This is a genomic window from Flagellimonas beolgyonensis, assembly GCF_003992615.1.
In the GTDB taxonomy this organism is placed as follows: Bacteria; Bacteroidota; Bacteroidia; order Flavobacteriales; family Flavobacteriaceae; genus Flagellimonas; species Flagellimonas beolgyonensis.
The window spans coordinates 275251-390593 of sequence record NZ_RZMY01000013.1; the positions used below are offsets into that span (position 1 = coordinate 275251).

Below are 115343 nucleotides of genomic sequence, written 5' to 3' on the forward strand. Positions count from 1 at the left end.
GCCCCAGTTTGGATTGACAAAAGCCTATTACCAACCAATAAAATTGGTTAACGCTTTGTAAACGTCAGCACAGATTCGGCAGTTTCTTGGATCTCTGCTTTGTTCATCATCATTTTCCGAAACTGACCATTAACATACATCTCGGCTTGATCCTTGTAGTGTTTACTGAAAGGGTTGCCGGATTGCCCTGTAGGCAAAATACTGATACTGTTTTCGATATCTGAAAAATCGATGATACGCCGCGTGGACGGTCCTGAACTTACTTTGTAAAAACCGGTTCCGTCATACGGAAAAGAAAGATTGTTGATTACTTCACGTGTGCCTTCCACTGGAAAAGGACCAACATTGAAATACGACCGCAATGATGCTACTTTCCCAAACGGGTGTTGGTGTTCCAAGGTATGTACTTTGTCCCATGTCCATTGGCTCGGATCGGGTCCAAGGTCGTTCTCGAGCGAGGCCCATGCTTCCGCAAAGGATTTCATGATCATATCCTTTCTGGTTTCCACCACATCCGGGGTATTGATATTGTCCCACCATTTGCCATTTTCCATTTTTGCTCCCCAAGCAATTTGTCGTTTAAACAGGTGTGTGCCCAAAAACTGTTGGAACATTTCAGGCCCCAATTCATCTTCCATGGTGTTCTTGACCATGAAATATTCACTGCGATGAAACAACGTAGGGCTGGTGCTGGAAAGTGTATATCTTCCATCCCAGTTCTTCAACGAATCCACCAACACCAATTGTTCCTTGGTCAAATGGGAAACATCGAACCATTTGATGAGTTCGGTGATCAATTCAGTATTTACGGGAGAAGTCACATCCAAAATCATGTCGGAAATGGACTCCTTATCCCAGTCATTTTTGGCATCGAGCAACTGCACAATACGTTTGGCCCTGTTCTCTGGCAAATAATAGCCAGGGTACAGCATGCCAGCTATGGAATCGGGTTGGTTATTGGCCGAATATACATAGTTCCATGGTGGATTTATGGCACTTGGGTTTTCTGAAAAATCCAAAAAGCGTAAGGGTTCTTCCGTTCCCGACGCCCCGTTTAAGATAAATTTGGTGGATAGGCTATCGGGCATTTGATAAAGTTTTGCCGTGGCCCACCAAGCCACATTGCCTTCGGCATCACCATACATTACATTTAATCCCGGTGCATGGATTTTTGGCAAAGCACTTTTGAATTCACCCAGATTGGTTGCGTGGCTCAATCCATGCAAAGCGTGCAATACCTCATTTTTTTGTTGGGTATAGATCCATGACATGGCCACAGGTGATTCTCCAGTAACGAAATCAACAACTTGATTCATAACAGGACCATGCTGTGTTTTCTTGTAAGTGAAAGAAACGTCGTCACCATCCTTAACTTTGATGGTCTTGGTCACATATTCAAAATTCTTCCAACCTTCAACGGTTTTGTATTGGGTACTATCAGAAGGATTGACTTCCTCATAATAGAAATCGATATCATCATTTTCGAACATGGTAAGTCCATAGGCCAAGTTCCTGTCGTGACCCAAAAGCGGAAAGGGCACGCCGGCCAAATGATATCCATATTTTTCATACGTTGGGGTGTTCACATGGGCTTCGTACCAAACCGATGGCTGTGCAAACCCAATGTGCGGGTCGTTGGCCAAAATAACTTTACCACTTTTTGTTTTGGCCGGTGCCACTACCCAACTGTTGCTGCCTTCAAATAGTGGGACGGGCAAATTTTCCAGTGCAGCATAAACGCTTGCCGTAATATCCGTTCCCAAAGTATCGGCTGGGGTCCCTTTATAATTTTTGATCCAAACGGTTGTTGTATCCGAATCAATGGCCAAATCCTTCATGTACTCATCCCCCAACTTTTCTCGCATAGCGGACAACAAAGGATCGGTCTTTTGTGCTTGTGCAAAACTGAAGGCCATATACCCCACGGCATTGTACACATCTTCCAAAGTGAACGGTTCCTTGTCAATTCCTGTCAGGTAAAACTCAATGGGTGTCGGTCCCTGTGCTATAAACTCGTTAATGCCATCCAAATAGGCCTGGGCCCTTTCCACCATGGGATCGTTCTGTCTTAAATTGGAAACCGTGGCAACAGATTGGTCTGCTATGCCCAAGGAAAGAAAGAACTTGTCCGTTTTCACAAAATCGGCTCCGAACACCTCGGCAATTCTTCCTTTTGCCACCCTACGCAATAGCTCCATTTGCCACAAACGGTCTTGGGCATGAACATAGCCCAATGCCCTCAGTGCGTCGGATTCATCATCCGCATAAATATGCGGAATTCCATAATTATCATAGTAAACCTTTACTTCATTTTGAAGATTGGCCAAGGATTTAGTTCCCTTATAATCAGGTTTTAACGTGTTGAAAAAGATGAAGATGCCAACAATAAGCAGTACAATGAGAACTGCAAGTGCAAGAAGTACTTTTTTAAGCGTTTTCACGAAAATTTGGTTAAGTCAATTAGTCAACCCTAAGGTATGATTAATTTCTTAGACCCCTATGAAATATTTGTTCGGGTTGGTATTATTTGTTCATCGACAACTGATACTTCTCCAACCCCGATTTTAACCATTCGCGATACGTTTCCACATCCACATATTGCACAGCCTCGTTCAATACTTCCAGATCTGATGAAAGCAACACATAATACGGCTGTGAGGCTGCATTGAAGTTAATGGTTTGGAAAGTGCCCCATTTTTGCCCTACGGTTTCAATGGCCTTTATGCGTCCTGAATCGAACTTAAAATCGAACTTTTCATCATCCGGCAGCTCCTTTCTATCATCCACATAAAGCGAAATCAGCACATACTCATTTTTCAAAATGGAATAAACGCTCGGGTCGCTCCAAACATTTTCTTCCATCTTTCGACAGTTCACACAGGCCCAACCGGTAAAATCGAGCAAAATGGGCTTGTTCTGCTCCTTGGCATGGGCCACGCCTTCTTCAAAATCCTTGTAGCAGTCCAACCCTAGCGGGCAATCACTTTCGGTTTCGACCACACTGTAAAAACTGGGTGGCGGGAAACCACTCAACAGTTTCAGGTCGGTCAGCTTGAACAGTCCCAAAATCAAATAGATAGAAAATACTGCGCTCAAAATACCTGTGAGCTTCCGTGCCGGCGAAAGATTTTTTCTTGGGCCATCGTGCGGAAATCGAAACACACCGAACAAATACAGGGTCATCAGTACAAAGAGCACCACCCAAATACCCACAAATATTTCACGCTTGAAAATGCCCCAGTTGCCCACCAAATCGGCATTGGAAAGGAACTTGAAGGCCAAGGCCAGCTCCAAAAAGCCCAATACCACTTTTACGGTGGTCATCCATCCGCCTGACTTTGGCAAAGAATTCAACCAAGCCGGGAACATGGCAAACAGAGCGAATGGCAACGCCAAGGCCAACCCAAACCCAACCATACCTGCTGTTAGATTGGTGGCCACATTTCCTTCGGCCAAGGTAGTGCTCCCCAATAATCCGCCCAAAATAGGGCCGGTACAGGAAAATGAAACAATGGCCAAGGTGAGTGCCATAAAGAAGATACCCAGTCCCCCTCCTACCTTGGAGGAAGCGGAATCCATTTTGTTGGCCCAAGAACTGGGCAATGTCAGTTCGTAATATCCAAAAAAGGAAAACGCGAAAAACACGAAAATGACAAAGAAGAACACATTGAGCCAAATGTTGGTGGCGATGGTGTTCAATATTTGTGAATCCACCGAATTGAACAAATGAAAGGGCAGACTCAATAGAAAATAGATCAAAACGATAAAGAATCCGTACAACAAGGCATTACCGATTCCTTTGGTTTTTTGTTGGGTCTGCTTGGTAAAAAACGAAACCGTCAACGGAATCATGGGAAATACACATGGGGTCAAAAGAGCGATCAAGCCGCCCAAAAAGCCCAAGCTAAAAATCATCCAGAGATTGGATTTGCCCTCGGAGTCCGTCATCCCGCCCTGGTTCAACAGGGTTTTGTTCTTCAAATCCAATTTTAGCGATTGTCCAAGGGCCACGCTCCTATCATCCACTGCCTTGGTATCCGTAACATAGGTCCCACCATCCAACGAAATTTCAAAAAGGTGGTCCATGGGAATGCACACCTCTTTACAAATCTGGTAGAAAAGGTTTACGGAAATCTGGCGCACATTGGGATCGAGTAATTTGATTTTTTGGGTAAATATGGCCTCTTCTTTAAAAAAGGTTTCCTCCACTTCAAAAATATCGCTGTATTCCTTTATTGTCTCACTCTCCTCTGTCATGCCGACCAATTCGTAATCCTCACCGGCTCTCTCATAGGTAAATTCGCTCGGCAGCGATCCTCCTTCATCGGTATATTGGGAATAGATGTGCCAGCCTTCCATGATCTTGCCTTTGAACACCAATTCGTATTCGGTGTCGGACAACTTATGTACTTCGTGGCTCCACAATGCGGGTTCTTTATCGGTTTGGCCAACCAATGAAAAGTTGGCAAAAAGCAATCCTAAAAGCAGTATAAAATATCTCATGCGATCCATGTAATCTTTACAATCTGTCGGGTTGATTCCTCAACCTTAAAACGTTCGTCGGCCCTGCGACCCAAAACCCAAACGATTTGTTCGTCCGAGCACAAAAGCCATTGGTTTTCCTTGGAAATCAAATCCATTTTTTCATCCTTGAAAAACTTGGACAATTTCTTTTTTCCTTTCATTCCAAAAGGATAAAAATAGTCGCCTTTTTCCCATTTTCTTAACACTAACGGGAAGTTTAACTTTTCCTTATCCAAATAAACGGTATTGTCATCGAATTTCTCCAATTCGCCTACAATTTCCAGTCGGAGGTTAATGGGCAAGTCATTTTTATCTCCCTGTTCAAAGACAAGGAATGTCTCCTCTACCCTATTTTTTATTTTGGAGAGCAACAAATATGCCCTGTCTTTCAACAAAGTATGTGTTTTGGAGACCACCTGTTTACCGCTGGATGCTTTCAACAATGCTTTTAAAGCATCAAAATCGGTAAAGCCATAGCACTCGAACAATCCATACAAATAGGCAGGCAAAGGGCTCAATTTCTCCAAATCCGAAATCTTGATCTGGGTTATGCCATCATCGGCTATATGCCAACCTTCCCTGATTTCATTCAGATGGTTTTGAATCAGGGCTTGGGATTGTTGCAGATACTCTTGGGTTTGCTTAAAATTCTGTAAAAAGGTAGGATGCAGTGCTTTTAAATGGGGAACAATTTGGTTGCGAATCCTGTTCCTAAGGTATTTGTTATCGGCATTGCTGCTATCCTCGCGCCACGAAATGCTTTGCTTTTCGGCATAGGTGGCAATCTGCTCTCGTGAAAACACCAACAACGGCCGCACCACCTCATTGTTCACTTCGGGAATACCGGTCAAGCCTTCCATACCGGTTCCGCGTGACAAATTGATCAAAAAGGTTTCCAAAGCATCATCGGCATGATGGGCCGTTAAGACAAAGTCAAATCCACTGTCTCTAATCAATTCCGAGAACCATTGGTACCGCAACTCCCTTGCAGCCATTTGTACAGAGCCTCGATGGGTACTCGCAAAAGCCTTGGTATCGAACCCTTTTTGAAGGACTTCCACTCCCAGCTGCGCTCCCAATTGCCCTACAAATTCGGCATCACCGTCACTTTCCGCCCCCCTCAACTTAAAATTGCAATGGGCCAGGGTCACCTCCAAATCGATTCGACTGCACAAATGGGCCAGCACTACGCTATCCAATCCGCCACTACAGGCCACCAGCAGTTTTCTTCCCGAAAGGAAAGGAAAATGGATGTCCACGTGCTTTTTAAATTCCGATAGCATGGCGCAAAATTACAAATAAACCTTAGCTCTTTTCCAATACACTGCGCATGGCCTTGGCCTTGAGCAGACATTCTTGGTATTCATTCTCGGGGATCGATCTTGATGTAATGGCGCTACCCACCGAATAGGAAATGTATTTTGTTTGGGCATTGTACAAAATACTTCGAATGACCACATTGAAATCAAAATCACCGTTGGGTCCGAAATAACCCACAGCGCCACTGTACAGACCCCGTTTGGTCTCTTCCAGTTCCTCAATGATTTTCATGGCAGATACCTTGGGTGCACCGGTCATGCTGCCCATAGGAAAGGTTTCCGCAATCAGATCCAATGGGGATTTGTCTTCGTCCACTTCTGAAACTATGGTTGAGATCATTTGATGTACCTGCTTGTACGTGTATACTTTACAAAGTTCCGCTACCGTTACAGAACCCTTTTTAGCGCTTTTGGAAAGATCGTTTCGGACCAAATCGGCAATCATGATGTTTTCGGCCCGTTCCTTCTCATCCTTGGCCAAGTTTTCGGCCAATTTTTCATCCTCCTGTGGAGTCTGACCCCTTTTCGCGGTACCCTTGATGGGTTGTGAAATAACCTTTGTACCCATTTTTTTGAGATAACGCTCTGGAGATGCACACATCAAATAGCGATCATCCAAACGCATGAACGCTGAAAAGGGCGGTTCGGAAATGGCATTTAATTTAGTGTGGGTGTCCCAAGGGTCAATGGATACTTCTTCGGCAAAAAATTCCTGACAAAAGTTGGCTTCGTAAATGTCCCCACGGTGAATATGCTCCAAAAATTTGTAGGCCTTTTCAAAATAAGCATCTTTATGGATGCGCATTTTTATTTTGATGGGTGTTTCAGCCATTGTTTCGAAACCAACCGCCAATTCATTCGAATACAATGTTTTAAAATCCAAATCGATTTCATGGGAGACCTCCTCCAAATACAAGAAGTGCAGATCATCCCCTTTTAGGAAAATTAACTTAAGGGGTTGATAAAAGTATAGGTTTGGAAATCCCAACTCATCGTGATTTTCGGAAACCAAATCTTCAAATTCGTTCTTAAGGTCATAGGAGAAATAGCCGAACAGCCAATCTGGTGAAATATCGGTGAATTTTTTCAATTCATCCAAACCCTGAAAGGTGTTGTGTTTACCGATTGCCAAACAGGCTTCAAAGGTCGAGTACGGATCCGTATGGTTATTGCTGTCCAACCAAACTACATGATCGAAAGACTTTGACCAGCCCAAAAGTGCTTGCTTGATTTTAACAGGGTCTTCGGCCCTAAATGTGCGATAGGTTCGCAAGTTTGATTAGTTTAGGGAATCCAAAAAAGTCTGAAGCGCTTTTTGGTGCTCCTCTTTCAACGCCTTGTCCAAGATTTCTTCATCGCTGAAATTATCATAAAAGGAAGGCAATGAAAAAGTAGCCACGATCTCTGCACCGAACCTTGGCAACATTTTTTCAACAACGCCCAAAGAGCCCATGGCACCACGTTTACCGCCCGAGGTGGACATCAACAAAACCTTTGTGCCCTCCAAAAATTTGATGTCGATTCGGGACAACCAATCCAGTACATTCTTAAAATAGGCCGATGGGTTTCCGTTATGCTCGTTCACCGATAAGATCAATCCATTCGATTTGGCTATTTCATCCTTTAGTTCCACCAACGAATTGGAATACCCTTTTTGTTTCTCATCGTCCTCACTGAACATGGGAAACGGGTAACCTGTCATGTTTAACACCTGAACGTCATGCCCTTGCACCATTGAAACCGTCAGTTTTACCAATCTAAAATTGATGGATGTTGAAGAATTGCTTCCAGCGAATGCCAAAATTGCAGCCATAGTTATGAATTGTTGATTGTTTCGCTAAAATACCCCAATTGCCACAGAGATGCGAGTATTTTGCATATTTTTGGCCCGAGAAGCATCCAAACCATCTCTAAAACAAGTATATAGAGTAATTAGATTTTAATGGATTCCAAAAGTAACCGGTTGTATTTTATTGATGCCATGCGTGCGTGGGCCATCTTGATGATGCTGCAAGGGCATTTTATCGATGGGCTGTTGGATCCTGTTTTCAGGGACCTAAGCAACCCAGTGTACAACATTTGGTTGTATTTCCGAGGAATCACCGCTCCTGTATTCTTTACGGTCTCCGGTTTTATTTTCACTTACCTTTTAATTCGAGGCACCCAAAAGGGATGGGATAATCCAAGGGTGGCAAAGGGCATACGAAGGGGACTTCAGTTATTGTTGATCGGCTATTTGCTGCGTTTGAACCTCTTTGGCCTTTTTAAAGGACAGCTATACCATGCTTTTTATTTGGTGGATGTGCTCCATTGTATCGGTTTATCCATCTTGGCCTTAATCGGCATCTACCTATTTAGTGTTTCGAAGAAAAGATATGTATTCCCTACCTTATTAATAGGTATCACATTACTCTTGTTCTTGTTTGAACCGCTCTACAAACAATGGTCTTTTAGCTTTTTGCCAGAATTTCTGGCCAACTATTTCACCAAGGCGAATGGTTCCGTGTTCACTATTATTCCCTGGTTGGGCTATACCACGTTAGGTGCTTTTATTTCGGTTTTGTTCACCAGGCACAAGGATTATAAGTATTTGTATCCTGCGGCCATATCCATTGCTTTGGCAGTAGGTTATCTGTTGATTTACCAATCATCCCGTTTTTTCGATTTCATGTACGGTTGGACCGATATTGAATTGTTCAAGCTGATTTTGTCCAACAATTACCTGTTCATCCGATTGGGTAATGTGTTCATGGTGTTTGTAGTCTTCATGGTGCTGCGCAGATTTATGACCAACAAAACGGTTTTGGCCATTGGCGCCAGTACGCTCTCCATCTATGTGATCCATTTCATCCTATTGTATGGAAGCTTTACCGGATTGGGTCTCCATCGTTTCTTTAACCGCTCTCTTGTTCCGAGCGTGGCCATTCCAGGTGCTATTCTGTTTATGGTTGCCTGTACTTTCTTGGCTTTACGCTACAACAAATACGAGACGCAAATCAAGGGCACTATTGCTTCGGCTATCAACATGGTCAAATTTCAATGGAACGATTTACGGGAAGCTTCCATTCCCGCTTTAAGGGAATTGATCATTCGGGCCAGATTGTTTTTAAGAAGGTTCTTGCGTACGGTTCGAGGCTAATTCCCAACAAAAAAAGCATCCAACTTGAGGTTGAATGCTTTTCCAATTTCATTTCATTTTATTACACGTGCAATGCCCTATCGGCTGTTGCGGCCAAGGCAGCTTCCTTAACAGCTTCGGCAAAGGTTGGGTGGGCATGGCTCATCCGTGAAATATCTTCGGCGGATGCCCTAAATTCCATGGCCGTAACGGCTTCCGCAATCAAATCGGCACAACGGGCTCCGATCATATGGACTCCCAGTACCTCATCCGTTTTTTTGTCGGCAAGAATTTTCACAAAGCCATCCAAGTCCATACTGGCACGTGAACGACCCAAGGCACGCATTGGAAACTGGCCGACTTTGTACTCGACTCCTTCTTCCTTCAATTGCTCTTCGGTTTTACCCACGGCGGCTACCTCTGGCCACGTGTACACAACACCTGGAATCAAATTGTAATCGATATGTGGTTTTTGACCGGCCAACAATTCGGCCACCAGTGTTCCTTCTTCTTCGGCCTTGTGTGCCAACATAGCTCCTTTTACCACATCGCCAATGGCGTAGATATGTGAAACGTTGGTCTGTAGATGACTGTTCACTTCTACCCTTCCACGATCATCCAACTTAATTCCAGCTGCCTCTAGGTTCAATCCATCGGTATAAGGTCTACGGCCAACGCTCACCAAACAATAATCCCCGGTCAAGGTTACTTCCTCTCCTTTTTTATCATCGGCCTTTACAATGACTTCATCCCCTTTACGCTCCACAGATTTTACTTTGTGAGACAGGTTGAATTTCACTTTTTGCTTTTTCATCACCTTGGTAAGCTCTTTGGAGAGCGCCCCATCCATTCCCGGAATAATGCGGTCCATATACTCCACCACGGTCACTTCGGAACCAAGACGTTTGTACACTTGGCCAAGCTCCAACCCGATAACCCCACCGCCGATTACAATCAGGTGCTTTGGAATTTCCTTCAGTTTTAAAACTTCTGTGGAAGTGATGATGCGTTCCTTGTCTATTTTGATGAAGGGCAAGGTGCTTGGTTTGGATCCCGTGGCAATTATGATGTTTTTGGCTCCAATGGATTCCTTCCCATCCTCTTTTTCTATACTGATGGTATTGGCATCGGCAAAACTACCAAAGCCGTGGTACACATCTATCTTGTTTTTATCCATCAGAAACTCAATACCCTTGGTGGTTTGGTCGACCACGCCTTGCTTGCGGGCAATCATTTGTTCCAGGTTCACTTTGATTTCACCTGGAATCTCGATACCGTGCTCCTCAAAATGCTTAACTGCATCCTCATAATGGTGGGAAGAGTCCAACAAGGCCTTGGATGGAATACACCCTACATTGAGACAGGTTCCCCCAAGGGTTGCATATTTTTCGATAAGGGCAGTTTTCATTCCCAATTGGGCACAACGAATGGCCGCTACATAGCCTCCAGGTCCAGAGCCAATGATAGCTACATCATATTGATTCATACTATGATTTTTGAAAGGATAATTTGTATAAATGCTTTTTCAAACAAAACGAGTGTAAAAATACGAATGTTTTTTGGGAAGCACCCCATGCAAAAGGATTGAAATTCCAACAAGACCAATGGTCTACGCCACATGCACTGTGGGACTGTTCTTCACCTCATTGATCACAAAAGAGCTTTGGGTATTGCCTATATTATTGATGGCCGTCAATTTTGTAATCATAAACTCCCGATAACTTTTCATATCCTCCACATTGATCTTTAAAATGTAATCGTAATCGCCACCAACGTGGAAACATTCGGACACTTCATCCAGCTTCAGGATTTCCCTCTCGAACTTCAAGACGTTGTCCTTGGTGTGCTGCACCAACCGAATATGACATAGGACGGTGAAGTTGCGGTTTACCTTCTCCTTGTTAACCAAGGCCACATATTGGGTCACAATGCCGTTCCGCTCCAAACGCCGGATGCGCTCATACACTGCGGTCTTGGATAAATTAAGTGCATCTGCATACTGTTTCGTGGTCTTCTTGCAATCCGATTGGAGCATTTTGACCAGCTCCAAATCTTTTTGATCCAATTCCATACCGACTATTTTTCTATAATTTCATCAAAAATAAATATTTAAAGAACAAAAATCCTATTTTATTATTTTAATAGAACCATATTCCTAAAATTGATATTTATATTGACTTTATATCACAAGTTGTTTAATTTTATCAAAAACTGTACATCATGGACTACAAAGCATCAGATCATATTCAGGACCTTCAATATTTTGGTGAATTCGGAGGCGTAAATCCCTCCATTTCAGATTCATCCACCTATACTTTCTTGTCTGCAAAGACGATGTTCGACACGTTTGAGGGCAACACAGAGGGTTGTTATCTTTATAGCCGACACTCCTCTCCTTCCAATTTATACCTGGGTGAGGCCATGGCACAATTGGAGGGCACCGAATCGGCCAACGTGTACGCCAGTGGTATGGGCGCAATCACCGCGGTCATTTTACAGCTTTGTGATTCCGGCGACCATATCGTGTGCAGCAGAACCATTTACGGTGGTACCTACGCCTTCCTGAAAAACTTCGTGAAAAAGTTCAATATAGAAGTGTCCTTTGTGGACATTACCAATTTGGATATTGTAAAGGATGCCATAACGCCCAAAACCAAAATGATTTATTGTGAAGCTGTGAGTAATCCGTTGTTAGAAATTGCCGATATCGCTTCGCTTGCCAAATTGGCAAAAAAACATGGTATGCCTTTGGTAGTTGACAATACTTTCTCTCCTTTGACCATCAGTGCTGCTCAATTAGGTGCGGATATCGTGGTGCACAGTTTGACCAAATTCATTAATGGCAGCAGTGATTGTGTAGCAGGTGCGGTTTGTGCTTCCTCTGAATTTTGCTTGAGTTTGAAAGATGTGAACAATGGTGCGGGAATGCTCTTGGGAAGCACTTTGGACAGTTTGCGGGCGGCTTCCATCCTTAAAAATATGCGAACGCTTCACATTCGAATGAAAAAACACAGTGAGAATGCCCATTTTCTTGCTGAAAAATTTGAAAATGATGGATTGAAGGTGGTCTATCCCGGGCTTGAAAGCCATCCAAGCCACGAATTGATGAAATCCCAAATGAACGCCGAATTCGGTTTCGGGGGCATGCTTACCCTCGATGTAGGCACGCTGGACAAGGCCAATGCCCTTATGGAACTGATGCAAGAGCGCAAATTGGGGTATCTGGCGGTGAGTCTCGGTTTCTACAAAACACTTTTCAGTGCTTCCGGCACCTCCACCTCTTCGGAAATACCTGAGGACGAACAAAAACAATTGGGTCTTACTGAGGGACTTATCCGATTTTCCATCGGATTGGACAATGACATCCATAAAACCTATAAAGCCATGAGGGGCTGCATGGTGGATTTGGGCATCTTGGAATCCAAGTCGGCATTGGTATAGGGCGTATACAATTACGGTTTGCAGAACAGGGTTCAAAATCGTAATATTACCGCTATACAAACCCAATCCAAATGTCAAACACCGAAGAAAAGTCAAAGTTCAGGGAAGACGAACACATAGTTGAGAACAAAAACCTATCGATTTGGGAAGCTCTAATTCCCGTTATTGCACTGGTGGGCATGTTGGCCTATAATGTATTTGTCTTTGGTGATGATGCCCTAAGCGGTTCCAACCAGTTTATTCTGCTTATGGGCGGTGCTGTGGCAGCCATCGTGGGCTTTTTCAAGAAGGTTTCCTATGAGCAGATGATTGCCGAAGTAGCCGAAAACGTGCGTTCCACCTCAGGCGCTTTGCTTATCCTTTTAATGGTCGGGGCACTATCAGGCACCTGGTTAATTAGTGGAATTATCCCCGCCATGATCTATTACGGACTACAAATATTGAACCCCACCATCTTTTTGGCCGCTTGTGTGGTTATTTGCGCCATTATTTCCATAGCTACGGGAAGTAGCTGGACAACGGCCGCTACCGTCGGTATCGCTTTGGTCGGTATTGGCAACGCATTGGACATATCCTTGGGCATGACGGCAGGTGCCGTACTTTCAGGAGCTTATTTTGGAGATAAAATGTCGCCCTTGAGCGATACCACCAATTTGGCACCCGCCATGGCAGGTGGAGATTTATTTTCACACATCCGGTATATGGCGTTGACCACCGTGCCGACCATAGTAGTTACGCTCATCGTGTTCATTGTTCTCGGTTTTACCATTGATACTTCCGGCGAAGCTGATACCAGTGCCATATTATCTAATATAAGTTCCGCTTTCAATATCAATGGCTGGTTGTTCTTGGTGCCTGTTGTCGTTATTTTTCTTATCGTTAAAAAGGCACCGCCCTTAATGGCGCTATTGATCGGAACCTTGTTGGGTGGAGTTTTCGCAATTTTATTTCAAAGCCAAATAATTTGGAGTACTGGTCTCAAGTACACAATAGATCAAATTCCTTCACACCTCAATGAGTATGTTGAGTGGGATGCTGGGGATAAAAACTTTTACTCCCCAGGCGTTTATTCACTGTTTTCAAAGCAAAACAACATTACATTTGATAATCCAATTAAGTTTGAACTACCGACTTCTTCTTCTAGGGTCAAAGAAACTTTTAGGGAAAGCACAAAAATTTATAAAGATGGAAAATTTATTGGGGAGTATGCAGCTATGGCTAAGCCAACATCTTTCCTGCAAAGTTCCTATTTTGCTGTAATAAATGCCATTACAGTAGATACCCAAATCGCAACCAGCGACCCTGCTTTGAACGATCTATTTTCATCGGGCGGTATGTCAAAAATGATGGGGACAATTTGGTTGATTCTTTCAGCTATGGTATTTGGTGGCATTATGGACGGTATCGGAGCCTTGGAACGCATTACGGAATCGTTGCTAAAAATGGCCAAGACCACTTTTGGGCTTTTTGCCAGCACAGTAGGTAGCTGTTTGGCGCTCAATGTAACTGCATCGGACCAATATTTGGCCATTGTGGTGCCGGGTAAAATGTTTTCCAAAGCCTACAAGGAACGTGGGCTGGCTCCAGAAAATCTAAGCCGTACCCTGGAAGATTCCGGAACCGTAACATCGGTATTGGTGCCCTGGAACACTTGTGGGGCCTACCACAGTGGGGTTTTAGGGGTTGGGGTGGCCGAATATGGCATCTATGCCATATTCAACTGGCTCAGTCCTATGATGACATTATTGTTCGCCGCTTTTTCCATCAAGATCAAACAATTGACCACAAGCACGGCCTCGTAACTAACTTGAAGCTTTAATTTTTATTAAAATCGTTGAAGGGACTATGTCTTCAGCATGAAACTTTTTACCTTCACGCCAAAAATCAAAGAACATTAATATGGCTTCAATCACATTTGGCGGAAACCCTGCCACAACCATTGGAGAACTTCCACAAGTAGGTGCCAAAACACCTGATTTTAAATTAACTAAGACCGATTTGACCGATGTAACCCTATCGGATTTTCTTGGCTCCAAATTGGTATTGAACATTTTTCCGAGTGTGGGAACTGGCGTTTGTGCCCAATCCGTTCGGCAATTCAATCAGGAAGTTGCAAATATGGACGGTGTGAAGGTGCTTTGTATTTCCAAGGACCTGCCCTTTGCCCAAAAAGAATTTTGTGGCGCGGAAGGCATCCACAACGTAGAAATGCTCTCCGATTACAAAGCGGGCAAGTTTGGTTCCGAGTATGGGGTCACCCTTTTGGACGGTCCTTTCGAGGGGTTGTTGTCCAGAAGTGTTGTGATCGTTGATGCAGATGGTACAGTGGTCTATACCGAACAAGTAGGTGAAATTGGAGAAGAACCTGATTATTCCAAAGCCCTGGAAGCTGTAAAGAATGCCTAAGGAATCGTTTTTCAAAAATAGGGTCCGAAGCATTGGATATGCCCTAAAGGGCATGTTCCTGTTGGTGTGGACAGAGGCCAGCATACAAATACAGTTTGTTATCGCGCTGGTGATGACCGCCGCCGGATTCTATTTTGAAATTTCCCCAACTGAGTGGATACTGCAACTTTTCGCCATTGGCTTGGTTATGGGCATTGAAAGTTTAAATACGGCCATTGAAAAAATATGTGACTATATCCAACCGGAACATGATCCCAAAATTGGCTTGATCAAAGACATATCGGCAGGTGCCGTTATGACCGTATCGATCATTGCCAGCATCATAGGCCTCATTATATATGTACCCAAACTGCTCTAGTGGCATCCAAGGCATACAATGGCATCGTAAATTTGTAACTTAGCCCCGCACTAAAAAGGATTGATGGCAAAAAAAAGGACTACATCAAAATCAAAACCTACAACTCCCAAAAAGAAGGTTTCGTTCAAGCTTTCCAAGCAGAACAAAATAATTTTTGGAAGTCTTTTGATCGTTCTAAGCATCGCGCTCTTCTTCTCGTTCATGTCGTTTTACTTTACATGGCAGGAAGACCAGAGCATGCTTTCCGAATTTGCAAACCGCAATGCACAGGCCAGTAATCTACTGAACAAATTTGGAGCCAGCGTCAGCCACTTTTTTATGTACCAAGGTTTCGGATTGGCCTCTTTTGCCTTCCCTTTTCTTTTGGCCATTACAGGACTCTATCTTTTCTTGGGTTTGGATTCCAAGGGATTGATCGGCAAGTGGATATGGGGACTCACCGGAATCATTTGGATATCGGTGGCCTTAGGCTTTTTTGCAGCGGATTTGCCGCTTCTAGGCGGACTCATCGGTTATGAAGTAAATGATTTTCTTCAGGACTATACAGGCAAAATAGGGGTGTTCCTTATTTTGATTTTTGTTTTGATGGTCATCTTGGTGCGCTTGTTCAATTTTACCCCCGAAGGTTTTGCCAACTTCTTCCGTTCCCAAAAACAAAAGATCAAATCGGACTTTAGGGATACAGACACCGCTGATACGAGCAATAACCCGGATGAAACGGAAGAAAGCAGCATCGAATTGAGCATGGATGATGCCGTTCCTGAAAAAATTGACACCTACACCCATAAAAAGGATATTCCGCCTCTACAAAATGAAGCCGGATTGGACGTGAACCTTCCCGAAGAGGAAGAAAGCGATATCGACCTTACTGTGGAAGAAACCAAGGAAGAAGAGGAGACCGATGTGAAAGCGGCCAAATTGGTTAAGGACTTTGGAGAGTTCGATCCCAAGTTGGAATTGGGCAACTATAAATTTCCACCTTTGGACCTATTGGATGCCCATGGTGCATCAGGTGGGATAACCATCAACCAGGAAGAACTGGAGGAAAACAAAAACCGGATCGTAAGCACCCTCAAAAATTATAAGATCGGTATTGCGCAGATTAAGGCAACCATCGGTCCAACAGTAACCCTATATGAAATTGTTCCGGATGCCGGGATCCGTATCTCCAAGATCAAAAACCTGGAGGATGACATTGCGCTATCCCTGGCCGCACTCGGCATTCGAATCATTGCCCCTATTCCCGGAAAAGGAACCGTGGGTATAGAAGTGCCCAATAAAAATGCCACCGTGGTCTCCATGCGATCGGTTATCGCTTCCAATAAGTTTCAAAAAGCGGAGATGGAATTGCCCATTGCGTTCGGAAAGACCATTAGCAACGAAACCTTCGTGGTGGATTTGGCCAAAATGCCCCATTTATTGATGGCTGGTGCTACGGGACAAGGAAAATCGGTAGGTTTGAATGCCGTGATCACTTCACTTCTTTACAAAAAGCACCCAGCGGAGGTCAAATTTATTTTTGTGGACCCGAAAAAGGTGGAACTTACGCTCTACAATAAAATTGAACGTCACTTTTTGGCAAAACTCCCCGATTCGGACGAAGCCATCATCACGGATACAACGAAAGTCATCAATACACTGAATTCCTTATGTATTGAGATGGATAATCGCTACGAACTGTTGAAATCGGCGATGGTGCGGAACATCAAGGAATATAATGTCAAGTTCAAAGCCAGAAAATTGAACCCTAACGATGGTCATAAGTTCCTACCTTACATTGTATTGGTGATCGACGAGTTTGCCGATCTGATCATGACCGCAGGCAAGGAAGTAGAGACGCCCATTGCACGTTTGGCCCAGTTGGCACGTGCCATCGGCATCCATTTGATCATTGCTACCCAACGACCTTCAGTAAATGTAATTACGGGTATTATCAAGGCCAACTTCCCGGCCAGGATTGCCTTTAGGGTGACCTCTAAAATTGATTCACGTACCATTTTGGATGCCCAAGGTGCCGACCAGTTGATCGGTCGGGGAGACATGCTGTACACCCAAGGTAACGACGTGACACGATTGCAGTGCGCTTTTGTTGACACCCCAGAAGTGGCTAAAATCACCGAATATATTGGCTCACAACGTGCGTATCCAGAAGCACATATGCTACCAGAATATGTTGGTGAGGATTCTGGCACAAGTATTGATTATGATATTTCGGATAGGGATGCCATGTTCCGTGAGGCTGCAGAGGTGATCGTGACGGCCCAACAAGGTTCCGCCTCCCTGATCCAGCGAAAATTGAAATTGGGCTATAACCGGGCCGGTAGAATCATCGATCAATTGGAAGCCGCCGGAATTGTAGGCCCTTTTGAAGGAAGCAAAGCACGACAAGTGCTCATTCCAGATATTTATTCTTTGGAACAACATTTAGAAAATGAATCAAAATAAGACCATGATCAAAAAATATTTCCTACTCTTCGCATGCTCCATGATCGGAGTTTTCTCATACGCGCAAGGCGCCGATAAAGCCAAAGCGCTTTTGGATGACGTGTACAATAAGGTGAAATCCTATGATAACATTTACATTGAATTCAAGTCGACCTTGGAAAACAAGGAAGCCAATGTAAATCAGGAAACCACAGGCAATGTGACCTTGAGCGACGAAAAATACTTCTTGAACTATTTAGGAGCGCAACAACTGTTCGATGGCAAGAAAGTATACACCATTGTGCCCGAAAATGAAGAAGTGACCATTGAGGATGTGAACGAGGATGAAGACAATGTAAGTCCATCCAAAATGTTGACTTTCTACAAAACAGGACACAACTACAAATGGGACATCCTTCAAAATGTGGGCGGTCGCCAAATCCAATATGTAAAATTGACCCCGATCGATTCCAATTCGGAAATCCAATCGGTTTTACTGGGTATCGATACCCAGACCAAACACATTTACAAATTGATCCAAACGGGCAAGAACGGCACTAAAACCACGCTGACCGTTAATTCTTTCAAAACCAATCAGCCCCTTTCGAGTACTCTTTTTACCTTTAACGAGAAAAAATACGAGGATAAAGGGTATTACATTACAAGAAACTAGGCGTTGAAAATACTAGACCAGTATATATTAAGGAGATTTCTCTATAATTTCTTTAGTTCCTTTTTCATTCTGATCGTCATATTCATTTTTCAGGGAATATGGCTGTTCATCGATGATTTGGCGGGAAAAGGTCTAGGTATTGTCATTATCGGTAAATTCATTTTCTACTTCATCCCCACCCTAATCGACAAGGTGTTGCCCTTAACGGTGTTGCTCTCTTCGATATTGACCTTTGGTACGTTTGCCGAAAACTACGAGTTTGCCGCCATGAAAGCCTCTGGAATTTCTTTACAACGGGGCATGCGAAGCCTTATCGTATTTGTCCTCTTTTTAGGAGTGGTCACCTTTTTCTTCGCGAACAATGTGATTCCGAAATCGGAACAGAAAATGTTCAACCTGCGTCGGAACATTGCCAAAGTAAAACCTGCCGCAGCCATAACCGAAGGGGTTTTCAGTGATTTTGAAGGCACCGGTGAGGGTATGAACATCAAGGTGGAAAAAAAATACGGGGAACAAGATCGCTTTTTGGACAATGTGATCATCCATAAAAAAACCAAGCAAAACTTAAACAACACGGTAATCAAAGCTAAAGGGGGCGAATTGATCAGTAGTGAGGAATCGGACATCATTCAATTGGTATTGAAAGATGGCAACTATTATGAAGAATTGATGCCCAAAGATGCCAAGGAGCGACGCAAGGAGCCGTTTGCCAAAGCGGATTTTGAAACCTATACCATCAATATCGATATTTCGGAGCTGAACAACCAAGATCTGGAAGAAGATCAGAACATCACCACCAACAAAATGAAAAATGTAAGTCGGTTGATCAAGGATATCGATTCGCTTCGTGACAATAACTTGGAAAAGGTGGAAGCCTTCTCAAAAAACGTGGTGACCCGAATGGGAGCCTTCCCTGTGAAGGTACCAATGGATTCCATCAAGCCAAAGAATGTAACGGAGCAAAGTTCATCTTTTAAAAGCAAACCTGTGGCCGAAAAACCTGAGATTAACACAATCGATGAACTGTTGGATAACCTACAGCAGTGGGAACAATTACAGGTGATGAAAAAAGCCGAAAGTGATGTTTCCAGTATTTTAAGCACGGTCATTGCCAAAAAAGACGAGTTGCAAAGCAGATACAAATTTTACAACAGCCACATTTTATCGCTACACCAAAAATATGCCTTGGCCCTTTCCTGTATCATCCTGTTTTTTGTTGGGGCGCCCTTGGGAGCCATCATCCGAAAAGGTGGATTGGGCCTGCCCATGGTCATTGCCATTATCTTATTTTTGACCTATTATTTTATTGGGGTATTTGCGGGAAACTATGCCAAGGAAGGCAATATTCACCCGGCCATTGGCGCCTGGTTGTCCACTTTGATCATGCTGCCCCTGGGCATTTCGTTGACCAAAAGGGCCACAGCTGATAAGGGATTGTTTGGATTTGGCCATATTATAGATGGAATTAAAGCACTGTTCAAAAGGAAAAAGGAAGCAACCGAATGATGACAGCAAAAGAAAATAAAATACAACTGAACGCCATTGAGGAAGCCATTGCGGATATCCGTCAGGGCAAGGTCATTATCGTAGTGGACGATGAAAACCGGGAAAACGAAGGGGACTTTGTGGCCGCGGCAGAACTCATCACCCCGGAAACAATCAACTTTATGGCCACACATGGCAAGGGGTTGATCTGTGCTCCACTTACTGAAGGCAAGTGCAAAGATTTGGGGCTCCACAAAATGGTAAGTCACAATACGGACCCATTGGAAACCGCCTTCACGGTCTCCGTGGATCTCAGGGGCAATGGTGTTACTACTGGTATTTCTGCTTCCGATCGCGCCAAAACGGTATTGGCGTTGACCGACCCGACCACCAAACCACACGATTTGGCACGTCCTGGCCACATTTTTCCTTTGATTGCCAAGGAAGGTGGGGTATTGCGCAGGACAGGACATACCGAAGCGGCCATCGATTTTGCACGTTTGGCTGGTTTGGAACCTGCTGGTGTGATCGTGGAAATCATGAACGAGGACGGTACCATGGCCCGACTACCCCATTTGATGGAAGTCGCCAAAAAATTCGACCTTAAGATTGTGTCCATCGAGGATTTGATTGCCTATCGCATGGAACACGATAGCTTGATAGAACTGAAGGAAGCCTTTACCATCCAGACGCGGTTTGGTGAATTTAGGCTACGCGCTTACCAACAGACCACCAACGATCAAGTACACATTGCACTTTTAAAGGGCAATTGGAAAACAGGGGAGCCCGTGTTGACCCGGATCAATTCCACGTTGGTGAACAACGATATTTTGGGTACCCTCACCAACAATCCGGATGAAGCCCTGCAACGCATGTTCAAGGTCTTGAACGCCGAAGACAAAAGTGCCATTATCTTTATTAACCAGGGCAACCAATCAATGAATTTGTTGGGTCGCCTGTCCGAATTCAAAAAATTACAGGCTCAGGGGATAACCAAAGCTCCCAAAATCGATATGGACAGTAAGGACTTTGGTATTGGGGCACAAATCCTTCACGACCTCAATATTTCAAAGATTCGCTTATTGAGCAACTCGGCACATACCCGTCGTGTGGGTATGGTGGGGTATGGATTGGAGATTGTGGAGTACGTGAACTACTAAACCACACTTTTAATGGCCTTAACCATCTTCTCGGCCCTTTCCCTGGTTTGTTGTTCTGTCCAGCCCAACTTGATCAAACAGGAATTGGTTCGGCCCATCCAATGGTCCGATGCAGAGAAATCGGCCTTGCTGTAATCGGGTAGTTGAGCTCTCACTTCTTGGGGAAGATTCCCTAAGGACTTCATCTGGGTTAGATGTTCCCATTTTTTGTAGTAGTGCCAATTGTTGTTGTACCAGTAAAAACAAGCATCCACACCATTTGCCGCCAAAGCTTTATGTGTCTTTTGGGCCAGTGCTTCTGTAGGCATGAAAAAATTAAGGAACGAATAGTTCTCTTCCCCACCCTCGGGCACTGAACGAAAAACAACTTCTGGAATTTGGGACAAGGCCTCTCGCAAAATCGTATAATTGGTTTTTTGGATAGCCAAGAATTCATCCAATCGAGCCAATTGGGCCACGCCCACAGCGGCATTCATTTCCGATATCCTGAAATTATAGCCCAAGAACGGATGGCTCTCCACTCCCCTATCATTACCAATGTGATCATGGCCATGATCGGCATATTTATGGGCATTTTCATAATAAGTTTCATTGTTGGTGATGACTGCCCCACCTTCCCCACAGGTAATGGTCTTTACATAATCGAATGAAAAGCAGCCCAAATTACCGATACTACCCAAGGGTTGGCCTTTGTAGGTACCGCCTATGGCCTGACAAGCATCCTCCAATAATAATAGATTGTGTTTGTTACAAATGTGTTGCAAGGCTTCCAAATTGGCCATGGAACCACACATATGCACGGGCATCACGACCTTGGTTTTTGGGGTAATGGCTTTTTCCACGGCATCCGGATTCAACGTCAAGGTATCATCGATATCGACCAAAATGGGCACGGCCCCCAAGGCCAAAATGGATTCAAAACTGGCCACAAACGTAAAGGTGGGCATAATGACTTCATCCCCTGCCCCTACTCCTGCACTGGCCAAAGCCACAGTAAGCGCCGCGGTACCACTGCTCACCAAATGGGCGTGGTTGGTTCCCATACGTTTTGCCAAGGCCAATTCCAGTTCCTTGGCCTTCCAATGTCCGTTACGCATACCATCAAACCCGTAGCGCATCAACACGCCGGAGTCCATGACATCCTGTACTTGTTTTCGTTCCTTATCACCAAATAGTTCAAATCCAGGCATATTTTGATAATCTTTATTCTTTAACTACAATACTTATTATTTAGAATATTGGTACACAACCAATCCATCAACTGGTCTCCAAACCAAAGTTTAATGGCCATTAAAATTACCACCACTACCAAAAAGGTCTTGATAAAGCCATCGCCTTTCTTGACCGAAAATCGACTGGCCACCCAAGCCCCAGAACCATTGCCAATGGCCAATATAAACCCAAGTTTCCAATTGACCTTATCGTAAAAAGCAAAAACTGCCAATGCTGAAAGCATGTATATAAAGACCACGGCTACCTTGGTGGCATTCACACGCACCAAGTTCATCCGATTGTAATAATGCATAAAAAACATCATCAAAAATCCAAGACCGGCGTTGATGAACCCACCATAGATCCCGAAAAGAAAAAAGACGATCAGGCTTACCCAAAGGTATTTGCCTGTCAATCGTTCCTGCATGTCCTCCAAGCGCATCTTGGGCTTAAAAATGATGATAAGTACAACCGCCAGCATCACAATGGCTAGAATTCGATTAAAGGTTTCTCCATCAATGTCTACCGCAATGGTAGCCCCTACAATGGATCCTAAAAATGCGGCTATGCCCAAACGCAGGTTAAATGGATAGGTGGACACGCCCTTACTTTTAAAACCAGCTGTTGCCAAGGCGGTTTGAATCACAATGGCCACACGATTGGTGCCATTGGCCACTGGGGCCGGTAACCCCAAAAATATAAGTGTTGGCAAAGAAAGTAAGGAACCCCCACCTGCAACGGTATTGATAAAACCCACGGCAAAACCAACGGTGATAAGCAACAAATAGTGGTACCATTCCAACATAAAAACAAAAATAAGACCATTGTTTTGAAGGGTCCCCATGAATGCCCATAAACTTTGTTTGAATCAAAATTTTGACGTATATCCATTTTAATTATATGTTAATTATTGTTTTATCATTTTATCTATGTCTAAAATATCATATTGACAATATTTTCTATTTTTGGAGTAATTCTAAAATCAATCTCATGAAAAAATTCACAGTCTTTACACTAGCCGTTTTCTTTGGACTTGCCACCATGCAGGCCCAAGGTGATTTTAAAGCAGGGATCCATGCCGGTTTGCCGGTTGGCGATGCCGGAGATTTTTCTTCTTTCGCCATTGCGGTGGAACTAGGTTATCTGTTTGATGTTTCCGATGACTTTCAAGCCGGACCATCCATTGGATTCTCCCAATCGTTTGGCAAAGATGTTGACACCGGTATTGGTACGATCAAAGTAGATGATGTCCAATTCCTGCCTATTGCAGCAGCAGGTCGATTCCATGCAACAGATCAGTTTTCACTTGGATTGGACTTGGGCTATGCCATTGGTATTAATGACGGCAACGACGGTGGCTTTTATTACGCCCCCAGAGCGGCCTATTCAATAAGCGAAACGTTGGATTTGGTCTTGGCCTATCGAGGTGTTTCACGCGATGGTGGCTCTTGGGACATTTTATCCCTAGGGTTGGAAATTGATTTGAACTAAGGCCATTTAAACATAGTATTTGAATCCGGTGTACTGGATCAGTACACCGGATTTTATTTTTGACAATAAAACAAAAAGCGCTTTCGGGATAACAAAAAGCTTTTTATATTTGCACCCGCTTAGGAGGAATGGCAGAGTGGTCGAATGCGGCAGTCTTGAAAACTGTTGAGGGTCACACCTCCGGGGGTTCGAATCCCTCTTCCTCCGCTTAATAACGTGAAAAGCCCCTTTAATAGGGGCTTTTGTTTTTTGGTTGACAATGTAGTTGATAAAACCTATGTATTTAATCCGTATTTAGTTGTATGTCTTGAGCTTGTTGTATCAAACTAATTACAGCATCCAAGTTGGTTCGACCGTCGACACCTATCTCAACATCCCCATTACCCCAACGCCCTAATCCAGACACATCTTTACATAAATTATTCGGATCCTTGATTTCGTCAAAATCCGCGTTAAGAGATAAGCGTAATCTTCTTTTTTGTGGAACTATATCAACAAAATTTGTCGATACCTTAAAAGCAATGTACTTTTTTTTTAAATTCAACCCTAACACTTGAATCCAAATTCAGAATCCGCTTTTCCAATACTTCACAAAGTTTAAATATATCTCCATTTAAATATTCATAATCCTCTATAGAATAAACACTTTCTCCATTTTATTTTTCCGGTTCGCGGTAGATATTGATTATTTCTTGTGATAGTTCTGGTTTTTTACAAACTAGTATTGCCCTTCCTGCTAAAATTTTGGCTCTGGCCTCAATGCTTGATTCATTCCAAACTGTTTTGTCCCTATGGGCTAAAACGAGTGCATTTGTGACAACTTTCTTGTTAGCCCTTTTTAGTAAGGCCAGATTATCAATTATTGCCGTTCCAACCCCCGTAATTGTTGTATTGTACAAACAGTACAAGAAATCCTGTGTCCCACTTTGTGCTAATGAATTAAAGACTGATTTTGCCTCGCCAGCAGGTTGGTCCTGTTAAGATTTGGGGCTTGCAGCACTTTACTTCGTTCCATTCGCTTCTATAATTATTTCAACTTCATGATATAGCGCTCATTAATATTCCTGTTTTATCCATAGGCAAAACCGTGCTCATTATTGTTCCAAATATTTAAGGAAAAACATTTCATCAACCAACTGATATTGAGTAACTTTAAAGTAACTCGATTTGAGATTTTGAAACAAAATCAAATGATTATGGACATAAAATTTAATTCGTTAATGATTTTAGTACTCACTTTATTTCTAGTGGGGTGCTCACAGGCACAAAAACAAAGTGCCGAGGAAGTTTTGAAGGATCCTGCTATGCAGGATGCCATTATGGAAAATATAAGCAGTGACCATCAAATGATGATGAACATGATGGGGCATATGATGGACAATGATCATGCCATGCAAATGATAATGGGAAATCAAGAAATGATGCACACAATGATGGGCAATAGGGAAGCCATGATGAACATGATGATGCAGGATAGTACCATTTCCAAGATGATGATGGGCAACATGCTCCAAATGATGGAGCAAGATTCCGCCTTCGGAAACAGGATGACCAACATGATGATGGGAAACCAACACATGATGGACATGATGCAACAAAAAAATGGGATGCATCGATAAGGTTATAGCACAGACAAATGTCAAAGCATGAAAAAAAGCGATAAAACAACAACATTATGCATGACTGGGACTGGCATAATATGGGCTCGACCATGATGTGGCTCATCTGGTTACCGATAGTAATCGTTGGTATCTGGCTTGTGATCAAGCTATTAAATACCAATGGATTTTCTAAAAACAACAAGGAATCACCAATGGAAATTTTAAAAAGAAGATATGCCAACGGAGAGATTTCTACGCAAGAATATGAACGACGGAAAAAGATAATCGAAGAGGAATAACTTTATTGATATATCCAAGAAACCTATGAGCTTTTTATTAATTTTCCGTAGTTCTTACGTTCTCCTCGGATTTAACGGCATTTATATGATTTAAATAAAGGGTTGAGTTTTCAACCCTTTATTTGTTAATCTGGAATATTGATTTATTAATTGCTATTCCATAATATTTTCACAATTAATTTTTTGCATCTACTTGCTTAATCAAATACCCAATATTGGAAAAATGTCCTGATAAAAGATAAAGGAGCATTACTGTTATTAATGCTCCAAGAAAAATTCCTTGGATATCAACCGAAATGTGAAAACCAAGTATTCCAAAAGCAATAGGAATCATGGCTAACAATGCAACGATAACCCATCTACCAACAACCAAGAGAATACCTGATAACAGTTCCACCACACCTACTGTTGGCATAATGAATTTATTGGCCAAAAGTCCATGATAAGCAGCAATAAATTCCTCTGTCATGACATGTTCGTGAGGTAGAAATTCAAAGAATTTATCCAATCCAAACAGAATCAATGCCAGTCCTAAAACAATTCGGATAATTTTGTTGATGTTCTTTCGCATACCCTCTTATATCTTGGTTAATAAATATCCCGCCGATTTAACAGCAGATGCGATTTCCTCTTCGGTAGCACCTGTAGTTTTCACCGTCAAAAACTTTTCGGTTGAGGCAAAATCAACAGACCAATCTGTCACGCCATCTATCTTATCCAAAAAAGGTTTTACCGTATTGGCACACCCACTACATTTAATATTTGATTTAAATTTTAAGGTACTCATGTTTATCTATTTTAAATTAAAAATTAAGCTAAGTCAATAGTTTTAAGTCTCAAACTGTTCAACACTACCGATACACTGCTAAAAGCCATAGCAGCACCTGCTATCATTGGATCCAACAAAAATCCATTGATTGGATACAGAAGCCCTGCAGCTATAGGAATTCCAATGATGTTGTATATAAAGGCCCAAAAAAGATTTTGTCTTATGCCCATTACAGTTTTTTGGGATAATTTCAAGGCTTTGGGAATAGCTTTTAAATCAGAAGTTATGAGCGTCATTTTTGCAACATCCATAGCAATGTCCGATCCTTTTCCCATGGCAATGCTCACATCTGCTTGTGCCAGGGCCTGCGAATCATTGATTCCATCTCCTACCATTGCGACCACTTTCCCCTTGCCTTGAAGCATTTTTACAAAATCTGCTTTATCCGAAGGAAGCACTTCCCCTTTGTAATTTGTGATACCCACTTGGTATGATACCGCTTCAGCTGTTTTTTTGTTGTCACCGGTAAGCATGTGCACCTCTATTCCCCTATCCAACATTTCTTTGATGGCTTCTTTTGAGGTTTCCTTTATTTTATCAGAAATGGCCATTATGCCCAATACTTTCCTTTCGTCTCCAAAGTATATGACCGTTTTAGCTTCCTCTTCCCATTCTTCGACCAAATGTTCCAAGTACGAGTCGATGGTAAGGCTGTTGTCGATCATTAATTTATGATTGCCCGCAAAGTATCCCGTACCATTCAACGTTTCTGCTCGAACCCCTTTTCCAGTAATGCTATTGAAGTTCGAAATTTCGATTGGATTAACTTTTCTGTGTTTTAAAAAGGAGACCACGGCTTCTGCCAAGGGGTGTTCAGACTGTGCTTCCATGGCAAATAAAATTTGTTCCAGGCCCGTGTAATCGGTTACATGGTCCGCAAAGACCATATTGGTCACCACTGGCTTACCTTCTGTTATTGTACCCGTTTTATCCAGGATAATGGCATTTACTTTGTAACCCAACTCCAGACTTTCTGCATCCTTAATAAGGATATTGTTTTCAGCACCTTTGCCAATACCGACCATTATAGCGGTAGGGGTTGCCAATCCCAGTGCACAGGGACAAGCTATCACCAATACGGCAACCGACGTCAAAAGTGCTTGGGTAAAAGCATTTTCTCCACCCAATAACATCCATGTTATAAATGTCACAAGCGAAATCGTCATCACCACGGGAACAAAAATACCGGCAATCCTGTCCACCAATTTTTGTACAGGTGCTTTGCTCCCCTGTGCTTCCTGCACCATTTTGATGATTTGGGACAAAAGGGTCTCACCTCCCACCTTTACTGCAATAAACTGAAAACTTCCTTTCTGGTTTATGGTTCCAGCAAATACTTTATCATTTTTTGTTTTTTCAACAGGAACAGGTTCGCCTGTGATCATGCTTTCATCAACATAGGAGCTCCCTTAGGACACTATTCCATCAACAGGTATTTTTTCCCCAGGCCTCACCAGTATCGTTTGGTCTGCCTTCACCGAAGAGATTGGAATTTCCCTTTCCTCCCCATTTTCCAACACCTTCAATGTATTTGGCTGTAACCCTATTAATTTTTTAATGGCCGAAGAAGTATTTGATTTAGCCTTTTCCTCCAATAATTTTCCCAAAGAAATAAAGGTGATGATTACCGTGGCCGCTTCATAGTAGACATGGGGCTCCATACCTTTGCTTAGCCAAAATTCAGGAAAAAAGGTGTTGAATACACTGAACAAGAAGGCAATGCTGGTGCTGAGCGCGACCAAGGTATCCATATTGGCTTTACCGAACTTGGCTTGCTTGAGGGCATTAACGAAAAAGCTTCGGCCAAACCAGAACAGGATGGGAACGGCAAGAACCAACGAAATCCACCTACCTGTGACCCAATCCATAAAGAACATCCCCAATACGAAAATGGGAAGTGTTAAAATAGCGGACCACATGGTTCGCTTTTTTATAGTCTCATAGTGTTTTTTTGAAAGTTCCTCCTGTACTTCGGTCCGATTCTCGGTGTCAACAACAATATCATATCCAATTTGACGCACCGCATTCTGAAGTTCTTCAGGGTTCAAAGTATCCTCATATTCCACCAGAACTGTACTGTTGGCGAAGTTGACATTGGCTCCATACACCCCTTCGGTATTTTGGAGCATAGATTCCACACTGGAAGCACATACGGCACATGTCATCCCTGTGACTGGAAATGATTTTTTTAGCGTCTTCTTATGTTCCTTCAATGTATTTTCTGCAATATTGATTGCTTCCATTTGCTACTCCGATTTTGTTTGCACGAATTTCAGAATAGGTATGGAATGAGCTATTACAATATTTACTGAAAGAATTGTAGAATTAACCTAAAATGGACTTCTAGATGTGGTCAAGTGATTTTCTGTTATGGGCGACACTGTTTTTAAAATGTGTCGGCGTCATGCCCATCACCTTCTTGAATTGATTGCTTAAGTAAGCAGTACTGCTATAGTCCAATTGAAATGCTATTTCTTTTAAGCTCAATTCATCATAAACAAGTAATTCCTTGACCTTTTCAATCTTTTGATTGATAATATATTGCTCCAAAGTGATGCTTTCCACGGAAGAGAAAAGTGAACTCAGATACTTGTAATCAAGATGTAATTGATCGGAGAGGTACTCCGGCCATTTGACCTTTTCCGCTGATTTGTTGTAATGAACGGCCTCAATGACAAGATTTTTAATTTGTTCTATAAGCTGTCCCTTGCGATCATTGATTATGGCGAACCCCAGTGCTTCCAGGTCATCCTTTAAAAGAGCTCTCTTCCCTTCATCCAGACCTTGGTCTATTTCAACCTCACCCAATTGAATGGATATTATTGGAATATCGTTTTTTTTGAAAATATCCTCTACCGCACGGATACACCGATTGCATACCATATTTTTCACGTAAACAGTGTTTTTCATTGTAATTGATTACATTTTAACTATTAATTGCTTAAAGGTCTCAATTTTCATCAATCTACAACAATATCCTTTTTTTTCTCCACTTCTTAAAGTTAGGCATCCCTATGAATTAAAGTTTAAGGACTTAAAGGCACTTTATAGTCCCTAACCTGATTTTCAATTGACTTTAATTTGCTTATGTAAAAATATTCACGCCTACCTATTTAAAGTTTCACAACGCACTGTTGTTCAGTACATAAAATTGCTTCAAAATGATTGATTTTGACCTACTATTGTTGAAGTTTAGGTAAACCAGAGACCCTTTCGGTGAATGCATGAAAATTGCCCCTTCCAAAGTCTTCAAAACATTATCAATGTGAGTATTGCAAAAGATCCCCTTCCTCCGCTAAGAGACTCCATCTCAAAACAAGAAACCCTGTAAATGAATTATTTACAGGGTTTCTATTTATTTTTTGATTTCAAATAATAGGATATATCAATTTTTCCAAAAAAACCTATTCCGTGATGTCAAAAAGGACCTTGCCCCAGCCTATACCAATCCGAGCCCTAAACAGGTAAAAAACCTACATAGGACCTTTTGAAAAGCTTCCCCGGCAAGGCTGGTCAATACTTCCCACTTACATGTTGTTTACCGGAACTTTCAAAGTTAACTTTGTACATGTTCAAGTCCTGCAATGGAATCTTACCATACAAGAAGCCCAAGTCAATCCAACACTTCTGAAAGGGATGTATCGATCAATCTAAAGCGTTAAAAATGCCAGGACAGACAAAAAAACCGAAATGAGAAAAGTGGTTGAATTGATAGTGCCATATAACAAATTATGAGCCAATTTCCCTATAAGTTTCATGGATGGATCATAATAGTTGTATTGATGTTTATCAATCATGAGGTATCTATAAAACCCTCTAAGGGATCCCACTATGAAGTGAATCAGAATGAACTTTGCAATCATGGTCTCCATGCTCAAACTCAATGATCATTTATCCGTTTTGATAACATCCCCTACGCCTATAAATGGAATGGCACCTGCACCCGTTACCTGGGGCAAGATCCCATTCCATTTTTCTATGGCCTTTAGGTTTGCCTCTATCTTCCTGAGTTCGATCAGGTCGGGTGAAATATTCATTTTTTGTAACCGTAATGCCTCTGCTTCTGCGGTTGCTGCAGCAATGGTCTGTTCGGCCTCGACCTTTATCCTGTCCAGGTCCCTTTTGGCTTTCAATGCATTTTGTTCAGCGGTTTGTTTTGCCTCTATGGCATCGGTAAAGGTCTGGGAAAAACTGAATGATATGATCGAAAAGGCATCAACCGATATATTCGATGCGAGCAATCTTGAAGTAAGGGCTTCTTGCATTTCCGAGCTTACCGCTGGCCTTTTGGTAATCAATTCTTCGGCGGTATACTTGGCCGACACCGCTTTCATGACCTCTTGAATGGCTGGGTCGATGATACGTTCCTTAAATTCCACACCGATGGTCTGATACACCAAATTGGCCTTGTCGGGTATGATATGATAGTTAAGTGCAACGGACAAATCCACATCCTGAAGGTCAGAGGATGAAGAAGCGGCATCGGTCATGATCTTTTGAATCTTTACATCCATGGGGATCACGGTCTGAACTATGGGTATTTTGAAGTGGATACCTTCATCCAATACCACGTCCTGTACCGCTCCAAAATTCTGGACAATACCTCTTTCTCCTGCACCGATCTGAACCCATGGTTTAAATGCAAAAAGGAATACTACCAATGCAACACTAATGATCAAACTTCTCCATTGTCTTTTTTTCAGTACGTTCTTTATGTCGTTTATTGGGTCATTATCCATAGTAGTTGTTTTTTATTGCAAAGATGGGATTTAGCCTCCCCAATATGTTATACCTGATCGGACAGGTCTTACATAAATCACACTTTGTCAAGCTTTGGCACATGGCCCTTTTCCATATTCTGGTAACCAAAAAATCCAGAGTTATGAAAGACAAGGTAAATCGGATAGAAAAGAGATTATGGGAATTTGGCCTTTGGCGAAAGATTATTCCTGGAACAAAAAGTGTTTTAAGCCCCTCCGAAGCGTTTAGAGAGTGTTTTATCATGAGCTGGCATTATGGACTTTACAGCACCTTGCCGGCAAGGGGGCAATTTCAAAATTTTAGGCCATTAAATGGCCCACATCGCCCATTTTATCTGTCTTAGCGCCATGTTAAACTTATCCCATTGATGTAATGCTTAGACTATCTTTACATGCTATATCCAAGTGTTTATAAGGGAGTGTTTTGCCCCCATCACAGGTAGTTAAATTGAGAAAGAGTTATGAAGCCGAAAAAGAAAGTGCCTCAGGACAACAATCCGAGCATCGACAGACCAATAAGTCGTCATGAGAGCTGGAAAAACCATCGAAGGCACACCGCACCTATGCTAATGCGTTTTTCTTAATATCATAAATAGTGAAGAGGGCTTTCGCCCTCTTTTTTGTGGAATGTATTCTTGTCCGGCATATCCATTTTCCCAGTGTATCTTGACCTATTTTAGGTTATGGCACCATACATGGCATATTCCTTTTCTTTTCCAATGGCCCACATAACATTGCCATAATCAAAATGCCAATATTCTTTCAAATCACACACAAAATCTTCATCTTCAAACAATCCGATCAACAGGGCCCTATTCTTCTTCGCTTCAGGACCCATGCTCGGGTGGTGGGGGTAACAATGCTTTGAGAGTTTTATTTCCAACCCATTATTGGTTCCAAAGTCCATGACTCTATCTTCAACGCCATCATAGATCAATGCATCTATTGCACCGCCTGTGGTATGCATTGACTTTTGGGGCGGAGCAATGAAATGACTGGCAATCTCTTCAATCTCTTCCAAAGACTTTTCAGGATGCATCCTATGCATCCTTTGAAAGGACATGAATTTGGTTTCCCAAAGTAGCTGTTGATGTTCAAAGGACCTCCATGCGGAACGAATGATCAAAATCTTGTTCTCTGCATTCAGCTTTCGGCTTATGCGGGCAATTTTTTCGATCATATCCTCCCGGACAAGATATTGATAATCATCCATGAGCGAGGGTTCAAAAATCAAATGAAGACCTACCTCTTTTAAACTTTTTAAGGCGGCGTGGTTTTCCCGGATCGGAATGGTCGGGACCAAGATCTTGTTTCGGGCATCTTTGGCTTCCACTGCTTCACAATACTTCTTGGCATTCTTGATAGTTGACATGTTTTTTTGTTATATGTGTGGAGTTCAGCCCTCTCAAGAGGGCATTGTAGTCAAGGTCGAATGTCACGGTATCCCCCACCTTTAAGTTTGCCTTATCGTTATCTACCACAATATGATCGCTACTTGCCCCTAAAATGGCCACATCTTGTTTTGGAACAATTCCGGAAACCAAAACATCCTGTTGGCCAATGCCTAAAATGGCCCTGGACATTAAGCCGAGGTCTTTGAAACGGGGGATTTCACCGTTCATGTTTTGATAGACTTTACCATAAGGTTTTGATGGTTTTTGCTTTACCTCTATAACCTCGGCCACAAGGGTAAATATATCGGTAAAAAGCCCTGGAATGGGTTCTCTGCAAAGTGCTTCCCTGCCAAGAAAAATAGACTCCCCCAAACGTAAGTTGTTTATCCTGCCCACATCTTTAGATGATTTGAACCAATGGTAGTTTGCAGAATTCCCCCCAGAAACAATGTCCAGGGAAATATTGAACTTGTTTTCTAAATGTACAGCCATGGAGGATAGCTCGGCCATATTATCATGGTCAGGTGCTATTCCACCGAAACAGGCAAGGTTTGTACCGATCCCGATCAAAACGATGCCTTTCAAGCCCATCACATTCCTTACCATATTCTCCATGTCCGAAGGCATGATCCCCTCACGCAGATCCCCAAGTTCCACCATTAGGATCACTTTATGGATGTTTTGATTTTTCAAGGCATGCTTTGAAAGTTCCCTGAGCACTATGAGTTCCGAATTCAGGCTGATATGTGCATGGGCGACCACTTTTTCCGCTTGGCTGAGTGCCGGTGATCTGAGCAACATGTACTGTGCCCTTATACCGGCCTTACGCATTCTTAATATATTTTCTATTCTTGAATCCGCAAGGATATTGATGCCGTTGTCCACCAAGATTCCCGCAATGGCCGGATCTCCGCCAATGACTTTGGTAACACCTATTATTTTGATGCCCTTGGAACCATATAGTGTTGTCAATTGTTGGACATTATCTGCAATTTTCGCAGAATCGATATCTATTCTCGGAAGGTTCAAACGGACACCGATTCCCTTGCAAGCTCTGGAAATGTCCTGAGCAATGCTTTTACCAATTTATCGCACCCATACATCAAAACATCCGTGACGGGTAGATTAAATTCGGATTCATATCGCTTAATGAATTGGCTTATTTCGGCATTGCCCATCTTTTCATGGTTGATGGTAATGGCCATAACCTTGGCCTTGGAGAACATCTCTATCATTTCGATCTCACCTACCAGCCCCAACATTGGAATTTTCGGATAATCACAATAGCTTTTTCGTTTGGGGGGGTGTTGTAAAATAATGGCATCGGGCATAGCACCGCGCAAGATGGCGCTTGAAGAGGTATATGCAGGATGGCTCAACGCTCCTTGACCTTCTACCACAATGATATCGGGTTCCTCTTTTTCACAGGCATTCAGAATGGAATTTTCAACTTCCCCTGTTGCAAACCCAGAGGTTAGAACGTCTATTGCCACTCCATATTCGGAACCTTGGAGGAGGCCCGTCTGACCGGTGGTGATGAAAACGGCGTTCAAGCCTTCATTCCGCAGTGCTTCCACTAAAAATAAGGCAGTGGTTCTTTTGCCGACCGCACAATCAGTTCCCATAACCGTTACGATTGGAACCTTTATGTATTGGATACGTCCTGTAAAATTGTGGAGGTTTTCACGTGCAGGCGGCTTTCGAACATCTTGGATGGTCACTCCGTATTCATGGGCCATCCGGGTAAATTGCGGGTCATCGTTTAAAAATTCGGGGAGACCATTAACGATGTTCATCCCATACTTCATAGCTGTAAAAATAACCTCTCTTTGTTCATTGCTCAAGAATGGGGTGAGTGGTGCAATACCGTAGATAAAATATTTTGGAATACTGCCCAATTCTTCTAGGGCGCTCCCAATGCTCTTAAAAATTGGAATTGCCCTTTTCACGCCATCAAGACACTCCCCTGCATCTTGGCCGGCTTTGGTACTGTCTATAACCCCAACAATGGCATACCTTTCCGATTGCCTAATGAGTCCATTGGACACTTTGCCGTCTATATTCCCAAATTCGTTTTCACAATAAACCAAGGCACTTTGTTTCATACTATGTGTTGTTGACGTTTAACGATCGACAGATTGCCTATATACGGTCTAAGCTCACTGTCGAAATAAACCAGTTCATTTGCGGTGGGGTCGTTGTGGATGGTACAGTAGTAGACCTTGCGGACATACAGTCGTACAACAAGCGTGACACAGGGCCTTACCTTGGCAAAAACGAGATCTCCTTTTTTGTATTTATTTTTCATGGTCTTCCTTCTTGGTTCCACTTGCTTTTAAATCTTTAAATTCAGTAAAGTGTTCATTCATTTTGGATCGTGGTACAGATCATTTTGAACTTATGGTTTGCTTCAATGGAACTGGAAGTGTATGCAGGGATAAGTATGGAATCCCCACGCTGCATAAAAGTGGAATTACCGTTTATGACCACCTCGACCTTCCCTTCGATGATATGGATGAATCGAACAAAAGGGGATTCATTGTGGGACAACACCTTGCCAAAATCAAATGCGAATGCCTGTATGATACAGCTGTTCTGGACACTTATGTTTTTTACCACAATGGCATTGGAATTGAACTCCAGTATATCCGCTAGGTTAAACGTCTTGGATTCTTCAAACTCACCCTTTTCCATAGTTAAATAATTTAAGATTGGACCCTTCCCACTATTCCGACCTATTTTTGGCATTCCGCTTGGCCTTTTTGGCCGCCTTTTTTTCTTTAGGGGTCTTTGAGGGCGGTGTTTTACCTGACTTTTTCTTTCCTTCTTTTTCTTTCGACATGGTTTATATTTTTAGTTGATATGGAATTCACTTTTTATTGTACGGCAACCAGAAAAAGCATTGCCAAGTAGACGATGAAAAGGATAAGGCATTTTCGCATCAGGGTATGGATTTACTTGTTGGGCTCCCTCGTGTTTGTGATTTCAAAAGCCTTAATTATAGAGACTATGGTTCTTTTTAAAGGTTGGCACTTTAGGTTTAAAAAGGGCAGTGTTTTTTAGTTCCTGCCCTTTTTTGAGCCTCTGAAAAAAATCAGAAGCATTTACTCACTTACTAAATCAGTAGAATTTTTGAAACAGAAGGCTGTACAAATTACATACGCCCCTTCAATCTTTACTGGTCTTAAATGAACCAATGTAAATTTTTGTCCATTTTTAATTCTTCAGTTATTCGGCCACTTCTTCCATTATAAAACATGGGTCTACAGAAACTCCTGAATTTATCAAAAACAAGGTGGATAAAGTTTTTTCTTTTCATAGTATTTCATATTAGCTGTCAGTTTTTTTGTTAAAACTGAACAACACAAAGATGGCACATAGAATTTGGGAGTCCGCAACATAAATCTTTATTAATCTTACACATATCATAGGTTTATGGCATATTGCTCATAAATTCTTCATCAAAATGACCGTAGCCCCCAATGAGGCCCTATATCATCTGATTTGTATTCCTTTCCGGTAATCTTTGCTTCTCAAAAACCCTGAGCTGTGTCTTGAGAAATTTATAATACCCCTCAAATTCATTTTCTGATATCCCTTTGTTTTCATAGTCCAAAAAAAGTGGTGTTTCCAATAAATTGTCGTATATTACAGGGTACTCCATTTGAAAGGAAAGGGTCAAATCAAAAATCTCTTGCATCAGTTGATTTCCTTTTATTTTATTTTGCATGACCTTACTTTTTTACATAGTAGTATAAGGTAAGTTTATTTTCACTCCTGTTATTTATACGATTTAAAGCAAAAGTTGTATAAATCACATATTGTTGACCTCAGCATTTCGTTTGCCCTAGAACAACCAATTCCAAAAACAATGTTCCTATATATAAAATACATGGTGAGTCTACGCTGTAAAATGGTGGTAAAGGAGGAGCTCAAAAAGCTTGGCCTCCACTATGTCAATGTGGATCTTGGAACCATAGAGATCTTGGAAGACATTACTGATTTTCAAAGAGACGCTTTACGTAAGAACCTAAAAAGATATGGTCTCGAACTGCTCGATGACAGGAAAAAGATCATCATTGAAAAAATCAAGTCGATAGTCATTGAGATGATCCATTACTCGGATGAGATGCCCAAAGTAAACTACTCTGACTACATCAGTGAAAAATTGGGGTATGACTATACCTATTTGGCAAATACCTTTTCAGAAGTAAAGGGGATTACCATTCAGCAATTTATAATCATCAACAAAATAGAAAGGATAAAGGAGCTTTTGCTCTATGATGAGTTGAACCTGACCGAAATATCCTATTTGCTGCATTACAGTAGTGTCTCACATTTATCGAACCAGTTTAAAAAAATCACGGGGCTAACCCCTTCCTATTATAAAAAGCTGAAAAAGAAACGCCTTAAAAATCTGGAGGACATTTGATTGTTTTGGGCAGATAAACATTATCCGGACAAATTCCGCAGTATACCCCTTAAAGTTATCTCGACCTCTATCAATCCCTTGATAAATGTGGGAAAACTGCAACTATTCCTCTTTCCCGTGTAATGCATTGTCCATAGAAATGACGCACCTTTATTCAGGTGGCAGGAAGGAAGAAAAACCCATTACCCTCCCCCCCATAAAACTTTAATTATGGAAAATATAGAGGTCGAAAAATCAAAAGTCTTTATCATTGTCGAGATTATAGAATACGTGCCCAATGCAGTGGTCATAAAGACGATCATAAAAAAAACCACTGGAAATGTTACCGCGGTCTCTTTTGATTCAGGTGAAATCCTAACGGAAAAAATATCGCCTTTCGATACGTTCATTCAGATCATAGAGGGCCGGGGCGAAATCTTGATCAAAGACCATTCGCAGACCTTGGAGACCGGACAGGCCATTATCATCCCCGCCCATTCCAAAAATGTCATAAAGGCCAACGAGCGGTTCAAAATGATCTCTACCATCATTAAAAGTGGTTATGAGTAGCACCGTCCTGAAAAAAGCCATCAATGAACAACATTAAAATAGTCTGACATGTATACGTATCCCATGATTATCCTTCCCGTATTGATCATCCTAATTATAGGGGTGAAAATCGTTCGCCCTACCCAAAGAGGCCTGATAGAAAGATTGGGGAAATACTCAGGTTTTGCCGGTCCCGGTTTCCATTGGATCATCCCGATCGTTGACCGCATGTTCATTGTCAACGTTACGGAGCAAATGGTGGATGCGGAGCCCCAAGAGATCATCACCAATGATAACCTTAATGCCAGCGTGGATGCGCAGGTATACTTTAGGGTCAAGGATAACGAAGAGAGTGTAAAGGGGTCCATTTACAATGTAAACGATTTTAAGTATCAAATTGTAAACCTTGCCCGTACAACGCTTAGGAACATCATTGGTACCTTGACCTTAAAATCGGCCAATAGCGAGCGGGGCAAAATCAACGCAGAGCTGTACAAAACCCTCCACACGGAAACCATGGGATGGGGCATTGAAATCGTAAGAACGGAATTAAAAGAAATTGATCCGCCCAAGGATGTGCAGGAAACCATGAACAAAGTGGTAAAGGCCGAAAACGAAAAAATTGCGGCCATAGATTCGGCCACGGCTGCGGAAACAGTTGCAGATGGAATAAAAAGGGCTAAAATAAAAGAAGCCGAAGGTTATAAACGGGCCAAGATACTACACGCCGAAGGCGAGGCCGAGGCGATAAAGCTCGTAAACGAGGCAGCTGATAAATTTTTTATAGGCAACGCACAGATCCTGAGAAAACTACAGGCTGTTGAAACATCCTTACAGACGAATGCCAAAATTGTGGTGCCCACAGGCAGTGAACTGGTAAACATTATCGGGGAAATGGCCGGCGCGGTACTTCCGATCACCAAAAAATCGAAAATGGAATAAAACCAATGGCTCAATGAAAACACTCAAAACCACGGAGAAAAAAAACATCTTGGTCATCGTTGCACATCCCGACGATGAAACCTTGTGGTGCGGTGGTACCCTACTGATGTATCCCGAGCATCATTGGTTCGTTGCCTGTCTATGCCGAAAAAATGACCGTGATCTCGGCCCAAAATTTAAAAAAGCCCTTGCCATTTATAAAGCTGAGGGCTGTATGGGCGGTCTGGACGATGGTGCAGAGCAACGGCCATTGAACAAAAATGTGGTAAAAAAGGCCATCTTGGACCTACTTCCCGAACGGAAATTTGATCTTGTCTTAACGCACAGCCCTACAGGTGAATATACACGGCATTTGCGCCATGAAGAAATAGGAAGGGCCGTAATCGAATTGTGGAATGAACAAAAAATTTCCACGGATGAACTGTGGACATTTGCTTTTGAGGATGGACACAAAAAATACTATCCCCAAGCGATTAGGGCTGCAAATATCCATCAAACGCTTCCTAAAACCATTTGGAAGGAAAAATACCGAATAATTACTGAAGTATACGGATTTGAGAAAACAGGGTTTGAAGCGAAAACAACACCCAAGGAAGAAGCTTTTTGGAAATTCGATGATCGAAGAGATGTCCAAAAATGGTTGGAACACGAGGGAATTCAACAGCAACCCACCTAAGATTTAATACATGAATATTCTGGTCCTTTACGGTTATCCCCACCTTCTCCCAGTGGTTTGGCAACCCAAGGAGACCTGCTATATCATGGACTCCTGGAACCGGGCGTTGATGCCCATGCGGTTCATTTTGAATCGGTCCAGGAAAAAGAATGGTATTACAGTTGGTTTGATCCCGGTGTGTGGCAGAAAAAAGGACGCCATTTTTTGACGTCCCCAGCTAATGGTCATAAAAAGAAGGTACTTTATAAATGGGGTCCAACCGCCATTAAGGACAATGCCGTACAATTATTGTTCCCTCGATAAATTATACATCTTATTTCCTTATACGGCCTTTATCACTTTTCAAATACCTCCCATATCATTTGATCGACCAAAGCATAATAGTAATTTTCTTCCAATTTGTTTTTATATCCCAAAGTTCAACCAGTTGCGTGCCAAATGAACTTGCACATCCATTTATGCAATGCCATTACATGATCATGGGATGATCTTAACATTATTGGTTATGCCCTTTACACCGGACAAAAAACGCACAGCGTTTTCTGCAGCCTCTTTTTGGTGATCCCAGGACAGCTCACCTCCCAATGTGACCCAACCATCCTCAACGTTTACGGTCAATCTATCATTGGGCACGCACGGATTGGACACCAATATTTTCAAGACTTTTCCGCCAATTTGCCCATTGGCGTTTTCAAAGGAATCCTTGAACATCACTTGGATGTTCTGTACCAAATCTTTGACACCAATAACTTTATTGGCTACATTTTCAGCCTCCAATTTTTTTGTGCAACTATCTACGGTGCCAAAAAGGGAAACAACACCATGGTCGGCCGTAACATCAACTTCAATGTCATTTTGAACATCTATCCGTAATGTTGGATTACTTTTCATGATCAACCGATTATTTCGTGTTGGAATCTGATAAAGGTCGAATATTGAATCGGTACAGCCATTACACACTTAAGGAAAGCAATTACAGAAATCACACATCGATTTTCTTATGGGACCCTATATTTTTTAAACACGGAACAAATCTGTGATTTATGCAACTCTACTCCTTTTTTATTCAATTTTTTCTCATTGATTTTCAATATCTTATGATTGTTTTCCAATATAGCTCCGGAAAGTCGAATCTCACTAAAACCAAAGAAAATGTCAAAAGGAAACAAGACCCCCGCTAAGTCCAATAAACCGAAACTCGTACTGAACTTAAAGAAAAAAAGCGCGCACAAGAATGCCATGAACAGCATCGAAAATAAAGACTATAAAGGGCGTGTCCTATAGAGGGATTCCCTCATTGTTTTAACATAATCCCATCCATGATGAAGCTAGCCTATATCGGTACCTATCCACCACGCGAATGTGGCATTGGTACATTTACCCAAAATCTGGCACATGCCATGTTGGAAAACGGCAAGGGGGTCAAAGAAATTATGGTTTTCGCCATGAACGACCATAACCAGAAATATTCCTACCCTTCCGAAGTAAAACTGAGCATCAACCAAGAACAACAAACCGATTATCTGGAAGCCGTCAACTACATTAATCTCAGTGGGGCAGATGCCTGTATACTTGAACATGAATTTGGTATATATGGTGGTCTGAGCGGTATTTATATACTGCCCCTCCTACACCGCCTGAACATTCCATTGATCACAACCTTACATACCATTCTGGAAACACCTTCCTACACTGAAAAGGCCATCTTAAAGGAAATTTGCAAAATGTCCGATAAAGTTGTGGTGATGAGCCATAAGGCCATTCAGTTTCTGATGGAGATATACGATGTGCCCAAAGAAAAAATTATACTTATAGAACATGGTGTCCCCGATATTCATTTTGATAAACAGGAGTCGAGGAAGGAATTTAAACTGAATGAAAAGAAATTGCTCCTGACCTTTGGCTTCATCGGTCGCAATAAGGGCATTGAAACTGTTATCAAGGCCTTGCCACAAATCATTGAAAAACACCCTGAGGTTTTGTACATCGTCTTGGGAAAAACGCATCCCAATGTGTTGCGGCATTCAGGAGAAGAATATCGGAATTATCTCCAGGTTCTGATAAAAACGCTAAAACTAAATGAGCATGTGTTACTGCTCAATGAATTTATAGACGAAAATGAGCTTTTTAAATACCTCTCTGCCTGCGACATTTACATTACCCCCTACCCCAATGAGGCGCAGATTACCAGTGGAACGCTTTCCTATGCCATGGGCGCAGGCTGTGCCGTAGTCTCCACCCCATATTGGCATGCCGCGGAATTGCTGGCTGAAAACAAAGGGCGTCTTTTTGATTTCAACGATTCTGTTGGCCTATCACAGGTTTTGAATGAACTGTTGGAGAATCCCAAAATCTTAAACAAAATTCAAGAGATGGCTGAGGAATACGGACAAAACATAATCTGGCCCAAAATTGGACAAAAATATGCGGAGCTTATAATACAGGTCCTATCGAAACCCAAGGAGCCCATGCCAAAGAAAGAAAACGCCATAGACCCTTTGTTGTTGCCTCCATTTTCCTTGGTGCATATCAAAAGATTGACCGATGACACCGGTATTATCCAACATGCAAAATTCGGGATTCCCAACTTAAAGGAAGGTTATTGTCTGGATGACAATGCCCGGGCGCTTTTAATGGTCTGTATGACCTATAAACAGAAAAAAGACCCGCTAGCCCTAGAATTCATGCCCGTATATTTGAGCTATATCCATTACATGCAAAACAAGGACGGTACTTTTCGGAATTTTCTGAGTTTCAACCGTAATTTTTTGGATGAAACTGGTTCTGAGGATTCCTTTGGCCGAACCATTTGGGCCCTGGGATATCTATTGGGAAATGCGCCCAACGATGCCTATTATCAAACGGGCAAATTGGTCTTTTTCGATGCCGTTCCCAATTTTGACAGCATCAAATCCATAAGGGGGATTGCCAATACCATGATCGGGATCAGCCATTATCTCAGGACAAATGCTTCCGATGATACTATGAAAGGGACCTTGCACAAGTTGGCCAATATATTGGTTTCCCATTATGATCAAAACCATACAGAAGATTGGAAGTGGTTTGAATCGCTTTTAGCGTATGATAATGGCATTTTACCCTTGGCACTCCTACATGCGGCGGAAGTTCTGGAGGACGGGGATATTTCCAAAGTTGCCTTTGACACCATGGATTTTCTTACCGAACATACGATGAAGGATGATTATTTGTCCATCATCGGAAACAAGGATTGGTATGTAAAGGACAAGGAGCGTTCCATGTTTGCACAACAGCCCATTGATGCCGAGGCCATGGTGCTGATGTACCATCAAGCTTATGTATTGACAGGTGACAGGGATTTTCTGAAAAAACTGTTCACCTCGTTCATGTGGTTTTTGGGTGAAAACGATATGCGTATGAGCCTGTATGATTTTGAGACCAAAGGGTGCTGTGATGGTTTTGAAAATTATGGTGTGAACCGAAATCAGGGGGCCGAAAGTTCGTTGGCCTATCTTATCTCACATTTAACCGTTCTGCAGGCCTATGAAGAGTCTTTTCAATTAGAGGAAATCAAGACCTCAAAAGGCACAAAATTGACTCTAAATGAATTGCAAGACTGAAGGGGACGGTGGAAAAATCACGTCGTTATTTTTTTAACGCTTCAAATAATGCAGCCATTTCCACTACGGCATAGGTAGCGGAATAATCCGATACGGCATAGGGCAGAATCAAACTGTCATTGTGGATGATTGACCCGCAGGAATAGACCACATTGGGCACATAGCCTTCCCGTTCTTCCTCCAAAGGCATCAACAAAGGTTCTTCCAAACGGCCAATTTCTTTTGACGGGTCCTCAAGATCAAACAAAGAAACGGAGATACAGTACCTTCTCATGGGGCCCACACCATGTGTGATCACCAACCATCCGTGTTCGGTCCATAGAGGGGACCCACAATTTCCTATTTGTGTGAATTCCCATGGGAACTTTGGTTTTTGGAGGAGGATGGGGTCGTTCCATAATGTGGCCCTTTCTGAATACATGAGATAGTTGTTCACACCATCGACCCGGGAAAGCATTGCATATTTCCCCTTAATTTTTTTGGGGAAAAGTGCCAGATTCTTGCCTACGGCACCATTTCCGTGCAAGGGCATGATCCGGAATGTATAGAAATCATCCGTAGAAAGAAGTTTTGGCAATATGGCATGGCCGTTGTAGGCGGTATAGGTGGCATACACCTTTGCGGTACCATCATTTTCAACAAAGCGGACAAAACGGGCATCTTCGATCCCCTTGCTCTCCGATTCCGAAATAGGAAATATAACACGTTCGCTCAAATCGGAATCATGCTCAAACGCGATATCGTAATAGGAATCCACCAGCCAGGTAATTTCTTCAAGTGCCAACCTTTTTTCAAGACTTATGGCCGCGTCGTCCATTACTTTCCTTACCGCGTTCTTTAGCACATAATACTCGAATTTATCCGGCAGGTCCTCCATGATACTTTTTGAATACTTAATGGGGATGCGCATCTCCCGCATCTTTTCTACAAATCGTCCTTTATCATAAAGTTTCTTATGGGAAATTTCCGCCATGTCAATCGAATTGCCGACGCCCATTAAATGCAAGTCGTTGTTTTTATCGATTATTCCCCTTCTGAAAACTATGGAAGAGATGTGCCCTTCCCCTGTTGCCCGAAACGAAAGGATCACGCGCATTTCACCCTCTTCCAAATAGGACTGGTCGAGATCTTGGATGATGGACGGATTAAAAATAGCCGCGGATTCTATGGAATACTCCATGGTAAGGTAAGAACCAATGAGCAATTTTCGCTCCATGGAAATGGCATCAAAATCCATGTTCATTTGCTCAATGATATTTTTGATGCCATCACAATGTTTATGGAAGAGCTTGGTAATGTTACGGTGCCTACTTGCAAATTCCCTTAGGGTCTGTTCCAAGGATTCCCTTACTTGACTTTCGTTCATCCCAAAAATCAGGGACAGCAAATCCTTGGTCCGTTGTTCCCCGTTCATAAATGAACGGGCCACCACCCTACTGGCATCTGGCAGAAATTTTACGTTCTTACGTGTTACGGAAACCCTCATATGTTTTGGGAAAAATAGTCGGTTAGACTATAGAAAAAGTAATTGGCCCATTTTAAAAACATCATGCAGCGTGTTTGTTCCAAGCTATATTTTCTCAAATACAAGCCTATAGTGATCCATTATGTCCTTTTCAAAGCATATTTTGTTCGGGCTGATCTTAAAGACGGCCACTTGATGTCTAAATTCTTTGTCCATTATGTATTTGGGAGCCAGAGATAGATAGAGCCAATATTTTCTTAGGTTGAACTTCCTGAACTTCTTTCGCCATTGGCTTATGGTCTCAATGTAGTCCAGTCTTCCACTACTTTTCGATATCAACTTAAAATCCGGTTCGGCATTCCGTATCACCATTTCTGGGCCATAGGGCAGCCATGAACCCGGAAACTCCTTGACCATCAGTGCCATGACATGGGCCGCGGAGCCTTTTTCGGCCCTGACATCCAGTTCTTCATAATCGATCATATTTTTACTGAACGTCATGGTCTGCATATAGAACCTGCCTCCCTTGGGCAACAAATCGGCCACGGTCTTAAAAAAGTCACTGTACACTTTTTCTTGTTTCCCTTCTTTCCACTCCTCAACGGAACAGAAATGTTCCAATCCCCCAATGCAGCTAATGGCATCAAACATTCCAAAATCTTCCGGTACGATGTAACGACAATCCTTCACAAGAACCTTCATTCCATTCTTCCGGCAGGATTCCGCCTGTCCCTTGGACAAGGTCAAGCCTGTGCAAATGGCTCCCCTATCTTGGGAAGCATATTTGATAAAGGGGCCCCAGCCGCAGGCCATATCCAAAACTTTGCTTCCGTATGTAACGTTTAGACTATCTGCTATAAACCGATGTTTTTCCTTTTGGGCCTCTTCCAAGGACATTGAAAAATCACCATCATACTTGGCGCCACTGTAATCGGCTGTTTCACCCATGCTTAAACGGAATATTTCGTCTATAGTGGTGTAGGTAAAATCCAAATCCTTTTTATCGGCCATTTCCTTGGTTTTAGGTTTAAGTGTTCAATTCTTTTGAAGGCATCCTTGAGGAGCCATTTCTTATAATTGCGGTTTTATTTCTTTTCCGCAAGTTGGTTTCAGTTAAAAACACTGAGGTTTAAAAAGGATGCGGTAGTTTCCCAATTGAATCGTGAAGTGTTCGTAAACAAGTACTGATCCCTTACCAGTTTTTGGACGTAAAGTACCTGTGTATGATTTTATGCATAATTTTCTAAAGGTAGTCATTAAACTGCTCCTATGGACAATGTACCTACTATTCTTTACAATGTGTAATTCATTTGTTTATAGCAATTTAACATACTTTTTACGTGCCAAGTTGTAATTAAGCCTACCTTTAACATTAGTTGGCCCGTGCAACGGGCAATCCATTACCGGATTTCATTTTGGTCATAGTTTGGTCTTGCCCCACGGAAAAGCAATGCAATAGTGCAATAAACGGTTTAAGCCAAGTTTTTAAGGAATAGCGGCCAGATTAGTTGAGGTCTTATCCTTAATGTAGGTATTCGTCTTCATTATAGATATCCCATTTAATTTCTTCACAGTTCCATGAGTTTCAAGCAACCACCTAACCTTTGGTTCGGCTATTGGGGCTTATTATAAAGTGCTTCCATTGCAATGGAAAATGGACAAATGCTTTAAAAAAAGTAGTAACAGTATCAAAAATCCAAAATTTGCGAAAAGAGGAGGATCCGACTTTTCAAAAGCATTAAAAATACGGGTCAACCAGTATTTTGATTCCAAGGGAATCAGTAAATACGCCAATACAAGCATGATTGCCAAATCAGTCTTAATGTTATCGCTGTTTGTGGTTCCCTTGCTGCTCATCAATTTGGGAATGGCCACAAGTCCCTGGCTTCTTTTTCTGCTCTATTTTATAGGGGGGCTTGGAATGGCCGGAATAGGCATGGGGATCATGCACGACGCCATCCATGGATCGTATTCACGGAACAAGACCCTTAACCGGTATATGGGTTACACCATGAACCTAGTGGGTGCCAGCTCGGCCGTATGGAGGATACAACACAATGTTTTGCACCACACCTATCCCAATATTACTGGATCGGACGATGATATCAATGCTCCATTTTTTTTGCGCTTTTCCCCAAATGCCAAGAGATATGCATTGCACAGGTTCCAATTTATATACGCATGGTTTTTTTATAGCATATCGACCATTTCCTGGGTCACCACCAAGGATTTTGTTCGCATGAACAGATACAGGAAAATGGGATTTTTGAACAAGCGGAATGAGTTCCAAAGGGAAATCTCCATACTTATTTTGTGGAAGCTTGTCTACTATACCTTTGCGCTCGTTCTACCATTGATCGTGGTCCCCCTAGCTCCCTGGATCATTATACTGGCTTTTATAAGTATGCACCTGGTGACTGGATTTTTGATCAGTACCATATTTCAGGTTGCGCACATCATGCCCAGTTTGGAGTTTCCCATGCCGGATGAAAATAATACGGTCGCAGGCGATTGGGCCATGCACCAAATGGCCACAACCACTAATTTTGCGCCAAGGGGCGCCCTCTTCTCATGGTTGATAGGAGGGTTGAACTACCAAGTGGAACACCATCTACTGCCCAACATCTGTCATGTACACTATAAAAGTCTATCCCGTATCGTGGCAGAGACCGCCAAAGAATTCGGCATGCCCTACCATTCACAAAAAACCTTTGGCAGTGCTATTTGGAACCATATCAAGATGTTGCGCTCATTGGGAAAAACTGTGCCCGTAAGCATATAACGGACACGTATCCCCTATTTTGGTGTACCCTGACAGCAATCGGGTTGTTATGAATTCCAGTGGATTTCAATTCCATTCTGAAATGCGCAAAAATGGTAAAAAACCCATCAATTTTCCTAGTTTCCAATCTTTTCCCCTTACAAGGCCATCTGGTATAAGTCCGGGTTGTATGGGTTTACTGATGGAATCGGATAGGTTTGGTCCAAGATTCCAACCCTTTTGTGGGAATTGACAGTAGGCCACATTTGTTGCATCTTCTTTTATGACCCGTTCCAACAAACCGGTCCTCAATGACCAAACGATTGGGAAGAATATGGGACCTGCAACTAGGGAAATGTGTGAATCATGCAACTAATACAGCTTACTACATAACGCCTATCCATGGTTATCGGGTCATCTTTGTCTTGTGAAATGTTTCACTTAAAAATTTAAATTATGAACTACAAAACAAAAAAAATATCAAACCTAATCTTTGGATTGGCTTCCGTTGCCATAGCTGTCATACTATTCAATGGCTGCAAACTGCCCGCCGAAGACAAGGAGACAACGAATACGGGTGAGGCCAAGGAAAATCTAGTTGAGGCAAAAGAAAGTCTTGATGAGGCGAAGAGAGAATATGCCCTTAGATACGAGGCATTCAAACTGGAATCGGACAACAGAATTGCAGAAAACGAAAAGGTCATTGCCGAATTAAAGGCAAAAGCCAAAATGGAAAGCAATGCTGCCAAACAGGATTTTGAAAAAGAACTTGCCGTATTGGAGCAAAAAAATCAGTCTTTAAAAGAAAAAATGAGCTACTACAAAGATGAAGGCGATGATAAATGGGAATCTTTTAAGATGGAATTTAACCAAGATATAGATAGTCTGGGGCAAGCATTAAAAGATCTGGCCAAAAATAATACGAACTAATTTGTATAAAATTTAAAATCATGGGAAACTTACTTTACACGGTGGCCGTAGTATTGATCATTGTTTGGGCCATTGGATTTCTTGGATATCATACGGGAGGAACCATCCATATACTATTGGTCATTGCAATCATTGCGATCATATTAAGTATGGTTCAAGGTCGAAAATCCACGTAACCACCAACTTATACGTAAGAACAACAAGTACAATCCTCAGAGTATCCAAGAACATGCAGCGATGTTCTTGGATACTCTCTTTTACGCCCCATTATTTTTTGGCGGGAGCTCTTTACCCCCTGATTCAATTATGAGTAAAAAGCGATACCTTCTTTTGTGGACCATTGCGATGCCTATTTTGGCATGGCTCGCCTATTTTGGCATTCCGCTGGATCTGGGGGAACTCTATTCTCTGTTCCTTGGCATTTTACTGATCGGATCTGTAATTGCTGCGGTACACCATGCGGAGGTAATCGCCTATAGGGTGGGAGAACCTTTTGGCACATTGCTACTGGCATCAGCGATTACGGTGATCGAAGTGGCACTGATCGTTTCATTGATGTTGGGTGGGGGGCGACTTGAGGCAGTTACACTTGCCCGTGATACGGTTTTGGCCTCGGTAATGATAATTCTCACGGGGATTATAGGGATGTGCATACTGGCAGGAGCCATACGTTACAAGGAACAAGTGTTCAGGCTCCAGGGTGTTAGCGCGGCCTTGGTTACCCTTACCGCCATATTGGTGTTCGCCCTTATTCTTCCCAAATTCACTCCAAGTCTTAATGGTTCCACAAACAGTCCAACACAATTGCTTTTTGTTGCGATTGCTTGTCTTATTCTTTATATCACGTTTGTAATGGTGCAGACCGTACGGCATCGCACCTTTTTTTTATCACCCGAAACCACTGAGAACGAAAATGTGCTGCCCCCTACCCCGACGGTAATGGAAACACTTGTAAGTGCCCTATTGCTGATTTTGTGTCTTGGCATAGTGGTACTGCTCGCCAAGGCCCTTACATCCGATATAGAAAACATCGTTTTGAAAATAGTTGCGCCAAAATCCCTGGTAGGGGTGATCATAGCGGCAGTAGTGTTATTGCCCGAGGGACTTGCAGCCTATCGCGCTGCCAGAAAAAACCGCCTCCAGACCAGCCTTAACCTTGCCTTGGGCTCAGCTCTTGCCAGTATAGGCCTCACCATACCAACAGTTGCAATTGTATCTCTTATTACCGGAATGGAAATAACACTAGGTATTGATATAAAAGCCATGGTTTTATTGGTACTGGCCCAATTTACCATTGTACTTTCATTGGCTACTGGGCGTACCAATGTACTGCAGGGAATCGTGCTTTTAACAATCTTTGTGGTTTATCTTTTTACAATTATATCCCCATGACATGCACACTTGGCACCGCTATGGGGATTCGATTCCATACTTCCACACATCATCATGTAATAACTAACTGCAAATGCTTTATCCAAAGCTTTTTTGGCGGGACCAAATAAAAAAACCATGTGTGAAATATGCAATTCATTTTGATCAATGTGTATCATATTGGTCAAGTATAAGAATGACCTTTATGGTATTGTGAAAATTCATTCACAACATAAAATTATTTCCTATGAAAACGAATGCAGACCTCTTTATATACTGAAAAATGTTTTGCTTCCGGGGGAAGCAATAAGGAAGAGAACCCAGAAAAGAAAAAAATTCTAGAGAGATCAACCTCCCCATTGCCCTAAGAAAACAAATCCCAAATGGATTTCCCAGGCAGTTCTTCCCATATGGCCATCCATTTGTCCTTCCCTTGATCATGTTCCCAATGAAACTATCGAAGATACCTGGGAGTAAAAAATAATGGATATCGCTTTGGACCCGAGAATAGAATCAGGGAAGGTTTTCAGCGGTGCGGCAATGTATAGAACACTCGCAACATTGCATTCACAAACAGCCAACATTTCAACACTGGCCACTTACCTGATAAAGGTTCCATTGAATAAAAAAACAAGTATAACCCTTTAATAACGAAAACATGAAAAATTTAAAACTGATCGCAAGTATGATAGTACTGTTTGCCATGGTGCAGGCGCACGCCCAAATTGGACCGACTGGGGTTCTGAACTCAACCACTACCAGCACCTTCAACTACATCAAAGAAGGTGTTAAAATGCCCTATTCCGTTACGGTACAAGAGAGCCGGAATTACAAAACCATGTTTGACCTTGCAGATATGGGAAAAGTTGATAAAGACAGGGTAAATACTCCTGTTATTGTATCGAAACTCATTACCGTCACAAACAATGCCAATCCAAGGGACAATTGCGTCATAGCCTTAAGATATGACAAACGGGTTGCAGATACCTTTATACTTGTGTCCACTGAAAAGGGGTTTGCCATATCTGTAGACAATAGGACCATGGAATATATAATGGGTAAGGGAATCCAGTTTGCGAATACCGCGGATAGAGAATTCTTTTTGGTTGACGAATTTGATAGTATGGAATAAATGGAATTCATTTGATTTGCTCATACGGAATCCCTAGAAATAGGGATTTTTTCATGTATAGTGGCCAGTTATGGCCCTAATTTCTACACCTTTCTTTTAACCATTTTTGGCCCAAAGACAATAAAAATGGGCCAAAAGAGACTTCTACCATCAAATGAATTGATACTCATCGGGGTTCCCTTGTCTTGTCAATCAAAAAATCAGCCTTGAAGCAATTGATATAAGAACTTTGATCAATGGATTTTCTAAAATCCTTTCTCAAATGTTGGAACAAAAAAAAGCTACCATAACCATGCGCTCTCTTGATCGGCCTCTGGTTTTTTCTTTAGCACCGAGATCGTGGATATGGCGTTGGGCACATAGGCCAAACTTTCTGCTATGTCATGGGAAATCATCTTTGAAAATTGTGTGTCGATCATGGTATGGAATGTTAACGTTAAAAAGGGATTGGTGTGGGAAAGCGGAACTTGGAACGGATATAATCCCGAAAAAGGGGATGTTACAATAGTCAATGGTCACTATTCCGCCATGTGGACCAAAACGTCGGGGGTGTGGAAAATAAAATCCCAACTTTTTGTGACGCTAAATGAAAATTAAAGCGTTATGCGCTGTTCATAAATAACCGCAAGTTGGGAGTTCTGATTGTGCCCGAATCCTTTCGATATGGCCAACATCGGTTTTTGCACTAAAACTCAAAACCGATAAAAAAGACACAACGCTTTTGACTAAAAGCCCGCCCCCAAACGGTAAAATAAACTATCGCATTACCCACTCTATTTTTCTAGCTCACATGATCCAGATCATTTCAAGGCACGTTGGAATAATTGACCTTTAATGGAATTGAAAAAAACAAACGCCATGAAGAAATTAAGCCTGTTACTGACCCTTTTCATGTACATTGGGCTAACTGCCCAATTGCCTGAAAACTTGGCATACGTGAGCCCCTTTCACGAAGGATTGGCAGCAATCCAAAAAGAAAACAAATGGGCCTTTGTGGATGAACAAGGTGCCATTGCCATTGATTTTAGGGACGACCTGTATTGGAACACCGAAGCCAAGACCTCTTACGATGATATGCGTTCCTTGGCCTATCCACAATTCAACAATGGGCGATGCATTGTGCAAAAAATGGTCGATGGCATTCCCGTATTCGGTTTTATCGACACCAATGGAAACTTGGTAGTCGATTACAAATTTTTAAATGTGTCCCCATTCCATAATGGGTTGACCACTGGTGTTATGTACGAAAAAGTACTGCGGGGCAAAAATGAATTCAATTTGGAGATTTATGAGTTCAAATTCCATGAAGTATTGATGGATGTGGATGGGAACATCATCGAATTTTTGCAACGCCGTCACAATATCCAAATGACACCAAAACGGTACAAAACACCCTCATTGGAATCCAAAATCCTAAACCCTAATCTGATTGCCGTAAAAACGGATAAGCTTTGGGAATTAAAGAAAATTGACCTTTAATTTCCTTTTTTCCTATAAATTTCAATGGGTCACAAAACAAGAACTGGATTGTGTTTTACAAAGTAAATACAATCCAGTTCACTTTTTAAAGGTGTTGCGACGGTTAGGCAACAACCTCTTCTTTTTTGTTGCGTTCGGCAACAAATTTTTCAATTAGATCGGGCACTTTTTCAAATGCGGCTGCCAATCCATGGGCTTTTCCTGCTTCCAAAAATGAGATTTCCTCACCTTTGGTCACCAAAAATCCGATAGGTTCAATACCAATACCTCCTCCGGCACCGACACCTTCACCTTTTCGTCCTTTTGCTTCAACTCCTTCGCCTCCTCCAGAGCCAAATCCCAATCCAACTTTGATCACGGGAACACAAGTAAATTCTCCCAATTTAAAAGGTTCACCAATGACCGTTTCTGATTTTGCCTCTGACTTTAAAAAGTCAGTGACCTTTCCCATTAATTCTTCAAAATGTAAATCCATGGCCTTGATTTTTAATGATTAATAAATGATTTTATAAGGCGGTATGGTGTGTTGCGCACATCCATAACCAGTCTGTTCCTATCTTGAAAATTGATGTTGAACCTGCCCACATACCGATCCAGCAATATAAACACCGGATACAATTTTGCGTTCACCACATAGTCGCCCGTATCCATATCCAAACGCAACTTTTGGACTTTGAAGGACCTGACCAAACGCAGCATTGTCCGGCCACTCATCCTCCGCTTTTTTTTTGCTGGTTTGTCTTCTATTTTTTTTGGTTTGGTCGATTTTCGCAATGGGTAAAAAAAGTGCTCGTAAAAGAATACTTTTAATCGTATTCGCAAAATTTCCTTATTGTCTGACTCCAAACTTGCCTTGGCCAGTCCCTGTAAGCTTACAAAATAGGTCGCATCTGCGGTATCAACATAAATTTGTATGGGTACAAAGAGCAGTCCAACGATAAGCAACACAAGAGTCACTATGATGATCCAGAGTACCATTTGTTTTTGTTGCAAAGGAAAAAGGAACACAGCAGCAATGCAATGATGCAGGTCATTCACCGTGTTAAAATTCCAGGAAATTTTAAATTATTAATGGGACCAAAGGATATCCCATAAAACAGGAAAGCCCCTAAAAAAGGGGCTCTTATCCTGGGTAGGACCAAACATGATCTGACCTACCTTTCAAACGCAACCAATCATCATCTGCCCAACAGCCATATAAGTAGGGGGATTTAATTACAACTTGCTTGCAGGCGTGCTAGAAACAGCGCGATGTCATTCAATTTCATTGCAACTGACCATTAATTTTTTGAAAACAGGGAGGGATAGGTTTCCGAAAAGTGAAAAGGCATTTCCACTTGATCGGGAGAATGCACGTACTCAACACTGGCCAAGACCAAAAGGTTTTCCCCAACGTTTTGGAAATCATGGATCATTGAACAGTTCTTAACTTGGTACTTTACACTTTCTCCTTTTTCGAACAGAACAAGGGAGATACCTCCATGCGAGTATCTAGAAACCAGAACGCCGCCTGTTAAACAGACAAGGTTAAAATCATTTTTGAATACCCTGAACGGTATCCTTTCATAAGGCTCCATAACAAAAATGCTAAGCTTCATACGCTCATTTTGATAGATGAGATAGTCCTCATCCGAAGATTCACCAGCTTTTAACCTAAGCAGCTCCACCAGTCTTTTTTGACCCCAAGGGTCAAAATTGCCCTTTTGGTTCAATTCAACATGTTTCATGTAAAACGAATTGGTTTTTCATGTTTTGGTAACTCGTTGTTATTTGTAAACTTTAATGTTTTTATTCATCTGCCATTTTTGGAGTCGCGCTATCGACCAGTTTTTGCATGCTTTCGCTTGTTAGCGGTTTGCTTATGAAACCATCACAAATACAATGATTGTCTGCTGCAAAAATTTCATTTAACAGGGTTGATGAAGAAACAATGTAAACTTTGGTGTTTTGAAAGCCCTCATTTTTCAACTTGGCAAACGCATCCAAAAATTCGAATCCATCCATTTCTGGCATGTTGATGTCCACAAAAATGAAGTCCGGAATAAATGAATGATCCGCATTTGGGCGCTCGCACAAAGCAATAAAATGATCTAGCGCATTCTTGGCCCGTATAAATGTGAGAATCTCGACATCCCCCAACGATTTCTCAATAAATTTTTGATTGACGAACAAATCGATTTCGCTATCATCAATCAAAACAAAATTCAATTTCATCTTACTCTTTATCTTGTTTTCTTTCTTCATTACTACCTATTCCCTATTCCTTTTACTGAAAATGTACTTTCCAACTATTTTACTGACAAAGCTCAGCTGTCATCGCCAAACAATATGTCTCGGCATCGGATATGCGATTGAACAGGGCATATGGTATATTGGTTTTATAAATTCGTTTATAGGCCTGAACCAATAACTTTACGGACAAACTGTTCACCACATAGGCCTCACAGATTACAAATGGCATATTGCTAAAACTATCGGAAAGCAAATGGGCGGCATCGTTGGAAAATGTGCCTTTGGTATCCCTTAGATCAATAAGCAATGGTACTGGCTCGTCTGCGGACAATTTTCGTATTGCATCCAAATACAAACTTGCCGATTTGCAGTCCAACTTTAGGTCCGGCTGCAAATTCCTTAGTTTGCAATACAGTATGCCATTATCCTGAGTCCAAAAAGTGGCGTTGCCATATGTGGTACTGCCTTGCCTAAACTTTTCCATTGGTCAATACATGTGATTTTTACTTATGGCTTTACTTTTTTCGATTTTCCATAACTGACGGATAACCAAATTTTTACATCAAAAAAAGGACATGCCAATAGCTGTGCCAAATCCTTGCATGATTTTTAAAAATCAATTAAATAACTGACAAACAGATGTTTACATTTTACCTTACAAGTACTGCCAAAATAATAGGACACGGTATTCCGTGGATTGTTCAATCGATGAAATGCACTTTAACGGTATACCGTGGAAGAAGAATTATTTTTTAATGCCGAGTTTGGACATTTTATCACGTAACGTACTGGGTTTCAATTCAAGCAGTTCAGAAGCGCTGTTGGGGCCGGATATCTTCCAATCGCATTTCTCCAAAACACTGATGATGTGATTTCGTTGTACGGTATCCAACGACAAATTTTTGGTGGTTAAGGCCAATTTTTCCTTTTGTGCGACCGATTCAAAACCTGGGATTACCAAGGTTTCCCCATTGGTCAGAATCGATGCACGCTCGATTAGATTTTCCAGTTCACGAATATTTCCTGGCCAATTATACGCTTTGAGCTTTTCCATGGCAGCATCGGAGACGTATTTAATCGACTTGTTATACTCTTTGTTGAACTTGTCCACAAAATGTTCCACCAACAAAGGAATGTCCTCCTTTCGGTTCCGCAATGGGGGGACTTCAATCGGAAATACGTTCAATCGGAAATAGAGGTCTTCGCGAAATTGTTTCCTTTCAATCTCTTCCTTTAAGTTGCGATTTGTGGCGGCAATGATCCTAACATCCAATTTTTTAACTCCAGTGCCGCCCACCACTTCTATTTCACCTTCTTGCAAGAAACGCAAGATCTTGGGCTGCATCTCCAAGGGCAGCTCTCCTATTTCGTCCAAAAACAACGTACCGCCATCCGCCAGTTCAAATTTTCCAATTTTATCGCTCGTAGCACCTGTAAAAGATCCTTTTTTGTGCCCGAACAGTTCACTCTCCAATAACTCTCTGGGAATGGCGGAGCAGTTCACCTTAATCAATGGTTTTTTATTCCGTAAACTAATATTGTGAATGGCCCGGGCCAACAATTCCTTACCTGTTCCCGATTCCCCCAATAACAATACTGTGGCATTGGTCGGGGCAACTTTTTCAATTTCGGAAAGTACATTGCTGAACTCCACACTACCATAGACCATTTCCTCAAAATTGAAGACCAGATCGAGCTCGTTCCGTAAATAGATGTTTTCTTGCTCCAGTTTGTTTCGAAGTACCATCAATTCGGCATTTGCACTGGCCAATTCTTTGTTGGAAACAATCAATTTGTTTTCCGCGATTTTTCGCTCATTGCTCTCTATCATCAAGGAAACGATATTTGCTATGGAACTTGCAAATTGCAGCTCATCCGGAGTCCAGTTTCGAGGAACTTTTCCAACGTGCTCAAAACAAATGATTCCGAAATAGCCTTCGGTACTGTTGATGAACACATCCATTAACGATATGATTCTGTTCGGTATCAAATAATCTTTCGCAAATTGTTTGGTCACCTCATTGGTGAGCACATTTTCGATGAGCACAGCCTGGTTTTTATCCAGTGCCTCAAAATATTTTGGATTATCGGCCTTGGTGAGTACCATTCCCTTGGTGTGTTCCGCATTACTTTGGGTGAAAAGGTTCTCACATAAAATTTCCGACTTGTCCGGATTGAAACTCCAAACGCTTACTCTTTCAACATGCAATGTTTCCGAAGCAAGCTGGGTTATTTGTTTAAAAGAATTGTTGAGGTCATGCCCCACAAGACTGGCCAGTTTTAAAATGACCTCTTTCTTTTTCTTGGATTTGATCGCATTCTCTTCCAGCAACCTTTTGGATCGGATTTCCTTTGAAATGTCCATCATGGTGCCAAAGAGGGCAATAACCTTTCCTTTGTCGTCCGTAATGTTTCCAGTTAAAAAAGTAGCCTCGAAAGCTTCCCCATTTTTTCTGATGAATTCAATTTGAAAAGATGGGGTCTCCCCCGCGGCCACCCTTTTTTGCATCTTCAAAACTTTCTGAAAATCTTCGATTTTGGCAAAAGGATAGGGCAATTCCATTCCGATAAGTTCAACTCTGGTATACCCCAAAATATTGCAAGCAGATTCATTGACCATGATGATTTTGCCCTTCACGTCGACCAGCATCAAACCCTCCTGCATGGACATGATCAATTTGTCGGTATACTCTTTGGAGAGTTTCAACTCTTGCTCCGCCTTAATTCGATCGGTAATGTCACGGATGATCCCAACCAAGTACTTGTTGCCCTTTTCATCGACAAACCTGGCTTTTTTGGTCGAAATGAATCTTGTTTCGCCACCCCTAACGGTCAAACTTTCTTCATTAATGTTCTCCTTTCCCGTTTCAAAGACTTCCTTGTCAATTTTCAAAAAACTCAAACGTTCTTCCGGATCCACATCCTCCGCTAAGGTTTTTCCGAGGATATCGGCTCTGGAAAGTCCAAAAATGCTACAAAAGGCATCATTGACCACCACCAACCTACTTTGATCATCTTTTACGAAGATGGGATCGCCAATGGTATTGATAATGTTATCCCATTGTTTTTCACCAAAAGCAGAATTGGTCCTCACCGACCCTTCATTAGTCAAAAATGTTGCTTCACCTACCAAATACAAACAGTTGCCCTCCATATCGAACAACGGATCAATGGTAAAATGGATCGTTCCGAGGCCTGGTCGCAATGGCTCATTTTCTTGCCATTGTTCCCTTTGGTTTTGGGTTATTGCATTGCTAATCTTTTTTAGTAAAAGTTCTTGAAAGCTTTTTGGAAAGACATCCTCGAGATTTTTACCGATAACAGCATTTTCATCTGTATTCAAGGCTTCCAAAAAACTATTGCTCGCGGAAATAAATCGAAACTCCGAACCAGTCAGCACCTGCAGAATAAAGTGTGATTTGGTTATGGAATCGTTTATCATTAAGGGTTGTTTTTAATAATGGGACCATGAATCACCAAAATCCCAAAAACTTTTAAAAAATAAACAAAACCAAGTCAATGGTCCGTTTAATTCAACTTCTTTTTACAAATAAAACAATCGGGGGAAGATATACCTTTAATGTTTACAAATATTTAAACCTTGCAAGGTAACACTAGACCTACTATCTGGTGCTTATTATCTGTAAACTTGGGTTGTTACGTTAAATTAAAGAATTTTTTCCAGAACAACATAATAACCCTACAATTTTGATGGGATTTACAGACCTATCTATCTACTTTTCGCCTTGCAGATATTCAATAAAACAGTTGTCCATTGCCAAAAGTTTGAATAATCAATGGCTTCCCATATACTCGTCGACAAAGACTTCCAACTCCGCTCCATGAAGATTTTTGGCCAATATTTTTCCTTTTTCATCCAAAATAAAATTGGCTGGAATGGTCCGTAAACGCAGTGCATCCATCAATGGGTTTTGATCACCTTGCAAATGGGAGGTGTGTGTCCACCGGAAAGCTCCATCTTTTTCAATGGCCTTTTCCCATGCTGTTTTATTGCTTTCGAGGCCATAGGCCAGTATCCCGAAACCTTTGGAATGATAAGTATCCCAAAGCGGTACTAATATGTTTCGGTTTTCAACACGGCAGGGGGCACACCAAGAAGCCCAAACATCCAATACCACCAATTTTTTATCCGTCAAAAAATCATGTAATGAAATGTCGCCTTCGGCATGTGTGGGCAAGATTAGGTTAGGAATCGTGTCTCCCAACATCATGGGCAATTGACTTTTGTCCGCAATCTCCATTAATTCTTGCACCCAAGGATCGTCTGGTGCAATGGAACTCCATTTTTGGGCCTGTTTGAACAATGCCTCGGGCAATCGTTCAAAATCACCTTCGGGACTTACCCATTTAATGGCTATCAAAGCCGAGATGGGTTCCTGCAGTGTATCGGTAAAGTCTAAGATTTCCAATTGATAATCCAATAAGGCCCGCTCCCGCTCCAACAACTGCTCATCCGAAGCTGTTTTCATCGCGTTGGATTGCTTAAACTTTTCATAAGCGGCCAACCGCTTATTCCTAAGATCAAGGATTTCCTTATTTACCAATGAAGGGTCTTGAATGGAAAAACTGGCCTGAAAACGATCTATCGTAGCATTGATCACCATAGGCATATCAGGGTCTACCATCAAAGGAAAATAATTATCGGTTTGCGGATTTTCATTCAACAATCGATTAGGGTACCTGTCCCCAAGTTTTTGCACTGCCACTTCCAGAAATGTAGGCCCATTCAATTTAGGTGTACCCAAAAATTCAAAGGTTCCATCTGGATTTATGTTGGTGGAATCCAAAACCTCACCCACAAAACTCTGGCCCACTTCTTTGTACAAATTAGGGCGTATTAGATAAACCTTTGGTTGCCATTCACTGTTTTGGGAATTCTTGATGGTACCAGACAGCCAGGGACGTTGTGAACATGCCTGCACTACAACTAAAATCAAGACTAAAGGCCAAATGCATTTATTCATGCGTCAAAACTAAGGAATGATGTTGTTCCTTAATCCATCTATTCGGAAGAAAATACACCGAAAATCTGTTTTTTGGCGATCTGTTGTCATTTGGATACAAATCGTACGACCAAATTCCCATTAACTGTAACACGTCCATTATGAAGTTTCAATCCCTCTTCCGCATTTTATTAAAATGGATTCCCGCCATTATCCTTCTTCAAACCTTATTGTATAAGTTCACGGCAGCACCTGAATCGGTTTATATTTTTTCCACACTTGGTCTTGAGCCCTATGGAAGAATTGGGTTGGGCGTGCTGGAATTGATCGTGGCCATACTCCTTGTTGTGCCACGAACCACATGGCTTGGGGCATTGCTTGGATTGGGCATTATGGCAGGAGCACTATTTTCACACGTGACCAAATTGGGCATCGTGGTTCAGAACGATGGCGGCACTTTGTTCATATTGGCACTGATTACCTTCATTTGCTGTAGCCTCTTGGCATGGTTGCATCGCAATCAAATTCCGTTCATCAAAATCAAAGTATAACTTCCTTACCCTTGGCAGGGATCTGCACTTTATGATGCAATACCTGAAACTTTTTAAAAGATAGGGGTGAATCTCCTTCCCTTTTTAGATAGACTCGTGCCTGCAAATTTGTATTTTCTAAGATTTGCTTCCCCAATATTCCATTAAATGACGATTTGGATTTTTATCGGGAATCAAAACTAGATTGCTACTTTTGGGAACAAAGTAATTCCATGATAGCTGAAATCATTACCAAGATGCTTTTCCTGTTTGCGGTAATCGACCCATTGGGTTCTGTGCCTGTTTATTTGGAAGCCACCAAACAGTTGGATGGGAAACACAAAAAGAAAGTGGCCATACGGGCTTCCCTTGTGGCATTTCTCATTTTGCTGTTTTTCATTGTAGTGGGTCAAATTATTTTGGAAGGGATGGAGATTACCTTGCACGCCTTTCAGATTTCAGGAGGGGTCATTCTTTTTCTATTTGCCCTTACCATGATCTTTGGCGAAGGAAAGCCCCAATCCGAAAAACATAGGATCACGGATTACCGTCACGTAACAGTCTTCCCATTGGCCATTCCTTCCATTGCATCGCCTGGTGCGATCATGGCAGTGGTGCTGTTGACCGATAATCATATCTATACGATCCAGCAGCAGGCCATGACCACATTCTTGGTCCTGCTGGTGGTATTGCTCACCATGGCCATTTTGTTGACCGCCAATCTGGTTCAGCGAAGGATTGGGGAATATGGGATAACCGTAATCAGTAAGGTAATGGGATTGATTTTGGCTTCCTACGCCGTACAAAGTATTTTGACCGGACTTCGGGACTTTTTCATTGTTCTGTAATAAGATCACTGAAAATCAATAGGGTAGCCTCGAGTTAAACGGTCCAAAAAGTCCGATAACCGGTATTTTCGACTTCAATATGCGCAATTCACCTAAAAAATATTCGATAAACTGCACATTTTAGTCGTTAAAATCAAAAACCTATGAAAAATTCATAAGTATTCGGTTCAATTCTTTTTGATCTTTGTGATGTATTAACCCCCAAATCTATACATCATGACACGTTCAATCTTTTACAACCTACTTGTTATCGGAATGTTGATCACTGCACAAACCACTTTTGGTCAAATGGCAGCGGAGTTTATCAATGAAAATATTGATGGTAGTGTTTCCAGTACCGAAGGATACATGCCATCCATGTCCATCACCCAAGATGGAAAAACAGCCTATTTTAGTAAGGCAACCTATCAAAAGCCACTTTATGGTGTTTTCTCCAAAAAAGAGTTGATCCATGAAATCTACAGAGCAGAGAATGTAAACGGAAAATGGACCAATGTAACCAAATTGGAGGTTTGCCCACAACATTATTCGGCCAAGCACCCTACAGTATCCGAAGATGGAAAGCGTTTGTTCTTTGCGTCCAACATGAGAGGAAGCTATGGTAAATACGACATTTATGTGGCCGACATCAATGCTGATGGCAGCATGGGCGTTTCCAAAAACCTAGGGCCAAAGGTGAATACCAAGGAGGATGAACTATATCCAAGCTTGTACAATGGCACCTTATTGTTCTTTGCATCCGAAGGTCGTGACGGCTATGGTGGATTGGACCTTTATGCAACACAAGTGGTGCAGAACTCGTTGACCAAAGCGGTTAACCTTGGTGACCACATCAACAGCAGCAGTGATGAGTATGCCATTCAACTGAGCCCGGAGAAAAAATTAGGATTCGTGGTATCCAATAGAGGATTCAACAATACCATATCACAATATACCGTGGCATACGGACGTTCCAATAAGCAGGATTCGTACAACGACGTTGCCGAAAGGAATAGCGATCTGCAGAATGCCATTGAAAGCAGTGGCCACAAATATGCGGACACCTCTTTCGAGGATCAATAAAATATACTCAGATAACTAACTATATTAATCGGTCAACCATACCTGAAAGTGTCAATTGATGCTGTTTCATAGCCGAGATTCGAAACGCACAAGACCACATGATAAGAAAGACAGGGGGAACTGAACGTCTATCATAGAAAGCGGGTTGTATTATTTCAATCTGACCGATTTTACCAAGAATAGGGTGCTTATGGGACAGCACCCTATTTTTTGTTTATATATTTCTGAATTTCAATTGTTTAAATACTAAATCTTACTTCTCCTGACACCCATGGTAGATTCACTAAACGTGCAGTTGAACGAAAAACACTACAAAAAATACCATCGGTACTAAAAAAATTCTAATTTGACTCTTGAAATAATACGATCCCAAATCTATTAGTCATGAAAAAAAACTACAATTCTCGGAAAAAAGGAGTCCCAAAAGACATTTACCACCTACTTTGCTAAGACGGTAATCCTACCTCTTCCAAACGCTATTTTTTGTTCTTAATCCCTTTAGGGATTAAACCCAGCTTGAGCTATGCTTTGGGCTGAATAGTTGGTCCTGAAACTGTTACCAGTGGTTCATGGCCAGCTTTTCAACACCTTTAACCATTGGTTCAAGACTGTGGTACAGGGCGCCCATGCCCTATTCAACCCTTTAAATTGAAAAAAATGTAATTGATTGTTATCCCCCTAATCTTTCTTATCATGAAAACTAACACATTAAAAATTGCCATCATCGACAATGATGATGCGCTCGCTCCCATTTACCCTACTTATTTTGAAGCAAATGAAAGCTATGAACTGTTGGGCACCTACAGATCGGTGCAACAGCTATTGTCCGATTTTGGACAACAAAATCCGGACATCATCTTGTGCGAAGCCCAATTGAGCGGTATCTCGGGCATTGACGGCCTGGAGTATTTTTACAAAAAGAATGAAAACCTACAGGTATTGATGATGAGCCAAAAAAATGATTTCAAGCTCATCAAAGAGGCCTTTAAAAAAGGTGCTTGTGGTTTCTTGATCAAACCATTGACCAAGGAAAGGGTGTTACGTGCCCTGGATGCTTTGGGCCAACATGGGGTCGCCCTGGAACTGGACGTGGCCAAAAAGATTATCAACTCGTTCCAGACCAAATCGTTTGACTCTTTTTCGAGAAAAGAAAATGAAATCATTGAATTATTGACCCAGGGATTTACCTATAAAATGATCGCGGACAAATTGTGTGTTACTCCAAGTGCGGTCAACTTTCACATTCAGAATATTTATGTAAAGCTAAACGTGAATTCCAAATCGGAGGCCCTGCAAAAGCTGAAGGAAATCGAATTGCGGCAACTCAATGCTGCTTAGTATTTAAGCTTATTGCAAAAGAAAAACCCTGACTCGCGTCAGGGTTTTTTATTATCGATCTTATGTTCAATTGGAATTATTTCACTTCTTCGAAGTCAACATCTTCCACATTGTCACCTTCTGTGGCTCCGCCGGCAGCACTATCCGCTCCAGCAGAAGCATCTTGACCGTTTGCTTGGGCCGCATCTGCTTGGGCTTTGTACATTTCCTCGGAAGCTACTTTCCAAGCTTCGTTGATCTTGTTCAAAGCGGGCTCAATTACCGCAAGGTCCTTGCTCTCGTAGGCTTTCTTCAATTCTTCCAAAGCATCTTCGATTGGTTTTTTCTTGTCATCGGACAATTTATCACCAAATTCTTTCAATTGCTTTTCTGTTTGGAAGATCATTCCATCGGCCTCGTTCAACTTATCCGCGGTTTCCTTGGCCTTTTTGTCGGCTTCGGCATTGGCTTCGGCTTCGGCTTTCATCTTTTTGATTTCTTCCTCGGTCAATCCGGAGGAAGCCTCAATTCGGATATCCTGGGTCTTATTTGTAGCCTTGTCAGTTGCAGAAACCTTAATGATACCGTTGGCATCGATATCGAAGGTTACTTCAATTTGAGGCGTACCCCTTGGTGCTGGTGGAATACCATCCAAGTGGAACCTACCGATTGTTTTGTTATCGGTCGCCATGGGGCGCTCTCCTTGCAACACATGGATCTCTACCGAAGGCTGATTGTCCGCAGCAGTGGAGAACACTTGTGATTTTTTGGTCGGGATAGTAGTGTTGGACTCTATCAACTTGGTCATTACACCACCCATGGTTTCAATACCCAAAGAAAGTGGGGTAACGTCCAATAGCAATACATCCTTCACGTCCCCGGTCAATACACCACCTTGGATTGCGGCACCAACGGCCACTACCTCATCGGGGTTAACCCCTTTGGAAGGTTTTTTGCCGAAGAATTTTTCAACCGCTTCCTGTACTGCAGGGATACGGGTAGAACCACCTACCAAAATAATTTCGTCAATATCGCTTTTGGAAAGTCCTGCAGATTTCAATGCTTTTTCACAAGGCTCTATCGTTCTTTTTACCAAATCGGCGATCAACTGCTCAAATTTGGCCCTGGACAACGTGCGCACCAAGTGTTTTGGTCCTGAAGCTGTTGCGGTAACATAGGGCAAATTGATTTCGGTCTGTGCGGAAGAAGACAATTCTATTTTGGCTTTCTCAGCAGCTTCCCTCAATCGTTGCAATGCCATGGGATCTTTGCGAAGATCCATGTCTTCATCCTTCTTGAACTCTTCGGCCAACCAGTCAATAATCTTTTGGTCAACGTCGTCACCACCCAAGTGGGTATCACCATCGGTTGCCAATACTTCAAAAACGCCATCGCCCAACTCTAGGATGGAAACGTCGTGCGTACCACCACCAAAGTCGAAAACTACAATTTTCTGATCGGTATCTTTTTTGTCCAAACCATAGGCCAAAGAGGCGGCGGTTGGCTCGTTGATGATTCGCTCCACGGTAAGTCCGGCAATTTCACCGGCTTCCTTGGTGGCTTGTCTTTGTGAATCGTTAAAATAGGCAGGAACGGTAATTACCGCCCTGGTCACATCCTGTCCCAAATAATCCTCGGCCGTTTTCTTCATTTTCTGAAGGATCATGGCCGAAAGCTCCTGTGGGGTGTACAAACGACCGTCGATATCCACACGTGGGGTATCGTTATCGCCTTTCACCACTTTGTACGGAACCCTTTCCGCTTCCTTTTGCGATTCGGAGTATTTGTTCCCCATGAATCGTTTAATGGAATAAATTGTTTTGTGTGGATTGGTTACCGCTTGTCTTTTAGCTGGATCACCAACCTTTATCTCCCCACCTTCCACAAATGCAATCATGGAAGGAGTGGTACGTTTACCTTCGGCATTCGGGATCACCACCGGTTCGTTACCTTCCATTACAGAGACGCAGGAGTTGGTCGTACCCAAGTCTATACCTATAATCTTGCTCATTGTATCTAAAGTTATATCTGTTTAAAAATTAATTTCTCTCGGTCTTAAAATGTCAATGTTCGTGCCATGACCTCGAATCTGACAAGGTGTCATACATTTTAAAAATGCGTCATAAAACCAGCTGAAATTCAAGTACTATTGACAGAATCCCAAAATAAGCATCCCAATTTTTTGAATTTCTCAATATTGTATTGGTCGGCGCGTTATATTTGGAGCTTTAAACTGATTACATGGAGTGCATTAGTGTGTTCGATATGCTCAAAGTTGGGGTCGGCCCTTCCAGTTCACATACCCTGGGACCATGGCGTGCCGCCGAACGTTGGATTTTAGAGTTGAAGGAGCAACAGGCTTTTGATGCTGTGGAGCGCATCAGTGTCAATTTGTACGGATCCTTGTCTTTGACCGGAAAAGGGCATGCCACCGACGTTGCCGTGGTGATGGGGTTGTTGGGCACGGACCCCGTGACGGTTCCCATCGATGGCATCAATACTTTAATGGAGCAAGTGAAGCAAAACCGTGTATTGCATTTTGGTGGTAAACGTGAGATTCCTTTTGATTTTGATTCGGATATCCAGTTCAAACGAAAATTCTTGCCCTTTCATGCCAATGGTATGCGGTTCAAGGCTACTTTGACCGATGGCAGCTCTATTTCGGAAACCTATTATTCGATTGGTGGCGGCTTTGTGGTGAAGGAAGAATTGACCCACTCCAAAGAAAATGATGTCACTTTTAGTGCGTTCCCATTTCCCATAACTACGGGAAATGAACTGTTGCAATGCTGCGCATCGGAAGGAAAATCCATCTCCGAAATTGTTTTGGCCAACGAACTTTCCCTCCGCACGGCCGAAGAGATAGATGCAGGCATCCACCACATTTGGAATACCATGTTGGAATCCATGTACGTGGGCTGCCATACCGAAGGAAAATTGCCCGGTGGACTCAATGTAAAACGAAGGGCTTTCGAGATCCATCAAAAACTGAAGGGCAATGTGCCCTACTCCAACCCCCAGGAATGGTTGGAAAGCATCCGTGACACCGAAGTTCGTTTTCGCCAAATCATAAAATGGGTGAGCTGTTTTGCATTGGCTGTCAATGAAGTCAATGCCTCTCTGGGCCGAGTGGTCACCGCACCCACCAACGGCAGTGCTGGGGTTATTCCCGCTGTGCTCATGTACTATATGGTGATCGAAAACCACGATGCCAATTTTGACGATGTCAAGCAATTCTTATTGGTAGCCAGCGAAGTGGGCAGTATTTTCAAAAAAGGGGCCACCATTTCGGCGGCTATGGGAGGCTGTCAGGCAGAAATTGGCGTCTCCTCGGCCATGGCGGCAGCAGGACTTACCGAATTGATGGGCGGTTCGCCCGAACAGGTATTGATCGCGGCCGAAATTGCCATGGAACATCACTTGGGACTAACTTGTGATCCCATTGGCGGATTGGTGCAAGTGCCCTGCATCGAACGGAATGCCATGGGTGCCATAAAGGCCATAAATGCTGCAGAATTGGCGCTGGACACCGACCCGAAAGATGCAAAAGTACCTTTGGATAAGGTGGTGAACACCATGTGGGAGACCGCAAAGGATATGAGCTCCAAATACAAGGAAACCTCAGAGGGCGGCTTGGCCGTAGGGGTGTTCTTGAGTGATTGTTAATCCAAACAACCTTCTTTACCGCGGGTATCGATCAAATAGATGATCTTCCATTTCCCATCAAAATTCACCATTTGGAACGAATTGATGCCACAATGACTGAATTTGTCGTTCAGCCAAAACTCATAACCCACCCAAGCATTCGCCATGGTACGGTCCACTTGAATGGAAAAGGATGTCAATTTTTCCTGAAATTTAATGCTGTCCGGAATACTTACAATGGATTTAAGGAATTGCGAAAATTCTTCATTTCGAAATTGTGTCTTGCCTTCAGCATTCCTACCTGTGGTCTGGAGCACCACGTTATCGGCAACAGTGCTTTTAATTATGGTGGAATCCTGTTTATGAAAGCCTTGAAAGAATGTTTCGACTACCTTTTTGATTTGTTGTTCCTCAGAATCGGAAAGGGTCTGCGAACTTTGTGCTTTCACGCCATGGGTGATAATGAGTAATGCAATTGCAAGGGTTTGTTTGATCATTGCCTTAGTTTTTTGATTGGAACACAAATTAAACAAATCTGCTTACATTTAACCAGTAAATAATAAGCCAATGTCTGTTGCAAAAAAAGAATACAAAAGGGTCACGGTAAAATCCTTGGTCGAGATGAAACAAAACGGTGAGAAAATCAGTATGCTTACCGCTTACGATTATTCCATGGCCAAGATTGTGGATGCCGCCAACGTGGATGCCATTTTGGTGGGCGATTCGGCCAGTAATGTAATGGCCGGGCACGAAACCACTTTACCGATCACCCTTGACCAAATGATATACCATGCCTCTTCCGTGGTCAGGGCAGCCAAAAGGGCCTTGGTCGTGGTCGATATTCCATTTGGAAGTTACCAAGGTGATTCCAAAGAAGCCTTACGTTCTGCCATACGCATTATGAAGGAAAGCGGTGCCCATGCCGTTAAAGTGGAAGGTGGGGCGGAAATCAAGATATCCATTAGCCGCATTTTGGAAGCAGGCATACCCGTGATGGGCCATTTGGGACTTACTCCACAATCCATTTATAAGTTTGGAACCTATACGGTCCGCGCCAAGGAAGAAGAAGAAGCTGAAAAGTTGAAGGAAGATGCCAAATTGCTCGAAGAACTGGGCTGTTTTGCCATTGTTCTGGAAAAAATTCCTGCCAAACTGGCGAAAGAAGTGGCAGAAAGTATTTCGATTCCAGTAATTGGTATCGGCGCCGGTGGCGAGGTCGATGGCCAAGTGCTTGTGGTGCACGATATGTTGGGAATGACCCACGAATTCCACCCTCGATTTTTACGCAGATATTTGAACCTATATGATGAAATGAGCGAAGCCATTTCACAATATGTGGATGATGTGAAAAGTAGGGATTTTCCAAGCGAGGATGAATCTTACTAGGACAATTGGATATTTTGATGGTTGGATTTTTGGATTACTTGATTTTAATTTGAAGACTTATTTTTGAAAATCAACCTCCAATAACCAACAAATCAATAAAATGCATCGATTTAAAGATTTGGAAATATGGAGGTTGAGCAGAAAATTTTGCTCAGATATATACCAAACCACTTCATTATTTCCAGAAACAGAAAGGTTTGGTATTTCTAATCAATTGAGAAGAGCATCGGTCTCAATACCTTCAAATATATCAGAAGGTTGTTCCAGAAAATCAAATAAAGATTTCTCAAGATTTTTGGAAATCGCCATTGGCTCCATGTATGAATTGGAAACACAATTGTTAATTTCAAATGATTTGGGATTTATATCTGGGGAAAAAACAGAGGAGTTAATGCATAAACTTAGTACAATTATTAAGATGACTTCTAAATTCAAATCCACACTAAAGTGAAGTCCAAAAATCCAAATATCCAAGAATCCAATAAATCCAACCCCTCCAACCTTCAAGTTTTGTATGAGGACAATCACCTTATTGTGATCAACAAGCGTGTGGGCGACATTGTTCAGGGTGACAAAACAGGTGACACACCGCTTAGCGATGTAGTAAAACAGTACCTAAAAGAGAAATACAACAAACCGGGAAATGTGTATTTGGGGGTGGTGCATCGATTAGATCGCCCCACTTCGGGCATTGTGCTGTTTGCCAAAACCTCCAAGGCGTTGCCCCGACTCAACAAAATGTTTGCGGATGGCAGTACCCAGAAAACCTATTGGGCCATTGTAAAAAATCCTCCGGAAAAAGAAACCGATACGCTGGTCCACTGGATGGTCCGAAACCCAAAACAGAACAAATCCTACGCCCATTCCAAAGAAGTGCCTGAAAGCAAAAAAGCCATATTGGAGTACAAGGTGCTACAACAATTGAACAACTATTTTTTATTGGAAATTGATTTGAAAACAGGACGACACCACCAGATTAGGGCACAATTGACAGCCATAGGGTGTTGGATCAAAGGCGATTTGAAATATGGCGCGGATAGAAGTAATCCTGATGGGGGAATACATTTACATGCAAGAAGACTCCAATTGCAACATCCGGTGACCAAGGAAATTTTGACCTTTACCGCCCCACCCCCCGAGGACCCGGTTTGGGATGCCTGCACTAACGCGTAATCGCCAAAGCCTTTTCCCGAATGATCTGTCCCACCGGTTTGTTCTCTAAATGGCTTTCCAACCACGATAAAATATCCAAATAGAGGAAAGCCCGTTTTTCATACGGATGGTTCTCGTATTTCTTAAGTTCGTTGTACAGTTTTTGGAACTCATTTTTTAGGTCTGTGGGATAAATATCGCCAAGGTTTCTCAAAAACTTGATCATCTCTTTTTGAACGGCATGCAAGTCGTTCATTTTCAACAAGAATTTATAGGTGCTTTTAAGTTGAACTTCCAAATGGTAGTCCATTCCTGCTTCGTAATGGGCCACCAAGCTCAGTACGCGCGCAAAGCACATGAGATCCTCCCTCATTTTAAGGTTCTTGTTGGAAATGATCCGCTTCAGATAAACAATGCAGTTTTTATTGTCGCCATTTCCAAAGTACAAACAGGCAATCTTGTAATAGAGCAGCATAATGTGGTGCTCATCTATGCGCTGTCGGTGTTTTTTGATGCCATATTCGATAATATTCACCAAATACAGGCCTTTTTCAAAGGTACCTTCCAAAAAATGAAGGTTCAACTTGTTGGTATTGATATACAAAAAGGCCAGGGAGGCAATATTGTCGTTTTGGGGAAAGTCCGGGTGCTCCACCTGGGCTTCCAAACGGTCCAATGTTTCCTTGAACTGTGATGCATACTTCACAAAAAACAAAGCTTCCAACAGGTAATGGTTGCCCTTCAGAAAGAACACTGGGTTCAAGGCGATCATGTGTTCGTTGTCATAAAACAGGTCCACCCATTTACTGGCATATTTATAGGCAGAAAGAAAATCCTGGATCAAAAGGCTATACCATAAATGGGCCTTGTAGAGCCAAAGTTTTTCCCGAAATCCCAACGTATCGATGTCATAAACGGGCAAATGCTTCTCAAAATAGGACTTCACCTTGTTCAAATCCTCATCGCTTCGCACGTAGCCCACCTTCAGCATCATACTGTACAATTGCAACGAGAGGTTGGACAACTTACTGGTCATCACATTTTGTTCGGATAGTTCTTTGGCTTGTAAAGCCAACTCATCAGCACGATCTGGAATACTTCTTGTAATGTATTGGGTCTCGATTACTTTTTCGAGCTCCACGATTTCATAGGCCACATTCTTTTCCTCGTTCTCTATTGCGAAAGATTTGGCCTTATCCAATATTTTCAAGCTTTGCTTGTAGAGTCCCTTTTGGTAAAGAATGGTGGCAAAATCCAACTGTTCCCGAATCTGAATGCGCACATTTTGGTTCACCGGGTTCAACCTAAGGCTGACCAATATCTGTTTGTACAAGTGGGCCTTCAGGTTGGATAACTGTGCCTTTTTTACAATTCCGCTGTCCAAAATTTGCCGTTCATCATACGTCCGCATCTTGTCCAACAAGTTGAACAGTGCCAAAAACTTGGCATCCGTGTTCACTCCCAAACGGCCAACATAAAGCTTAAATTGGCGTTTTTCCGACTTGGAAAGGGATTTGATCAGCACGAACAACGCATCCTTATGGGCATTTGTCATCGTAAAAAATATTATTTAAAATATTGTATTTCAGTTATTTAAACTACTCGGTAAGTGCTTTAACGTTGTAACGTGACCCAGCCTACTTTTCATCTTCGCCCTTCCTTCTCTATTTTCGTAAGTCTTAGAAAAACAGATGGGAATAATGGGTAAAGATAAGGTACAAATTTTTGATACAACACTACGAGATGGAGAACAAGTTCCGGGGTGCAAACTGGACACGGAACAAAAATTGGTGATCGCCGATCGTTTGGATGAACTGGGCGTTGATGTGATTGAAGCAGGATTTCCAATATCCAGTCCCGGTGATTTCAACTCTGTACAGGAAATTGCCAAATTGGTCAAACACGCAACGGTTTGTGGGTTGACCAGGGCGGTGAAAAAAGATATCGAAGTGGCCGCTGAAGCCATCAAATTGGCAAAAAAGCCACGCATACATACGGGAATCGGAACTTCGGAATCCCATATCAAATACAAATTCAACTCCACACAGGATAAAATTATTGAGCGTGCCGTGGAAGCCGTTGCCTATGCCAAAACCTTTGTTGAGGATGTGGAATTTTATGCCGAGGATGCAGGCCGAACCGACAATGAGTATTTGGCCAGGGTTTGCGAGGCCGTCATCAAGGCCGGGGCTACCGTGTTAAACATTCCGGATACGACGGGTTATTGTTTGCCCGAAGAATACGGTGCCAAGATGAAATACCTAAAAGAAAACGTTAAGGGCATTGACAAAGCCATCCTTTCCTGCCACTGCCATAACGACCTTGGATTGGCCACAGCCAATTCCATTGCAGGGGTAATCAACGGAGCGCGGCAGATAGAATGCACCATAAACGGTATAGGCGAGCGTGCCGGAAACACCTCTTTGGAAGAGGTGGTCATGATTTTAAGACAACACCCATATTTGAACTTGGATACCAATATCAATAGTCAATTACTTTGGGACACCAGCCAAATGGTCTCCCAAAAAATGGGAATGCCAGTGCAGCCCAATAAGGCCATTGTGGGGTCCAATGCATTTGCCCACAGCTCCGGAATCCATCAAGATGGTGTGATCAAACAAAGGGAAACTTACGAAATCATCGACCCCAAAGATGTGGGCGTTAGTGAATCCTCCATCGTACTTACAGCAAGAAGTGGTCGTGCCGCTTTGGCCTATCGTGCTAAAAAAGTGGGTTACGAACTGACCAAGCTTCAGTTGGATGTGGTCTATGAAAACTTCTTGAAATACGCGGATAGAAAAAAAGAGATTGTTGATGAGGACATCCATGAAATTGTGGAAACCAGCAACATCAGCATTCAAAATATTGTTTAATTCCCCTTTTTATGAACCTAAAGATTGCTTTGCTTCCCGGAGATGGCATAGGGCCTGAGGTCCTGCATCAAGCGGTTAAATGTTTACAGGCCGTTGAGGAAGTCTTCAATCATCATTTTACGTTCAAAGAAGCTCCCGTGGGGGCTATTGCCATCGCCAAAAAAGGAGTTCCCCTACCCGATTCAACCTTAAGCTTGTGCAAAGAGGCAGATGCTGTATTGTTTGGGGCCATCGGAGACCCGAAATACGACAACGACCCCGAAGCCAAGATTCGTCCGGAACAAGGGTTGCTCCAATTGCGCAAAGAATTGGGACTCTTTGCCAATATTCGGCCCATTATGTCGCACCAGACTTTGTTGAACAAATCGCCCCTGAAGAAAGAAATCATTTCAGGAACAGATTTTGTGATCTACCGCGAGCTCACTGGCGGTATCTATTTTGGGGAGAAAAAATTGAATGCCGAGGGTACAGTCGCTTCCGATCTTTGTGAATATTCGGAAGAAGAGATCAGCAGAGTGGCCCATTTGGCCTTCAAAGCGGCAAAAAACAGAAAAAAGAAAGTCACCTTGGTTGACAAGGCCAACGTGCTGGAGTCCTCCAGATTGTGGCGAAAAGTAGTGGGCAAAATCGCAGAAAGCTACCCTGAGGTACAATTGGACTTTTTGTTTGTGGACAATGCGGCCATGCAGATCATTCTCAATCCCAAACAGTTTGATGTAATCCTAACCGAAAACATGTTCGGCGATATTATTTCCGATGAAGGCAGTGTTATTGGAGGGTCCATTGGTCTGCTTGCTTCTGCCTCTGTTGGCGAGGAAAATGCGCTTTTTGAACCCATTCACGGTTCTTACCCCCAAGCCAAGGGCAAGGATATTGCCAACCCAATTGCCTCCATTTTATCCGCTGCCATGCTATTGGAGCATTTTGGACTGCATGAAGAAGCTTGGGCCGTAAAGAAAGCGGTGGACAAAAGCCTTAAAAAGGGTGTGGTTACGCCAGACCTTAAGGCTAAAAGTCAATATGGCACCAATCAGGTAGGTGATTTTATTGCCCACAACATCGTTGATATTGAAGACAACTTCAACATGAACGATGAAAACATCGATTTGGGCAAATCCACAATCATTTAAACGCTGTTATTGCGCAACTTCTTGACCCGTCAAATCTTCCAGGGTTGCACGGAACTGCTCTTTAAACTCTTCAAACTTTTCTCCGGTTGCAGGACCATTGAAGCCGGTATGTATTTTTTTCACCTCCCCTTCCCTATCAATGTAAATGGTGGTCGGGTACGACAAAATATGGTTGAGCATGGGCAATTTTTCATTGGCCTTCTGCTTGTTGGATGTCCCATATTGAGCCAATAAGATGGGATAGGTCACTTCTTCCCTTTCTTGTAACCGTCGGATACCTTCGAAGGCCTTCTCCTCGGTTTTGGCATATTCAAAAGCAAGACCCACAAATTGGACATCCAAATCAGGGTTGTTTTTTAAGAAATCGACATAATAACGGGTTTCATCCAAGCAATTGGTACACCAGGTACCCATGATCTGTACCAACACGGGCTTATTGCGAAACATTGGATCGGAAAGACCCACCATTTTTCCCGACGCATTGGGAAACGAAAAATCAAATTTATCGTAGCCCTCCCTCAAGTAGGTAAGGTTGTCGGAATCGGGCAGTTCAAAAGCCTCGTTGCGTGCGCCCATAAATTCCTGTACCGCATGCCTGCCGGAATAGAATTTCCCGTTCAAGGTGCTATCGGTTACTTGGGCCAAAAATAGAAACACATGTGAACCATCAAATGCGGACAATTTCATGCTATCGCCAGAAACCACTCCCTCCAAATACCGGTAATCCCCGGTATTGGTTCGAAACGTGCCTTTTACCTTATTGCCATTTTGCATAAAAATGCCCTTGGCCGGATACTCATTTTCAGTGTTTACGTTAAAATAGGATTCCCAAATGCCTGAAATGTTCACTTTGGCGTTCTCTTTCACTTCAAAGCGTTCCGATGGTCCCTGCACGGCGTGGAAAGGCACCCTACGATCCTTGCTTTCCTCTATAAACTCCCCAACAATCTCGTTTTCGGTATAGGTGCCGGAAATGTGACCTTCGAATATGGGCATTCGAATATTGATTGAGTCGCCATTAAAACTGAATTCATCTACCGTAACCACTTCTTCTGCATTGTACATTTTCATGGTGTACTTCCCATCAGCATCCATGGCAAGGGTAAAATTGAAAGGCAATAGTTGACCTTCGGATACTTCCATTTTGGCAAGCCAATCACCCACGGCCAAACTTGTATTTTCCTGTTTATTACATGAGGTAATAAACAGGCTAACAACCAGTAACAGCAGTACTGTATTTTTCATTTAGTGAAAGATTTTTCTTAAAAGTAGCAAAACCATTTGACAAGAAACAACATCAAACGCCATATGACGGTTATTTCCGTTGAATCTGTTCCCCTATTGTTTTATATTTGTCCACTCTAAAAATGGGGTATGAAGATTTCTTACAACTGGTTGAAGCAATTTTTGCAAATTGATTGGGATGCACAAAAAACAGGTGAACTTTTAACAGATTTAGGTCTGGAAGTTGAAGGTATCTCACAATTTGAATCAGTTAAAGGTGGATTGAAGGGTATTGTGGTAGGTCATGTGCTTACGTGTGTACCACATCCAAATGCCGACAGGCTAAAACTTACCACGGTTGATGTAGGACAGGAAAGTCCACTGCAAATAGTATGTGGCGCGCCCAATGTGGCGGCCGGACAAAAAGTTCCCGTAGCTACCATTGGCACTACGCTGTATACCAAGGAAGGTGAAGCATGGGTAATCAAGAAAGGAAAGATAAGAGGTGAGGAAAGCCAGGGTATGATCTGTGCCGAGGACGAAATTGGCCTGGGTGACAGTCATGACGGCATTATGATCTTGAATGAGGCACTTGAACCGGGAACCCCATGTTCCAAGGTGTTTGATACGGAGAACGACGAAGTTTTCGAAATTGGCCTGACCCCAAACCGTGCCGATGCCATGAGCCATTTTGGCGTGGCGCGTGATTTAAAAGCAGGATTGGAACAAAAGGAGGTCATCAAGGAATTGGTAACGCCGTCCACCAGTAATTTTTCGATAGATAACCGCTCCCTTAAAATAGATGTAGAGGTCAAGGATAGCCACCGAGCCCCCAGGTATTGTGGCTTGACCATCAGCAATTTGATCGTACAGGAATCGCCGGATTGGCTGAAAAACCGATTAAGGGCCATCGGACTTTCCCCTATCAATAATGTGGTGGATGTGACCAATTATGTATTGCACGAATTGGGCCAACCGCTCCATGCTTTTGACGCTTCCAAGATCAAGGGAAACAAAATCGAGGTGAAGACTTTGCCTACAGGCACCAAGTTCCGCACGTTGGATGATGTGGAACGGGAACTCCATGAAGAAGATTTAATGATCTGTGATGCGGAAAAACCCATGTGTATTGCAGGAGTATTTGGCGGCTTATATTCCGGGGTTACCGAGCACACTTCATCCATCTTTTTGGAAAGCGCCTATTTCGACCCGGTATCCATTCGTAAAACAGCCAAAAGACATGGGTTGAACACCGATGCTTCGTTCCGTTTCGAGCGTGGCATTGATATCAACATTACCGAATATGCACTCAAACGTGCTGCATTGCTTATCCGGGAGATTGCCGGTGGCTACATCAGCTCCGAAATCATCGACCTATATCCAAAGAAGCCCCAGGACCGGCAAGTGTTCTTGACCTTTGATAAGATCAACAATCTTATTGGCCAAGAGATTCCCCGTGACAAAATCAAGGCGATTTTATCCTCATTGGAAATCCGAATCAACAATGTGACCGAATCTGGCTTGGGTCTGACGATTCCAAGTTACCGCGTGGATGTGACCCGTGAGGTGGATGTTATTGAGGAAATCCTTAGGGTCTATGGGTACAACAATATCGATTTCAAGGAAAAACTGAATGCCTCCATTGCCAAAACGTCCCGATTTGAGAACCACAGGATCCAGGACATCATCGGTGATATGTTGGCCGGTAAAGGATTTTATGAAATCATGACCAACAGTTTGGTTTCTGTTGATTCTTTAAATGAAGCCGAGACAACTTCAGCTGTAAAGATGTTGAACCCGCTAAGTGCCGATCTTTCAGTATTACGGACGTCAATGTTATCCTCTGGGCTACAGACCGTGGGTTACAACCATAACCGACAAAAAACGGACCTTAAGCTTTTTGAATTTGGCAAAACCTATCAGCACGATGGTGCCTATAAAGAAAAACAGCATTTGGCCCTTTACATTTCAGGAGAGCGGCACCAAGACAGCTGGGTGGTACCCTCCAGAAAAACTGACTTTTTCTATTTAAAGGGTATCGTTGATACCGTTTTGGCACGTTTGGGTTTCAATTGGTTGGAAAGCCACCCATGTACCGACGAACATCTGTCTGAAGGTGTTTCCTATGTGGCCAACGACAAGGTTTTGGCAACTTTCGGGTTGATTGGCAAAGCCGAGCTTAAAAAACACGATGTAAAACAAGAAGTGCTTTATGCCGACTTTGATTGGGACGTTATCCTAGAATCCATCAATACGCAAAACAAGGTATTCAAGGAAATTCCAAAATTCCCAGAAGTAACCCGCGACTTTGCCTTATTGGTGGATGAATCCGTTACTTTTCAAAAGGTGTACGACCTTGCTTGGAAAACGGAGAACAAACTATTGAAAAAGGTCAATTTGTTCGATGTCTATACCGGCAAGAACTTACCTGAAGGCAAAAAATCCTATGCGGTGAGTTTTACCCTATTGGACGAAAACAAAACGCTTACGGATAAGCAAATCGAGAAGATAATGGGCAAATTATTGGCCCAATTCCAGAAAGAGCTGGGAGCCGTATTACGTTGATTACATTTGCGTGGGCAGAATCACACTGTCAATCTCATGGACCACCCCAATTTTGGAATTTAGGTCCGCAGTCGTAATGCGTGCAGTATTCCCCATGGGGTCCGTCAGCACAATATCATAACCATCAAGGTGTGCCAATAATTTTTTACCCTGTACCGTTGTGAAACTGGCCTTTCCATTCCCCCGGCACATGGCACTCAAAATTCGGGAAGCCGTCAACTGTCCTGCCACTATGTGATAAGTAAGCAATGATTTCAAGGCACTTTTATCCTTGGAGTTCAATAATTCGGAAATCTTTTCACTGGAAAAACGCTCGAATGCCGCATCGGAGGGTGCGAAAATGGTAAATGGTCCGGCATTGTCCAATAAGGCATCCAATTCAGTGGCCTTTACCGCTGCGTTCAATATTTTATGGTTGTCCAAATTGGTCCCATTTTGGACAAAATCTTTATGTGATTCTTGATTGGAAATCTGGGCAGTTAGTGAATTGAAGGCCAAAAAAGCACAAAGTAGGGTTAGAATAATGGGGGTTTTCATGTGTATTTCTGTGACTTTGGGACTTGCTTAACTTATAATTTTACGATTAACTGCCAAAAACTTCGATAAGATACATCATTTAGAATGATTTTGGCGAATTTTTTCATCTTCAAATTTAATTTAACACATCCTTAACATATCTGAAATATGACAAATGTCATGATCAAAAATTCTATTCCTTAACTTTGAGGGAATTGCTAAGAAAAGTCTATGGAAATACAAAAAACCAACATTGAACGTAAGCTCCATCAAATCAGGAACAAACAGGCGGATGAGGCTAAAATTTTAGCCGAGGTTGAAGCCATTCTACAAAAAGATTTACAGCACGAAACCCAGATTTCCGATAACTTGAATTCCAACAAAAGTGGAGGTGGGAATGCTTTTGAATTTGATCTTTTGGAAACCGACAGAATTTTCCACATCGACCAAATCAGGGAAATCTGCATTGATTACCGATTGCGGTTTTTGAACAGTTCCTACTTTAAGGGTACAATTCCACAGTCAGCAATCCAAAGGATAAAGCAGTTGGAAAAGGAACATGACATTGAAATCACTGGGTTTAAAATTATGGCACCGTCCAAGTTGTTCAAGTTGGAGGACAAGGATGATCCCTTGTTGTTCGCTCCGATTGGAAACGACTACTTTTATTTGATCCATAAATGGGGAAATGATCTGCACCCGTTGCGCAAACTGATGGTTTGGCCGTTCAAGAATATTGCGAACTTGACCTTGTTGGTGCTATTGATCAGTTATTTTGTCACGCTGCTGGTACCCAACGGCTTGTTTTCCAAAAACAATAGCACTGCCGAATTTTGGATCATTTACTTTTTTATGTTCAAATGCATTGCCTCGGTGGTCATTTTTTACGGTTTTGCCTTGGGCAAAAACTTTAACCCCGCCATTTGGAACAGTAAATATTTTAACGCTTAGGCTGTAACCGCATACATTTTGTCGCGCTGCTCCTTTATGGACTTGTCCGACATGTAGTCATCAAAGGTCAAATAGCGGTCTATGGTACCTTTTGGTGTCAATTCAATGATCCTATTGGCCACCGTATGTACAAATTCATGATCGTGTGTGGTCAATAAAACGGTCCCTTTAAAGTTTTTCAGGGAGTTGTTGAATGCGGTGATACTTTCCAGGTCCAAGTGGTTGGTCGGTTCGTCCAATAGCAATACGTTGGCACGAAGCATCATCATGCGACTGAGCATGCAGCGCACTTTTTCACCTCCCGAAAGTACCGTACACTTTTTTAGGGCCTCTTCCCCACTGAACAACATTTTACCCAAGAATCCGCGAATGTAAACCTCTTCACGCTCCTCTTCGGTCTTGGCCCATTGACGGAGCCAATCCACCAAATTGATATTGTCCGTAAAAAAATCGGAGTTATCGGCAGGAAGATAGGATTGGGTTGTGGTAACGCCCCATTGGTACTTGCCACTTTCTGCCTTGGTTTTTCCTGAAATGATATCGTAAAAAGCGGTCGTTGCCCTAGAGTCTTTCGACAGGATGGCGACTTTATCGCCCTTGGCCAAGTTAATATTCACATCTTGGAACAAAATATCCCCATCGTCCGAGGTGGCTGCCAATTTTTCCACATTCAAAATTTGGTCTCCGGCCTCTCGCTCCCTTTCAAAAATAATGGCCGGATATCTTCTGCTGGAGGGCTTTATGTCTTCCACTTTCAGTTTATCCAACATCTTTTTACGGGAAGTGGCCTGTTTGCTCTTGGCCACGTTGGCACTAAAACGCTGGATGAATTCCTGAAGTTCCTTGGCCTTTTCCTCGGCCTTTTTGTTCTGTTGGGCTCGTTGGCGCGCCGCTAATTGGCTACTCTCGTACCAAAAGGTGTAGTTTCCTGAAAAAAGATTGATCTTACCAAAGTCAATATCTGCCACATGGGTACACACTGCATCCAAAAAGTGCCTGTCGTGCGAAACAACGATCACAGTGTTTTCATAATTGGCCAAAAAGTTTTCCAACCAGTTGATCGTCTCATAATCCAGGTCGTTGGTAGGCTCATCCATGATCAGCACATCGGGGTTGCCAAACAAGGCCTGGGCCAATAACACCCGAACCTTCAATTTGGAATCCATATCGGACATTTGGGTGTAGTGCAGGTCTTCGGTAATTCCCAAGTTGGAGAGCATGGCTGCGGCATCGCTGTCGGCGTTCCAACCGTTCATCTCTTCAAACTGTACTTGCAGTTCCCCGATTTTTTCGGCATTTTCATCTGTGTAGTCGGCATAAAGGGCATCAATTTCCTTTTTGATCTTGAACAAGGGCTTGTTGCCCATCACCACGGTTTCCAAAACGGTATATTCATCGTACGCATTGTGGTTCTGTTCCAAAATGGACATCCGTTTTCCCGGCTCTAAATGCACATGGCCCGAAGTAGGGTCTATTTGGCCGGACAACACCTTTAAGAAGGTGGATTTTCCCGCGCCATTGGCCCCGATGATACCATAACAGTTGCCATCGGAAAAGGTTACGTTCACCTCATCGAACAACACTCTTTTACCAAATTGAACAGATAAATTGGAAACTGAAAGCATGCAAGTATTTTTAATTTTTTGCAAAAGTAGCCAAAACCTATTCGTAATACCAACTAAAACCATTATTATTGAACGGTTTAAAAATTTGGTTTAACAACATTTAACGCACCATTAACAAGGTCAACTTTTTGGTATTGTTACATTTGTTAGCCTAATGGAACGTTCCCTTTATATGGTAAGACTTTTACTCGGCCTCACAATTCTCTCCATTATTTCCTGTTCTGAAAAATCAGAAACACAAACGTCCATTTACTTCGGAGGTGAAATTGTCAATCCTACCAGTGATTATGTAGTACTGTATCATAACGATGCCTATGTGGATTCCGTAAGGCTTGATGATAATAATCGTTTTGCCTTTAATCTTGACAATATTGAAGCGGGATTGTACCATTTTGACCATGCCCCAGAGCTGCAATATGTTTACCTGGAAGAAGGTGATAGCCTTATTGCCCGTTTGAACACGGTTGAATTTGACGAATCGTTGGTCTTTTCCGGCAAGGGCAGTGAAATCAACAATTTTTTGATCGAGATGTTCTTGGACTATGAGATGGAAGAACCTCTCATTGAAGATTTCTATGAATTAGATCCCAGTGAGTTCAGCATCAAGGTAGACTCGCTTCGCAACTTAAAAGTGGAACGTCTGAAGGTACTGGCCGAGGAATATGAATTCTCTGATCGTGTTTTGGCCATGGCCGAAGCTTCGATCGACTACAATTCCTTCATCAGCAAGGAAAAATACCCTTTTTACCACAAGAAAAAATTGGGAGAGGACACCTTTCACAATATTCCAGATTCCTTTTTTGCCTATCGAAAGCAAATCGATCTAAAAAACAAGGACCTTACCTATTTCAGGCCCTATTTCGATTTTATGAAATGGCACTTTGGCAACATTTCGTACATGACCTGCCTTGAAAATTGTGCTACCGAAAACCAACCGGTGAACGATCGATTGCACTTCAACAAGCATAAATTGGCCTTGGTAGACAGTTTGGTGCAGCAGCCGGAGTTGCGGGACATCCTATTCCGAAACATTGCGGTCGACTATTTGTTGAAAGAACACAACCCAAGTGCAGAAAGCCGAATGTTCATAGATAAGTTCCGTTCCCTTTCCTCCAATGATGAGCACAAGGAAGAAATCGATCTTTTGTACAGGGGCATCGAAAACCTTCAGCCCAACACCACCTTGCCCAATATTTTGCTTTTGGATGCCAACAACAAGGAGGTTTCCATTAAGGAAGTGGCCAACGGCAAGAAGCATACGGTATTTTACTTTTGGACCGCGGCGCAAAAGAAACATTTCCGCAATGTGAACAAACACATCACAGAGTTGGAACAAAAATATCCGCAATACAATTTCGTGGGTATTAATTTAAGAACCAGCTATCCCCAGTGGAAATTATTGGTCGAGGAATACAAATTGGACACTAGCAAACAATTTTACGGGGAAAACTTCAAAGAAATCCAAATGGCCATGGTCATCGATGCCTTGAACAAGTGCGTCATCGCAAAGGACTCCGTTATCGTGAATGGATTCGCCGATCTGTACAAATCCCTTTGACCAAAAAAGCCCTGAATTTCTCCAGGGCCCTTTCACATTTATATATTTTATTAGGAATTACCCTTTCGGTAATCTGCCAAGAATTTTTCCAATCCAATGTCGGTCAATGGGTGGTTCAAGAGCCCTAAGATAGATGATAAAGGTCCTGTCATAACATCGGCCCCAATTTTGGCACAATCGATCACGTGCATGGTGTGACGGATGGATGCGGCCAATATTTGCGTTTCAAAGTCATAATTGTCATAGATTAATCGGATTTCCGATATCAAGTTCAATCCGTCGGTAGAGATATCATCCAAACGACCTAAAAATGGAGAAACATAAGTTGCTCCGGCCTTTGCGGCCAATAGGGCCTGACCTGGTGAAAATACCAGGGTACAGTTGGTGCGGATCCCTTTATCCGAAAAATACTTCAACGCCTTTACCCCATCCTTTATCATGGGCACCTTAACCACGATTTGCTCGTGCAGTTCGGCTAGCTCCTCCCCTTCCCGGATCATGCCAGCAAGATCGGTGGCCACAACTTCTGCGGAAACATCGCCCTCAACAATGTTGCAGATATCCACGTAGTGTTTTAAAATATTGTCTTTACCTGTTATGCCCTCCTTAGCCATTAAGGAAGGGTTGGTGGTCACTCCGTCCAAAACACCCAATGCCTGGGCTTCCTTAATTTGGTCGAGGTTGGCCGTATCAATAAAAAATTTCATTCTTGATGATTTAAAATTATGGTTCTCTTAGACTATAAAACTACAACTTATAATGGTTGAGCAATAGCTTTTCATAGACTTTATCCGGCAAAATCCGTTTTAAACACAACGAAAATTTTTGGAGAAATGCTCCAACGGGATTGTGCACTTTGGGCGCTTTTTGGTTCATGATTTTATAAACGGCATGGGCCACTTGCATGGGGTCTCCCCCACTGTCCACATCCACATTGATGCCATCCAGGGTCTGTGCATATTTATCCTCGTAAGCGGAACCGTCGAGCACAGGGGCATGGTAGCGCCCAGCCGCAATGTTGGTAGCAAAGTCGCCCGGGGCCACATTGGTAACGGTTACCCCGAAATCCTTCACTTCCATGCGTAACGCCTCCGTGATCAGGCCCAACGCACCTTTGGTGGCCGAATAGAACCCGCGGAACGGTAATCCCATATACCCGGCAATGGATGTAATGTTGATGATTGCCCCACCTCCCTGCTTTCTCATTTGTGGTAGAACGGCTTTCATCATGTGTATTGGTCCATGGAAGTTGGTTTCGAAGACTTTCAAAATCTCTTCATGGGGTGTTTCCTCGATCGGTCCGGTAATGCCCACCCCTGCATTGTTGATCAGCACATCAATTCGACCTTCTTTGGAAACCACATCGGACACTGCCTTTTTAATGCTTTCCACATCCTTCACATCCAATTGGATCAAGGTAAAGGGTTCAAAATCGGGGTAGTTTTCAAGATTTCGGGTGGTGCCGTAAACCTTGCATCCCTTGTTGGTCAAAAAAGTGCCGATGGATTTGCCAATTCCGGAAGAACCTCCGGTAATGAATACCACTTTGCTTTCCATGATCGGTGATTTTTGGGTACAAAAAAAGGCAAGCTACCTACATCGCACCGCTACGACCACATACCCTTGCTGCGTTCCCGCCCTGGGGGATTCTGCAGGAGCTGGTCGTGTAGGACTTGCCGACTGCAAATATACGGACTTTTAAATTTGTTGCAATCCCAATTCATTCTTAATTTCGGTGATCACGAAGAATTATCCATGAAACATGAATTTAGGACAATGGTGAAGCTGTTATCGATTTTTGGCGTATTGCTGTTCTTTTTGGCTTGTGGCGACAACGCCGACCCCGCCAAACAATTTTCCATTCAATTGGAAGAGAAAACCTTACAACAAAACCAACAAGTTGGGGTGAGTATCAAAAACCGGAAAAATCTCGAAATTTCCAATATCCATTATTTTGTGGATGAAAAGGAACTACCCGTCTCCGATGGAAAAATCACACTGGACCTCCCCACGTTGGGCAATAAGGTTCTGGTGGCACAATTTGACCTGGATGGACAACAACTGGAAATTGAGGAGAAAATACGCCTGCTTGCGCCAAATGCGCCCAGCGTGTATACCTATGATATTGTGAATACCTATCCACACGACACCAAGGCCTACACCCAAGGGTTGGAATTTCATGATGGGGTGCTTTACGAAGGCACCGGAAAAAGAGGGGAATCCACCATTCGAAAAGTAAACTTTGAAACCGGTGAGGTGTTGCAACAAATCGAATTGGACAACTCCATCTTTGGCGAAGGTATTACCGTGATGAACGGCAAGCTCTATCAATTGACCTGGCAAAGCGGGATGGGATTCGTTTACAATCTGGAAACTTTTAATAAAATCAAAAACTTCACCTATGGTGAAAGCCGCGAGGGTTGGGGACTTTGTAATGATGGCGAAAAGATCTTCAAAAGCGATGGCACCGAAAAAATCTGGTTTCTGGATCCCGAAACCTTGGAAGAACAAGGCCATATAGAGACCGCTACCAATAAATCCATCTTTAACAAGGCCAATGAACTGGAGTATGTGGATGGTAAAATCTATGCCAATGTATACCAATTCGAAAGTATGATGATCATTGATGCAACTTCAGGTGCCATCGAGGGGGTTGTCAATTTTGGTGGATTAAAAAGTCACGTGAAGAAGGGTCCGGACTGGGACGAAACCAATTCCGTGCTCAACGGAGTGGCCTATCATCCGGAGCGAAAAACACTGTTCGTAACTGGAAAGAACTGGGACAAGTTGTTCGAGGTAAAAATCTATCCCAAGGAATAATGGAGCGCTTCACCGAAACATTTGATGTGGTCGCGGAAGATTTGGATGAACTCAACCATGTGAACAACATCCGGTATATCGAGTGGATACAGGATATCTCCAAAAAGCATTGGCACCAAGTCACAACCGAAGCCATGCGCGCAACCATGGTCTGGGTAGTGCGCAACCACAACATTTCCTATTCCAAATCGGCCCTATTGGGCGACACTATTCAAATTTCAACCTATATTGAAAGCAACAAAGGCCCCATATCCACCAGAGTCGTGGAAATCTCCAATAAAATTTCGGGGGAGCTATTGGTTAAGGGCATAACGGAATGGTGCTTGTTGGATGCCCAAACCTTTCGACCCAAACGGGTCCCGGAAGAAGTCCAACAGTTGTTTGGCGGAAAATCGTAAACAAGCTATATTTCAATAGGTTATATCAATTCTACAACCTAAATCTCAAGGTTTTGTACCGTTCATCGAAATTTAGGACCTAAAACTGCAATTTGCCATTCCCAAATTTTGATTTTACCCCTTCAAATCGTAAACTGTAGTTAAAACCTAAAAACAACCCAAAAATATACCAACTTAACCCAAACAAAACTCCATTCATTTTTCGCCCTCAGACCTCTCAAACTAATTAAAGGCAAATACCGTTTCAGGTGCTGTTGCACCTACCAAAAATCAGCATGTTTTTTATCCTGCTTTGGTAATGGAATTTAACCTGTTAACGAAATTTTAAGAGGAATTGTAGGAAAATCATGCGATTCAGTAAGAAATCCATAGTTTTTTTAAGGGAAAACTGCAATGAGTTTTTTTTACCCCTTAGTAACTTGCAATCAGTAAATTGCACATGGAATACACCTACAACATCATCGATTCCAATGCAGCCTCAAAACTGCAGCTTCAGCTCTATCTTGAAGAGTATGAAGATTTGGTGTGTACAGGTGTGGCCACAAGTGCATCGGAAGGGCTGAATACCATATTAAAGTACAATCCCGATCTGATATTGATCAATTTGGGCGAGGAGGCCATGGACTATTTTCAAATGGTGACCGAACTTAGCCAGTATTTGCCGACAACACCATTGATCATTGGCTATGCACAATCCAAGCAATTTGCGTACAATGCCATTAAAAGCGGTTTTTTCGATTACTGGATCTTACCGCACAATGAGTTCGATATCCGTAAAACGATATTGCGCTTGCGAAAAAGACATCCAAAACAAGATATGCCGGCTACCATTTGCCTGAAATCATACAACGATTACCGGTATTTGGACACCAAGAACATCCTGTATTTAAAGTCGGACAACAACACCACCGATTTCTTTATGCGGGACGGCAGTGTGATCAGTGCCTTTAAGACCCTGAAATCATTTGAGGATACCCTACCCCCCTGCTTTATACGGATACACCAAAGCTATATTTTGAACAGCAGGTATGTATCCCGCATCAATTATGGTAAATCCATTTGTACACTGAACCACGGCCAAGAAGAGGACTTGCCGTTTTCCAAAACCTACCGCGACAAAATAGATGCACTGAAGGAGATGCTCTCCAAAACGGCCATTGGCGCCTCCAATTGATCAAATTCTATCAGTTTCCCGTAAAATTCTAGCAGAATTGCCCTGAATACTAAATTCCTGGGGCACTAACACAATAGGCTTAGGGCTCTTTCTAACTTGGCGTCATAAACCAAATTAATTAACACCCTAAACCTAATGATTATGAGAAAAGTACTAAGTATTTTGGCTTTGGCACTATTAACAGTTGGATTCTACTCCTGTGAGGCCGAAACAGATGTTCAGGATACCGAAGCGATGTTCCAGCAATTGCAAGTGGACCAGAATGCGACGGATGGCACTGAAACGGATTCTGATGGACGCGGCGCTGGTAATTGATGAAGGCCAAGTCAACTTGATGAAAAATAAACTAACATTTGTTTATCTTACTTTTGCATTATTTGGGGGTATTCTTCTCAATGAAGATGAATCATTGAGAGATGAAATCAAGCGAAAATCATTTTTGATTTCTGTGGAAGACTCCAAAAGTACCATGCCTGATCAATGGATAGGAAACGGCATTAAAACACAAGGTTTAATGCGACTGAAGAATAGTTCCAATGACACTCGTGATATGTAAATGAATGAACATACAAAGAACCTAGCCCCATTCTGTTAAACGTTTGGGGCTTTTTTGTTACTTTGAATTACTTACAAGATTTTCCGTATTGAAAAAAACTGGACTTATATTAATTGCATTAATCCTTTTGGCATGTTCAAACAAAAATCAAAAGGAGGAAGTGGCCACCAACCCTAAATTGGATTCTATTCAGCAATGGATCAACTTAGCTCAAAAAAGCAAAGATCTTTCGTTGGAAGATCGTACTTTTTATTTAAAAAAAGCCGAAAAAGAAGCGCTGACTCAAACTAACGACACCATTATTTTGGAACAGTTATCAAAAGTGACGTTGGAATACTATAAAATGAAAGATTCTCTGAACTTTCGACGAAGTAATAAAGTTTTGTTGGGAGTGGCCAGTAAAGCTAAAGCTTTTAAAATCGAGGGATATGCCCATTGGGATTTAGCGGAATTTCTTCAATTCAATGGAATTTTGGACAGTGCTTATTCTAATTATAGAAATGCATTAAGAAGCTTCGAACGTTTACCTGTTGATTCCACTTCGAAATCTCTTAAGGCTCGCATGTATTATGGTATGGCAAGAATCCAAGATTCGTATAAGGATTATTTGGGAGCAGAAACCAATGTAGCAATTGCACTAAAAATATTTGATGATTTGGGTGACAATGGCAGAATTTATAACTGTTACAATTTATTAGGAGTAGTTGCCGGAGGTTTGGGTAACAGTGTTAAATCTCTAGAATATTATGATAAGGCTCGAATAACCTTGGAATTGATGGAACCTTCCGAAAAAACGACACAATTAATCTGGCAAAACAAAAATAACACCACTAGTGTCTATTTGCGAAATGAAGATTATGACATGTCCAAAAAGCTTTATCAAGAATTACTTAAAAGCACCGATTTAAAGGAAAAAAAACCTGAACTATACTCGTTAGCTTTAGCGGGTTTGGCCTATTCTATTTTTAAGACCGACAAAGACTATGACAAAGTTGAGGCCTTGCTAAAGGAGTCCATTGAAGTAAATATTGAGTTTGGCAAAATCTATGATTTAGCTAGACCCAAACAGTTTTATGCAGAACTATTAGCCGCCAAGGGAGATACGACTCAAGCCATACAAAATGCCAAGGAATCATTTGCTATTGCCAAGGAAACTTACAACAATGATCGGTTATTGAATGCTTTGAGTTTATTAACAAATATAGACCCAAAAAATGCTGCTAAATATGCTAACGATTATTATACTTTAAACGAAACAATTCAAGAAGAGGAAAGGACCAAACGAGATAAATTTGCCAGAATCAGTTGGGAAACAGACCAAATCATTGAAGAAAACCAAGTGCTCACCGAAGAAAAGCAAATGTGGGCCGGTGCCGTGTTCGGGTTGGTCGTTTTTGGGTTTGCCTTTATCAGCATCGTGATCCTCTACATCAATAACAATAGGCTCAAATTCAAACAAAAACAACAGGAAAGCAACCAAGAGATCTACAACCTTATGCTATCCCAACAGGGCAAGTTTGAAGAAGGCAAACAACTGGAGCAAAAACGCATTTCCGAAGAACTGCACGATGGTATTTTGGGCGAAATGCTCGGCATCCGATTGATATTGAGCGGATTGAACGAACGCGAAGACATGGCCTCTGTGGCACAACGTGCCGATCTTATTGAAAAACTGAGAGGCGTGGAAGAAGAAATTCGGACCATTTCACACGAACTCAACAGCGCGGCTTATAAGAAATTTCATAACTTTATTGTCTCTTTGGAGGACATGATCGGGGACATCGAACAGTCTTCCGGAATAACCTGTTCTTTTACATACGATAACGAGGTAAGTTGGGACAATTTGTTGGGCGACATCAAGATCAATGCCTACCGAATTGTGCAGGAAGCCCTTAAAAACTGTATCAAACATGCCGAAAGTCAGCGCGTGACCATCAACTTTCAACAGGTCGGGGACAATTTACAATTGACCATAGCCGACGATGGGGTCGGGTTCGACGTGAACAAAGGAAGAAAGGGCATTGGATTGAAAAATATCATATCCAGAACCAAAAAAGTAAAGGGAACGGTTGATATTGATAGCAAAAAAGGAACTGGAACCACTATTACGGTGACCATTCCAGCCAGATTTATCGAGTTGAATGTGATGGAGCAAACAGCAAACGCCTAAATCTATATAAAATAACCGCATGAAAACATTGAGAATATTGGCAATAGACGACCACGAAATGACGATGCTCGGGTATAAATTTATCCTTGAGGGCATTAAGTTTGATGGGTACAATATTATTGTCGATACCGCAACAACCTACGAAACCGGTAAAAAGTTGATCGAGGATTCCGTCAACTCTTTTAAGTACGATATCCTCTTTTTGGATGTACAATTGTTTGCCCCAAACGAAGATCAGCCCCATTCCGGGGAGGATCTGGGCATCTTGGCCCGTAAAATAGTGCCCGAGAGCAAAATTGTCTTCATGTCGTCCTTTAGCGACAACTTCAGGATCAACAGCATTTTAAAGGCCGTAGATCCAGATGGCTATTTGGTAAAAACCGACATCGACCCCAAGACCTTGGAAGATGCCGTTAAAACCATTGTGCAGAACCCACCGTATTATTCCTCCAAAGCGCTTTCCGCCATTCGCAAGAAAATGGCCAACGATATTGATTTGGATGAAAAAGACAAACAGATTTTATACCACCTTTCCAAAGGAACCAAGAACAAGGATCTGGAAAAATACATTCGTTTGTCGCCCTCTTCCATTGAAAACCGAAAGCGGCATTTAAAGACCCTTTTTGGCACCGAAAATGAGAACGACCTAGCACTTATTCTTGCGGCCAAAAATCGCGGCTTTATTTAACATTTATGACCGTTTGACCATTTTTGTAGTGTCTTGGTTTAATTTCTTGACATCAAAACCTTACAATTGGGGAAAATCCGCAGAATTTTTAAGGATTTCCTGCAATCCCATAAAAAAGATTCATTCTAATTTTAAGGTGGAAAAGAAATTATACCAGAAAACATGTCGTTTCCCAACAAGCCCAACAATTGGATAAATGGTGGTGGAAAAATTTTTGAGGCCGCCAACGGACTGGATACCTTCCTAAAAATCTTGGAGAGGGATTTTTTTGCATCCGTTAAGGTGAAATGCAAATACAACAATGTGGAGAACCGGGCCGATTTAATTCTGGACCTCTATCTCAATTTCGGGATTGTGGACTGTTTGCGGCATTTCAATCAAGGTAATTGGGGCGATGATTCCTTTTCCAAGGAAAGCAGTGAAAATATTACAGCATCGTTGACCAGTGCCTTGGAACATTTAAATGTACAGAACAGCCATAACATAGATATCCTGGAGATGTCGTTCCATTTTAAGGAAACCTCCATTGTGGTGACAAGGCTTTACCATCAAAGTATAGCAGAACAAATCGGGAAAGTCCTTTACAAAATAGGCTGTCATTTCGTGTATTTCACCAAAGGGCTAACGGAAATGCCCTATGAAATATTTGTTCCCGTTTTTGAGGACACCATGTTTGGAAAAGCCCCGGAACAGCAGCAATCGGGCTATTTTGACTATTGGGGCCTTTATTTCGATGAGGCCCAACAGCACAAGGCAATGATCTATTCCTTGGAGAAACGGAAACTACAGGAAGAAGATCTTTTCCTGTTTGAATAAAACATAAGCTCCCTTACATACTAAGCACTGAACAAAGGTCTCGATTTCATTAAATCGTTGACCTTTTGTTTTATTTGGGCGATTTTCTTTTCATTGCCGGCATCCATCAATACTTCGTCGATAAAACCAACAATCGTTTCCATATCGGCCTCCTTCAATCCCCTAGTGGTTATGGCAGGTGTACCAAATCGGATACCCGAGGTAATGAAGGGCGATTGGGTGTCAAAAGGCACCATGTTCTTGTTGGCGGTAATAGCGGCAAGCTCCAATGCTTTTTCCGCGTCTTTACCAGTGATGTTTTTGTTACGAAGATCGATCAACATCATGTGGTTGTCGGTACCGCCGGAGATTACTTTGTAATCCCTAGCTACAAATGCCTTGGCCATGGCTTCGGCATTCTTCTTTACTTGGATCATATAATGCAAAAAGTCGTCGGTCAACGCTTCACCAAATGCTATGGCCTTGGCGGCAATAATGTGCTCCAAAGGGCCGCCCTGGTTACCGGGGAATACCGCAAGATCCAACAATCCGGACATTTTTCGTAATTCACCGTTCTTCAATTTGATACCGAAGGGGTTATCAAAGTTTTCACCCATCATGATCAATCCACCGCGCGGTCCACGCAACGTTTTGTGGGTAGTGGTGGTCACAATATGGCAATGTGGAATGGGGTCGTTCAAAATGCCCTTGGCGATCAAACCGGCAGGGTGTGAGATATCGGCCACCAAAATCGCATTGACGCTATCGGCAATCTCTCGGAATCGTTTAAAATCCATGTCGCGCGAATAGGCAGAAGCACCTGCAATGATCAAATTGGGTTTTTCACGCTCAGCAATTTCCTGAATGGTTTCATAGTTCAACATTCCGGTTTCTTCCTCCACCCCATAAAATGCAGTTTTGTACAATTTTCCAGAGAAGTTGACGGGAGATCCATGGGTCAAATGACCACCATGGGCCAAGTCAAATCCCAAAATCTTATCTCCAGGATTCAAACAGGCGTGGTAAACCGAGGCATTGGCTTGCGAACCAGAGTGTGGCTGCACGTTGGCATACGCTGCTCCGAACAGTTCCTTGGCTCGGTCAATGGCCAATTGTTCCACTTGGTCCACGATCTCGCATCCTCCATAATAGCGTTTACCGGGGTATCCTTCGGCATATTTGTTGGTCAGTACCGATCCTGCAGCTTCCATTACCTGTGGGCTGGTAAAGTTTTCTGAAGCGATAAGTTCTATACCTTCAATCTGTCTTTCCTTTTCCTGTGCTATCAATTCGAAAATCTCGAGGTCTCTTTGCATTGCCATCAAATTTAATAAGCGGTAAAAGTACAAATTGAAAGGGGAATTGTATCCAAAAAAAACAGAATGGCCAGCAATTTTATCAAACGGAAATCAACAATTTCGATAACAGGTAAAATGACCCGAAAAGCCCTGAAATTGAAGCTTTTTGCCGATGATATACTACTGTTCAACCTTTTTCGTTAATACAATGTGGTTTTTTGGCACAGCTCTTGAACCCACATCAACAACCAATAAAATCGACGACCATGAAAAAAGTTTTACTCTTAACCGCAATTTTGATGTTGGCCGCCTGTGGCGGTGTCAAAAAGACCCAAGAGGCTTTGAACACCGGTAAATATACCACGGCCATGAACAAGGCCATTAAAAATTTGGCCGAGAACAAGACCAAAAAGGGCAATCAGGAATATATAACCCTATTGGAGGAGGCTTTTGCCAAAAACACCGATCGGGAGCTTCAGGAAATTGCTTTTTTGCAAAATGATGGCAATCCGGCCAACTTGGAGAAAATTTACAACAAGTATTTACAGTTGAAAAATACGCAAGAGCGCATCAAACCTTTGTTGCCACTTTTCATCAACGAAGAAGGCAGGGAGGCCCGCTTCGATTTTGTGAATTATGACAATAGAATTTTAAATACCAAGGACGATCTTTCGGAGCATTTGTATGAAAGCGCCAGCAACCTTTTGGCCAGTGCCAAGTACAAAGCCGATTATAGAGCGGCCTACGACGACCTTAAGTATTTACAAGAGATCAATCCCGGTTATAGGGAAACCGTTGCCAAAATGGATGAGGCCTACAACAAAGGCTTGGAGTATGTTCGTGTTAAAATTGGCAACCAAACCCAACAGATCATCCCGGAACGTTTGGAAAAGGAGTTATTGGACTTCAATGCCTTTGGCATCGACAACTTTTGGTTGCAGTACCATACAAATCCTCTAAAGAACATCAAATACGATTACGCCATGAACGTTGATTTTATGGAAATCAATGTTTCTCCAGAACGAGTGAACGAAACCCAGATCATTAAGGAAAGGCAGATCAAGGATGGTTGGGAGTATTTGTTGGACAACGATGGTAATGTGGTGAAAGATAGTTTGGGCAACAAAATAAAGGTGGACAAAATGCGCACGGTAACCTGCAAGTTTTTCCAATTTACCCAAACCAAGAGTGCACAGATCGGCGCCAAGGTAAGTTTTACCGATTTGAAGAACGGACAGGAAATCAACTCCTATCCCCTTTCCAGCCAATTTGTGTTCGAACACATTTTCGCCAACTATCAAGGGGACCAACGCGCTTTGGACGATGATCTTTTGGTGTATTTGAATGCTAGGGAAGTTCCTTTCCCCACCAACGAGCAAATGGTGTACGACGCCGGTGAGGACCTCAAGGCGAGACTCAAGGGCATTGTTTCACAATACCAGTTCAACTAAAATATTCAGCCCCGACGAAAGCCGGGGCTTTTTTTTAAAGCTTATCTCCCAAATTGGTGTCGGCAATGCCTCCATGGGAGGTATGAAAGGTAACCTCACCCTGTTTTACCACCAACAACTGAGGCGACTCATGCCGAATACCAAATCGTTCGGCTATCCCATTGGAAATGTCCCTATGCGACTGTATGGTCAAAAAATAGAGGTCGCAGTTCCAGTTAATATCATAAGAATCCTTGAACATTTTGAGCACCACCCTACTAATGCCACACGTACTGGAATGTTTAAGTATCACCTGTGGGCGTTCTTGCGAAAGCTCTTTTATCGTTTCCAATTGCGCTAAGGATTCCAACGGAATCCATGGTAATTGTGCTTTTTGCTCTGCTGTTTGGTCTCTCTTTCCAAAGACCCTGTCAAATATTCCCATAGTACAAATTTAAGGGGTAAGTCGCGGTTCTTCAAAAAGCTTACAACTGACGAAATGTCCTGTAATTAAAGGAATTGCACGACATTTTGACGGTGTTTGGCCTATGGTAGGGTTGTTGTCATCCTACAGAAAAAAAACGACCATGAACTTTAACAATTTTACAATAAAATCACAAGAAGCCATTCAAAGGGCCCAACAATTGGCCCAAGAATTAGGGCATCAACAAATTGAAAACGAGCACCTGTTCAAGGCCATTGCCGAAGTGGACGAAAACGTGATGCCATTCATTTTGAAAAAATTGAACGTCAATGTCAACTTGCTCAATCAAATCTTGGATAAAGAACTGCAAAGCTTTGCCAAAGTGTCCGGTGGCGACATTATGTTGTCCCGTGAGGCCGGAAAAACAGTGAACGAAGCCAGTATTGTTGCCAAAAACATGGGCGATGAGTTCGTTTCCGTGGAGCATTTGCTGTTGGCCATTTTTAAATCCAAAAGCAAGATTGCCCAGATCCTTAAGGATCAAGGCGTAACCGAAAAAGATTTGAATGCAGCCATTCAAGAGTTGCGAAAAGGCGGAAAGGTAACCTCCCAAAGTGCAGAGGAAACCTACAACTCTCTGGACAAATATGCCAAAAACCTCAACCAGTTGGCAGATAGCGGCAAGTTAGATCCCGTAATCGGCAGGGACGAGGAAATCCGAAGGGTATTGCAGATCTTATCCAGACGGACCAAGAACAACCCCATGTTGGTCGGTGAACCCGGTGTTGGTAAAACCGCTATTGCCGAAGGATTGGCACACCGTATCGTTCAGGGCGATGTTCCTGAAAACTTAAAGGACAAGGTTATTTATTCCCTGGATATGGGTGCATTGATCGCCGGTGCGAAATACAAAGGTGAGTTTGAAGAGCGATTGAAAGCCGTAATCAAGGAAGTAACCTCATCGGACGGAAACATTGTATTGTTTATTGATGAGATCCACACCTTGGTGGGTGCTGGAGGTGGCCAAGGTGCCATGGATGCCGCCAACATCCTGAAACCGGCCTTGGCACGGGGGGAACTTAGGGCCATCGGTGCCACCACTTTGGATGAATACCAAAAATATTTTGAAAAGGACAAGGCCTTGGAACGCCGATTCCAAAAGGTATTGGTGGACGAACCCGATACCGAAAGTGCCATCTCCATTTTAAGGGGGATCAAGGAAAAATATGAGAACCACCATAAAGTGCGTATTAAAGATGAGGCTGTAATCGGTGCCGTGGAGTTGTCACAGCGCTACATCACCAACCGATTCTTGCCCGACAAGGCGATTGACCTAATGGACGAGGCAGCTTCCAAACTGCGCATGGAAATCAACTCCAAACCTGAGGAACTCGATGTTTTGGACCGTAAGATCATGCAGTTGGAAATTGAAATCGAAGCCATCAAACGGGAAGATGACCAGGCCAAATTGAAAACCTTGAACCTAGAATTGGCCAACCTTAAGGAAGACCGCAACGAGATCTTTGCCAAATGGGAAAGTGAGAAAAGCGTAGTGGACAATATCCAGAAAACCAAGGAGGATATTGAAAACTTCAAACTGGAAGCCGAACGCGCCGAGCGGAACGGGGATTATGGCAAGGTAGCCGAGTTGCGCTATGGAAAAATAAAGGAAGCCCAAGAAAAATTGGACACTCTCCAAGATGAGCTGGCCAAACAGCAAAGCGCCGGAACCTTGATCAAAGAAGAGGTTACCTATGAGGACATTGCCGAAGTAGTGGCCAAATGGACAGGAATACCCGTGACCAAGATGATGCAGAGTGAAAGGGAAAAACTCTTGAAATTGGAGGACGTGCTTCACCAACGTGTTATCGGACAAGACGAGGCCATTACCGCGGTATCGGATGCCATTCGCAGAAGTCGCGCCGGTTTGCAAGATGCCAAAAAACCGATTGGTTCCTTCCTGTTTTTAGGGACCACAGGTGTGGGTAAAACCGAGTTGGCCAAAACATTGGCAGCCTATCTGTTCGACGATGAAAACGCCATCACCCGAATCGATATGAGCGAATACCAGGAACGCCATTCCGTAAGCCGTTTGGTAGGAGCACCTCCAGGATATGTAGGTTATGACGAGGGTGGCCAATTGACTGAAGCCGTGCGAAGAAAGCCGTATTCCGTGGTTTTGTTGGATGAAATCGAAAAAGCTCACCCAGATACTTTCAATATTCTGCTTCAAGTGCTGGATGAAGGAAGATTGACGGATAACAAAGGACGAGTGGCAGACTTCAAGAACTGTATTATCATTATGACCAGTAACATGGGAAGTGATATCATCCAAGAGAAGTTTGATGGTGCCGTGGACATAGAAAGTGCATCGGAAGCAGCCCGGGTTGAAGTGCTCAGCTTATTGCGCAAGACCATACGACCGGAATTCTTGAACCGAATCGATGACATCATTATGTTCGCACCGTTGAACAAAAAGGATATTAAGGATATTGTGGGCCTACAGTTGAACGGATTGAAAAAAATGCTGGCCAAACAGCACATTACCTTGGATGCCACCCCGGAAGCCATCGACTATTTGGCCGAAAAAGGTTACGATCCACAATATGGTGCAAGACCGGTGAAACGATTGATCCAGAAGGAAGTACTGAACAGCCTTTCCAAAGAACTGCTGGCCGGAAAAATTAAGACGGACAGTATTGTGCTCTTGGATTCGTTTGACGATGAACTGGTTTTCAGAAATCAGGATGAATTGGTGAAGTAAGATAAGTGACATTAAAAATGAAGCCCTTGTTTGTTAAAAGCAAGGGCTTTAACTTTTAAAAATACCATACAGTATCTGTTTTTTTATATCTTCGTTTTACCCAACGCCAACCCTTTACCACAATGACCAAAAAAGCAGAACGGACCACCGCCTATATCATTGAAACGGTGGCGCCCATTTTCAACAGACACGGATACATCGGCACCAGTATGAGCGACCTTACGGAAGCTACCGGACTTACCAAAGGGGCCATTTATGGTAATTTTGAGAATAAGGAAGCTCTGGCCTTATCGGCTTTTGAATATAACCGAAACGTTTTGTTGGGTACCATAGATGAAAAATTGGCCGTCGAAAGTGGTGCGCTCGACAAGCTTTATTCACTTATCCAATTTTACAAGCAATACGATGTGTTCACCTTGCCAATGGGAGGATGCCCCATATTGAACGTTGGCGTGGACGCTCAGGGCAACAACAAATTATTGGCTGCCGCCGTAAAAGAAACCATCAAGGATATTGAAGGTAAAATTGCCTTGGTACTGGAAAATGGAGCCAACACGCGGGAAATTCATTTGCCCGTTCCGCCTTTGCAGTTTGCCAAACAATTGTTTACCATGATCCAAGGTGCCGTGGCCATGAGCACCATGACGCGCGACCGCAAATATTTGATCAACACCCTCACCTATTTGGAGCATTTGGTTCGACAGGAAATAAAAAAATGACCTTTTAATTTCCTTTCACCCTAAAAATCCAGGTCTTGTCGGCGTATTTGCCAAAAAATTGGCTATCTCTAGCCTTTCGAGCCTCACCCATGGTGTTGTACCGTTCCAGATACACATAGTTGTACTTATTGAGCTTACGATAAAAGGATTTGGGCTCCAACCCTTTTTCCCTTAGCGTCTTCATAAAGTTATCAAAGTACTTTTTGGTGCCATATACATTTGCGATCAAATAAAACCCGGGCTCCAGGCCTTCTTCATTTTCTACTTCCTCATATTTCTCATTGGGTCGAAGTTCTACTTTTTGGGCTTGTAATTGTGCAATACTATCCTTCTGTCTTTGGAGGTTTACTCGATCAATACTATCTTTTTTTCGTTGTGCGGCCAAAAGTTCCGCTTCACGTTGCAGCAGGGCAATACTGTCTTTTTCTCTTTGCAGTTGGGCTGCCCGTTCCATTTCAAGTGCGTTGTCTTCCTCTGTTTCTGGTTCTTCTTCGACCTTGATTTGTCGGTTGGATTTGCCAAAATGATAAGATGCGATCAGTTCCAACGTAGGATCCTTTTCGTCCAAAGAAGCATCGGTGCCAAACTCCACAAGTCCACCGATGGAAAACGATTTGGCCAACGTAATGCCAACGCCGCCCGAGGGACCATAAAAACTGTTATACCCCCCCTGAACCCAAAAATAGGGGGTCGAGAAAAGGCCATTGAGTCCGTACTGGGTGTCACCATCTGGAATGGATTTTATATAGGCAACAGGCCTTATGATGCTCCGACCTTGACTTTCAAACAATGAAACCGGGATATCTTGGCTTACTGTTCCCATAAAAGTCTTGAAATAATCGTTGTTACCGGCATCATCACCCGATAAAATAAACCCAAATGCATTTTCAAAGGCAATACCGATACCGGTTTGATGGACCATCAATCGCAAACCAGGGGAAAATTGCATCCTGAAATTTTTATAATCTTCCAAAACAATGGGATCCAACCCGCTATTGGACACAAATTGTTCATCAGCCAAGGTCTCCTGAAAGGCATACATATTCAAACCTGCCATAAAACGGATGTTTTCGGCCAATTCCACAGTCTGGGCAAAGTTGATGTTTCCACCCGTATAGAGAAAGATTCCGGTGTTATGCTGCAGAAAACCCAATCCAACGATGGAAGCATCGCCAATTTGATGAGTGTAATTGGCAAATAGTGTTGTGGGATCTCCATCTAGGGTCTGCCATTGCCAGCGCGTCCAAACAGAAAATGCGTTGGGGTTGTTCCAATCAACAGCAAATGCCGGGTTCAATAAACTTGCATTGAACTGGGTAAGGTTATGCTGCCTAAAATCGGGTGGCAAAGCCACTTCCTGCCCCCAAGCAATAAACCCCAAAAAGGCCCCAAGTAAAGAAACCAGACTTTTTCGCATAATGGAAAATCAAAATTAAACGTTACTTTTAAAACAGATTTATAAAATCCACGGGAACCTTTTACCTATCAACTATGCGAACCATCAAACCATTGATTGCCCTAGCAATTTTAATCGTTGGAAGTATCAGCTGCAAAAAAGATACGAAAAATGTAGAACCTATTGTGTCCACATTTTATTTTATTCGCCATGCGGAAAAGGACAGGACGGACCCTGAAAATCCCGACCCCGAACTCAATCAAGACGGTTTGAACAGAGCCATTAAATGGGCGGAAGTGTTCGACCCCATTCCTTTGGACGTGATCTACTCCACCAATTACGAGCGTACCTCCATGACAGCCGCCCCTACTTCGGTGAAGAAAAACATTGATATCAAATATTACGACCCCAGGACTTTGGACATCGAAGCATTAAAGCTAGAAAATGACGGGAAAAATGTCTTGGTGGTAGGCCATAGCAATACCACTCCGGTATTGGTAAACAAAATGATCGGGGTTGAAAAATATGAGCAAATGGACGACAATGACAACAGTAGTCTTTTCATTGTGCGCCTCATCGATGGCGTTCCCACCGACATCCGTCTGAAAATGGACTAGTCTTTCGCTACCTGGATATCGGTCAATTCAATTTTTGACAACAACTCCAGTTCCCCTTTATCAAAAAGCTGCCCGATTTCCAAGATGGCGGTACCTTCATTTTTTGGCTTGTAGTTTTCATAATCCACGAACCGGATGCCGTTCACATACCGTTCGTTATACGCTTTTCGGAAACGTTGTCCACCTCCGTTCACCTGAAAGTCATACGCCAAATATTCAGGTTTAAAAGTTTCTGTATCAAACCAATACAAGTATATATCATCAAAATCATCACCACCGCCAGCTTGGTCAAAAGTCACCTTCACCTTATAATAGTCCTTCCCGCCAATGGTTTCTTTCCCCAGAAGTTCCTTGTTGACCGCCGCATCGTTGAGTCCGTAGGGCAATCGCGCAAAATAATGTACTGAGTTTACGGAGTTGCCATACCGCACTGCCATGGAGTCGGGAACAGAGACCAATGAATCGTTTACATAACGTTCAAAATCGTTTCCGTTCTTTACATCGGTTATGGTTACAGAATCCAATTGAAATGTGCGTTTTAATACCTTTTTTCCATTGGTGTTCCCAGAAGTATAAGTCCTGTCCCTGAAAACAAAGGAGGTCGCATGGGAATTGTACAGTTCCCCACCACTATCTGCAATGGCGTTATCCACGATTTGTTGTGCCGTTAACTCTTCTTTTGGCTCAATTTTACATGCCATGGCCACTACTGCCATCAATCCAATCACTATTCGTTTCATATGGGAGGTTTTGTTCTTATTCGTAATTTCTGGCATAACATTACAATTTTCTTGCTCAAGAGTTTATACTTTTGCCAACGATGCAGCAAAATATCAACATAAAAAACAAAAGGGCCCGATTTGATTATGAAATCTTGGATACCTACACCGCCGGAATCGTGTTGGGAGGTACCGAAATCAAATCCATTCGGTTGGGCAAGGCCAACCTATCCCAGAGTTTTTGCGAATTTAATGACAAAGGGGAACTTTTTGTAATAAACATGAATATTGATGAATATAGTCATGGTAATTATTACAATCACCGACCCAAAGCCGAGCGCAAATTGCTGTTGAACAAACGGGAGCTCAAAAAACTGCGAAAAGAAGTCACCACCACGGGGTTGACCATTGTTCCATTAAACCTTTTTATCAACGACCGGGGATTGGCCAAAATAAATATTGCCTTGGCCAAGGGTAAAAAATTGTACGACAAAAGGGAGACCATTAAAGATCGTGACAGCAAGCGCAACCTGGACCGCGTCAAAAAAAGTTTCAACAACTAATTTTTATCTTCCAACAGCGGAACAAAGCGAAAAGCGCCCAACTCCTGTTTTTCAAATTCCTTTTCCGACTTTCTGAGATATAAGGTCATTACTTGTTCAGCCACCCCCACAGGGATTACCAATCGGCCGCCAACTTTAAGTTGGGACAACAATGCTTTTGGAACTTCAGGTGCCCCAGCGGTAACGATGATTCCATCAAATGGAGCCTCTTCGGGCAATCCTTTGTACCCATCTCCAAAAATGACTTTTTTGGGCCGATAGTTCATCTTGGCAAAGAACAATTTGGTCTTTTTGAACAGTTCCTGTTGGCGTTCAATCGTATAGACCTTGGCCTTTAAATGCAACAATACCGCGGTTTGATAACCGCTTCCCGTTCCTATTTCCAAGATCTTGTCGTTGGGCTTCACCTGCAACAGTTCAGTTTGAAAAGCAACCGTATAGGGTTGGGAAATGGTCTGATCAGCACCTATGGGAAACGCCTTGTCCTGATAGGCATGATCCTCGAAACCACTGTCCAAAAACAAGTGCCGTGGAATAGTCCGAATGGCATTCAACACCTTAGTGTCCGAAATTCCCTTGGCCTCAACAATCTCGGCCAATTTATTGCGCATACCCCTATGCTTGTGCGTATCCTTCATGGTCATTGGTCTGGTCCACGAATTTAAAAAGTTCCACAAGAATTATCTGCCAGTTCCCTTCTATTTTTTATGGAATAGTGGCACCATATCCGTATTTTTGGCAAAAACACGGACTATGTTAAAAGTTGGTGTCCTGGGTGCGGGACATTTGGGAAAAATTCACCTTAGGCTCTTAAACCAATCGGAAAAATATGAACTCGTAGGGTTTTATGACCCGGACGAAATCAACGCCAAAAAGGTAGCCCTTGAATTTGGCTATACCTTTTTTGAAAATATCAACACCTTGATCGATGCAGTGGATGTGGTGGATATTGTAACCCCTACCCTTTCGCACTACGATTGTGCCAAAAAGGCCATCGCGAAAGGGAAGCACATTTTTATTGAAAAACCGATCACCAATACCCTCGAAGAAGCCGAAGAAATCCTTGAACTGACCAAAAAACATGGCATTAAGGGCCAAGTGGGCCATGTGGAGCGCTTCAACCCTGCTTTTTTGGCCGTAAAGGACAAAATCGAGAATCCAATGTTCATTGAGACCCATCGGTTGGCCGAGTTCAATCCTAGGGGTACGGATGTGCCCGTAGTCCTTGATTTAATGATCCACGATATTGATGTGATCTTGAGCGTGGTACCATCGAAAGTAAAACAGATCAATGCCAGTGGTGTTTCCGTGATCAGTAGCTCGCCCGATATTGCCAACGCCCGTATCGAGTTCGAGAATGGCTGTGTGGCCAATTTGACTTCGAGCCGCATATCGTTGAAAAACATGCGAAAATCCCGATTTTTTCAAAAGGACGCTTACATCTCCGTGGATTTTCTGGAGAAAAAGGTGGAAGTGGTCAAAATGAAGGATGCCCCTGAACAACCTGGTGACTTTGATATGATCCTTCAAAATGCCGAAGGGGAGAAAAAACAGATCTATTTTGAGAATCCCGAAATCGATGTGAACAATGCCATTTTGGATGAGTTGGAAACCTTTGCCGATGCCATCAACCAAGATACCACGCCCGTTGTTACTTTGGAGCAAGGTACCAATGCCCTTCGAGTGGCCCTTCAGATCATAGAATCATTTAATCAATAAAATTTCATCAGTTCGAGCGCAATCGAGAACGAGAAAATAAAAAATACCATGAAGAATATAGCAGTTATCGGTGCAGGGACGATGGGTAACGGAATTGCCCACGTTTTTGCCCAAAATGGTTTCAAAGTGAACCTCATCGATATTTCACAAGCATCCTTGGACAGAGGCCTCGCCACCATCACCAAAAATTTGGACCGAATGTTGGCCAAAGAGGTGATCGATCAAAACCAAAAAGAAGGTACACTGTCCAACATCACCACCTTTACCGAGATGAAAAAAGGTGTGGCAGATGTGGATTTGGTTGTTGAAGCTGCAACGGAGAACTTGGATATCAAATTAAAGATTTTCAGGGATTTGGATGAAACCTGTGACTCAAAGACCATTTTGGCCACCAATACTTCCTCCATCTCCATCACCCAGATTGCCGCGGCCACCAAACGGCCCGAAAAAGTAATCGGGATGCACTTCATGAACCCCGTTCCGATCATGAAATTGGTGGAGATCATTCGCGGGTACAGTACTTCGGACGAAGTAACCAAGACCATTATGGAGTTGTCCAAAAAACTGGGCAAGACCCCTACGGAAGTGAACGATTACCCCGGATTTGTAGCCAATCGGATTTTGATGCCCATGATCAACGAAGCCATAGAAACGTTATACAATGGTGTGGCTGGCGTACAAGAAATAGATACCGTGATGAAATTGGGAATGGCCCACCCCATGGGTCCCCTACAATTGGCCGACTTTATTGGGTTGGATGTGTGCCTTTCCATTTTGAACGTAATGTACGATGGCTTCAAAAACCCCAAATATGCTCCTTGTCCCCTATTGGTGAACATGGTGATGGCCGGAAAATTGGGTGTAAAATCCGGAGAAGGATTCTACGATTATTCCGAATCCCGAAAAGCGGAAAAGGTATCGGCACAATTCAATTAGGACCATGGCGGTAATCAAACCTTTTAAGGCGATACGCCCGACAAAGGACAAGGCTTTTTTCGTAGCCTCTCGCTCCTATGAGGAATATTCGCCCGAAGAGTTACAAGCGATATTACGGTACAATCCATTTTCGTTTTTGCACATCATCAACCCGGGCTATAAGTTTGAAAAGCATATCACGGGAAAAGAGCGTTTTCATTTGGTCCGCAACCGTTACCTGGAATTTTTGGAAGAAAACGTCTTTTTAAAAGACAAAGAACCCAGCTTCTACCTCTATCAAATTCAAAAAGGCGATTTTAAAAGTCTGGGGTTTTTCTGCGCCTGTAGTGTGGAGGATTATCGGAACGATATCATTAAAAAACACGAGGATACCATCCATCATCGGGAAGAATTGTTCGCGGATTATCTCCATACAGTAGGATTTAACGCCGAACCCGTTTTAATGACCTATCCCGATAATCCGACTGTGGACGAAATCTTTCAGAAAAAAATCCAACGGGAACCCGAATACGATTTTACCACCACCGACAAGGTAAACCATAAACTCTGGAAAATCTCATATCCCGAAGGGATCGAAAAACTCCAAAAAGCTTTTGAAGGGTTGGATGCGCTTTACATTGCAGATGGCCATCACCGAAGTGCCTCGAGCCACTTGTTGGCCCAACAACTTCAAAATGAAAACCCCGCACATAGCGGTACGGAGCCCTACAATTTTTTCATGGCCTATTTGATTCCGGAATCACAGATCAATATTTTTGAGTTCAATCGCATGGTGAAGGACCTCAATGGACTTTCCAAGGAAGAGTTCCTCATTCGCTTGGATGAACATTTCCGAATAGAGAAACGAAGCGATGGGTTGTGCAAACCTTCTAAAAAGCACGAGTTCAGCATGTATTTGGGCCATGAATTCTATACTCTCCATTTACGACGCACCAATTACCTGTTTTCGGATGCATTGAGCCAATTGGACACCCAAATTCTTTATAAAACCATATTGGAGCCTATTTTGGGCATTTCGGATCTGAGAAACGACAAACGGATTACTTACGGATATGGAAAAAATAACCTCATCAGAATGAAGGAAAGTGTAGACCGGGGTGAATATGCGGTAGGTTTCAGTTTGGTCCCCACCACAGTGGACGAAATCAAGGCTATTGCCGATGCGGGCTTGGTAATGCCCCCAAAGAGCACCTACATTGAGCCCAAGTTGCGTAGCGGTCTTGCTATTTATGAATTGTAATACCTTTATGGTATGGTTTGGAGCCCAGTTGGTTTGCCAATCGTGGCAATGCATACCATCAAATGAATAGGAATAACAGAAATACAATGTCCATAAAAGAAAATCTTGCCGAAATAAAAGCAGATCTCCCTGAAGGGGTAACCCTGGTGGCCGTATCCAAAACCAAGCCCAACGAGGCCATTTTGGAAGCCTATGAGGCTGGTCAACGTGTGTTTGGGGAAAACAAAGTCCAAGACATGGTCCAAAAATGGGAGGCTTTGCCCAAGGACATCGAATGGCATATGATCGGACACCTGCAGCGTAACAAGGTGAAGTATATGGCCGAGTTTGTCTCCTTGATCCATGGGGTGGACAGTTTAAAATTGCTGAAAGAAATCGATAAACAGGCCCAAAAGCACAATCGAGTCATCCCCTGTTTGTTGCAAATGCATATCGCGGAAGAAGATACCAAGTTTGGTTTGGATGAAGACGATTTGAACGCGCTGCTGGCTTCTTCAGAATTCAAGCAGATGAAACATGTGAAAATTATGGGATTAATGGGGATGGCCACCTTCACCGACAATGAAAACCAGGTTCGAAAAGAATTCGCCCGTTTGAAATCCCTTTTTGAAAACCTAAAGCTTCAGTTGCCCGAAATTAGCATCCTATCCATGGGAATGAGTGGGGATTATGGTATTGCCATTACGGAAGGCAGCACCATGGTACGCATTGGAAGTAGTATATTTGGGGCAAGAAATTTTTCATAAACGATCAACGGTATTCCATGTACGCCATATTGGACATTGAAAGCACTGGGGGAAAATACAATGAAGAGGGCATTATGGAAATTGCCATCCACCGGTTTGATGGCCATCAAGTTGTGGACCAATTTATCTGTTTGATCAATCCCGAACGGAAAATCCAGCCCTTCGTTTCCAAGTTAACGGGCATCAACAACAAGATGCTGCGATCGGCGCCCAAATTTCATGAGGTGGCCAAACGTATTGTGGAAATAACAGAAGGAACCGTGATTGTGGCCCACAATGCGCAGTTCGACTACAGAATCCTACGCACTGAGTTCAGGCGGTTGGGATACGATTTTCAACGCAAGACCTTGTGCACCGTGGACCTATCCAAGCAACTGATCCCCGATGCCGAGTCGCACAGTTTGGGCAAGTTGGCACGCTCTCTGGGCATTCCAATGAGCGATCGTCATAGAGCCAACGGTGATGCTTTGGCAACCCTGAAGCTTTTTAAATTGTTGCTGAACAAGGATTCGGACAAAAAAATTATCACCGAGGTAATTCGGGAAGAATCGCACGGCGAACTCTCCCCCACCCAATTGGATATGGTGTTCGAGCTGCCGTCGGACACCGGAGTGTATTACATGCACGATAAAGAGGGAGAGATCATATTTCTGGGGAAATCGTCCAACATTAAAAAGCGGGTGAACCAACACTTTACCAATGTGGGCAAAGTGGCCCGAAAGCTGCAAAAGGAGACTAAAAAGGTTACCTATCAAAAAACAGGCAGTGAACTCATAGGTATCCTAAAATCGTATTGGGAACAAAAAAAGAAACGACCCAAATACAACCATACCTCCAAAAAAAAGTTGTTTACCCACGCAGTGGATTTCAATCTCAATGGTTCCGAACATATTGTTTTGAATATTGAGAAAAGTAGTCGTCTTGAAACGATGCAAATTGCGTTCAATGGGATGGATTCGGCCCGTAACTTCCTAGAACGTGTTCAAAGTGAATTCGAGTTGTGCCCTGGTTCCATAACCACCGAAGCCGAATGCATTCGAACCTTCCATGACGAATGTGAAGGCCCCCATTGCAATGAAAAGGTGACCGCCGCCTTTGAGAAGTATAGTATTGCCGGTAAAAGCATGGCCCTACTTGATCGAGGCAGGGAAACCGGGGAGCATAGTTTTGTATTGATCAAAAATGGTAGGCTTCAAGGGTTTGGGTTTGTGGAACTCAACCATCAGATCAATAATATTCATATCTTGGAGTCGGTAATGACCCCCATGCCAGGTGATGAAAACACCACGTTCATTATCGAATCCTATTTGCGGAAAAACAATAGGCTCAGAACCATCGACCTAACCCCATCATCAGCTTGAAAGCAGAAGAAAAGACATATTCCGGATGGCGAAACAAACTTCATGAAATAATTTATGAAGCGGATACACCCGCCGGAAAGCTTTTCGATATTCTTCTGTTTATCCTGATCATTTTCAGCGTGATACTGGTTATGCTGGAAAGTATAAAGGATGTGGACAAAGACTATCACGGTACGCTTTTGACCTTGGAATGGATCGTGACCATCTTTTTTACCTTGGAGTACATTGCCCGTTTGATCAGCATAAAAAAGCCCTTGAAGTACGTTTTTAGCTTCTACGGCATTATCGATTTTTTGTCCACAATACCTCTGTATCTCTCCTATATTTTAGCGGGTTCCCAAGTGTTGTTGGCTGTAAGGGCATTTCGATTGCTACGAATTTTCAGAATCTTGAAATTGGTCAAATTTATCGGGGAGGCTTCACAATTACAGGCAGCCTTAAAGGCCAGCCGGACTAAAATCGCCGTTTTCATTTATGTGGTTTTGATACTATCCGTGATATTTGGCACACTCATGTACATTGTGGAAGGCGATGAATCGGGCTTCACCAGTATTCCCCGTAGCATTTATTGGACCATTGTAACCCTGACAACCGTAGGGTATGGCGACATCGCTCCACAAAGCAACTTGGGTCAGTTTTTGGCTACCTTGATCATGATTTTGGGTTATGGCATTATAGCTGTTCCTACGGGGATTGTAACGGCAGAGTTTGCAAAAGGGAAGAAAAATGGAGAAGAAGGTGATCAGGTGCACATGGTACATGTAAATACGCAAGCATGTCCCAATTGCTCGGCAGAAGGACACCGGGACGATGCCACCCATTGTTATAATTGCGGCCACGAACTATGAAGCATAAAGTATTGTTGGCCGTTGTGGGACCCACGGCTATCGGAAAGACTGCATTGGGCATTCTATTGGCCAAACATTTCAAGACCGAAATCGTTTCTGCAGACTCCCGACAATTTTTCAAGGAAATGAGCATTGGGACTGCAGTACCTTCGTCTCAGGAACTATCCGAAGTACCCCATCATTTCATTCAGCACAAAAGCATTTTCGAACCGTATTCCGTTGGCGATTTTGAAAGAGAGGCATTGCACCTACTCGATACCTTGTTTCAAAAACACGATGTGGTGATCATGGTTGGCGGCAGTGGTCTTTATGTGGATGCCGTGGTGAAGGGATTGGATGATTTTCCTGAGGTAGACCCAAAAATTCGGGAAGCTTTGAACGAACAATTGAAAAGAGATGGCTTGGAATCGCTCCAACAGGAATTGAAGGAACGAGATCCCAATTATTTCGAGGTTGTCGACCGAGACAACCCGCACCGCTTGATCAGGGCCTTGGAAGTATGCATCGCATCCGAACAACCCTACTCCTCTTTTTTGAACCAAAACAAATCCAATAGGTCCTTTACTACCATCTACATTGGGTTGGATGCGCCTCGAGAGGTTGTTTACGAGAGAATCAATCTGCGCGTGGACGTTATGATGCAGGAAGGATTATTGGACGAAGCCAAACAACTTTTTCCCCATAAAAATTTGAATGCCCTGCAAACAGTTGGCTACAAAGAACTTTTTGAATATCTTGAAGACCGTTGTACCTTAGAGACCGCTGTGGAGGAAATCAAAAAAAACACCCGGCGGTTTGCCAAGAGACAACTGACCTGGTTACGAAAGAATAAAAATATCCTTTGGATAGGACATCGTACAGAACCAAACAAAACCATCGAACTAGTGACCGACCAAATCAAAAACCTCGACCATGCCCCATAAAAAAACGGTACTCGTTCTTATGGGTGTAAGTGGATGTGGAAAGACCGAAGTAGGCCAATTGCTTGCCAAAAAATTGGAGTATCCCTTTTTTGACGGGGATGATTTTCATCCGCCCGCAAATATTGAGAAAATGAGTTCGGGAACCCCCCTGAACGATGATGACCGAAAGGAATGGCTCATCCAATTGAACCAACTCTCCAGAAAACATAGGGAAAATGGCGCTGTCATCGCATGTTCCGCATTAAAAAACAACTATAGGGGACTGTTACGGGCCGGTATGGGCAATTGTATGGCCTTCGTTTACCTTGAAGGGTCTTTTGAGTTGATAAAATCCCGATTGGAACAACGAAAAGGTCATTTTATGCCCATAAAACTCTTGCAATCGCAGTTTGATACACTGGAACCGCCCACCAAGGAAATAACGGTTTCCATTGACCAAACACCCTCAAAAATTGTCGCTGAAATCCTAAAACACATCAATTAATGGAGAACCAATTGCTCCTTTCGGTGCTTTTGGGCATCGCCGTATTGTTGGTGCTTATCCTCAAATTTCGGATACATGCCTTTATTGCGCTGCTCATCGGTAGTATTGTGGTCGGGCTGGTTGCCGGTTTGGACGCCCAGCAAATTATTGGAACTGTACAAAATGGAATGGGTGGTACGTTAGGGTTTGTGGCCACAGTTGTCGGTTTGGGTGCCATTTTTGGAGGTATCCTCGAAGCTTCTGGTGGCGCCAAGACCATCGCGGATTTTATGATTTCCAAATTTGGCCTCAACAGAGCCCCTTTGGCCATGGTGATATCGGGCTTTTTAATAGCCATTCCCGTATTTTTTGATGTGGCCTTCATCATTTTGGTGCCGATGATCTATGCGCTTCAGCGCAAAACGGGTAAGTCTCTCTTGCTCTATGCGATTCCCCTATTAGCCGGACTGGCCATTACCCATGCCTTTATCCCCCCTACTCCAGGACCCATTGCTGTGGCGGACATCATCGGGGTCGATTTGGGTTGGGTCATCTTGATGGGGTTTTTAGCGGGCATTCCCACTGCATTGATTGCAGGACTGGTATTTGGTAAATACATTTCCAAAAAAATATTTGTGGCTGCCCCCGATGAAATTAAGGACGATAGCGAACACCTACTTCCGCATATTACAGAAACCCTTGCCATCATTGGTTTACCCATTGTGCTGATATTGACCAATACCATTTTTTCGGCAAGTTCCCTGGGCAAAGCCAATCCCCAAATCCAGAATTTTATCGCATTGATCGGGCACCCCTTCTCTGCTTTGATCATCGCTAATATGCTAGCTTGGTATTTCTTCGGGATCAGAAAAGGATTTTCGAAGGCGCAACTAATGAAAATATCGACAAAATCCCTTACACCTGCGGGCACCATCATCTTGTTGACCGGGGCTGGAGGCGTTTTCAAGCAAGTGCTTACGGATACCGGGGCCGGGGAGCTCTTGGCTACTTCCTTAAGCAATGCGGGCATTCCCATTTTGGGATTTGCTTTTATCAGTGCGGCTATTGTGCGCATTGTACAAGGATCTTCCACTGTTGCCATGATTACGGCGGCAGGGCTGGTGGCTCCGCTACTATCTGGATCTGAATTCAATTCCATTGAACTGGCCTGCATCGTAATTGCCATAGCATCGGGGGCCAGTATATTTTCACAAGTGAACGATAGTGGATTTTGGCTGGTCGGCCAATATTTGGGTATTTCCGAAAAGCAAACCTTTAGATCCTGGACCGTTATGACCACGATTTTGGCCTTTGTGGGTCTCATTACCGTTTCTGTGGTATATTGGATCGTATAAAAAATAAAAAGCCACCTAATGGCGGCTTTTTTATTCTCTTCATAGCAACTTTTATTGCTCGTTTTCTGCTTTTACCACAAGCCTAAATCCTTCTCCGTGTATATTCAGGATTTCCACCATATCATCACGTTTCAGGTATTTTCTCAATTTGGCAATGTACACATCCATGCTTCGTGAGGTGAAATAATTGTCGTCCCTCCAGATTTTGGTCAAGGCCAATTCCCTTGGCATCAAATCGTTCTCATGCAAAGCCAATAGGCGCAACAATTCATTTTCTTTGGGCGACAATTTCACAGGCTCCTCATCCTTGTATTTTAGGAAGCGGAGTTTGGAGTTCAAATGGAAGTTGCCGATTTGGAACTCAAACTGTTTACTGTCGGCCAACGAACTGGAGGCCTTTCTTTGAATGATGGCCCTCAATTTCATCAACAGCACTTCAGAATCGAACGGTTTGTTCAAATAATCATCGGCACCTGCCTTGTAGCCCTTCAATACGTCTTCCTTCATGGTCTTGGCAGTAAGGAAAATAATAGGAACGTTCTCGTTCTTTTCGCGGATTTCCTTGGCCAAGGTAAACCCGTCCTTGTAAGGCATCATCACATCCAAAATACAGACATCAAAATTGTCCTTTTTGAATTTCTCAAAGCCCTCCATCCCATTTTTGGCCAGCACAACGTCAAAGTCGTTCATGGACAAATAATCCTTCAATACGATGCCAAAATTTGGATCATCCTCTACAAGTAGTATCTTCTTTTTTTCTGTTTCCATAGTTTGTTTTTAAATCAAGGGCAGTTTTATGAAAAATGTGCTTCCTTTTCCTTTTTCACTTTCTGCATAAACCTCACCTTGATGGTCATCAATAATTCGTTTTACATAGGCCAATCCTAATCCGTGGCCTTTCACATTATGTACGTCACCGGTATGTTCCCGGTAAAACTTTTCAAATACTTTTTTAAGTACAGCCTTGCTCATTCCAGCTCCTTGGTCCTGTACTTTTATGATGATGTTGTTCTTCACAACCTCTGTGAACACATCGATCTTTGGGGATTCCGGTGAATATTTTATCGCATTGTCCAATATGTTCACGATCACATTGGTCATGTGCATATCGTTGGCCAAAATATCCGACCGTTCTGCATCCAGATGGGTGTTCACATACCCGCCCCGATCCTGAACGATCAATTCCACATGGGCTACCGCATCGCTTATGATCTCATGGACATCCACACGATCTTTGGTGATGTCCAATTGGTTCTTTTCCAGTTTTGAAATCCGCAACACATTCTCCACTTGGGCGTGCATGCGTTTGTTCTCGTCCCTGATCATGCCCAAATAACGCAGTACTTTCTCTTTGTCTTCGATGGCCTTCGGGTTTCGTATGGCCTCTACTGCCAAATTAATTGTTGCAATCGGTGTTTTGAACTCGTGGGTCATGTTGTTGATGAAATCCGACTTTATCTCGGAAATCTGTTTTTGTCTGATCAACTGATAGATGGCACTGGTATAAGCCAAAACTATTACCAACGTAAATATCAACGATAAAAGCGCCATGCCCATAACCGATTGAAAAATGTACTTTTTCATGGCCGGAAAGGTCAGCAGTAACGAAAAATTGGTTTCACCCTCACTATCCTTAAAAATAGGAGCCTTGTACATTTTATCTCCAGAAAACCGAAACTTATTGGAACGAACCTTTGTTGGATAGCCTTGGCTATAGACCCCATATTCGTAATCGATATTGATATTACGGTTTTGGAGTTCCTGGCTCAACAGCAATTCCAACTCCTGCTTGGACACCCGTTTGTGTATTGGTGTGGCTTTGGCGTATTCCCTTAAGGCATCTTCCATCAACACCTTGTCCACATTGTTCAAGCTGTTGATTTTTTCCCAGCGCTCTATTGGCGTCAGACTATAGCTTTTGCCGTCAAGGCCATATTCTTCACGAAAAATGGCTTTTGTTCGTTTGCTGGTAAAATTTTTCAGGGTTGTGGAATCTTCCCCATTGTTGTTATCAAAGAACGTCGATGTAATATTATAATCCTCTTCAAGGATCCCGTGTGAATAAAACAGGAGTTCATCCGAGTTCACATCCTGATCTACAAAAAATATTTTCCTGAACTGAACACTATTGGGTTCTCCAAGACTATCTGCTTGGGCGGCAATACGATCGGACAACCCTTTCATCTCCTCCAACTCCACTCTGTTCGCCACTTTGTCCAAAACATCGGTGACGGTCCTCGAAAATTGTTCTTCCTTATCGTTTATGGATGTCCGAATCCAATATACCTGAACGAAAATTATCCCTATAAGGGATAAGCTCATAAGAATGACCAGAAGAACGAATAGCTTCTTGTTCATTGGGTTAAAATTAAAAATTTAACATTTAGGCCTTTCTGCGTTTAACCTAACCTTAACAAAAATGTTAAAATTTCGCAGCCATGGACCGTAATTTGGCATGAAGTCCCCTTACTTTTTCCTTAGTTGCCTCCAAATCAATATTCTCGATACAAAATTGGGCCAGATCAATTTTTTGGTTGTCGTCCATTTGGTTTTTCATACGTTCGAGCACCACTTGTTTGCCTACTCCATCCCGCTCCATGACTCGTTTGAGACGCATTTCCAATGGTGCGGTGACCAAAATGGTGGCAGAGTAATTATCCTGAACACCGTTTTCAAAAATCAAGGCAGTTTCTTGGATTACATAGGGGGCCGATTGTTCATTTGCCCATTTCAAAAAATGTTGCCGGACCGCAGGGTGGACAATTTTGTTTAACTTTTGCAACAAACGAACATCTTTGAATACCAGTTCGGCTATATAGCTTCGGTTGAGGGTTTTTCCGGTATATGCATTATCGCCCAACAAGTCAATAATGGCACTTTTGAGTTCTGGGGAGTTAACCATCAAGCTCTTAGCTTCCTTATCTGAATCGTAAACAGGCACACCCAAATCTCTGAAAATTTGGGCCACGGTACTTTTGCCGCTACCAATTCCACCAGTAAGTCCGACCAACATCATAACTGTTCCATTACAAAATTAACGGTGGTTTCCTGAAGCTTGACATCGTAGACCCGTTCCGGGCTATTGATGATTTTCAAAAAAAGGGTATTGTTGCCGGTTCCTTGCAACTGGGCATAATCTGCGACCACTTCAAAATCGGCAGCGGTAATCTCCTTTAAACGATTTACCCCTGCCTTACAGAGCACGGTAACCGTACTTGGAAAGGTTTTAACTTGAAAGCCCTCGGGGAAATTGATCATCCGCACCGGAACATCAAAAACCTTCTCTGAAAATTTGGCCACTTTACCGTTAACGGTCACCCTGCTTTCTGAAAATACACTGTTTTCCAGTCCTTTGGGGAAATTAAGCAATGCCTCGGTTGTAAAATCCGTGGAAACGTTGTTCAATTGAATGGGAGCCGTCCATAGTTCCTTAATCGTATCGATTTCGGCACTTGGTCCCTTGATCATTACGGAATCGGGTTCAATTTGTAGGTTCCCTTCCAAAATATGGTTCTGTTCCAATTGCAAACTAAGATTGGCCCTGATCGGCACTTTTCGGGCTTCCACTTGATAGAGATCTACGGTGAGCAGCCTTCGATCTAAATCCAAAAGGGAAATGTTCTGGGACAATTGTTGATCGATCTGTTTTTTCAGTTCATCTTCATCCAAAACATAGTTTCCATTCTGGTATTTTACATCCGACACATCGATATTGATGCGTTTCTTGAAAAAATTGTAATATAAAAATTGAAACCCGCTCGTCCGCATTTTCACCTCTATTTGCTCTTCCGAGTGCTTTCCCAACAGCAAAGTGTCTGGCAGGTTCCTAAAATTCAATATGAAATTTGATCTTGATTCATAAGTATCGGAGAGATTACTGATGAACCAGGCCAAAAATGAGCATAACAAGAACAGTGAAAATACCTTCACTTTTCTTCTATTCAGGCCGCTCAAAATTTTCTTGACCACGTTGTTCTATTTCTTGAAAAATAATTTGGGGAACAGTTCCTCAGGTTTCTTCCTACTAAAATTAAGCAACATTGTGGACTTGAAGAAACCTATTCCATAACCAATGAACTGGGTCAATGCAGCATAAATGGCCAAACAGGCAATTACCACACTCCTTTCTTTGAAAAGTGCATCCAAAAACAGGACTATAAAATACAGGACATACAGCAAAAATGGTAAAAACATACCAAAGGCAGCTAAAATCAGTGCACCAACTAGTCCAAGTATAAACAGAGTTGGAAACCAATAGGTGGGACGTGCCGTACCTGGGTGCCACTGGTTCAAAATGGGACGGACCATTCCGAACTTGTTTACTTGAATGTAGAACTTGTTCCAATCGATGCGTCGCTTATGGTACACAAATGCTTTCGGGAACAAACGGGTCTCAAAACCCGATTTCCAAATCCGAAAGGTAAGATCGGGGTCTTCCCCGGGATGAATTTGTCCAAAACCTCCTGCCTTTTCAAATGCTTCCTTGGAAATCCCCATATTGAAACTTCGAGGCTGAAATTTTCCAACAGACTTTTTACCCCCACGAATACCTCCGGTGGTCAAAAAAGAGGTCATCACATAATTGATGGCCTTTTGCACAGTGGTAAATGAGGCATCCGCAGCGTCCGGCCCTCCAAAGCAGTGTACAAACTTTGTTTGGAGTTCCTTCTGTACCTCACTCAAATATTGTTTGGGCAGAATACAATCAGAATCCAAAATAACAAAGTAGTTGCCCTTGGCCTTTTGCATGCCAAAGTTTCGGGAATCCCCTGGGCCCGAATTTGCTTTATAGTAATAGGAAATGTGCAAGTTTTGCTGAAACCCCTGTACAATGGCTTCCGAACTTTCGGTTGAACCGTCTTCCACAATAACCACTTCAAAATCTTCGGAGAAATCCTGTTTTTGAAGACTCTCCAACAGTTCCCTGATTTCTTCAGGTCTGTTGTACACCGGTACCACTATGGAAAAAAACGTGTTCATATCAAATAGAAAAGCCATCCCGAAAAAGGATGGCTCTCACAGTTATATATCTTGATTACTTGGTAAATTCATCAATAACTTCTTGGCTTACGCCGGTGTTGGAGAACCCTCCGTCATGAAATAGGTTCTGCATGGTCACCTTTTTGGTCAAGTCAGAGAACAGACTCACAGTATAGTTGGCACAATCATCAGCAGTGGCATTGCCCAAAGGCGACATTTTCTCTGCATAGTTGATGAAACCATCAAAACCCTTCACGCCTTGTCCGGCAGTGGTAGGTGTAGGTGACTGGGAAATGGTATTTACACGAACCTTTTTCTCCTTTCCAAAGAAGTAGCCAAAACTACGGGCCACAGATTCCAAGTAGGCTTTGTTATCGGCCATATCGTTATAATCCGGGAATGTTCGTTGGGCTGCCATATAGGTTAAGGCCACAATACTGCCCCATTCACTCATAGCATCGGCCTTATATAGGGTTTGCATTACTTTATGAAAGGAAAGTGCGGAAACATCCCAACCTTTTGCTGTAAAGTCATAGTTCTCATCGGTGTAGGCCCTGCCCTTTCTTACGTTGACGGACATTCCGATGGAATGCAGCACAAAGTCCAGTTTTCCACCCAAAATATCCATGGATTTTTCAACCAGATTTTTCAGGTCTTCCTCGTTGGTGGCATCAGCAGGAATAATTTCTGAATTGGTCTTGGCGGCCAGCTCGTTAATTTGTCCCATACGCATGGCGATGGGCGCATTGGTCAGTACAAAAGTACCGCCTTCTTCATGAACACGTTCCGCAGTTTTCCAAGCAATTGAATTTGCATCCAACGCGCCAAAAATGATTCCTTTCTTACCTTTTAAA

108 protein-coding genes, 1 tRNA gene, 1 other RNA gene and 1 pseudogene (1 of these 111 running past the window's edge) are annotated in these 115343 nt (G+C 42.7%); 60 read left to right on the forward strand and 51 right to left on the reverse strand.

The annotated features are described in order from the left end of the window. Positions 1–47: 47 nt before the first annotated feature. The 5 genes from EO131_RS07950 to EO131_RS07970 all read right to left on the reverse strand — a co-directional run bounded on the left by EO131_RS07950 (position 48) and on the right by EO131_RS07970 (position 7656). The gene (locus tag EO131_RS07950; protein WP_127020640.1) at positions 48–2441 is read right to left on the reverse strand and encodes a penicillin acylase family protein; all 2394 of its coding nucleotides are present in this window, start codon (positions 2439–2441) and stop codon (positions 48–50) included. A gap of 82 nt (positions 2442–2523) precedes the next feature. After that, positions 2524–4503, reverse strand: a complete 1980-nt coding sequence (locus tag EO131_RS07955) for a protein-disulfide reductase DsbD family protein (protein ID WP_206512868.1) — start codon at positions 4501–4503, stop codon at positions 2524–2526. Then, a complete protein-coding gene (tilS, locus tag EO131_RS07960; protein WP_127020644.1) occupies positions 4500–5807 on the reverse strand; it encodes a tRNA lysidine(34) synthetase TilS in 1308 nt (435 codons plus the stop codon). Before tilS ends, EO131_RS07955 begins: the two co-directional genes overlap by 4 nt. A 22-nt stretch (positions 5808–5829) precedes the next feature. Further along, positions 5830–7116 carry an anthranilate synthase component I family protein gene (locus EO131_RS07965; RefSeq protein WP_127020646.1) on the reverse strand — a complete coding sequence of 429 codons (1287 nt, stop codon included), beginning with the start codon at positions 7114–7116 and terminating at the stop codon, positions 5830–5832. Positions 7117–7122: 6 nt separating this feature from the next. Next, a complete protein-coding gene (locus EO131_RS07970) occupies positions 7123–7656 on the reverse strand; it encodes an NADPH-dependent FMN reductase (protein ID WP_127020648.1) in 534 nt (177 codons plus the stop codon). A 129-nt stretch (positions 7657–7785) separates the two neighbouring features. On the opposite strand from EO131_RS07970, the gene EO131_RS07975 reads away from it, so the two are divergent. Further along, entirely contained in the window at positions 7786–8982 is a 1197-nt protein-coding gene (locus tag EO131_RS07975) for an acyltransferase family protein (protein ID WP_127020650.1), read from the forward strand. A gap of 61 nt (positions 8983–9043) precedes the next feature. Here the strand turns inward: EO131_RS07975 and lpdA are convergent, their stop codons facing one another. After that, on the reverse strand, positions 9044–10447 hold the full coding sequence (gene lpdA / locus EO131_RS07980) for a dihydrolipoyl dehydrogenase (RefSeq protein WP_127020652.1): 1404 nt from the start codon (positions 10445–10447) through the stop codon (positions 9044–9046). Positions 10448–10570: 123 nt separating this feature from the next. Continuing rightward, positions 10571–11032 (reverse strand): Lrp/AsnC family transcriptional regulator, encoded by a 462-nt coding sequence (locus tag EO131_RS07985; protein WP_127020654.1) that lies wholly within the window; start codon positions 11030–11032, stop codon positions 10571–10573. Positions 11033–11181: 149 nt separating this feature from the next. Between EO131_RS07985 and EO131_RS07990 the strand changes: the two genes are divergently transcribed. The 8 genes from EO131_RS07990 (at position 11182) to ribB (ending at position 20908) form a co-directional block, all read left to right on the forward strand. After that, on the forward strand, positions 11182–12402 hold the full coding sequence (locus EO131_RS07990; RefSeq protein WP_127020656.1) for an aminotransferase class I/II-fold pyridoxal phosphate-dependent enzyme: 1221 nt from the start codon (positions 11182–11184) through the stop codon (positions 12400–12402). Between the two features lie 71 nt (positions 12403–12473). Further along, a complete protein-coding gene (locus tag EO131_RS07995) occupies positions 12474–14204 on the forward strand; it encodes a Na+/H+ antiporter NhaC family protein (protein WP_127020658.1) in 1731 nt (576 codons plus the stop codon). A gap of 97 nt (positions 14205–14301) precedes the next feature. Next, a complete protein-coding gene (tpx, locus tag EO131_RS08000; protein ID WP_127020660.1) occupies positions 14302–14808 on the forward strand; it encodes a thiol peroxidase in 507 nt (168 codons plus the stop codon). Then, positions 14801–15166: a diacylglycerol kinase family protein gene (locus EO131_RS08005; RefSeq protein WP_127020662.1), complete on the forward strand. Its 366-nt coding sequence runs from the start codon at positions 14801–14803 to the stop codon at positions 15164–15166. The genes tpx and EO131_RS08005 overlap by 8 nt, the downstream gene beginning before the upstream one ends. Before the next feature lie 63 nt (positions 15167–15229). Beyond that, a complete protein-coding gene (locus EO131_RS08010; RefSeq protein WP_127020664.1) occupies positions 15230–17611 on the forward strand; it encodes a DNA translocase FtsK in 2382 nt (793 codons plus the stop codon). A 4-nt stretch (positions 17612–17615) separates the two neighbouring features. Beyond that, positions 17616–18263 carry an outer membrane lipoprotein periplasmic chaperone LolA1 gene (lolA1, locus tag EO131_RS08015; protein WP_127020666.1) on the forward strand — a complete coding sequence of 216 codons (648 nt, stop codon included), beginning with the start codon at positions 17616–17618 and terminating at the stop codon, positions 18261–18263. Positions 18264–18266: 3 nt separating this feature from the next. Beyond that, positions 18267–19769, forward strand: a complete 1503-nt coding sequence (locus EO131_RS08020) for an LptF/LptG family permease (RefSeq protein ID WP_127020668.1) — start codon at positions 18267–18269, stop codon at positions 19767–19769. After that, complete coding sequence (gene ribB, locus EO131_RS08025; RefSeq protein WP_417935632.1) at positions 19769–20908, forward strand: 3,4-dihydroxy-2-butanone-4-phosphate synthase; 1140 nt, start codon at positions 19769–19771, stop codon at positions 20906–20908. Before EO131_RS08020 ends, ribB begins: the two co-directional genes overlap by 1 nt. On the opposite strand, the gene EO131_RS08030 is transcribed toward ribB, so the two are convergent. Both EO131_RS08030 and EO131_RS08035 read right to left on the reverse strand, forming a co-directional pair. Continuing rightward, a complete protein-coding gene (locus EO131_RS08030; RefSeq protein ID WP_127020673.1) occupies positions 20905–22098 on the reverse strand; it encodes a DegT/DnrJ/EryC1/StrS family aminotransferase in 1194 nt (397 codons plus the stop codon). The genes ribB and EO131_RS08030 overlap by 4 nt on opposite strands. Positions 22099–22118: 20 nt before the next feature. Further along, entirely contained in the window at positions 22119–22925 is an 807-nt protein-coding gene (locus EO131_RS08035; RefSeq protein WP_127021387.1) for a sulfite exporter TauE/SafE family protein, read from the reverse strand. A gap of 185 nt (positions 22926–23110) precedes the next feature. Here EO131_RS08035 and EO131_RS08040 point away from each other — a divergent pair, with 185 nt between their 5' ends. Together EO131_RS08040 and EO131_RS08045 are read left to right on the forward strand one after the other, a co-directional pair. Further along, a complete protein-coding gene (locus tag EO131_RS08040; RefSeq protein WP_127020675.1) occupies positions 23111–23611 on the forward strand; it encodes an outer membrane beta-barrel protein in 501 nt (166 codons plus the stop codon). Between the two features lie 122 nt (positions 23612–23733). Then, positions 23734–23818 (forward strand) — tRNA-Ser (locus EO131_RS08045). A gap of 76 nt (positions 23819–23894) precedes the next feature. Here the strand turns inward: EO131_RS08045 and EO131_RS08050 are convergent. Then, positions 23895–24155, reverse strand: coding sequence for a DUF5655 domain-containing protein (locus tag EO131_RS08050; RefSeq protein WP_127020677.1), 261 nt, complete (start codon positions 24153–24155; stop codon positions 23895–23897). A 652-nt stretch (positions 24156–24807) separates the two neighbouring features. Between EO131_RS08050 and EO131_RS08055 the strand changes: the two genes are divergently transcribed. Next, positions 24808–25230: a hypothetical protein gene (locus EO131_RS08055; RefSeq protein ID WP_127020678.1), complete on the forward strand. Its 423-nt coding sequence runs from the start codon at positions 24808–24810 to the stop codon at positions 25228–25230. Between the two features lie 56 nt (positions 25231–25286). Next, complete coding sequence (locus EO131_RS08060) at positions 25287–25511, forward strand: SHOCT domain-containing protein (protein WP_127020679.1); 225 nt, start codon at positions 25287–25289, stop codon at positions 25509–25511. A gap of 175 nt (positions 25512–25686) precedes the next feature. On the opposite strand, the gene EO131_RS08065 is transcribed toward EO131_RS08060, so the two are convergent. The 5 genes and pseudogenes from EO131_RS08065 to EO131_RS08085 form a co-directional block, all read right to left on the reverse strand. Beyond that, positions 25687–26082, reverse strand: coding sequence for a DoxX family protein (locus EO131_RS08065; RefSeq protein WP_127020680.1), 396 nt, complete (start codon positions 26080–26082; stop codon positions 25687–25689). A 6-nt stretch (positions 26083–26088) separates the two neighbouring features. Then, the gene (locus EO131_RS08070; protein ID WP_127020681.1) at positions 26089–26298 is read right to left on the reverse strand and encodes a heavy-metal-associated domain-containing protein; all 210 of its coding nucleotides are present in this window, start codon (positions 26296–26298) and stop codon (positions 26089–26091) included. A 23-nt stretch (positions 26299–26321) separates the two neighbouring features. Continuing rightward, a pseudogene (locus tag EO131_RS08075) lies at positions 26322–28583 on the reverse strand (heavy metal translocating P-type ATPase). 100 nt (positions 28584–28683) lie between these two features. Then, the gene (locus EO131_RS08080) at positions 28684–29250 is read right to left on the reverse strand and encodes a helix-turn-helix domain-containing protein (RefSeq protein ID WP_127020682.1); all 567 of its coding nucleotides are present in this window, start codon (positions 29248–29250) and stop codon (positions 28684–28686) included. 977 nt (positions 29251–30227) lie between these two features. Then, entirely contained in the window at positions 30228–31079 is an 852-nt protein-coding gene (locus tag EO131_RS08085) for a prohibitin family protein (RefSeq protein ID WP_127020683.1), read from the reverse strand. A 143-nt stretch (positions 31080–31222) separates the two neighbouring features. Between EO131_RS08085 and EO131_RS08090 the strand changes: the two genes are divergently transcribed. Next, positions 31223–31444, forward strand: coding sequence for a hypothetical protein (locus EO131_RS08090; protein ID WP_127020684.1), 222 nt, complete (start codon positions 31223–31225; stop codon positions 31442–31444). A 332-nt stretch (positions 31445–31776) separates the two neighbouring features. Here EO131_RS08090 and EO131_RS08095 read toward each other — a convergent pair whose 3' ends face one another. The 5 genes from EO131_RS08095 to EO131_RS08120 all read right to left on the reverse strand — a co-directional run bounded on the left by EO131_RS08095 (position 31777) and on the right by EO131_RS08120 (position 36224). Continuing rightward, a complete protein-coding gene (locus tag EO131_RS08095) occupies positions 31777–32472 on the reverse strand; it encodes a D-alanyl-D-alanine carboxypeptidase family protein (protein WP_127020685.1) in 696 nt (231 codons plus the stop codon). After that, on the reverse strand, positions 32438–33523 hold the full coding sequence (locus EO131_RS08100) for an alanine/ornithine racemase family PLP-dependent enzyme (RefSeq protein WP_206512869.1): 1086 nt from the start codon (positions 33521–33523) through the stop codon (positions 32438–32440). The genes EO131_RS08095 and EO131_RS08100 overlap by 35 nt, the downstream gene beginning before the upstream one ends. Continuing rightward, positions 33520–34599 carry an N-acetyltransferase DgcN family protein gene (locus EO131_RS08105; protein ID WP_127020687.1) on the reverse strand — a complete coding sequence of 360 codons (1080 nt, stop codon included), beginning with the start codon at positions 34597–34599 and terminating at the stop codon, positions 33520–33522. Before EO131_RS08105 ends, EO131_RS08100 begins: the two co-directional genes overlap by 4 nt. Before the next feature lie 256 nt (positions 34600–34855). Then, on the reverse strand, positions 34856–35188 hold the full coding sequence (locus EO131_RS08115; RefSeq protein WP_127020688.1) for a cupin domain-containing protein: 333 nt from the start codon (positions 35186–35188) through the stop codon (positions 34856–34858). Between the two features lie 796 nt (positions 35189–35984). Further along, positions 35985–36224 (reverse strand): hypothetical protein, encoded by a 240-nt coding sequence (locus tag EO131_RS08120; RefSeq protein ID WP_127020689.1) that lies wholly within the window; start codon positions 36222–36224, stop codon positions 35985–35987. A gap of 141 nt (positions 36225–36365) precedes the next feature. On the opposite strand from EO131_RS08120, the gene EO131_RS08125 reads away from it, so the two are divergent. From EO131_RS08125 to EO131_RS08140, 4 genes are all read left to right on the forward strand, one after another. Then, on the forward strand, positions 36366–36926 hold the full coding sequence (locus EO131_RS08125) for a helix-turn-helix domain-containing protein (RefSeq protein WP_206512870.1): 561 nt from the start codon (positions 36366–36368) through the stop codon (positions 36924–36926). 210 nt (positions 36927–37136) lie between these two features. Further along, on the forward strand, positions 37137–37475 hold the full coding sequence (locus tag EO131_RS08130) for a cupin domain-containing protein (RefSeq protein ID WP_127020690.1): 339 nt from the start codon (positions 37137–37139) through the stop codon (positions 37473–37475). Between the two features lie 48 nt (positions 37476–37523). Then, the gene (locus EO131_RS08135; RefSeq protein ID WP_206512871.1) at positions 37524–38396 is read left to right on the forward strand and encodes an SPFH domain-containing protein; all 873 of its coding nucleotides are present in this window, start codon (positions 37524–37526) and stop codon (positions 38394–38396) included. A gap of 13 nt (positions 38397–38409) precedes the next feature. After that, the gene (locus EO131_RS08140; RefSeq protein WP_127020691.1) at positions 38410–39072 is read left to right on the forward strand and encodes a PIG-L deacetylase family protein; all 663 of its coding nucleotides are present in this window, start codon (positions 38410–38412) and stop codon (positions 39070–39072) included. 477 nt (positions 39073–39549) lie between these two features. Here EO131_RS08140 and EO131_RS08150 read toward each other — a convergent pair whose 3' ends face one another. Beyond that, complete coding sequence (locus EO131_RS08150) at positions 39550–39963, reverse strand: BON domain-containing protein (RefSeq protein ID WP_127020692.1); 414 nt, start codon at positions 39961–39963, stop codon at positions 39550–39552. A 428-nt stretch (positions 39964–40391) separates the two neighbouring features. On the opposite strand from EO131_RS08150, the gene EO131_RS08155 reads away from it, so the two are divergent. After that, positions 40392–42671, forward strand: coding sequence for a glycosyltransferase family 4 protein (locus EO131_RS08155; protein WP_206512872.1), 2280 nt, complete (start codon positions 40392–40394; stop codon positions 42669–42671). Between the two features lie 25 nt (positions 42672–42696). Here EO131_RS08155 and EO131_RS08160 read toward each other — a convergent pair whose 3' ends face one another. Together EO131_RS08160 and EO131_RS08165 are read right to left on the reverse strand one after the other, a co-directional pair. Next, a complete protein-coding gene (locus EO131_RS08160) occupies positions 42697–44157 on the reverse strand; it encodes a glycoside hydrolase family 130 protein (protein ID WP_127020693.1) in 1461 nt (486 codons plus the stop codon). 84 nt (positions 44158–44241) lie between these two features. Next, on the reverse strand, positions 44242–45147 hold the full coding sequence (locus tag EO131_RS08165) for a class I SAM-dependent methyltransferase (protein ID WP_127020694.1): 906 nt from the start codon (positions 45145–45147) through the stop codon (positions 44242–44244). 811 nt (positions 45148–45958) lie between these two features. Here EO131_RS08165 and EO131_RS08170 point away from each other — a divergent pair. The 5 genes from EO131_RS08170 to EO131_RS08190 all read left to right on the forward strand — a co-directional run bounded on the left by EO131_RS08170 (position 45959) and on the right by EO131_RS08190 (position 50330). After that, the gene (locus EO131_RS08170; protein ID WP_127020695.1) at positions 45959–46918 is read left to right on the forward strand and encodes a fatty acid desaturase family protein; all 960 of its coding nucleotides are present in this window, start codon (positions 45959–45961) and stop codon (positions 46916–46918) included. A gap of 435 nt (positions 46919–47353) precedes the next feature. Further along, entirely contained in the window at positions 47354–47827 is a 474-nt protein-coding gene (locus EO131_RS08175) for a sll1863 family stress response protein (RefSeq protein WP_127020696.1), read from the forward strand. Positions 47828–47847: 20 nt separating this feature from the next. Beyond that, entirely contained in the window at positions 47848–48003 is a 156-nt protein-coding gene (locus EO131_RS08180) for a lmo0937 family membrane protein (RefSeq protein WP_127020698.1), read from the forward strand. 130 nt (positions 48004–48133) lie between these two features. Then, positions 48134–49219, forward strand: a complete 1086-nt coding sequence (locus EO131_RS08185) for a calcium:cation antiporter (protein ID WP_127020700.1) — start codon at positions 48134–48136, stop codon at positions 49217–49219. 637 nt (positions 49220–49856) lie between these two features. Further along, positions 49857–50330, forward strand: coding sequence for a hypothetical protein (locus EO131_RS08190; RefSeq protein ID WP_127020702.1), 474 nt, complete (start codon positions 49857–49859; stop codon positions 50328–50330). Positions 50331–50611: 281 nt separating this feature from the next. Here the strand turns inward: EO131_RS08190 and EO131_RS17125 are convergent, their stop codons facing one another. After that, on the reverse strand, positions 50612–50749 hold the full coding sequence (locus EO131_RS17125; RefSeq protein ID WP_164731648.1) for a hypothetical protein: 138 nt from the start codon (positions 50747–50749) through the stop codon (positions 50612–50614). Positions 50750–51188: 439 nt separating this feature from the next. On the opposite strand from EO131_RS17125, the gene EO131_RS08195 reads away from it, so the two are divergent. After that, positions 51189–51809, forward strand: coding sequence for a WG repeat-containing protein (locus EO131_RS08195; protein WP_164731649.1), 621 nt, complete (start codon positions 51189–51191; stop codon positions 51807–51809). A gap of 103 nt (positions 51810–51912) precedes the next feature. On the opposite strand, the gene EO131_RS08200 is transcribed toward EO131_RS08195, so the two are convergent. The 7 genes from EO131_RS08200 to EO131_RS08230 form a co-directional block, all read right to left on the reverse strand. Then, on the reverse strand, positions 51913–52284 hold the full coding sequence (locus tag EO131_RS08200; protein WP_127020706.1) for a GerW family sporulation protein: 372 nt from the start codon (positions 52282–52284) through the stop codon (positions 51913–51915). Positions 52285–52295: 11 nt separating this feature from the next. Next, positions 52296–52787: a hypothetical protein gene (locus EO131_RS08205; RefSeq protein ID WP_164731650.1), complete on the reverse strand. Its 492-nt coding sequence runs from the start codon at positions 52785–52787 to the stop codon at positions 52296–52298. 302 nt (positions 52788–53089) lie between these two features. Beyond that, positions 53090–53536 carry a hypothetical protein gene (locus tag EO131_RS08210; protein WP_127020710.1) on the reverse strand — a complete coding sequence of 149 codons (447 nt, stop codon included), beginning with the start codon at positions 53534–53536 and terminating at the stop codon, positions 53090–53092. Positions 53537–53597: 61 nt separating this feature from the next. Then, positions 53598–54053, reverse strand: coding sequence for a response regulator (locus EO131_RS08215; RefSeq protein ID WP_127020712.1), 456 nt, complete (start codon positions 54051–54053; stop codon positions 53598–53600). A 49-nt stretch (positions 54054–54102) separates the two neighbouring features. Beyond that, positions 54103–54525 (reverse strand): DUF7793 family protein, encoded by a 423-nt coding sequence (locus EO131_RS08220; RefSeq protein WP_127020714.1) that lies wholly within the window; start codon positions 54523–54525, stop codon positions 54103–54105. Positions 54526–54786: 261 nt separating this feature from the next. Further along, positions 54787–57483, reverse strand: a complete 2697-nt coding sequence (locus EO131_RS08225) for a sigma 54-interacting transcriptional regulator (protein WP_164731651.1) — start codon at positions 57481–57483, stop codon at positions 54787–54789. A gap of 352 nt (positions 57484–57835) precedes the next feature. After that, positions 57836–58888: a TlpA family protein disulfide reductase gene (locus EO131_RS08230; RefSeq protein WP_164731652.1), complete on the reverse strand. Its 1053-nt coding sequence runs from the start codon at positions 58886–58888 to the stop codon at positions 57836–57838. Positions 58889–59166: 278 nt separating this feature from the next. Between EO131_RS08230 and EO131_RS08235 the strand changes: the two genes are divergently transcribed. From EO131_RS08235 to EO131_RS08250, 4 genes are all read left to right on the forward strand, one after another. Continuing rightward, on the forward strand, positions 59167–59556 hold the full coding sequence (locus tag EO131_RS08235; protein WP_127020718.1) for a DoxX family protein: 390 nt from the start codon (positions 59167–59169) through the stop codon (positions 59554–59556). A gap of 215 nt (positions 59557–59771) precedes the next feature. After that, the gene (locus EO131_RS08240; RefSeq protein WP_127021398.1) at positions 59772–60383 is read left to right on the forward strand and encodes a MarC family protein; all 612 of its coding nucleotides are present in this window, start codon (positions 59772–59774) and stop codon (positions 60381–60383) included. A 216-nt stretch (positions 60384–60599) separates the two neighbouring features. Beyond that, positions 60600–61445 carry a TolB-like translocation protein gene (locus EO131_RS08245; protein WP_127020720.1) on the forward strand — a complete coding sequence of 282 codons (846 nt, stop codon included), beginning with the start codon at positions 60600–60602 and terminating at the stop codon, positions 61443–61445. Between the two features lie 693 nt (positions 61446–62138). Next, positions 62139–62783, forward strand: coding sequence for a response regulator transcription factor (locus tag EO131_RS08250; protein ID WP_127020722.1), 645 nt, complete (start codon positions 62139–62141; stop codon positions 62781–62783). A 76-nt stretch (positions 62784–62859) separates the two neighbouring features. Here EO131_RS08250 and dnaK read toward each other — a convergent pair whose 3' ends face one another. After that, entirely contained in the window at positions 62860–64773 is a 1914-nt protein-coding gene (gene dnaK / locus EO131_RS08255; protein ID WP_127020724.1) for a molecular chaperone DnaK, read from the reverse strand. Between the two features lie 230 nt (positions 64774–65003). Between dnaK and EO131_RS08260 the strand changes: the two genes are divergently transcribed. Further along, positions 65004–66428, forward strand: a complete 1425-nt coding sequence (locus EO131_RS08260) for an L-serine ammonia-lyase (RefSeq protein WP_127020726.1) — start codon at positions 65004–65006, stop codon at positions 66426–66428. Here the strand turns inward: EO131_RS08260 and EO131_RS08265 are convergent. Continuing rightward, the gene (locus tag EO131_RS08265; RefSeq protein WP_127020728.1) at positions 66425–66904 is read right to left on the reverse strand and encodes a nuclear transport factor 2 family protein; all 480 of its coding nucleotides are present in this window, start codon (positions 66902–66904) and stop codon (positions 66425–66427) included. The genes EO131_RS08260 and EO131_RS08265 overlap by 4 nt on opposite strands. 70 nt (positions 66905–66974) lie before the next feature. Here EO131_RS08265 and panB point away from each other — a divergent pair, with 70 nt between their 5' ends. The 3 genes from panB to EO131_RS08280 all read left to right on the forward strand — a co-directional run bounded on the left by panB (position 66975) and on the right by EO131_RS08280 (position 68966). Next, positions 66975–67793: a 3-methyl-2-oxobutanoate hydroxymethyltransferase gene (gene panB / locus EO131_RS08270; protein WP_127020730.1), complete on the forward strand. Its 819-nt coding sequence runs from the start codon at positions 66975–66977 to the stop codon at positions 67791–67793. A gap of 100 nt (positions 67794–67893) precedes the next feature. Further along, positions 67894–68244: a four helix bundle protein gene (locus EO131_RS08275; RefSeq protein ID WP_127020732.1), complete on the forward strand. Its 351-nt coding sequence runs from the start codon at positions 67894–67896 to the stop codon at positions 68242–68244. Next, a complete protein-coding gene (locus tag EO131_RS08280; protein ID WP_127020734.1) occupies positions 68241–68966 on the forward strand; it encodes an RluA family pseudouridine synthase in 726 nt (241 codons plus the stop codon). Before EO131_RS08275 ends, EO131_RS08280 begins: the two co-directional genes overlap by 4 nt. Here the strand turns inward: EO131_RS08280 and EO131_RS08285 are convergent. Beyond that, positions 68956–70500 carry a hypothetical protein gene (locus EO131_RS08285; protein ID WP_127020736.1) on the reverse strand — a complete coding sequence of 515 codons (1545 nt, stop codon included), beginning with the start codon at positions 70498–70500 and terminating at the stop codon, positions 68956–68958. The genes EO131_RS08280 and EO131_RS08285 overlap by 11 nt on opposite strands. A gap of 145 nt (positions 70501–70645) precedes the next feature. On the opposite strand from EO131_RS08285, the gene EO131_RS08290 reads away from it, so the two are divergent. After that, positions 70646–71818 carry a 2-isopropylmalate synthase gene (locus EO131_RS08290; protein WP_127020738.1) on the forward strand — a complete coding sequence of 391 codons (1173 nt, stop codon included), beginning with the start codon at positions 70646–70648 and terminating at the stop codon, positions 71816–71818. An 11-nt stretch (positions 71819–71829) separates the two neighbouring features. Continuing rightward, positions 71830–72948, forward strand: coding sequence for a 3-isopropylmalate dehydrogenase (leuB, locus tag EO131_RS08295; RefSeq protein ID WP_127020740.1), 1119 nt, complete (start codon positions 71830–71832; stop codon positions 72946–72948). 6 nt (positions 72949–72954) lie between these two features. On the opposite strand, the gene EO131_RS08300 is transcribed toward leuB, so the two are convergent. Beyond that, positions 72955–74193: a peroxiredoxin family protein gene (locus tag EO131_RS08300; protein WP_127020742.1), complete on the reverse strand. Its 1239-nt coding sequence runs from the start codon at positions 74191–74193 to the stop codon at positions 72955–72957. Between the two features lie 129 nt (positions 74194–74322). Between EO131_RS08300 and pheT the strand changes: the two genes are divergently transcribed. Further along, the gene (pheT, locus tag EO131_RS08305; RefSeq protein ID WP_127020744.1) at positions 74323–76737 is read left to right on the forward strand and encodes a phenylalanine--tRNA ligase subunit beta; all 2415 of its coding nucleotides are present in this window, start codon (positions 74323–74325) and stop codon (positions 76735–76737) included. On the opposite strand, the gene EO131_RS08310 is transcribed toward pheT, so the two are convergent. Beyond that, complete coding sequence (locus EO131_RS08310) at positions 76738–77274, reverse strand: fasciclin domain-containing protein (RefSeq protein ID WP_127020746.1); 537 nt, start codon at positions 77272–77274, stop codon at positions 76738–76740. It lies immediately after the preceding gene. 210 nt (positions 77275–77484) lie between these two features. Here EO131_RS08310 and EO131_RS08315 point away from each other — a divergent pair, with 210 nt between their 5' ends. Next, positions 77485–78204: a hypothetical protein gene (locus tag EO131_RS08315; RefSeq protein ID WP_127020748.1), complete on the forward strand. Its 720-nt coding sequence runs from the start codon at positions 77485–77487 to the stop codon at positions 78202–78204. Here EO131_RS08315 and EO131_RS08320 read toward each other — a convergent pair. Then, positions 78201–79829 (reverse strand): ABC-F family ATP-binding cassette domain-containing protein, encoded by a 1629-nt coding sequence (locus tag EO131_RS08320; protein WP_127020750.1) that lies wholly within the window; start codon positions 79827–79829, stop codon positions 78201–78203. The two genes, EO131_RS08315 and EO131_RS08320, sit on opposite strands and share 4 nt — an antisense overlap. Before the next feature lie 154 nt (positions 79830–79983). Here EO131_RS08320 and EO131_RS08325 point away from each other — a divergent pair, with 154 nt between their 5' ends. Then, the gene (locus tag EO131_RS08325; protein ID WP_127020752.1) at positions 79984–81387 is read left to right on the forward strand and encodes a TlpA family protein disulfide reductase; all 1404 of its coding nucleotides are present in this window, start codon (positions 79984–79986) and stop codon (positions 81385–81387) included. Positions 81388–81437: 50 nt separating this feature from the next. Here the strand turns inward: EO131_RS08325 and fsa are convergent, their stop codons facing one another. The 3 genes from fsa to ffs form a co-directional block, all read right to left on the reverse strand. Next, entirely contained in the window at positions 81438–82094 is a 657-nt protein-coding gene (fsa, locus tag EO131_RS08330; protein WP_127020754.1) for a fructose-6-phosphate aldolase, read from the reverse strand. A gap of 40 nt (positions 82095–82134) precedes the next feature. Next, on the reverse strand, positions 82135–82944 hold the full coding sequence (locus EO131_RS08335) for an SDR family oxidoreductase (protein WP_127020756.1): 810 nt from the start codon (positions 82942–82944) through the stop codon (positions 82135–82137). Between the two features lie 23 nt (positions 82945–82967). Beyond that, positions 82968–83066: signal recognition particle sRNA small type (gene ffs / locus EO131_RS08340), an RNA gene on the reverse strand. Positions 83067–83163: 97 nt separating this feature from the next. Between ffs and EO131_RS08345 the strand changes: the two genes are divergently transcribed. The 8 genes from EO131_RS08345 (at position 83164) to EO131_RS08375 (ending at position 90009) form a co-directional block, all read left to right on the forward strand. Then, a complete protein-coding gene (locus EO131_RS08345; protein ID WP_127020758.1) occupies positions 83164–84207 on the forward strand; it encodes a glutaminyl-peptide cyclotransferase in 1044 nt (347 codons plus the stop codon). Continuing rightward, positions 84207–84605 (forward strand): acyl-CoA thioesterase, encoded by a 399-nt coding sequence (locus EO131_RS08350; protein ID WP_127020760.1) that lies wholly within the window; start codon positions 84207–84209, stop codon positions 84603–84605. The genes EO131_RS08345 and EO131_RS08350 overlap by 1 nt, the downstream gene beginning before the upstream one ends. Positions 84606–85044: 439 nt before the next feature. Further along, entirely contained in the window at positions 85045–85779 is a 735-nt protein-coding gene (locus EO131_RS08355; RefSeq protein ID WP_127020762.1) for a LytR/AlgR family response regulator transcription factor, read from the forward strand. A 141-nt stretch (positions 85780–85920) separates the two neighbouring features. Continuing rightward, positions 85921–86094 carry a hypothetical protein gene (locus tag EO131_RS17130; protein ID WP_164731653.1) on the forward strand — a complete coding sequence of 58 codons (174 nt, stop codon included), beginning with the start codon at positions 85921–85923 and terminating at the stop codon, positions 86092–86094. After that, positions 86072–86335, forward strand: a complete 264-nt coding sequence (locus EO131_RS08360; protein WP_127020764.1) for a hypothetical protein — start codon at positions 86072–86074, stop codon at positions 86333–86335. The genes EO131_RS17130 and EO131_RS08360 overlap by 23 nt, the downstream gene beginning before the upstream one ends. Positions 86336–86462: 127 nt before the next feature. Continuing rightward, entirely contained in the window at positions 86463–88505 is a 2043-nt protein-coding gene (locus tag EO131_RS08365) for a tetratricopeptide repeat-containing sensor histidine kinase (RefSeq protein WP_127020766.1), read from the forward strand. A 19-nt stretch (positions 88506–88524) separates the two neighbouring features. Next, complete coding sequence (locus tag EO131_RS08370) at positions 88525–89193, forward strand: response regulator transcription factor (RefSeq protein WP_127020768.1); 669 nt, start codon at positions 88525–88527, stop codon at positions 89191–89193. 162 nt (positions 89194–89355) lie between these two features. Continuing rightward, positions 89356–90009: a hypothetical protein gene (locus EO131_RS08375; RefSeq protein ID WP_127020770.1), complete on the forward strand. Its 654-nt coding sequence runs from the start codon at positions 89356–89358 to the stop codon at positions 90007–90009. Positions 90010–90029: 20 nt separating this feature from the next. Here EO131_RS08375 and glyA read toward each other — a convergent pair whose 3' ends face one another. Further along, complete coding sequence (gene glyA, locus EO131_RS08380; protein ID WP_127020772.1) at positions 90030–91304, reverse strand: serine hydroxymethyltransferase; 1275 nt, start codon at positions 91302–91304, stop codon at positions 90030–90032. A gap of 248 nt (positions 91305–91552) precedes the next feature. Here glyA and EO131_RS08385 point away from each other — a divergent pair, with 248 nt between their 5' ends. Beyond that, positions 91553–92737 carry a hypothetical protein gene (locus tag EO131_RS08385; protein WP_127020774.1) on the forward strand — a complete coding sequence of 395 codons (1185 nt, stop codon included), beginning with the start codon at positions 91553–91555 and terminating at the stop codon, positions 92735–92737. A 34-nt stretch (positions 92738–92771) separates the two neighbouring features. On the opposite strand, the gene ytxJ is transcribed toward EO131_RS08385, so the two are convergent. Next, positions 92772–93161, reverse strand: coding sequence for a bacillithiol system redox-active protein YtxJ (gene ytxJ, locus EO131_RS08390; RefSeq protein WP_127020776.1), 390 nt, complete (start codon positions 93159–93161; stop codon positions 92772–92774). A 142-nt stretch (positions 93162–93303) separates the two neighbouring features. Between ytxJ and clpB the strand changes: the two genes are divergently transcribed. Next, complete coding sequence (gene clpB / locus EO131_RS08395) at positions 93304–95904, forward strand: ATP-dependent chaperone ClpB (RefSeq protein ID WP_127020778.1); 2601 nt, start codon at positions 93304–93306, stop codon at positions 95902–95904. A gap of 122 nt (positions 95905–96026) precedes the next feature. Next, positions 96027–96623 carry a TetR/AcrR family transcriptional regulator gene (locus tag EO131_RS08400; RefSeq protein WP_127020780.1) on the forward strand — a complete coding sequence of 199 codons (597 nt, stop codon included), beginning with the start codon at positions 96027–96029 and terminating at the stop codon, positions 96621–96623. Positions 96624–96627: 4 nt separating this feature from the next. Here EO131_RS08400 and EO131_RS08405 read toward each other — a convergent pair whose 3' ends face one another. Beyond that, positions 96628–98040 carry a PorP/SprF family type IX secretion system membrane protein gene (locus EO131_RS08405; RefSeq protein ID WP_127020782.1) on the reverse strand — a complete coding sequence of 471 codons (1413 nt, stop codon included), beginning with the start codon at positions 98038–98040 and terminating at the stop codon, positions 96628–96630. Positions 98041–98114: 74 nt separating this feature from the next. Between EO131_RS08405 and EO131_RS08410 the strand changes: the two genes are divergently transcribed. Beyond that, positions 98115–98636 carry a SixA phosphatase family protein gene (locus EO131_RS08410; RefSeq protein WP_127020784.1) on the forward strand — a complete coding sequence of 174 codons (522 nt, stop codon included), beginning with the start codon at positions 98115–98117 and terminating at the stop codon, positions 98634–98636. Here EO131_RS08410 and EO131_RS08415 read toward each other — a convergent pair. Then, positions 98633–99376, reverse strand: coding sequence for a DUF6503 family protein (locus EO131_RS08415; protein ID WP_164731654.1), 744 nt, complete (start codon positions 99374–99376; stop codon positions 98633–98635). The two genes, EO131_RS08410 and EO131_RS08415, sit on opposite strands and share 4 nt — an antisense overlap. Positions 99377–99456: 80 nt before the next feature. Between EO131_RS08415 and smpB the strand changes: the two genes are divergently transcribed. Then, entirely contained in the window at positions 99457–99918 is a 462-nt protein-coding gene (smpB, locus tag EO131_RS08420) for an SsrA-binding protein SmpB (protein ID WP_127020788.1), read from the forward strand. Here smpB and EO131_RS08425 read toward each other — a convergent pair. Beyond that, a complete protein-coding gene (locus EO131_RS08425; protein ID WP_127020790.1) occupies positions 99915–100556 on the reverse strand; it encodes a protein-L-isoaspartate(D-aspartate) O-methyltransferase in 642 nt (213 codons plus the stop codon). The two genes, smpB and EO131_RS08425, sit on opposite strands and share 4 nt — an antisense overlap. 115 nt (positions 100557–100671) lie before the next feature. Between EO131_RS08425 and EO131_RS08430 the strand changes: the two genes are divergently transcribed. From EO131_RS08430 to EO131_RS08470, 9 genes are all read left to right on the forward strand, one after another. Further along, a complete protein-coding gene (locus EO131_RS08430; RefSeq protein ID WP_127020792.1) occupies positions 100672–101637 on the forward strand; it encodes a Gfo/Idh/MocA family protein in 966 nt (321 codons plus the stop codon). 48 nt (positions 101638–101685) lie between these two features. Beyond that, the gene (locus EO131_RS08435; protein ID WP_127020794.1) at positions 101686–102573 is read left to right on the forward strand and encodes a 3-hydroxyacyl-CoA dehydrogenase family protein; all 888 of its coding nucleotides are present in this window, start codon (positions 101686–101688) and stop codon (positions 102571–102573) included. A gap of 4 nt (positions 102574–102577) precedes the next feature. Beyond that, the gene (locus tag EO131_RS08440; protein WP_127020796.1) at positions 102578–103813 is read left to right on the forward strand and encodes a DUF1015 domain-containing protein; all 1236 of its coding nucleotides are present in this window, start codon (positions 102578–102580) and stop codon (positions 103811–103813) included. 86 nt (positions 103814–103899) lie between these two features. After that, positions 103900–104559, forward strand: coding sequence for a YggS family pyridoxal phosphate-dependent enzyme (locus EO131_RS08445; protein WP_127020798.1), 660 nt, complete (start codon positions 103900–103902; stop codon positions 104557–104559). 17 nt (positions 104560–104576) lie between these two features. Next, the gene (locus EO131_RS08450) at positions 104577–105920 is read left to right on the forward strand and encodes an exonuclease domain-containing protein (protein WP_127020800.1); all 1344 of its coding nucleotides are present in this window, start codon (positions 104577–104579) and stop codon (positions 105918–105920) included. Continuing rightward, complete coding sequence (locus EO131_RS08455) at positions 105917–106768, forward strand: ion transporter (protein ID WP_127020802.1); 852 nt, start codon at positions 105917–105919, stop codon at positions 106766–106768. The genes EO131_RS08450 and EO131_RS08455 overlap by 4 nt, the downstream gene beginning before the upstream one ends. Continuing rightward, positions 106765–107691, forward strand: a complete 927-nt coding sequence (gene miaA / locus EO131_RS08460) for a tRNA (adenosine(37)-N6)-dimethylallyltransferase MiaA (RefSeq protein WP_127020804.1) — start codon at positions 106765–106767, stop codon at positions 107689–107691. The genes EO131_RS08455 and miaA overlap by 4 nt, the downstream gene beginning before the upstream one ends. Continuing rightward, positions 107681–108175 carry a gluconokinase gene (locus EO131_RS08465; RefSeq protein WP_127020806.1) on the forward strand — a complete coding sequence of 165 codons (495 nt, stop codon included), beginning with the start codon at positions 107681–107683 and terminating at the stop codon, positions 108173–108175. Before miaA ends, EO131_RS08465 begins: the two co-directional genes overlap by 11 nt. After that, complete coding sequence (locus tag EO131_RS08470; RefSeq protein ID WP_127020808.1) at positions 108175–109509, forward strand: GntP family permease; 1335 nt, start codon at positions 108175–108177, stop codon at positions 109507–109509. Before EO131_RS08465 ends, EO131_RS08470 begins: the two co-directional genes overlap by 1 nt. Positions 109510–109560: 51 nt before the next feature. Here EO131_RS08470 and EO131_RS08475 read toward each other — a convergent pair whose 3' ends face one another. The 6 genes from EO131_RS08475 to EO131_RS08500 all read right to left on the reverse strand — a co-directional run. After that, the gene (locus tag EO131_RS08475; protein WP_127020810.1) at positions 109561–110277 is read right to left on the reverse strand and encodes a response regulator transcription factor; all 717 of its coding nucleotides are present in this window, start codon (positions 110275–110277) and stop codon (positions 109561–109563) included. Positions 110278–110286: 9 nt separating this feature from the next. After that, positions 110287–111867 (reverse strand): sensor histidine kinase, encoded by a 1581-nt coding sequence (locus EO131_RS08480; protein ID WP_127020812.1) that lies wholly within the window; start codon positions 111865–111867, stop codon positions 110287–110289. Positions 111868–111931: 64 nt separating this feature from the next. Next, positions 111932–112525, reverse strand: coding sequence for a dephospho-CoA kinase (gene coaE / locus EO131_RS08485; protein ID WP_127020814.1), 594 nt, complete (start codon positions 112523–112525; stop codon positions 111932–111934). Next, positions 112522–113478: a CdaR family protein gene (locus tag EO131_RS08490; RefSeq protein ID WP_127020816.1), complete on the reverse strand. Its 957-nt coding sequence runs from the start codon at positions 113476–113478 to the stop codon at positions 112522–112524. Before EO131_RS08490 ends, coaE begins: the two co-directional genes overlap by 4 nt. Before the next feature lie 6 nt (positions 113479–113484). Beyond that, a complete protein-coding gene (locus EO131_RS08495; protein ID WP_127020818.1) occupies positions 113485–114489 on the reverse strand; it encodes a glycosyltransferase family 2 protein in 1005 nt (334 codons plus the stop codon). A gap of 55 nt (positions 114490–114544) precedes the next feature. After that, positions 114545–115343 carry the 3' portion of an enoyl-ACP reductase FabI gene (locus EO131_RS08500; RefSeq protein WP_127020820.1) on the reverse strand. The gene runs 14 nt beyond the window's last position, so the window shows 799 of its 813 coding nt (coding positions 15–813); its start codon lies off the right edge, out of view; it ends in the stop codon at positions 114545–114547.

Excerpts from the sequence above, each read along its gene's own strand:
- EO131_RS07955 (WP_206512868.1), bottom strand. The coding sequence starts at position 4,503 with ATGAGATATTTTATACTGCTTTTAGGATTGCTTTTTGCCAACTTTTCA.
- tilS (WP_127020644.1), bottom strand. The coding sequence starts at position 5,807 with ATGCTATCGGAATTTAAAAAGCACGTGGACATCCATTTTCCTTTCCTT.
- EO131_RS07970 (WP_127020648.1), bottom strand. The coding sequence starts at position 7,656 with ATGGCTGCAATTTTGGCATTCGCTGGAAGCAATTCTTCAACATCCATC.
- EO131_RS07975 (WP_127020650.1), top strand. The coding sequence starts at position 7,786 with ATGGATTCCAAAAGTAACCGGTTGTATTTTATTGATGCCATGCGTGCG.
- lpdA (WP_127020652.1), bottom strand. The coding sequence starts at position 10,447 with ATGAATCAATATGATGTAGCTATCATTGGCTCTGGACCTGGAGGCTAT.
- EO131_RS07985 (WP_127020654.1), bottom strand. The coding sequence starts at position 11,032 with ATGGAATTGGATCAAAAAGATTTGGAGCTGGTCAAAATGCTCCAATCG.
- EO131_RS07990 (WP_127020656.1), top strand. The coding sequence starts at position 11,182 with ATGGACTACAAAGCATCAGATCATATTCAGGACCTTCAATATTTTGGT.
- EO131_RS07995 (WP_127020658.1), top strand. The coding sequence starts at position 12,474 with ATGTCAAACACCGAAGAAAAGTCAAAGTTCAGGGAAGACGAACACATA.
- tpx (WP_127020660.1), top strand. The coding sequence starts at position 14,302 with ATGGCTTCAATCACATTTGGCGGAAACCCTGCCACAACCATTGGAGAA.
- EO131_RS08005 (WP_127020662.1), top strand. The coding sequence starts at position 14,801 with ATGCCTAAGGAATCGTTTTTCAAAAATAGGGTCCGAAGCATTGGATAT.
- EO131_RS08010 (WP_127020664.1), top strand. The coding sequence starts at position 15,230 with ATGGCAAAAAAAAGGACTACATCAAAATCAAAACCTACAACTCCCAAA.
- lolA1 (WP_127020666.1), top strand. The coding sequence starts at position 17,616 with ATGATCAAAAAATATTTCCTACTCTTCGCATGCTCCATGATCGGAGTT.
- ribB (WP_417935632.1), top strand. The coding sequence starts at position 19,769 with ATGACAGCAAAAGAAAATAAAATACAACTGAACGCCATTGAGGAAGCC.
- EO131_RS08030 (WP_127020673.1), bottom strand. The coding sequence starts at position 22,098 with ATGCCTGGATTTGAACTATTTGGTGATAAGGAACGAAAACAAGTACAG.
- EO131_RS08035 (WP_127021387.1), bottom strand. The coding sequence starts at position 22,925 with ATGTTGGAATGGTACCACTATTTGTTGCTTATCACCGTTGGTTTTGCC.
- EO131_RS08040 (WP_127020675.1), top strand. The coding sequence starts at position 23,111 with ATGAAAAAATTCACAGTCTTTACACTAGCCGTTTTCTTTGGACTTGCC.
- EO131_RS08055 (WP_127020678.1), top strand. The coding sequence starts at position 24,808 with ATGGACATAAAATTTAATTCGTTAATGATTTTAGTACTCACTTTATTT.
- EO131_RS08060 (WP_127020679.1), top strand. The coding sequence starts at position 25,287 with ATGCATGACTGGGACTGGCATAATATGGGCTCGACCATGATGTGGCTC.
- EO131_RS08065 (WP_127020680.1), bottom strand. The coding sequence starts at position 26,082 with ATGCGAAAGAACATCAACAAAATTATCCGAATTGTTTTAGGACTGGCA.
- EO131_RS08070 (WP_127020681.1), bottom strand. The coding sequence starts at position 26,298 with ATGAGTACCTTAAAATTTAAATCAAATATTAAATGTAGTGGGTGTGCC.
- EO131_RS08080 (WP_127020682.1), bottom strand. The coding sequence starts at position 29,250 with ATGAAAAACACTGTTTACGTGAAAAATATGGTATGCAATCGGTGTATC.
- EO131_RS08085 (WP_127020683.1), bottom strand. The coding sequence starts at position 31,079 with ATGGATAATGACCCAATAAACGACATAAAGAACGTACTGAAAAAAAGA.
- EO131_RS08090 (WP_127020684.1), top strand. The coding sequence starts at position 31,223 with ATGAAAGACAAGGTAAATCGGATAGAAAAGAGATTATGGGAATTTGGC.
- EO131_RS08095 (WP_127020685.1), bottom strand. The coding sequence starts at position 32,472 with ATGTCAACTATCAAGAATGCCAAGAAGTATTGTGAAGCAGTGGAAGCC.
- EO131_RS08105 (WP_127020687.1), bottom strand. The coding sequence starts at position 34,599 with ATGAAACAAAGTGCCTTGGTTTATTGTGAAAACGAATTTGGGAATATA.
- EO131_RS08115 (WP_127020688.1), bottom strand. The coding sequence starts at position 35,188 with ATGGAAAAGGGTGAGTTTGAAGAATCCAAGACGTTTAACCTAGCGGAT.
- EO131_RS08120 (WP_127020689.1), bottom strand. The coding sequence starts at position 36,224 with ATGCAAAATAAAATAAAAGGAAATCAACTGATGCAAGAGATTTTTGAT.
- EO131_RS08125 (WP_206512870.1), top strand. The coding sequence starts at position 36,366 with ATGTTCCTATATATAAAATACATGGTGAGTCTACGCTGTAAAATGGTG.
- EO131_RS08130 (WP_127020690.1), top strand. The coding sequence starts at position 37,137 with ATGGAAAATATAGAGGTCGAAAAATCAAAAGTCTTTATCATTGTCGAG.
- EO131_RS08135 (WP_206512871.1), top strand. The coding sequence starts at position 37,524 with ATGTATACGTATCCCATGATTATCCTTCCCGTATTGATCATCCTAATT.
- EO131_RS08140 (WP_127020691.1), top strand. The coding sequence starts at position 38,410 with ATGAAAACACTCAAAACCACGGAGAAAAAAAACATCTTGGTCATCGTT.
- EO131_RS08150 (WP_127020692.1), bottom strand. The coding sequence starts at position 39,963 with ATGAAAAGTAATCCAACATTACGGATAGATGTTCAAAATGACATTGAA.
- EO131_RS08155 (WP_206512872.1), top strand. The coding sequence starts at position 40,392 with ATGATGAAGCTAGCCTATATCGGTACCTATCCACCACGCGAATGTGGC.
- EO131_RS08160 (WP_127020693.1), bottom strand. The coding sequence starts at position 44,157 with ATGAGGGTTTCCGTAACACGTAAGAACGTAAAATTTCTGCCAGATGCC.
- EO131_RS08165 (WP_127020694.1), bottom strand. The coding sequence starts at position 45,147 with ATGGCCGATAAAAAGGATTTGGATTTTACCTACACCACTATAGACGAA.
- EO131_RS08170 (WP_127020695.1), top strand. The coding sequence starts at position 45,959 with ATGTTATCGCTGTTTGTGGTTCCCTTGCTGCTCATCAATTTGGGAATG.
- EO131_RS08175 (WP_127020696.1), top strand. The coding sequence starts at position 47,354 with ATGAACTACAAAACAAAAAAAATATCAAACCTAATCTTTGGATTGGCT.
- EO131_RS08180 (WP_127020698.1), top strand. The coding sequence starts at position 47,848 with ATGGGAAACTTACTTTACACGGTGGCCGTAGTATTGATCATTGTTTGG.
- EO131_RS08185 (WP_127020700.1), top strand. The coding sequence starts at position 48,134 with ATGAGTAAAAAGCGATACCTTCTTTTGTGGACCATTGCGATGCCTATT.
- EO131_RS08190 (WP_127020702.1), top strand. The coding sequence starts at position 49,857 with ATGAAAAATTTAAAACTGATCGCAAGTATGATAGTACTGTTTGCCATG.
- EO131_RS17125 (WP_164731648.1), bottom strand. The coding sequence starts at position 50,749 with ATGATCGACACACAATTTTCAAAGATGATTTCCCATGACATAGCAGAA.
- EO131_RS08195 (WP_164731649.1), top strand. The coding sequence starts at position 51,189 with ATGAAGAAATTAAGCCTGTTACTGACCCTTTTCATGTACATTGGGCTA.
- EO131_RS08200 (WP_127020706.1), bottom strand. The coding sequence starts at position 52,284 with ATGGATTTACATTTTGAAGAATTAATGGGAAAGGTCACTGACTTTTTA.
- EO131_RS08205 (WP_164731650.1), bottom strand. The coding sequence starts at position 52,787 with ATGGTACTCTGGATCATCATAGTGACTCTTGTGTTGCTTATCGTTGGA.
- EO131_RS08210 (WP_127020710.1), bottom strand. The coding sequence starts at position 53,536 with ATGAAACATGTTGAATTGAACCAAAAGGGCAATTTTGACCCTTGGGGT.
- EO131_RS08215 (WP_127020712.1), bottom strand. The coding sequence starts at position 54,053 with ATGAAGAAAGAAAACAAGATAAAGAGTAAGATGAAATTGAATTTTGTT.
- EO131_RS08220 (WP_127020714.1), bottom strand. The coding sequence starts at position 54,525 with ATGGAAAAGTTTAGGCAAGGCAGTACCACATATGGCAACGCCACTTTT.
- EO131_RS08225 (WP_164731651.1), bottom strand. The coding sequence starts at position 57,483 with ATGATAAACGATTCCATAACCAAATCACACTTTATTCTGCAGGTGCTG.
- EO131_RS08235 (WP_127020718.1), top strand. The coding sequence starts at position 59,167 with ATGAAGTTTCAATCCCTCTTCCGCATTTTATTAAAATGGATTCCCGCC.
- EO131_RS08245 (WP_127020720.1), top strand. The coding sequence starts at position 60,600 with ATGACACGTTCAATCTTTTACAACCTACTTGTTATCGGAATGTTGATC.
- EO131_RS08250 (WP_127020722.1), top strand. The coding sequence starts at position 62,139 with ATGAAAACTAACACATTAAAAATTGCCATCATCGACAATGATGATGCG.
- dnaK (WP_127020724.1), bottom strand. The coding sequence starts at position 64,773 with ATGAGCAAGATTATAGGTATAGACTTGGGTACGACCAACTCCTGCGTC.
- EO131_RS08260 (WP_127020726.1), top strand. The coding sequence starts at position 65,004 with ATGGAGTGCATTAGTGTGTTCGATATGCTCAAAGTTGGGGTCGGCCCT.
- EO131_RS08265 (WP_127020728.1), bottom strand. The coding sequence starts at position 66,904 with ATGATCAAACAAACCCTTGCAATTGCATTACTCATTATCACCCATGGC.
- panB (WP_127020730.1), top strand. The coding sequence starts at position 66,975 with ATGTCTGTTGCAAAAAAAGAATACAAAAGGGTCACGGTAAAATCCTTG.
- EO131_RS08275 (WP_127020732.1), top strand. The coding sequence starts at position 67,894 with ATGCATCGATTTAAAGATTTGGAAATATGGAGGTTGAGCAGAAAATTT.
- EO131_RS08285 (WP_127020736.1), bottom strand. The coding sequence starts at position 70,500 with ATGACAAATGCCCATAAGGATGCGTTGTTCGTGCTGATCAAATCCCTT.
- EO131_RS08290 (WP_127020738.1), top strand. The coding sequence starts at position 70,646 with ATGGGTAAAGATAAGGTACAAATTTTTGATACAACACTACGAGATGGA.
- leuB (WP_127020740.1), top strand. The coding sequence starts at position 71,830 with ATGAACCTAAAGATTGCTTTGCTTCCCGGAGATGGCATAGGGCCTGAG.
- EO131_RS08300 (WP_127020742.1), bottom strand. The coding sequence starts at position 74,193 with ATGAAAAATACAGTACTGCTGTTACTGGTTGTTAGCCTGTTTATTACC.
- pheT (WP_127020744.1), top strand. The coding sequence starts at position 74,323 with ATGAAGATTTCTTACAACTGGTTGAAGCAATTTTTGCAAATTGATTGG.
- EO131_RS08310 (WP_127020746.1), bottom strand. The coding sequence starts at position 77,274 with ATGAAAACCCCCATTATTCTAACCCTACTTTGTGCTTTTTTGGCCTTC.
- EO131_RS08315 (WP_127020748.1), top strand. The coding sequence starts at position 77,485 with ATGGAAATACAAAAAACCAACATTGAACGTAAGCTCCATCAAATCAGG.
- EO131_RS08320 (WP_127020750.1), bottom strand. The coding sequence starts at position 79,829 with ATGCTTTCAGTTTCCAATTTATCTGTTCAATTTGGTAAAAGAGTGTTG.
- EO131_RS08325 (WP_127020752.1), top strand. The coding sequence starts at position 79,984 with ATGGAACGTTCCCTTTATATGGTAAGACTTTTACTCGGCCTCACAATT.
- fsa (WP_127020754.1), bottom strand. The coding sequence starts at position 82,094 with ATGAAATTTTTTATTGATACGGCCAACCTCGACCAAATTAAGGAAGCC.
- EO131_RS08335 (WP_127020756.1), bottom strand. The coding sequence starts at position 82,944 with ATGGAAAGCAAAGTGGTATTCATTACCGGAGGTTCTTCCGGAATTGGC.
- EO131_RS08345 (WP_127020758.1), top strand. The coding sequence starts at position 83,164 with ATGGTGAAGCTGTTATCGATTTTTGGCGTATTGCTGTTCTTTTTGGCT.
- EO131_RS08350 (WP_127020760.1), top strand. The coding sequence starts at position 84,207 with ATGGAGCGCTTCACCGAAACATTTGATGTGGTCGCGGAAGATTTGGAT.
- EO131_RS08355 (WP_127020762.1), top strand. The coding sequence starts at position 85,045 with ATGGAATACACCTACAACATCATCGATTCCAATGCAGCCTCAAAACTG.
- EO131_RS17130 (WP_164731653.1), top strand. The coding sequence starts at position 85,921 with ATGAGAAAAGTACTAAGTATTTTGGCTTTGGCACTATTAACAGTTGGA.
- EO131_RS08360 (WP_127020764.1), top strand. The coding sequence starts at position 86,072 with ATGGACGCGGCGCTGGTAATTGATGAAGGCCAAGTCAACTTGATGAAA.
- EO131_RS08370 (WP_127020768.1), top strand. The coding sequence starts at position 88,525 with ATGAAAACATTGAGAATATTGGCAATAGACGACCACGAAATGACGATG.
- EO131_RS08375 (WP_127020770.1), top strand. The coding sequence starts at position 89,356 with ATGTCGTTTCCCAACAAGCCCAACAATTGGATAAATGGTGGTGGAAAA.
- glyA (WP_127020772.1), bottom strand. The coding sequence starts at position 91,304 with ATGCAAAGAGACCTCGAGATTTTCGAATTGATAGCACAGGAAAAGGAA.
- EO131_RS08385 (WP_127020774.1), top strand. The coding sequence starts at position 91,553 with ATGAAAAAAGTTTTACTCTTAACCGCAATTTTGATGTTGGCCGCCTGT.
- ytxJ (WP_127020776.1), bottom strand. The coding sequence starts at position 93,161 with ATGGGAATATTTGACAGGGTCTTTGGAAAGAGAGACCAAACAGCAGAG.
- clpB (WP_127020778.1), top strand. The coding sequence starts at position 93,304 with ATGAACTTTAACAATTTTACAATAAAATCACAAGAAGCCATTCAAAGG.
- EO131_RS08400 (WP_127020780.1), top strand. The coding sequence starts at position 96,027 with ATGACCAAAAAAGCAGAACGGACCACCGCCTATATCATTGAAACGGTG.
- EO131_RS08405 (WP_127020782.1), bottom strand. The coding sequence starts at position 98,040 with ATGCGAAAAAGTCTGGTTTCTTTACTTGGGGCCTTTTTGGGGTTTATT.
- EO131_RS08410 (WP_127020784.1), top strand. The coding sequence starts at position 98,115 with ATGCGAACCATCAAACCATTGATTGCCCTAGCAATTTTAATCGTTGGA.
- EO131_RS08415 (WP_164731654.1), bottom strand. The coding sequence starts at position 99,376 with ATGAAACGAATAGTGATTGGATTGATGGCAGTAGTGGCCATGGCATGT.
- smpB (WP_127020788.1), top strand. The coding sequence starts at position 99,457 with ATGCAGCAAAATATCAACATAAAAAACAAAAGGGCCCGATTTGATTAT.
- EO131_RS08425 (WP_127020790.1), bottom strand. The coding sequence starts at position 100,556 with ATGAAGGATACGCACAAGCATAGGGGTATGCGCAATAAATTGGCCGAG.
- EO131_RS08430 (WP_127020792.1), top strand. The coding sequence starts at position 100,672 with ATGTTAAAAGTTGGTGTCCTGGGTGCGGGACATTTGGGAAAAATTCAC.
- EO131_RS08435 (WP_127020794.1), top strand. The coding sequence starts at position 101,686 with ATGAAGAATATAGCAGTTATCGGTGCAGGGACGATGGGTAACGGAATT.
- EO131_RS08440 (WP_127020796.1), top strand. The coding sequence starts at position 102,578 with ATGGCGGTAATCAAACCTTTTAAGGCGATACGCCCGACAAAGGACAAG.
- EO131_RS08445 (WP_127020798.1), top strand. The coding sequence starts at position 103,900 with ATGTCCATAAAAGAAAATCTTGCCGAAATAAAAGCAGATCTCCCTGAA.
- EO131_RS08450 (WP_127020800.1), top strand. The coding sequence starts at position 104,577 with ATGTACGCCATATTGGACATTGAAAGCACTGGGGGAAAATACAATGAA.
- miaA (WP_127020804.1), top strand. The coding sequence starts at position 106,765 with ATGAAGCATAAAGTATTGTTGGCCGTTGTGGGACCCACGGCTATCGGA.
- EO131_RS08465 (WP_127020806.1), top strand. The coding sequence starts at position 107,681 with ATGCCCCATAAAAAAACGGTACTCGTTCTTATGGGTGTAAGTGGATGT.
- EO131_RS08470 (WP_127020808.1), top strand. The coding sequence starts at position 108,175 with ATGGAGAACCAATTGCTCCTTTCGGTGCTTTTGGGCATCGCCGTATTG.
- EO131_RS08475 (WP_127020810.1), bottom strand. The coding sequence starts at position 110,277 with ATGGAAACAGAAAAAAAGAAGATACTACTTGTAGAGGATGATCCAAAT.
- EO131_RS08480 (WP_127020812.1), bottom strand. The coding sequence starts at position 111,867 with ATGAACAAGAAGCTATTCGTTCTTCTGGTCATTCTTATGAGCTTATCC.
- coaE (WP_127020814.1), bottom strand. The coding sequence starts at position 112,525 with ATGATGTTGGTCGGACTTACTGGTGGAATTGGTAGCGGCAAAAGTACC.
- EO131_RS08495 (WP_127020818.1), bottom strand. The coding sequence starts at position 114,489 with ATGAACACGTTTTTTTCCATAGTGGTACCGGTGTACAACAGACCTGAA.